This window comes from Marivita cryptomonadis (genome assembly GCF_002115725.1).
GTDB classification, from domain to species: domain Bacteria; phylum Pseudomonadota; class Alphaproteobacteria; order Rhodobacterales; family Rhodobacteraceae; genus Marivita; species Marivita cryptomonadis.
In genome coordinates this window covers 55,775-168,991 of sequence record NZ_JFKD01000007.1, presented here as the reverse complement: position 1 = coordinate 168,991, position 113,217 = coordinate 55,775, and the positions used below count along the sequence as shown (strand labels likewise).

The following is a 113,217-nucleotide window of genomic DNA, read 5'->3' as shown; positions in this document are numbered from 1 at the left end:
GGGCTTGAGGTGGTCGAAGACAACGGGCTGCTGGCCGAGGTGGCTGGGCTTGTCGAATGGCCCGTGGTTCTGATGGGTGAGATCGGGGAGGATTTCCTTGGTCTGCCACCCGAGGTGCTTCAGACCTCGATGAAGGAGCATCAAAAGTTCTTCTCGGTTCGCAACCCAAAGACGGGCCGGATCGAACGGTTCATCACCGTGGCGAACCGCGAAACCGCCGATCATGGCGCCACGATCCTTGCTGGCAACCAGAAGGTGCTGTCGGCGCGGCTGTCAGATGCAAAATTCTTTTGGGAAAACGACCTGCGGGTGGCCAAAACGGATGGCCTAACCGCGTGGACGGACAGCCTGTCGAACGTGACCTTCCACAACAAGCTGGGATCGCAGAAGGCCCGGATCGAACGGATTGCTGCACTGGCGCGGGAATTGGCGCCGGTTGTTGGTGCAGATGCGGAACTGGCGGAACAGGCGGCGCGTGTGGCCAAGGCTGATCTGGCGTCGGAAATGGTCTATGAATTTCCGGAACTTCAGGGGCTTATGGGGCGCTATTACAGTGACGCCGCAGGATTGCCGCCCGAAGTCGGCGCGGCCTGTCAGGAGCATTATTCACCGCTGGGGCCGTCTGATGATGTGCCCTCTGCGCCGGTATCCGTGGCGGTGGCGCTGGCGGACAAGATCGACACGCTGACCGGGTTCTGGGCGATTGACGAGAAACCCACTGGGTCAAAGGACCCATTTGCGCTGCGCCGTGCCGCGTTAGGGGTTATTCGGTTGATGTTGGAGAATGAGCTTACGCTTGAACTGAATAAAACAATTATTAATGGAGCGGCTCGCAACCACTTCGACATGTACTATGGCTCCAAGGAAAAAGCTCTGGAAAAACTGGAGAGCTTAGGCGGTGCCGAAATCCACGAAAACATAATTGAAGATGCAGCAGACAGTTTTGCGAAGTCTGTTAGAGCATTCGATCCAGATGATCCCGAAGAATACGCGATCCATCAATTCCCTGAATTGTTTACAATAGTTGCCCCAAATCTCCTCTCCTTCTTTCACGACCGCCTCAAGGTCTACCTCCGCGATCAGGGCGTGCGGCATGACGTGATCGACGCCTGCATTGCGATGCCCGGCAATGATGATCTGGCTCTTTTGGTTACGCGGGCCAAGGCGTTGCAGGCAGTGCTTGAGACCGAGGATGGCGAGAACCTTGTTCAGGGGTTCAAGCGGGCCAACAACATCCTGACGCAGGCCGAAGAAAAAGACGGCGTCGAATACTCGTTCGGCGGTGACCCAAAGTTTGCCGAAGACGCAACCGAAACCGCGCTGTTCGAGGCACTGGCCACAGCCGAGGGCAAGATCACCCCGGCGATACAGGCGCAGGATTTCAGCACCGCGATGGCCGCGATGGCAGACCTTCGCGGTCCGGTCGATGCGTTCTTCGAAGCGGTGCAGGTCAATGCAGAGAACCCGGTTCTGCGGCGCAACCGCCTTAACCTTCTGAGCAGCATTCGCAGCACCTGTCTTCGGGTTGCCGATCTAACAAAGATCGAGGGATGACACCTGCGCTGTAAACGCCACTTGTCAGAGCGTCCACCGGACGTATGCTGCGTGCACATTCAAGAGGTGCTGCGGTGCAGAAACCAAGTCCTGACAACCCGGATGTGACGCTGATCACACCGACATCGCCCATGTCCACGCCGACCCACGGCGGACGGGCGAAGTGTTTGCAGCGCCTTGTGCGGCTTGACCTACCAGTGCCGCGCACGGTGGCGCTGTCTTTTACGTCGGTGCATCAGATCGCGTCAGGATATCGCCCGGATGTGACAGATATTCTTTCAGAATTCGACCCGAACGCCCTGCTCTGCGTGCGTCCGTCTTCTGAAGACCCCGATTGGGGCGGTCCAGGTGCGGTTCTGAATATCGGGATGAACGACGCACGCTATGTCGATCTGTGCGACCAGATCGGCACCCAAGCCGCGACCGAGATCTACCTGCGCTTTGTGATGAATTACGCGGTTGACGTGGCGCGTCTTGATGCCGAGGTGTTCGACGAAATTAACGGCGAAGGCCATGACGCGTTGACCGAGGCGTTGCAGCTTTACGAGGAGGAGGCGGAAGAGCCGTTTCCACAAGACCCGGCGGTGCAACTGGCCGAAATCCTGCGGTCGATGGCGCGCGCTTGGGAAGGCACGACCGCGCGACTCTTGCGTCAGGCTAAGGGCGCGCCAGTGGATGCGGGACTGGGCCTTGTGGTGCAGGAAATGGCGTTGGGTCTGGGCAGCGGAGAATGTGGATCTGGCGTGTTGCAGCTTGTGAATCCATTTACCGGGCTGCCTCAGGTCACGGGACGGTATCTGAGCCAAAGTCAGGGTCGCGAAGCACTGGATGGCGGGGCCGCGTCGATTTTCCTTGAGAAAGACCCGCGCGGTCCGTCGCTGGAAGAACTGGCGCCCGAGGCATTTGCCGCATTGAAGGAACATGCGGCGTTGATGCGTGCGCGATTGCGCGAAGAAATGCAGATCGAGTTCACCATCGAGAACGGCAATCTGCACATTCTGGACGGGGTGCGCGTGGAGCGCAGCGCACGGGCGGCGTTGCGGATCGTCGTGCGGCTGGCTGAGGACGAGATCATCACACGGCAAGAAGCGGTGATGCGGATCGAACCGCGCGCATTGTCGGAACTGTTGCACCGTCAGGTGGCGGCAACCGCAAAGCGCGACATTCTGGGGTCGGGCATTGCCGCCAGCCCGGGCGCTGCGACCGGAAGGATCGTGTTTTCTTCGGAAGCGGCCCAGGCCGGGGCCGCACGCGGCGAACCTTGCGTTCTGGTGCGCCGCGAAACCAGCCCCGAAGACATTCGCGGCATGCATGTGGCTTGCGCCGTGCTCACGGAACGCGGCGGCATGACCAGCCACGCGGCGGTGATTGGACGAGGCCTGGGCCTTCCTTGTGTCGTGGGGGCCGCCAGTCTGCGGTTCCACGTCAAGCGCAAGCAGTTGGTGGCGACCGATGGTCGGGTGCTTAAAGAAGGTGACGAGATCACGGTAGACGGCACCAATGGTCAGGTGCTGGCCGGCTCGGTCGAGATGATCGAAGCGACACTGGACGAGACCTTCCGCACCTTCATGAGCTGGGCCGATGCCGAACGCGATATCGGTGTGCGGGCCAATGCCGACACGCCAGCGGATGCCAAGACCGCGCTGCATTTCCGCGCGCAGGGGATCGGGCTGTGCCGGACCGAACATATGTTCTTCGAGGCCGAACGCCTGACACCGATGCGGGAAATGATCTTTGCGCAAAACCGGGAGGACCGGCAAGCGGCGCTGGAACTGGTGCTGCCAATGCAACGCGCGGACTTTCTGGAACTGTTCCGCATCATGCAGGGCCAGCCAGTGTGTATCCGACTGTTTGACCCGCCCCTACACGAATTCCTGCCCACAAGCCGCGCCGGACAACGCGAACTCGCCGAGGCGCTCGACATTCCGGTAAGCGACGTGACCCGGCGCATCGACAGCCTTTCGGAATATAACCCGATGTTGGGGATGCGAGGCGTGCGTCTGGGGATCACGGTGCCCGAGATTTACGACATGCAGGCCCGCGCGATCTTTGAAGCGACAGTTGAGGCAGCCAAGGAAGGCATCACCATTGTGCCCGAGATCATGGTGCCCCTCGTGTCGGCCAAGCGCGAGGTCGAACTTGTACGCGGCCGGGTCGAGGCGGTGGCGGCAGCGGTGCGCACCGAGAACAGCGCCGATTTCACCTACCGTCTGGGCGTCATGGTCGAGACCCCCCGCGCCTGTCTGCGGGCCGGTGACATCGCCGAGCACACGCATTTCCTGAGTTTCGGCACCAATGACCTCACACAGATGACCTACGGCCTGTCGCGCGACGATGCGGGGCGGTTCATGTCGGAATATGTGCGTCAGGGCGTGTTCAGCGAAGACCCGTTCCACATTCTTGATACCGAAGGTGTGGGCGAATTATTGCGGCTTGGCGTGGTGCGTGGCCGGGCTGCAAAACCCAACGTGGTGCTGTCGATTTGCGGCGAACACGCCGCGCATACCGAATCAATCGCCTTCTGTCGGGCGGCGGGATTCGACTATGTCAGCTGCTCTCCGTTCCGGGTTCCGGTGGCACGTCTTGCCGCAGCACAGCTTGCGTTGGCCGACAAGATCGGGTAGGATTAGGCAAGTTTCGGCCTAAATGTTGCCGACATCCCCGAATGGGCATCGGCCATGCACAAGGTGCATGGGCGTTAAACTTGTTAAAATCCCAATAATTCTATAACAGCCCGTCGAATGCGCGGCGCTGCTACATTTTTATGCAACGCGTCGCCACCCACAACGCCGCGAGATCAACACTCGGTATGACGAGATTGTTTGCTTTAATTATGGCCGCCATCATTGCGGCCACACCGACATTGGCAGAGCGTACCAAGGAAGCCGCACAAGAGCTTCTGAACCAAGAAAAATCCGTTTTGGCGTCCGCAGGGCAATCGCATCTGACATCGCTGGTGACACCTGTGTCCCGCAACGCCGCAATTTACAATGCTTCATGGCTGAACGCCCAAGACGCCGCTGCCGGTGGCGCGCAATGGGAATGTCTTGCCGAGGCGCTTTACTTCGAAGCGCGCGGCGAGACCATCAAGGGCCAGTTCGCTGTCGCCGAAGTGATCATGAACCGCGTCAAGAGCGGCCGCTTTCCCAACAGTGTCTGCGGTGTGATCAATCAGGGCACCGGCAAGAAATATCAGTGCCAGTTCACCTATACCTGCGACGGTATCCCTGAACGTATCCGTGAGCCCAAGGCATGGGACCGGGTCGGCAAAGTCGCCCGCGCCATTCTTGATGGCCGCGCCCCGATGAACCTGACCGACGGGGCCACCCACTACCACACCACCGCCGTGCGTCCGCGCTGGTCGCGCACTTACACCAAAACGGCCTCCATCGGTGTGCATGTGTTCTACCGCCACACGTGGCGCGTCAGCTCGAACAGCTGATCTACAGAGGGGCTTTTGCCTTTGGGATGTCGCGAGCGGTGGCTAAAATGCCCCTTCGTGGCATTTTCGTTGGCGCTGTCCTCTGGTAGCCCGGACAAGACCGACAGGAGGATGCGCCATGAGTTCTGAAATTCGACTTGCCTTTGCGCACCCGTCCGAACGGGCCATCGCCACAGCCGATGACGGCCCTGTGGATCGCATTTCACTGCGCGACCACATCGTCGAGGTCGAGATCGGGGCGTTTCAGGCCGAACGCGGCACGCGCCAGCGGATCTGCTTTAACGTCGTGGTCGAAGTGCAACCTATCGTCGGCCATATCGATGACGATGTAGACCGTATCCTGTCCTATGACCGCGTGACCGAAGCGATTGCGACCGAGCTGGGTGCAGAACGGTTGAACCTTCTCGAAACGCTGGCGGAACGGATCGCCGAACGCATCCTGCTGGAGCCTCAGGCGTTGAGGGCCTTCGTGCGGATCGAAAAGCTGGATCGCGGCCCCGGCGCATTGGGCGTTGAAATTGTGCGGTCGCGCAGTGATTTGGGAAGCGCAGCCCAAGATTCAAGTCAGGAACGTCCTCATCCGCGTGTGGTCTACCTGACCAATGCCGCACTGATGTCGGATCACCTGGGGGCATGGATTGACCAGCTTTCCGCCGAACGTGCGCCACTGATCTTGTGCGTGGGTCTGCCTGAAGGCCGCAGGGCCGAGGTGGGGCAACCGATGGCGCAGCGGCGGATCGACCTTTTGGCCATCGAACAGAATGGCTGGGTGCTTGCCGCCCGCGATGCGCGGTGCAAGGTGGTGGCCACACGCACCGAACTGGACTGGGCAATGAAGAACGGTCAGGTCTGCATCTGGGCCCCGTCGAAAATCATTCTGGACGCGGTCGAGGGACCAGACACGCCGACCACCGACGCGGTGGCATTGACCGGATGGTTTGCCAAGGAAATGGACGCAAGCGAGCTTTTGGTGATAGGAACCGATGCGCCACGTGTGGCGAATGTTTCAGTTCGCAACAGCCCTGTAGGCGAAAGCGTGCTTTAGACGCTTGTCAAACAGCGAATTGCGTTTCATTCACACGCCATGAAATCGTATTTTCGTCCCCTGCCCCAAGCATCGGCGCCGCGCCCGACCGACGCGGTCGACCTCGCGGGTGGCCCATTATGGTTCACGCATGCTGTCGCATTGCGGCGTGGCGGGGCACCGCAGATCGTTCCCGCAAAGGCAATCCCGGATGACGTTCTGACGCGATTGACCGTCCCACGTGCCCCGATTGCCGGAATGGATATGGGCGGGCTGTCCTTGATGGGGATTCTCAATGTCACGCCTGACAGCTTTTCAGATGGCGGACGCTACCTCGAGCCAGAGGCGGCAGTGGCACAGGCCCGGCGGATGGCTGAAGCGGGTGCAGGGATCATTGACGTAGGTGGGGAAAGCACCCGTCCGGGAGCCGAAACAGTGCCCGTGGACGAGGAAATCCGACGCGTGCGCGAGCCGATTGCGGCAATCTCGGCGGAACTGGACGTGCCGATCTCGATCGACACGCGAAAAGCGCTCGTGGCCGAAGCCGCATTGGCGGCAGGTGCCGCGCTGGTCAACGATGTGGCCGGGTTCACTCATGATGCGGATCTCGCTCCGTTGTGCGCCGCACGGCAGGTGCCGGTCTGCGTGATGCATGCGCAGGGTGATCCACAGACAATGCAGCAGGCACCCCGCTATGACGATGTGCGGCTGGATGTGTACGACTTCCTGTCCAAGCGGGTCGAGGCTTTGGTGGCGCAGGGCATCGCCCGCGATCAGATCATGGTCGATCCGGGCATCGGGTTCGGCAAGACGCTGGATCACAACCTAATCCTGCTGCGCGACATCGCGCTGTTTCACGGACTAGGCTGCCCGATCCTGCTGGGTGCATCGCGCAAAAAATTCATCGGGACGATTTCCGGGGCTGGCACAGCGGACACACGGGTGGCGGGATCGGTTTCGGTGGCCTTGCATGGTGCCAGCCAAGGTGTGCAAGTCATCCGGGTACATGATGTTGATGAAACACGTCAGGCGTTGGCGCTCTGGCGTGCAATCGAGTGGGGTTACAAGAATGGGGCGTAAGCTTTTTGGCACGGATGGCGTGCGCGGAACGGCCAACATCCATCCGATGACAGCCGATATGGCGTTGCGGATCGGTGCTGCGGTCGGCCGTCATTTCCGGCAAGACTCCAAAGGCGTGCACCGCGTTGTGATCGGCAAGGACACGCGCAAGTCCGGCTATATGTTCGAGAACGCGCTCACCGCCGGGCTGACCTCGACGGGCATGAACGTGTTGCTGCTTGGACCCGTGCCGACTCCGGCAGTCGGCCTCTTGACCCCGTCGATGCGGGCAGATTTGGGCATCATGATTTCGGCCAGTCACAATCCGGCGGCCGACAATGGGATCAAGTTCTTCGGCCCTGATGGATTCAAACTGTCGGATGCTGATGAGGCCGAAATCGAAGATCTGATCGAAACCGGCGTCGAGTCGGCACAGGCCGAGAACATTGGACACGCAAAGCGCATCGACGACGGGCGCTTTCGGTATCAGGAGAGGGTCAAATCGACCTTCCCGTCTGACTTGCGGCTGGACGGGCTCAAGGTGGTGATCGACTGCGCCAATGGCGCTGCCTACAAAGCTGCCCCTGAAGTACTGTGGGAATTGGGCGCAGAGGTAATCCCGCTGGGCGTGACACCGAACGGGACGAATATCAATGAAGGCTGCGGGTCGACGCATCCGCAACTGGCCACTGCCGCGGTTGTCGCACATGGCGCGGATGTGGGGATTTGTCTGGATGGCGATGCCGACCGGGTGATCCTGATCGACGAGACCGGACAAGTGGCAGATGGGGACCAGATCATGGCGCTCATGGCCGCGCGTTGGGCTGAAGAGCAGCGCCTGCGCGATGGCGTACTTGTTGCCACCGTCATGTCCAATCTCGGGCTGGAGCGTTTTCTGACCGGGCGCGGGCTGCGGCTGGAACGCACTGGCGTAGGCGACCGCTACGTGGTCGAAGCGATGCGGCGCGGCGGCTGGAACCTGGGCGGCGAACAGTCGGGCCATATCGTGATGACGGATTTCGCCACGACGGGCGACGGACTGATGGCGGGGTTGCAGTTTCTGGGCGAGATGTGCCGCACCGGCAAGCCGGCAAGCGCGCTTGCCCGCAGTTTCGATCCGGTTCCGCAACTGCTCAAGAACGTGCGCTATGACCCGTCGGTGGCTCCGCTTGAGGTGGCGTCAGTCAAGGCGGCCATCGCAGATGCCGAAGCGCGGCTGAATGGCAGCGGGCGGCTCTTGATCCGCAAGTCGGGAACTGAACCGCTGATCCGGGTGATGGCGGAATGCGAAGATGAGGCGTTGTTGCTCGAGGTAGTGGACGGCATCGTGGCCGAGGTCGCCGCATCGGTGTGAGGCTGGGACGGATGCGTCGACGCATCCGCATGTTTGCGTTGACGCAAACGGTGCCTCAGCCGGTCATGGCCGCCCCGAGAGGCGGCCTTTCATGTCAGCCGACCATCTTGCCGTAGATGGCAGCAACCTTGGCGATCGCCTGTTCCGGCGGCAGTTCCTCGCTCTCCCCGGAGCGGCGCGACGTGAGTTCGACCACGCCGTTCTTGAGCCCGCGCGGACCGACTGTGATGCGCCATGGCAAGCCGATGAGGTCCATCGTGGCGAATTTGCCACCTGCCCGTTCGTTGCGGTCGTCATACAGCGGCTCCAGACCGATTGCGGTCAGGCTCGCATAGAGCGCCTCGCAGGCGGCGTCAGCTTCGTCGTCGCCCTGCTTGAGGTTGACGATCCCGCAATGGAACGGCGTCACACCTTCAGGCCAGATGATGCCGTTTTCGTCATGGCTGGCCTCGATGATCGCGCCCAGAAGACGGCTGACGCCAATGCCGTGGGACCCCATGTGCACGGGAACGCGGTTGCCTTCGGCGTCGGCGACGGTGGCCCCCATCGCGTCGGAATACTTGGTGCCGAAGTAGAAAATCTGACCCACTTCGATGCCGCGCGCGGTGCGTTGGCGGTCGGCTGGCACTTTTGCGAACTCGGCCTCGTCATGCGTTTCATCTGTACGGGCATAGCGCGAAGTGAACTCTTCCAGAACCGCCTGACACTGGGCCACGTCATCATAGTCGATGGCGCGGTCGCCGAATTTCAGATCGGTGATCTGGGCATCATAGAACACTTCGGATTCGCCAGTTTCGGCCAGAACGAGGAATTCATGGGTGTCGTCGCCACCAATGGGGCCAGAATCGGCACGCATCGGGATCGCCTGAAGCCCCATGCGTTCGTAGGTACGCAGGTAGCTGACCAGATGACGGTTATAGGCGTGCAGCGCGTCTTCCTTGGTAAGGTCGAAATTGTAGCCGTCTTTCATCAGGAATTCGCGGCCCCGCATCACGCCAAAGCGCGGGCGGATCTCGTCACGGAATTTCCACTGGATGTGGTAGAGCGTCAGCGGAAGGTCTTTGTAGCTGCCCACATGGGAGCGAAAGATGTCAGTGATCATCTCTTCGTTGGTGGGACCATAGAGCATATCGCGGTCCTGCCGGTCGCGGATGCGCAGCATTTCGGGGCCGTAGGCATCGTAGCGGCCGGATTCTTTCCACAAGTCAGCGGATTGCAGCGTCGGCATCAGCATCGGGATATGGCCCGCGCGTACCTGTTCCTCGTGCACGATCTGTTCGATGTTGCGCAGTACCCTGTAGCCCAGCGGCAGCCACGAATAAATGCCGGCGCTGGCTTGCTTGATCATGCCGGCACGCAGCATCAGCCGGTGGCTGACGATCTGGGCCTCGGCAGGCGTTTCCTTGAGAACGGGCAGAAAATAGCGGGACAGGCGCATCTGGGACCTCGGATGGGTGGTTTGGCTCGTCCTAGCGGGTTGCAGCGGCACCGACAAGGGCCGGTGGCCTCCGACGCGCTTGGTATGGTCTTTGCATGCCCGGTCGGTTGGTGGCGGCGGCCTGAACGATCGGGATGTGAATGAACGAAAGCGTGACGATTGCTTTGCAGGCGCCGCAGCACATCATGCAGGCTGTCGGCGTTGTGGAAGGCATTGTTCTTGCCGCTATCATTCTGGTCACGTCGTGGTGGCACAAGCGTCGCACTCAGATCACGCCCCACATCTTCGCATCGTACCGGTTGGAACGGCGTTTCGCCCGTGCCGCTGCGCGTTTGTCAGAACCAGCGACGGCAAATGGGTCTATTCCCGAAACGCGGATCGACGCACTGCGGACTCTGGACGCAATTTCGCAGGACGCGATGCGCCTTGGCGCGTGGCAACTCCGTATCAAGGTAATGACGCGGTTGTGCGCCTATGTGCGGGATGCGGCCCCGTCGCGGGACGCAGTCGATTTTCCCCTGCCACCGTGGCAAAGCCTGCATGACGCCGCGACCCATACCGAGAAGATGGCACATCTGGCATGGCGCGAGGTTCGGTTTGCCAACCGTATCACCCCGAACGCCCGCGCTTGGGCAGCCTCTCTGCCCCGCCCCCCTGCCGATATCGCGCTGGCGCTTCGGATCATCGGGCGCGGCATGCCCAAAGACTGCGCGGCCGATTCCGGGACCCTCGACCTTCGGGGGAGTGTCACTCCTTGCCCGGCCCTGCCCGATCCCGGTGGCTCGGCCCCGTTGAGCGCGGAGGCGATCGAGCAGCACAAGACGGCGCTGCGCATATGGCGCGCGGCTCTTGCCACCCATGATGGCTACCGTCTGGATCTGAGGAACACCAACCTGCAAGCCGCCGATCTATCGGGTCTTGTGCTGAGTGGCTGCCATTTGGATGGCGCGCGGCTGGAAGGCGCAACGCTGAACGGAACACGGCTGGAAGGGGCGACCCTGAGGGATGCCCGGCTGGACGGGGCGGATCTTTGTGCGGCTCGATTGCAGGGGGCGGACCTGCGCCGGGCGCACCTTGAAGCGGCAGTTCTGCGCGGGGCGCATTTGCAGGGAGCAAACCTCAGAAGAACCCGAATGGAATGGGCGAACTGCAAAGACGCCCGGCTGGACGGCGCAGAGCTGCACGAGGCGCAGCTCGAAATTGTATCCTTCTACAAGGCGTCGATGACGGGTGCGGTGTTTTACAAGGCAAGAATGGATGGCGCGGTTCTCAGGCAGGCGCGGCTCGAGGGGGCCGATTTCACACGCGCCCGGATGCCTTGGGCGAACTTGCGTGAGGCCCGACTGGAACATGCAAGTCTTGGCTGGGCACAGTTGGAGGACGCTGATCTTGCCGAGGCGGTGTTGACGGGTGCGGACCTGTTCAAGGCACGGCTTGAAAGGGTCGACCTCAGGCGGGCGCACATAATAGGGGTCAGCTTTTCAAAGGTTGGCGTTTCTGGACCTATGTCGGTGACCGGCGCGATGTTCCAGCAAACTGTTTTGGATGATCTAAACCTTACGGACCTCGACATCACCCAAACGCAGATCGACCAATGCCACGGAAATGCCAGTGTTCTGTTGCCCCACGGGATCACCGCCCCGGCTCATTGGCCAGTTCAGTCTGCCCAAGCAGCGCCCGCGGACGTGTCACGGGATAAGTGCGTGCAATGGCGTGATGTTCCGGAAAGACGCAGAGCGCCCGCCAAACCTGCCTGAGCACCCAACGCATTGCCACACCGGACCGGGCTGGCCATATGCTGCCTGCGCGTCACCTCACGGCACCGCGTCCTGACATGTGGACTCTGCCCGAAAAATCGACCAGCTTGGTTGCGGTAACAGTCGCAGAGAACGGGTTGAGAATGACGGGTGACATGCTTGTTTACGAGGAAACCAACCCTCTGACAGAAATTCTGGCCCTCGGGTTTGAGGCGGTGCCTTTTGCGACGTTGTTCTATCTGCCAGACGACAACCTGACGCTCTTGTGGCGCAATTCGGCACATGCGGTGATGTCGGCCTCGGTTGGTGCCGATGTCAGTGGCATGGGCATGTTCGAAGCCTTTCCGCCCAGCGCGGATGCTGCCGGATCGGATGCGGTGAATTTTATCCGCAACGCCACCGACGAAATCATGCGCACAGGCAAACCACAAGAGGTCGGCCCCGCCCGGTTTGATCTGTTGAGCGACGAGGGCCACTATGTCGAACACCATTGGCAGATGCATTTCGCGCCGATCCGAAAAGACGGCAAGATCATCGCTATCCTGCAAACCGCGCGCGACGTGACCGAGGCGACTCTGACCGCCCGGCTGGCCCAAAGCCACCGGCGGGCTGCCACCTCGACCGCGTCGGTCGCCTATTTCAGCTATGACCCGGAAACAGATCTGTTTCTGCGTCACGACGCCATCGACACGATGTTCGGCTTTGCACCCGACGAGGCCGGACCATATGCGGCGCCGTTCTTTGAACGGGTGCACAAGGACGACATCGCGGCAGTGCATGAAGAAGTGGTCCGGGTGCTGGCGGCTCCGCATGGCGAGATCGCATCCTTCGACTACAGGGTGCCGCTGCCTTCGGGTGAGGAACGCTTTGTCCGTATCCGCGGCGAAATCGCGACCGACCCGGTTGACCGCCGCCCCAAGCTGGTGGGCACCTTTGTCGACCTGACCGATATCGAAACCGCCCGACGCGACCTTCAACAGGCGGTTCATGTCCGCGAAGCGCTGGTGATCGAGGCCAACCACCGGATCAAGAACAGCTTGCAGATCGCACTGTCGCTGCTGCGCCTGCAATCCAGCAAACTGATGATGGCGGGCGGTCCCGCCGCCGACCGGGCGCGCGAAGCCTTGCGCGCGGTTGAATCGCGTGTCCGCGCGGTGGCGGATGTTCATGCGGCAATCCAGATAGACGATGATGTTGCCCAGATCGACCTTGTCACACTGTTCAACCGATTGGTTCTCTCGACCCGCAAAAGCGCGGAACTGCCCGAAGGCGCGATGATCTTCACCTACCCGACCGAAGTGATCCGACTTAAAAGCGATACGGCTATCGCGTTAAGCCTGATGTTGAACGAATTGCTGACAAACGCGATCAAATACGGTGCGCCACGCGAACGCGCCCCGGTCACGCTCGATCTGGTCATAGACGACGGCCGGGAATTGCAGATCACCGTGTCGAACGCAGATTTGAATGCCGGCGCATCGCAGCTTGATATCGACTCCACAGGGACCGGCGAACGTCTTGTCCAGCAATTCGCAACCCAGATCGGCGCGGAAATCGACCGGACGAAAGATGGCAAACGGGTGGTTGCGAAAATTACCATGCCGCTGGAACCATCGCCCATCGCTTTGGATCCGGCACAATGAGTGGCGCACCCAAATCGGCCATGCTTCTGGGGGCGCTTGTGGCGGATGCAGCAAGCCTCGGGCTGCACTGGCTTTACGACCCGGACCGCATCGCCAGCATCGCGGCACAGCGAGGCGCCGCCACCTTTGCCCCGGTAGATGCAGCGTTTTTCGATGGCGTACCCGGCTATTTTGCACATGCCGACCGGCATGCCGGAATGCTGACGCAATATGGCGAAGCCCTATGTGTCGCGATGCGCTGCATGATTGCCAGTGACAGAGCCTTCAACGACAGCGCCCAACGTGCTGCCTTTGCGGCATATTTCGGACCGGGCGGGGCCTACACGGGCTATATCGACCGCCCGACCCGGGGTGCGCTGGACAAAATCGCCTTGGATCAGGTGCCGTCCGGGATCGACGATGACCAGAACCCCGCTCTCACCCGGTTGCCCGCCATCGTGGCGGTGTATCATGACGCGCCCGATCTGACCGCGCAGGCGGAGGCGGCGATGCAGATCACAAATGTGAACGCGGTTGCGGCGGCCTATAACGCGGTTTTTGCGGATCTGCTGTGCCGCGTTCTGAACGGCGCACCTATTGCCGAAGCGCTGGTCGCCGCAGCAGACGGAGCAACGGGCGACGTTCAGGCCGCGTTGCGGGATGCGCTGACCACACCAGAGACAGACTCGACGGCCTATGCAGGACGTGTCGGGCGCGCCTGCCACCTGCCCACTGCCGGGCCTGTGATGTTCCATGTGCTGCGCCACAGCACCAGCTATGCCGACGCGGTGGAGCGCAACATTTTGGCGGGCGGCGACAGCGCCGGTCGGTCGCTGATGATCGGTGCAGCGATGGCGGCGGCGCGGGGGATTGCGACGCCCGGTGGGATACCTTTGGACTGGGTCCTTGCCCTGAGCGACGGGGCAGCCATATGGGACGCGTGCCGGGCTTTGGGGCGGGATTGATCCGACAAGGTTGGACTGGCCAACGCGCAGTCTTTGGGTCAGGATCAACCAAAAGATGTACCCAGAGCGCGTATGAGTGAAGAATCTTCCAAACCAACCAACCGCAGCCTTTTTGACTGGCTGGGCTTTCGTAGAGACATGGATTGGAATGTTGCCAAGCCGTTGGGTCGAGCCTTTGGCAGTATTCTTGCGATTGCGATCCCCCTTTTGTTCTTCGGCTCAATTATTGCGGCGGCGTTTGTGTTGTGGGGCACGATCCGCGATATTGGCAGCGGGGCAAGTTCTGGTCCCAACCTCGGCGCGGGCGCGATGATCGCAGCACTGTTGGGCGCGCCTTTCATCATATGGGGCACCTATCTGCGCCAGCGAGCTGTGGAGTTCCAGAAAGAAGGTCTATTGACCGACCGTATCAACAAAGCGGTTGAAATGTTAGGCGCGGACAAAACGTGGCTTCAATACACCATGGACGAAGCTGGCAACCCAGTCCAAGTAGAACGCACTGTTCCCAATATCGAAGTCCGCATCGGCGGGCTATTGTCCCTGGAGCGGATCGCGCAGGATTCGGTGCGCTATGACGAAGGGCGCGATCATGTGCGGGTGATGGAAATCCTCTGCGCCTATGTGCGGGAGAACGCACCTGCGTCCGAAGCGCGCAATTTTCCACTTATAGATTGGGAACCACTGTCAGACGACGCGACGCAAGAACAAAGAGATAGTCAAGAAAAGTGGCGTTTAGTTCGCTTTGGTCGTCCTTATGAATGCAACGCAGAGCAGTGGGCTTTAAGCCTACCCAAACCCAGACAAGATATCTCCATTGCCCTAAGGGTTATTGGCCGGCGCAATAATGGTCAAAAAATTACTGAAACACAATGGACCGAAGCTATAATTCTTGATGAAGAGAACTATAAAACAAAACCCTTCGAAAGGCCGAAAAAAATCAACAAGAGGATCACATCAAGAACAGAGATTATTGAACTTCAAAGTAAAATATCTCAATGGAAAAAATCGAAAATCACAAGTTTTATATTCAAAATTGATTTGCGAAACACGAATCTTCAAGGCGCCGACCTATCGGAGTTAGACTTTGAAAGTGCTATTTTTCTTATGTCGCGACTCGAGGGAGCAAACCTTATTGGCACCAACTTGAAATACTGCATGTTGAATTTTACACACTTAGATGGAGCTCGCCTACAAAAAGCAGATCTTCAAGGCGCAGATCTTTTTGGGGCGAGACTAGAGGCAGCTCGGATGGAAGAAGCTAATTTGCAGTGCTCCAACTTGAACAATGCTTACATTGATGGCGCTGATTTGAGGTCAACGGATCTCACAGGTGCTGATTTAGCAGGTGCAAGTCTAGAATGGAGCTTGATAAGCAAATCTAAACTGCAAGGTGCAAACTTTCGAAATGCGAGAATGGAGGGTGCTACTCTGTACGATTCAGTTCTAGACTTTTCAAACCTAGAGGAAACGCGACTGCGACGATCTTCGCTTTTCAAAGCGAGCATGAAGCATTGCTACCTCCACAATACAAGAATTGAATATTCTGATATGAAACTCACCGATACAGAAGGGTTAAGCTTCAAAGGTCTAGACTTGAGAGAAGTCAATATTTCTCAACAGCAATTAGTACAGTGCTTTGGAGACATAAGCGTGCTGCTGCCAGCACATCTGAAAAGGCCAAAGTATTGGCCAGGATGGAATTTGCCGCCTTTTGTTGATGACGGCTTCAAGTACCAATGGCAGATGTGGCGCACAGACCCCGCAAATTACACCCCGCCACCCAAACCCGACAACAACCCAGAGACGTGACGCGCCATCCTGCGATGATCCCCTCCCACCTCTTGAAACCCTTCACCGGACAGGCGATGTAGGAACAGGATCACAGGGGCAGATCGCATGGCACTTCCCGCGCAGGACCAGCTGAAGTATTGGGGCATGGCCGCCATCGTTTTCGCGGTGGTGTTGTGGTTCCTTGGCGACGTGCTGCTGCCCTTCGTGCTGGGTGGGGCGATCGCCTATTTCCTTGATCCGGTGGCTGACCGTCTGGAACGCATGGGCTTTAGCCGCGTCATGGCCACTGCTATCATCACAGTGGTCGGGCTTTTGGCCTTTGTTCTGCTGTTGCTGTGGGTGATCCCGTCGCTGGTCAATCAGGCGCTCGACCTCTTTGATGTGGCACCCACATTGTTTGCTAACCTGCGCGATTTCCTGATCGAGCGTTTCCCGGACATCATGGACACCGAAAGCCCGCTGCGGCAATCGCTGGTCTCGATCGGCGAAACCATCAAGGCACGTGGTGGCGAATTGCTGAACACAGTGCTGAGTTCGGCGGCGGGGATCATCAATATCGTGATGCTCTTCGTGATCGTCCCGGTGGTTGCGGTCTATCTGCTGCTGGACTGGGACAACATGGTTGCCCGCATCGACCAATTGCTGCCCCGAGATCACGCGCCGACCATTCGCAAACTGGCTAAGGATATCGACGGCACGCTGGCCAGCTTTATCCGCGGCATGGGCACGGTTTGCATCATTCTTGGCACCTATTACGCAGTGGCGCTGATGCTCATCGGGCTGCAATTCGGACTGGTGGTGGGGTTTGTCGCAGGGCTGGTGACCTTCATCCCATATCTTGGCGCGCTGATCGGCGGGGCTCTGGCGATTGGCCTCGCGCTGTTCCAGTTCTGGGGCGATTGGCTGTCCATCGGGCTTGTTGCGGGCGTGTTCGTGCTGGGACAGGTGATCGAAGGCAACGTCCTGACGCCCAAGCTGGTTGGCTCCTCTGTTGGGCTGCACCCGGTCTGGCTGATCCTTGCACTGTCGATCTTCGGCACGCTGTTCGGCTTTGTCGGCATGCTGGTCGCAGTGCCGGTCGCCGCCTCTATCGGTGTCATCACGCGCTTTGCCGCGAACCAATATCTCCAAAGCCGGCTGTATCGCGGGTTGAGTGATCAGGACCGGGAATAAATGGCCCTTCAGATGAAATTCGACATTCCAGCGCGCCCTGCGCTGGGGCGCGGCGACTTTTATGTCACCCACAGCAACGCGGTGGCGTTGGGGCTGGTGGACACGTGGCCAAACTGGCCCAACGGCAAGCTGGTGCTGGTCGGACCTTCTGGTTCAGGCAAGACCCATCTGGCCCATGTCTGGTGCGCCGAAAGCGGTGGTCGTATGATTGCTGCACAGGATATCCGCACCGACGACGTCCCGAACCTTGCCGATGGACCGATCTGTGTCGAAGATGTTGAGGATATCGCAGGAAATACTGACGCCGAAGAAGCGCTCTTCCACCTGCACAATCTGGTTCTGGCCAATTGCCATTCCATGCTGTTGACCGCTACGCGGGCCCCGTCGGCATGGCCGATCCAGTTGCCCGATCTGGCCAGTCGCATGTCCGGCACCACTGTGGCCAAGCTGGCAACTCCGGACGATATTCTGCTCTCTGCTGTTCTGGCCAAGCTTTTTGCCGACCGTCAGATCGTACCGATGGCGGATGTGATCCCCTATCTGGTGCGCTGGATGCCCCGATCGTTCGAAGCCGCGGGGCAGGTTGTCGCACATCTGGACACCGAAGCCTTAGGCACCCCCAAGGGCGTGACCCGCAGCTTGGCGCGAACCGCGCTGGCCGAGCTTGAATTCCGCGAAGAAACAGCGTCAGACTAGGCGCTTAGGGTGATGTCCTCAGGCTCGGCGTCACCGAACTGTCACGCGCCACCGCTAAAGGACCGTCATGAACAGCGCAGACTTCCTGAACGCCCCCGCCCCCAATCCCGCCGAATTGCCGGATCTCGACCTGACCGGTCCCGGTCGGTTCTTCAATCGCGAGATGTCGTGGCTGGGCTTCAACTGGCGTGTTCTTGAAGAAGCCGAAAACCCGCGTGTGCCCCTGCTGGAACGGCTACGCTTTCTGTCGATCTCGGCCACCAACCTTGACGAATTCTATACCGTGCGCGTGGCCGGTCTGCGCGAACTGGCACAGGCAGGCAACGTGACCCCTGCCGCCGACGGCCTGACCCCGGCGGAACAATTGGTGCTGATCAACGAAGACGCCCGCAAACTGATGGCGTCGCAGCAGCGCGTCCTTGCTGATCTGCGACAGCAGATGGAGGCCGAGGGCATTTCGATCCTGGCGCGCGACGATCTGGACGACGCCGATCTGATCCATCTTGAAGACGTGTTCCTGAATCAGGTGTTTCCGGTGCTGTCGCCGCTGGCCATCGACCCGGCGCACCCTTTTCCATTCATCGCCAACAACGGATATTGTCTTGCGTTGCAACTGGAACGCCGCAAGGACAAGACCGGACTTCAGGCGCTCTTGCCGATACCGGCGCAGATCGCGCGCTTTGTTTCCCTGCCGCCGCGCGATGGATCGGACCGGTTCATTTTCCTCGAAGACCTTCTGCTGCTGCATTTCGACCGGCTCTTTCCCGGCTACAAACTGCGCGACCATTTCGGGTTTCGGGTGCTGCGCGATAGCGATATCGAAGTTGAGGACGAGGCCGAAGACCTCGTGCGCGAATTCGAGGTCGCGCTGAAACGGCGGCGACGTGGCGAAGTGGTGCGTCTGACGGTCACCACGGGCGCCCCGAAAACCCTGCGCGAAACGGTGATGCGCGAGTTGCGCGTGCGCGACGACGACGTGATTGAACTGACCGGCATGATCGGGGCTGCGGACCTCAAAGAGCTGGTTCTGGACAGTCGCCCTGACCTGTTGTGGCCTGTCTTTACACCGCGCGTGCCTGAACGGGTGCAGGATTTTGACGGTGACATGTTTGCCGCGATCAAGCAGAAGGACATGCTGCTGCACCACCCATACGAGACCTTCGACATGGTGGTGCGGTTTCTGGCGCAAGCCGCACGCGATCCCGATGTGGTGGCGATCAAACAGACGCTCTACCGAACATCCCGCCAATCCCCCATTGTCGCCGCCCTGTGCGAAGCCGCTGAGGACGGAAAATCCGTCACCGCCCTTGTCGAGTTGAAGGCCCGCTTTGACGAGGCCGCCAATATCCGGCAGTCCCGCAGGTTGGAACGGTCCGGCGCGCATGTGGTTTACGGCTTTCTCGACTGGAAGACCCACGCCAAGATCTCGATCGTGGTGCGCCGCGAAGGCGACCGTCTGGTCACTTACACCCATTATGGCACCGGAAATTATCATCCGATCACCGCGACAATCTACACCGATCTGAGCTTTTTCACCTGCGACGCGTCATTGGGGCGCGATGCCACCAAGGTGTTCAACTACCTGTCGGGCTATGCCCTGCCCGACGGTCTGGAAAACCTGAGCATCTCGCCGCATTCGCTCAAGCCCAAGATGCTGGAGCTGATCGCCGCCGAAGCCGATCATGCCCGCGCAGGCAAGCCTGCCCAGATTTGGCTCAAGATGAATTCGTTGATCGAACCCGACATGATCGACGCGCTCTATGCCGCCAGTCAGGCTGGGGTGAAAATCGACTGCGTGATCCGTGGCATCTGCGGCCTGCGCCCGGGTGTCAAAGGGCTCAGTGAGAACATCCGTGTCAAATCCATTGTCGGGCGGTTTCTTGAACACTCGCGGATCATCTGTTTCGGCAATGGCTACGGTCTGCCACACAAGAAAGCCCGCGTGTTCATGTCCTCTGCCGATTGGATGGGCCGAAACCTGACCCGCCGGGTGGAAACACTGGTCGAGATCGAAAACGTGACCGTCAAGGCGCAGATCGTCAGTCAGATCATGGCGGCGAACCTCGCGGATGTGGCGCAAAGCTGGATCATGCAGCCGGATGGTGCGTTTGTCCGCACAACATGGGACGAAGGTGCGTTTGCCTTCAACTGCCACCGGTTCTTCATGGAGAACCCGTCGTTGTCAGGCCGTGGATCAGCGGGCGCATCCGACGTGCCCAAACTGACCCACACCGAGGAATAGGACGCAGGAAGACCTTTCGAAAGGTCTTGCCCGCTTTTCGAAAAGCGGGATCAGCGCCCATGTTTATGGGGCAAGAGGATCGCATAAAGCGCGGCGTTGACAGATGCGTCGATCCCGGCTTTCGCCGCAAGGCGCGTGGCGGCCCCGGACACCCACTCGATTTCAAGCGGTCGACCATGTTCAAGGTCAATGGCCGTCGACGCCCGCCCCTGCGCCGGAAACGCCATCAAGGTCTCCCAGATCTGCGCTTCCAGATCGGTATCCAGTGCGACACCCAAGGCACGACCGACCTTCGCGGTTTCCGACATGGCCCGTTTGAACAAAGCTTCAAGCTCTGGAGTGGTGCGCACATCGCCAATGGTACAGCGCCCCGCCGCCGTGACCCCGGACAGCGCTGAGAACAGGACAAACTTGGACCAAAGCTCCTTGTCGATGTCGTCAGTCTCGGGCGCAGCTGATCCGGCTGCGTTGATCGCAGCACGCAGGGCGTCGATGCGGGCGGACGGGCGACTGTCGCGCTCTGCAAAGATGAAGGAGTGGAATGCGCCGGTCTGGGTGATGACCCCAGGTGCGGAAATGGTGGTCGACACCCGTGCAACGCCATTGCCAACATTGCGTTCCGGCAAAATCGCCGACAGCCTGTCCGACGCTTCGACCCCGTTCAGAAATGGCACCACCACTGTTTCGGGGCCGATCATCGGCAGACAGGCTCGAGCCGCGTCGTCAAGCGCGTCGCCCTTCACGCCAAAGATGATGGCGTCGACGACACCCACCTCGTCTGGTCGATCAGTCGCGATCTCGGGACGTGCAATCTCGGTCCCCGATGCGCTGTCCAATTGCAACCCGTTGGCCCGGATCGCGTCCAGATGCGCCCCTCGGGCAATGGTCGCAACGCTGTGCCCGGCATTGGCCAGTTTGACCGCCAGAAATCCACCAATTCCGCCTGTGGCCATGGTTGCAATCCGCATGATAGCCGCTCCTATGTGCTGCCTGTGATGCGGGTCAGAGTGACCGATTTCCCACCCATCGAAAAGGCGATACCGGACCGTACGTCACACAAAACCGCAGCCATGTTTTCTTGACCTTCGCGTTGCGCTTTGACACGGTGCGCGCGACCTGACCGGGAGGCCATATGGACGGAACCAGCGACGCCGAACACGATCCGATGGGCCTGTTCGGCCGCCCCCTGTTCAACGACCCCAAGGCCCGCGCGCTCAGCCGCGTGGGTGTTGTCGATATCGGCTCGAACTCGGTCCGCCTCGTCGTGTTCGACGGGGCAGCGCGATCCCCCGCGTATTTTTACAACGAAAAGCTCATGTGCGCCTTGGGTGCGGGCATGTCCGATACCGGGCGTCTGAATCCCGAAGGCCGCGCGCGGGCACTGCAAGCCCTGAAACGGTTTCAGGCGCTGGCCGAGGGCATGAACCTTCCGCCGCTGACCGTGGTGGCCACCGCTGCCGTGCGCGAGGCCGAGGACGGCCCCGATTTCCGCGATGACGTGCTGCGCGAGACCGGTTTGCGCATCTGGGTGATCGGCGGCGAGGAAGAGGCTCGGCTGTCTGCTCAGGGCGTTCTCTTGGGGTGGCCCGGCAGCTATGGACTGGTCTGCGACATCGGTGGGTCGTCCATGGAGCTGGCCGAGATTTCCGATGGTCTTGTCGGGCGCCGCATCAGTTCCAATCTCGGACCCCTGAAACTGCGCGATCTCAAGGGCGGTCAGAAAGGTCGGGACGACCACATCAAGGCTGTGATGGCCAAGCTGGCCGATCACATGGGGCCGCAGCGGGACCGCCTGTTCCTTGTCGGCGGTTCATGGCGCGCCATTGCGCGGATCGACATGTATCGACGCGGCTATCCGCTGCACGTCTTGCATGAATACCGGATGGACAAGAAAGCGGTGAACCAGACCGTGAAGTTCATCAAGTCAAGCGACATCGAAGAGCTGCGGCAAGCCTGCGGCGTCTCCTCGGCGCGGATGGATCTGGTGCCCTACGCCGTCGATGTTCTCAAACGGTTGGTGCAGACGTTCAAACCCAAGGATATCGCGATTTCCAGCTATGGCATCCGCGAAGGCCTGCTCTACGAACAGATGCCACAGGAGTTGCGCGACCGCGACCCGCTGATCGAAGCCTGCCGCTTTGCCGAGGCCAAGGACGCGCGTCTGCCGGGATTTGGCAAAAAACTGTTCCGCTTTGTCACGCCACTGTTTTCAAATGCCGACGCTGCGCGGATGCGGCTGATCAAGGCCGCCTGCCTCTTGCACGACGTAAGCTGGCGCGCGCATCCAGATTACCGCGCCGAGACCTGTTTCGACAACGCCACGAGGGCCAACCTTGGTGGCTTGAAACACTCAGAACGCGTGTTCCTGGGGCTGGCACTGTTGCACCGCTACAAGAACAAGCGCGAAGGCACGCGTTTTGAAGAGCTCGAAGGCCTGTTGTCCGAAAAAGCAACGCTGGAAGCCGAAGTACTAGGCAAGGCGCTGCGCTTTGGCTCGATGCTGTGGATGTCCGATGCCAGTGCGGATGGTACCGCGCTAGAGTGGCGGCCGCGCAAAAAGCTGTTGCGCCTCAAACTGACACCGGATTCCGTGCCGCTCTATGGCGAGGTGGCCGAGGCGCGGTTCCTGTCGCTTGCGGCGTCGCTTGGGGCTGAGACCGAAGTGGTGGTGCAACGCTAGAGGCCGCGACGACGCGTCCGGCATGTACGTCGACGGACACGTGCATCCACCTTTCGCCAATTGCTAAAATTCAGAGCTCGGGACCACCCTGCTCTACCACCCGACGAATGCGGCGGATCGCGAACCACACCAGCAGCACCACCGGAATGGTCGCTGCCGCCGTCACGGCCCCCTTGGAGATCCCCAACATGTCCGCAACCGGGTAGAGCAGATAGCCCGCCAAAGAGACCGCGTAATAGCTGATCGCCACCACCGACAGCCCTTCGACGGTCTTTTGCAACCGCAACTGCATATCGGCGCGCTGGTTCATGCTTTCGAGCAATTGCTGGTTCTGCGCCGACCGCGCCACTTCGACCCGTGTGCGCAGCAGATCCCCCGCCCGGACCGCCCGCGCGGCCATGGCTGACAGGCGGGTTTCGGCAGATTTGACCGTCCGCATTGCCGGATCGTAGCGGCGGGTCATGAATTCAGCAAAGGTCTGGCGGCCCTGAAACCGCTCTTCCCGCAGGACCGACACCCGTTGTTCAACAATCGCCTCATAGGCCCCGGTTGCACCGAACCGAAAAGAGGTTTGCGCCGAGAGGCTTTCCAGTTCTGCAGAAACCGCCAGAAGCGATTTCAAACGATCTTCCTCTTGTCCATCGCCGTGGGTCATCGCAGCCATCAAGCGGTTCAATTCGTTGTCGATCTCGCCCATGCGGGGGCCCATTTCACGGACACGGGTGAAGCCGAGCATGGACATTGTTTTATAGGTTTCGATCTCACACAGGCGCTGCACAATCCGGCCCACACGACGGCGGCCAATGCCGTTGCGCACGAAGCAGCCAAACCGTAAATGCCCCGCCGGGTCGATGCGGAAATCCCCAGCAACGATCGCGTCGTCATCCAGAACGCGGCTCACGGCAAGGCTTTCAGGCACAAACCAGTCCGAGAGATTCTGCGAGACCTTGGCTTCATCGGGGCGGTCTTCCACCCGGATCAACGCAGAGGTGATCCGCACGCCGGGGGCCGAAGCAAGCCAGCTGTCAGGAAAGACGTCCATATCCGCCGGATCGAACGCCCGGTCGGTCAAACCGTTTAAAAACACCGTGTAGGTCACAAATTCCGTGTGCTGTTCCCACTTCAGCGTGTGCTGCCCGATTTGGCCCGAGAAATGCGTGGCGCCCGGTTGCGGATGTGTCGTGCCGTAGCGATCCAGCAGCGCCTTGAGATGATCAAGGTCCAGCGTCTTGTCCCGCGCAGCCGCCGCCTTGGGCTTTTTCAGCGCGAGGTAGACAGCGCGACAGGGCGCTTCGAGTGACGGGAACGGCCGCGCGTGCAGTTCGTTCGATAGGGCGTAGCGCAGCGGGTGATCTTCGATAGGGGCCATGGGTCGGTCTTTCAGATTTGGCCAAGACTTAGGCTCGCCATTTTCCCAAGTAAAGGAAATTTCCAGACATTTCAGTATTTTACCAGTATTCAACTGTATGCACTGCACGCTTCGAAGCAGCCTTGCGCAAGACGCCCAAGGAAAAGGCAGGCGCAAAATGGCCGACAGTTCAATGATCTCAAACGGTTTTTGCGGCAGGTCAACGCGCACAAACCACCGTTGCGTTAGGCCTGACGTTGTCCGGCAGGGTCGGCCTGCTGTGACACTTCGGCAGCAAGGGGTGTCTTATGAAACTGTTCATTGGCTACGCAAGCACGGAAGGGCAGACGCAAAAGATCGCCCGTCACATTATGGACCGGCTGGTCGATCAGGGCCACAGCGTCGAGCTGTCCGCTCTTGATCAGGCCGGTCCCGTCGATCTCGCGCGGTTCGACGCAGCGATTCTTGGCGCGTCGGTGCATGTCGGGCAGTACCAGTCGGTTCTGTCGGATTTTGCCGAAACCCGCGCGGATGCCCTAAACTCAATGCCCACGCTTCTGCTGTCGGTGTCTCTTGCCGCGGCAGGGCACGACGCCGAAGACTGGCGCGGACTTGACACCATCCTGACGGACTTGTCTGAGGCCACGGGCTGGGTACCCGGTCAGGTGATGCAGGTCGCAGGCGCATATGAGCCGTCGAAATACGATGTGTTCCGCCGCTTCGTCATGCGCCGGATCATCGCTGCCAAGGACCCAGACGCAGATCTGGACTGGGACAAGGAATACACCGATTGGGATGATCTGAACGCGCGGGTGGACAGCTGGATCGCTGACGGCGCGACATGAAAAAACCCCGCATCTTGCGATACGGGGTTTTCTTTTCTGCTTGCTGATCCGGATCAGGAGATTTTGGTCAGCAGCGTGTCGAGGCTGGCTTTCGCGTCGCCATAGAACATCCGCGTATTGTCCTTGAAGAACAGCGGGTTCTCGATGCCCGAATAGCCGGTGCCCTGTCCGCGCTTGGACACGAAGACCTGCTTGGCCTTCCAGCATTCCAGAACCGGCATACCGGCGATAGGGCTGTTGGGGTCGTCCTGTGCGGCCGGATTCACGATATCGTTCGAGCCGATGACGATGGCAACGTCCGTATCCGGGAAGTCGTCGTTGATCTCGTCCATTTCCAGAACGATATCGTACGGAACCTTGGCTTCGGCCAGAAGCACGTTCATGTGGCCAGGCAGACGGCCCGCGACCGGATGGATCGCAAAGCGCACGGTCTTGCCCTTGGCGCGCAGACGACGGGTAAGCTCCGCCACGTTCTGCTGTGCCTGTGCCACCGCCATACCGTAGCCTGGAATGATGATGACGCTGTCGGCCTCGTCCAGCGCGTTGGCCACGCCGTCTGCGTCGATGGCGATCTGTTCACCTTCAACGGCCATCTGTTCACCCGCCGGGCCACCAAAGCCGCCCAAAATCACGCTGATGAACGACCGGTTCATCGCCTTACACATGATGTAAGACAGGATGGCACCCGAAGAGCCCACAAGCGCACCCACAACGATCAGCAGGTCGTTGCCGAGGCTGAAACCAATCGCGGCAGCCGCCCAACCCGAATAGCTGTTGAGCATGGAGACCACGACCGGCATGTCGGCGCCGCCGATGCCCATGATCAGGTGGTAGCCGATGAAGAGCGCCAGAAGCGTCAGAAGAACAAGCGTCCAGCTTCCCGAACCGCCCAGATACATGATCGCCAAAAGCAGCGAGAGGCCCGCAGCAGCGGCATTCAGCAGGTGACCACCCGGCAGCTTTTTCGCGCCGCTGTCCACTTTGCCCGCCAGTTTGCCATAGGCGATGACGGATCCTGTGAACGTCACGGCACCGATCCAGATGCCCAGGACCAATTCGACCTTGAGGATGTTGATTTCAACGTTGGTCTTTTTGGCAATTAGTTTGCCAAAGGACGACAGACCGTCATAGACCTCTTTCGGCAGGCCGATGGCGGTATACCCGTCATCCGACACGGCGCCCATGACAAGGCCGTTTGCGTCGTAAAGATCACCGATGTTGTTGATCATGATGTCAGCGTTGAAGCCCACGAACACCGCTGCCAGACCGACAAGGCTGTGCATGATGGCGACAAGCTCGGGCATCTGGGTCATCTGAACGCGAGTGGCAAGCTGATAGCCGACACCCGCGCCCAGTGCGATCAGGACGATAGAGGCGACAAACAGCCCCTGCCCCGGCCCGATGAGCGTGGCAAGAATCGCAATGGCCATGCCAACAATGCCGTACCAAACGGCGCGCTTAGCGCTTTCCTGACCGCTCAGACCGCCGAGAGACAGGATGAAGAGAACCGCTGCGACCGCATAGGCCGCGATGGTGAATCCGAATTCCATGGTGCCTGCCCCCTTAGGATTTCTGGAACATGGCGAGCATGCGCCGTGTCACGAGGAAGCCGCCGAAAATGTTGATCGAGGCCATGAAGATACCCAGCGCCGCCAGAAGCGTGATGAGAAGCGAACTGGACCCGATCTGGATCAGTGCACCAAGGATCACGATGGACGAGATTGCGTTGGTGACGGCCATCAGCGGTGTGTGCAGCGAATGCGCCACGTTCCAGATCACCTGGAAGCCGATGAAGACCGACAGCACGAACACGATGAAGTGCTGCATGAAGCTGGCTGGTGCGACCAGACCAACGCCCAGAACCAAAGCGGCACCGATGGCCAGCAGGGTGACCTGCTGCTTGGTTTGCGCCTTGAACGCCGCCACTTCGTTGGCGCGCTTTTCTTCGGGCGTGAGTTCCTTGGCCTTTTCCTTGGGTTTGGCGGCAATCGCCTGAACCTTGGGAGGCGGCGGCGGGAAGGTCACTGCCTTCTCATGTGCGATGGTCGCGCCACGGATCACGTCATCTTCCATGTTGTGCACGACCTGCCCGTCTTTTTCCGGGGTGAGGTCTGTCATCATGTGACGGATGTTGGTGGCGTAAAGATTGGACGACTGCGTGGCCATGCGCGACGGGAAGTCGGTATAGCCGATGATCGTGACACCGTTATCGGTGACGATCTTTTCGTCCATCACGGTCATCTTGCAGTTGCCGCCCTTTTCAGCGGCAAGGTCCACGATGACGGAACCGGGCTTCATCGCCGCAACCATGTCGGCGGTCCACAATTCGGGCGCTTCGCGGTTGGGGATCAGCGCGGTGGTGATCACGATGTCGATGTCGGGCGCCAGCTCACGGAACTTGGCAAGCTGTGCTGCGGCAAATTCCGGCGAGGAAACAGAGGCATAGCCGCCAGTGGCGGCCCCATCCTGCTGTTCTTCCTCGAAATCGAGGAAGACGAATTCCGCGCCCATCGATTCAACCTGCTCGGCCACTTCGGGGCGCACGTCGAACGCGTAGGTGATCGCCCCAAGAGAGGTCGATGTGCCAATGGCGGCAAGACCGGCCACACCGGCACCGACCACCAGAACCTTGGCCGGGGGCACCTTGCCCGCAGCAGTGATCTGACCGGTAAAGAAGCGGCCAAAGTTGTTGCCGGCTTCGATCACGGCACGGTAGCCCGCGATATTTGCCATGGAGGACAACGCGTCCATCTTCTGCGCGCGGGAAATGCGCGGCACCATGTCCATCGCGATGACAGAGGTGCCCTGATTGGCCGCCTGCTGCATCAGCTTTTCGTTCTGAGCCGGATAGAAGAATGAGATCAGAAGCTGGCCTTCGCGCGACTTCTTCAGTTCGGCGTCGGTCGGCGGACGCACCTTGGCGACCACATCGGCCTCTTTCCAAAGCGCTGCGGCGGTTTTGACAACCTCGACGCCAGCTTCTTTGTACGTGTCGTCATTGTAGCCCGCTGCGTCGCCTGCACCGCTTTCGATGATGCACTCATATCCCAGCTTTTGCAGCTGGCGGGCGGAATCCGGGGTCATGGCAACGCGTGCCTCACCCTTCATCACTTCCTTTGGCGTCCCGATTTTCACCTGAGCCGTCCCCCTTATGGTTCGTTGCGAAGTGCCGTAGCGGCATGTTTTCCGGCGATGGGTCTACATTGCTGACCTAAAGCGCACAATGCTGCCCAACCGCGAAACGCTCATCTAGAACAGATGTGCCCGGTCGGCTAGAGCCAACGTCGCGTTTGTTTCTCGTATCGTGCAAAATTCGCACGAAAATTTCGCCGCAGCCGCTTTTCTTCCGCGAGAATGAAGTGTTTCTCGATCCACCAGACAAAGACCGGGATCAATGGGAGCGATAACACCGCGTCCCAATAGAGGATCATTCCGGTAAGGATCAGCGAATCAGCAAGATAGATGGGATTGCGCGAGCGCTTGAAGATGCCGCTGGTGACCAGCGCATCAGGGTCTCTGTGCGGGATGATCGTCGTACGATGGCGGCGCATTTCATAGGCGGCCAGCGCGATCAGAACGAATCCGCCGCCGACCAGAAGCCCGCCCAGCAAATCAGCCCAGACCGGGCCGAAACTCAGCCCGTAGTCGAAATGGGTCTTTTGGTTCCAAACCACGACAAGCGCCGCAGCAAGCCAGACCGGGGGAAGATCGACGTATTTCATCATGCACCGGACATAGCAAAGCCCGGAACAATGCGCGAGATGGATCAGATGGACAAAAGGCCGCCCGGTCAGGGCGACCTGTCGGTCACATCTTCACACAGCCCAAAATCTCGTTCTTGGGAATCCGCGCGACCATCACGCCACCATCGACGCGCTTGACGTGGAAGCCATAGCCACGCATGCGGAATTTCCATTCGGCATCCGACAGCGTTTTCTGACGTTCCGCCACAAGGAAGTGGCGCAGTTCGCCCAGATCAGGGCTAGAGAAGGTTTCAGCAAACATTTGGGTTGTTCCTCGTACATTACCTGACCCTTTTGTCGCCCTCGATTGTGTCCAATTTTGGAACCAAACCCGGTTTTTTGCGGAATTCGAAACAATAGGGTGCAACCGGCTCTACAAGATTGACGCAGACACCCCTTAAGTCACCTTAACCCTTTGTTTCATTGACCAAAGGCGTACGATGCGACTTGCGCAGCACGGCTTCACGCCATGTGATGAAGATCACCGATGCCATGATTATGCCACCTCCAAGGATCACCCACGGATCGGCCGGTTCACCGAAAAACAGCGCCCCCAGAAGCACAGACCACACCAGTTGCAGAAAGGTGACGGGCTGCGTGACGGTGACCGGGGCCGCGGCAAAAGCCAGCGTCATGGTATAGTGCCCCGCTGTAGCAAAACAGGCGATGGCCGCCAGCACTCCGAGATCGGCAAGGCTGGGCGTGACCCAGACCGCGATGGCGAAGGGGGCAAGCCCGATCGTCACGGTGATCGACAAAAGCGCCACCACCAGACTTGCGGGCAATTCGCCAGATACGATCTTGGCGATCAGGTAGCTGCCCGCAAAGAGCAGCGCCGTCCCAAGCATGGCGATATGGCCGGGGTCGAGTTCGCGAAATCCAGGGCGCAGGATGATCAGTGACCCGATCAGCGCCGCGATCACCGCAAGCACCCGGCGCAAGGCCATTCGTTCGCCCAGAAGAAACACCGCGAGGATCGAGACATAGACCGGGTTGAGGTAATTCATCGCCGTGACCTCGGCGATGGGAATGCGCGTCATGGCATAGAACCACAGGATCACCCCGAGGGTGTGGACAATGCCCCGTATCCCAAAAAGCTTTTTCTGCCGCGGCGTCAGCCGAATTGCCATCAATTCGCGCCAGACCGGGATCAGGAAAACCAACCCGATCACGTAGCGCAAGAAAGCCGACTCGGCTGCTGGGATGCGCCCACCCAGCGTTTTGACCAGTGCCGTCACGGCAACAAAGCAGATGCCCGTCATGACCATCCAAAAGATGCCTTTGACTGGATTGCCACTGCTGTTGGATGCTGGGGAGGTCGTCATATCCGCAATGGACCGGAAGCCGGGGAGATGTGCAAGAGGGCTTTGGCGAACTCGAGCGGCATCCTCGCGTGTGATCCGACGATCCTGCGGACACCGGGCCACGCGGACCAACCCGAGAAAGACACCGTAAGCCGCTACATCAACAGCAGCTTCACCGCGATTGCCCACATGACAATGCCGATGACCACATCCAGCACCTGCCACGCCCGTGGTTTGGCGAAAAGCGGGGCCAGAAGCCGCGCACCATAGCCCAACGCGAAGAAAAACACGAAACTGGCGGTCATCGCGCCCAGCGCGAAGTTCAACCTGTCCTCATACTGCGCCGCGACCGCGCCCAGCAAAACCACCGTGTCGAGATAGACATGCGGGTTCAGCCATGTCAGCGCGAGGCACGTCAGCAGGGCTTTGCGCAGCGATCCAGCCGCTTCGCCTGCCTGCATCGCTTGCCCGCCACGCCACGCGCTTTGGAACGTGCGCGCACCATACCAGATCAGAAACGCTGCCCCGAACAGCCGCATCGCCAGTTCAAGCCCGGGGACCGCTTGCGTCAACGCTCCAAACCCGGCCACCCCGGCAGCGATCAAAATCGCATCCGACAGGGCGCAAGTCAGACACACCGCAAACACATGGGATTTGAGCAACCCTTGCCGCAGAACAAACGCGTTCTGCGCTCCGATGGCTAGGATCAGCGAAAAGCCAAGGGCAAACCCGGCCAGTGTCGTTGTCATTTAAAGCGCCCGCCAGCCGATATCGCGGCGGCAGAACCCTTCGGGCCAGTTGACCTGATCCACCATCGCGTAAGCCCGGTCGCGGGCCTCTTGCAGGGTCGCACCCCGTGCGGTGGCGTTCAGCACGCGGCCTCCGGTTGCAGTGATCCTGCCGTCGGTCTCGGAGGTGCCTGCGTGGAACATCATCTGAAAGCTGTCTTCGGGAAGGCCGTCCAGACCACCGATCACGCTGCCTTTTTCGTAGCTGCCCGGATAGCCATTGGCCGCCAACACGACGGTCATCGCGTGGTCATCCGCCCAGTTCACCTGCGCCTCGGCCAGACGGCCTTCGGCACAGGCATGCATGAGGTCCATCGCCTGCGCACCAAGACGCATCATCAGAACCTGACATTCAGGGTCACCGAAACGAACATTGTATTCCACCAGCCGTGGCTGGCCATCTTCGATCATCAGGCCAGCATACAAGATGCCCTGATACGGCGCGCCCCGTTTGGCCATCTCGGCCATTGTCGGTTTTATGATCTCGTCCAGCGCCTTTTGCGCGATGGCGTCGGTCAGCACGGGTGCCGGCGAATAAGCCCCCATACCGCCGGTGTTGGGGCCGCTGTCGCCCTCGCCCACGCGCTTGTGGTCTTGCGCGGTGCCCATGGGCAGCACATCGGTGCCATCACACAGGACAAAGAAAGACGCCTCTTCGCCCTGCATGAATTCCTCGATCACCACTTCGGCCCCGGCGCCACCAAACGCACCGCCGAACATGTCGTCGATGGCAGCTTCGGCCTCGGCCACGGTCTCGGCAATGATCACGCCCTTGCCCGCCGCCAGACCGTCGGCTTTGACCACGATGGGTGCGCCTTGGGCGCGTACGTAAGCCTTGGCGGCTTCGGCGTCGGTGAAATGGCCGTAGGCCGCGGTCGGTGCGTTGGCCGCATCGCAGATTTCCTTGGTGAAGCTTTTGGAGGCTTCCAGCCGCGCCGCCTCGGCCGATGGGCCAAAAACCAACAAACCTGCATCGCGCAAGCGATCCGCCACACCCGCCGCCAAGGGCGCTTCAGGGCCGACAATCACAAAATCGATGCTGTTTTCTTCGGCAAAGGTGACGACCGACCCACCGTCTTCGATATCAAGCGCCGCGCAATCCGCGATCATCGCGATGCCGGCATTGCCGGGTGCCACGATCAGCTTGTCGCATTTGGGGTTCTGCATCACGGCCCAAGCCAGCGCATGTTCGCGCCCGCCACTTCCAAGGATGAGAATGTTCATGGCGCACGCTCCGTCTTCACCTTCGGTTGCGCGCGTTCTAGGGTCAGGCCGAGATAAGCGCAAGCGAGGCCACATGTCCGATCTGATCGACGATCCGCGTCCGGGGCAGAACATGCCCGAATACACCGTGTCCGAAGTGTCTGGCGCGGTGAAGAAGACGCTGGAAGACCAGTTCGGCCGCATCCGCGTGCGTGGCGAGGTGGGGCGCGTCTTCACCGCACGCTCAGGGCATTTGTATTACGACGTCAAGGACGACCGCTCGGTTCTGGCTTGCACCACGTGGAAAGGGCAGGTTTCGCAGCTCTCGGTGGTGCCGGAAGAAGGGCTGGAGGTGATCGTCACCGGACGCATGACGGCGTTTGGGGGGCAATCAAAGTACAACCTCAATGTCGATGAAGTGACCGTCGCGGGCGAAGGCGCGCTGATGGCGATGCTGGAAAAGCGCAAAAAGGCACTGGCGGCGGAAGGCTTGTTCGATCCGGCCCGCAAGAAGGAACTGCCCTACCTGCCCGATATCATCGGCGTCATCACCTCGCCCTCGGGCGCGGTGATCCGGGACATTCTGCACCGCCTACGCGACCGCTTTCCGCGAAAGGTGCTGGTGTGGCCGGTGGCGGTTCAAGGTGCCGCCTGTGCGCCCGAGGTGGCCCACGCCATCGCAGGCTTTAACGCATTGTCGCCGGGCGGTGCCCTGCCCCGTCCTGACCTGCTGATCGTCGCACGCGGCGGCGGCAGTATCGAAGACCTTTGGGGCTTCAACGAAGAGATCGTCGCGCGGGCAGCGGCAGCCTCGGACATTCCTTTGATTTCAGCGGTAGGACACGAGACCGACACGACGCTGATCGACTACGTGTCCGACCAGCGGGCACCGACCCCTACTGCAGCCGCGGAAATCGCCGTGCCGGTGCGACTCGAACTTCTGGGCTGGGTGGGCGACAGCCAAGCCCGCATGACCCGCGCGGTTTCGCAGCGGATGCAGACCCGCGACCAGCGCCTGCGCGATCTGGCCCGCGCTTTGCCCCGACCCGAAAACCTGTTGTCGGGCCCAACCCAGCGGCTGGACCTGATGTCCGACCGTTTGCCAAGGGCGCTGACGCGGTCCGTGGATCTGCGGCGCGGGCGGCTGATCGAATCGGCAGCCTCTTTGCGCCCGTCGCTTTTGTCGCGCGCCTTGGCCGAACAGCGCCGCAGGTTCGACCAAAGCGCAACCCGGCTCGCGCCGGGTCTGTCCCGCGTGGTCGAGACCAAGCGCGAGTCATTGGCGCGCCGCGCCGACCGGCTGACGCTGAAACCGATCGAACGCGATCTGGCGGTCAAGCAGGACCAGCTGGAAGCGCTGACCCGGCGGCTGTCGAACGCAGGTCAGGCGCAGGTGAAGGATTGGCGATCACGCCTGACGGCTTTGGACCGGCTGCGCGAAACCTTGGGGTATAAGGAAACGCTCAAGCGCGGCTATGCAGTGGTGCGCGGTGACGGCGCAGTGGTGACGACACAGAAAGCCGCACAAGCGGCAACCGCGCTTGAGATCGAATTTGCCGATGGTCGCATGACAGTTGGTGCGGCAGGCGCAAAACCCGTGACCAAATCCAAACCAAAGCCACCCGAACAAGGCTCACTCTTCTGAACGACGCGGCAAAGCGATTACGAAATCGCTTGAAAGTCCATTCGAATGGGCCTTTTTCAAAGCGTTTCGAAACGCTTTGACATGCACATCCGGTTTGCCTCTTTGCTTTCCAGCATCGTCGCTCTAATCCTCTGGGCATGAGAACACTCTTTCTTGGCGATATCATGGGCCGTGCGGGCCGCACCGCAATCACCGAGCGGCTGCCCGCCCTGCGCGACCGTCTCAAAGTCGATTTTTGCGTTGTGAACGGCGAAAACGCATCCAGTGGCGTTGGCCTGTCCGGCCCTCATGCCGAGGCTTTGCTGAAATCCGGGGTCGATTGTCTCACGTTGGGCGATCACGCGTTCGACCAGAAGGACATGCTCTCTTATATCGAAAACGAACCGCGTATTCTCCGTCCGTTGAACTTTGCAAAGGTTGCCCCCGGTCGCGGCCACCGACTGTTCACCGATGCCCGTGGGCGAAAGATCCTCGTCCTGCAAGTGCTGGGTCAGGTGTTCATGAAACGCGCCTTCGATGATCCCTTCTCGGCGGTCGATGCGATACTGCGTGCGCATCCTTTGGGAGGACAGGCGCAAATGATCCTCGTGGATGTGCATTGCGAAGCGACATCCGAAAAGATGGGCATGGGCCACTTTTGCGATGGCCGCGCAAGCCTTGTCGTCGGCACTCACACCCATGTGCCCACCGGGGATGCACAGGTTCTGCCGGGCGGAACCGGCTACCTGACCGATGCCGGCATGTGCGGCGACTACAATTCGGTGATTGGCATGGAAAAAGCCGAGCCGATGCGCCGCTTCGTGACCGGCATGAGCAAGGGCCGCTTCCAGCCCGCCTTGGGCGAAGCCACACTGTCTGGCGTGTTGGTCGAAACCGACGACCGTACAGGAAAAGCCACCGCGATCCACATGATCCGCGACGGCGGACGGCTTCAGGCCAGCGCACCGTGAGACCCAAATCGTGACACGCGCCCTGCCGCTGATCGTCTTGATTATTGCAGGTGCTGCCTGGGGGGCGACGCAGCCGCTGGCCAAGACCGCCGTCAGCGAAGGCTACCGCCATTTCGGCATCTTGTTCTGGCAAATGGGGATCGGCGCGGTTGTGCTTGGCCTGATCTGCATCCTGCGCGGCACAGGCATGCGGTTCACGCGACGTGATATGACGCTGTATCTGGTGCTGGCTCTGATCGGGTCCGTATTGCCCGGCATTGCCTCGTATTCGGCGGCGATTCATTTGCCCTCTGGCGTGCTGTCGATCCTTCTGAGCTCCATCCCGATGATCGCCTTTCCCATCGCATTGCTGTTCGGGCTGGAGCGGTTCCGCTGGCGCAGACTGGCTGGGCTGAGTCTCGGCTTCACGGGCATCTGCCTGCTGATCCTGCCCGAAGCCAGCCTACCTGCCTCGGTTCCGGTGATCTGGGTCTTCATCGCGCTGATCTCGTCGTTCTTTTATGCGATGGAAAGCAGCGTGGTGGCACGCTGGGGGTTGGGCGGGCTGGACCCTGTGCAAACGCTCTGTGGGGCCTCGCTGGTCGGCACGTTGATCACCCTGCCGCTGGCGCTTGCAACCGGGCAGTTCATTGACCCGCGCGGACCGTGGGGCGCGCCAGATGCCGCCATCGTCGGCTCGTCCTTGCTGCACGCGGGGGCCTATGTCGCCTATGTCTGGCTGGTCGGACGTGCAGGCCCGGTTTTCACAGTGCAGATCAGCTATTTCGTGACCCTCTTTGGGGTGACTTGGGCGATGATCTTCCTCAACGAAAGCTACTCGCCCTATTTCTGGGCGGCGCTTGCTGTGATGCTGGCCGGTCTGGCGCTGGTACAACCCCGACCGAAAGCGGTGCTTGTTCCCGCGGCCCAGCCCGGTCACACTGAACCCTCCTGACACTTCGCAATGAAGGACGCACCGACGTGCTCACCGCGCTGATCGATCTGGACCAGACCACACAGGCCATGCTTGCCCTTGGCACCGTCGTGGTCATGTTCGCGCTTTTCGTCCGCGAAACCTATCCGACCGAAGTGGTCGCCATCGGCGGTGTGGCATTCCTCTTGGCCACGGGCGTGCTGCCCTACAACGACGCGCTTGCAGTGTTGTCAAACCCCGCACCTTGGACCATTGCAGCAATGTTTCTGGTGATGGGGGCCTTGGTGCGCACCGGAGCACTGGCTGCCTTCACAACTGCGGCGCAATCGGCGGTTCAGAAAAGTCCGAAACGCGCTATGGCGGGGATCATCGGCGTTGTCATCGTGGCTTCGGCTTTTATGAACAACACCCCCGTTGTGGTGGTCATGCTGCCGCTCTTTGTGCAACTGGCGAAAACGCTGGGCGTTGCGCCGTCGAAACTGCTGATCCCACTCAGTTACGCCGCCATCCTCGGCGGCACGCTGACGCTGATCGGCACCTCCACAAACCTGCTGGTGGATGGCGTCGCCCGCGCGCAAGGGCTTGAGCCGTTTTCCATCTTCGAAGTCACGCCTCTTGCCGTGGTGCTGATCGCGTGGGGCATGTTCTATCTCTGGGTCTTCGGGAGGTTCCTGCTGCCAGAACGCACCAGCATGGCGGCGATGCTGTCGGATCGGTCAAAGATGAAGTTCTTCACCGAGGCCGTCATCCCCCCCGACAGCAACCTGATCGGACGCGAAGTGCAGGGCGTGCAGCTTTTCAAACGCGACGGGGTGCGCCTGATCGACGTGATCCGGGGCGACGCCTCGCTCCGGCGCAATCTGGATGACGTGACGCTTCAGGTCGGTGACCGTGTGGTGCTGCGCACCCAGATGACCGAACTGCTGAGCCTGCAACGCAACAAAGAACTGCGCCGGGTGGATCAGGTCTCGGCGGTGGAGACCACCACGGTCGAAGTGTTGATCACCCCGGTTTGCAAGATGGTCGGACGCCGTCTGGGCGCGATGCGTCTGCGGCGGCGCTACGGCGTTTACCCGATGGCGGTGCACCGGCGGAACCAGAATATCGGGCGGCAACTGGATGATCTGGTGGTGCGCGTTGGCGACACGCTGCTGCTCGAAGGTGCGCCCGAGGATATCCAGCGGATGGCGGAGGAACTCAACCTCGTGGACGTGGCCAAACCTTCGGCCCGCGCCTATCGGCGCAGCCACGCCCCCATCGCCATCGCGGCACTGGCGGGGCTGGTCCTGCTGGCGGCGTTTGGCGTGGCGCCGATCCTTGCACTGGCGATCATTGCGGTCGCGGTGGTGCTTTTGACGAAATGTGTGGATTCGGACGAGGCTTTTTCCTTTGTCGAAGGCCAACTGCTCGCGTTGATCTTCGCCATGCTGGCCATCGGTGCCGCCCTAGAAGCCTCGGGCGCGGTCACGCTGATCGTCGAGGGCCTCGCGCCTTACATGATGAACCTGCCACCCTGGGCCATCGTCTGGGCGATCTACCTGCTCACCAGCCTGCTCACGGAATTGATCAGCAACAACGCGGTGGCCGTGGTCGTGACACCCATCGCCATCGGGCTGGCGCAGGCGTTGGGGATCGACCCCCGCCCGCTGGTGGTGGCGGTCATGGTGGCAGCCTCCTGCGCCTTTGCCACACCCATCGGCTACCAGACCAACACGCTGGTCTACGGCCCGGGGGGCTATTCCTTTGCGGATTTCCTGAAAGTCGGCGTGCCGCTGAACCTGACCGTCGGGATGCTGGCTTCGGCACTGATCCCGCTGATCTGGCCGCTCTAGGGCGTCCGATGCGTCGACGCATCGGGCGTTTCCGTCAACGGAAACGTCACCCGCCGTAGCGCGCCACGAAGCGACGCAGGATTTCGACCGGCACCGTCACGTCGCTCGCGTGGCACATGGCGATCAGATCATCGGCAGTTTCGGGTGGGAAATACCCCTTGTGGCTGTAAATACGGATGCGCTCTTCGAACACGCCCGCATCCGCCTCAGGGTGGAACTGGGTGGCGTAGACGTTTTGCCCGTAGCGGATCATCTGGTAGGGGCACGGGTCCGACGCCAGAAGATGGACACACCCCTCGGGCAGGTCCTGCACTGCTTCCTTGTGACCCACAAAGGCATCAAACGCCCCCGGCAACCCGGCCACCAGCGGATCCACCGCGCCCTCAACCGTCACCCGGCAGGTCACCGGCCCGACCGGTTCGCCATAACGACGTTTGGACACTTCGCTGCCCAGATGATGGCCCAGAATACCGATGCCGTAACAGCAGCCCATGAAGGGCACATCCCGCGCCGTGATCTCGGGCATGAGGGACAGGATCTCGGCCTCGATCCGCGCCTCGACCGGGTCCTTGGTGGCGGGATCGTCGGACACGCAGCCCGGCCCGCCCCCGACAATCACGCCGGCATAATCAGCCAGCTGCAGCCCCTCCGGCAGCGGCTCGCGGTCCAGACAAACGCGATGCACCTGCACCTCGGTCAAGCCACCTTTTTCAAGAAAGGCGGCGTATTCGCCATCGCTGGCCTCGGCCTCGGGGCGCAATTGCAGAATGAGAAACGGTTTCATACCATCCTCATACCCAACCCGACCCAGAGCGCAAATCCCGAAAACGCAACTTGTTCCCGCCCCGTCTTCTGCGCTAAAGACGCGCAAACCCCTCGACATTCGACAATCAAGGACACAGACATCATGGCCGGCCATTCCAAATGGGCAAACATCCAGCACCGCAAGGGCCGTCAGGACAAGATGCGCGCCAAGCTGTTTTCAAAGTTCTCCAAGGAAATCACCGTCGCCGCCAAAATGGGCGATCCCGATCCTGACAAGAACCCGCGCCTGCGCCTGGCGATCAAGGAAGCCAAGTCCAACTCCATGCCTAAGGACAACATCGAACGCGCCATCAAAAAGGCCTCCGGTGGCGAGGGCGAGGATTACGAAGAAATCCGGTATGAGGGTTACGGTCCGAACGGGGTGGCCGTCATCGTCGAGGCGATGACCGACAACCGCAACCGCACCGCGTCGAATGTCCGCTCCACCTTCACCAAGAACGGCGGCAATCTTGGCGAAACCGGCTCCGTGGGCTTTATGTTCGACCGCAAGGGTGAAATCACGTACGCCGCCAGCGTGGGCGACGCGGATACGGTGATGATGGCCGCGATCGAAGCAGGGGCCGAGGACGTCGAAAGCACCGAAGACGGCCATTTGATCTGGTGCGCCGACACCGATCTGAACGAGGTTGCCACAGCGCTTGAGGCCGAATTGGGTGAATCCGACTCGACCAAGCTGGTGTGGAAACCGACCACCACCACCGAGCTGGATCTCGACGCCATGCAATCGCTGATGAAGCTGGTGGATGCGCTGGAAGACGATGATGACGTGCAGCGCGTCACGACCAATTTTGAAGCTTCTGACGAGGTCATGGCCCAGCTGGAAGAGGCCTGAGCGCCAAGGGCGTTCGAACGCCCTTGGCTGCATTTCCGAAAATGCAGGAAAGCGCCTTCGAAGGCGCTTTTTTCGTCAGCAGCCCAGAGCTCTTTCCAAAGCGTCGGCGGTGTAATCGCCAAGCTGACGACGGCTCAGGGATGTCCCATCGAAAGTGACTGTCACGATCGACGACCAGCCCGCGTCTGCAAGCACCATCTCGGGCCCCTGCCCACAATCTCGTAAACCGCCCGCGATATAATCCCAGCCGATCCGGTGGTTGGAGACCCCCTCCAGCGTCGCCACTTCGGTCAATGCGACATGCCCGGCACGCAGCGGCTCGTAGCGCCAAACTCGCAGCACCTTGGCCAGATGCGGGCGGTCGACATAGGCCAGTTCGACCAGACCATCCCCGTCAAGATCAGCAACAGCCACAGGTGCCAACCAGCGAAACCGGGTGCCGATAAAGGGTGTCGCAGCCTTGGTGGCCAAATTGCCCCCGTCAGTCAGCCCCCAGATCGCAAGCCGTGCGCCTTGGCTCTCGTGGCTTTCGACCACGACCACTTCGGGTGCACCGTCGCCATCCACATCCACGACGCGAGGGGCCAGATCTTCGAACACAATGTCCCGCGCCCAGCGCGCGGATATCTCGCGCCCGTCACTCAGTCGGACAAGCAGGGTGTCATATTCGATGTCATCACCCAACACGCCATGGGGATAGCGTGTGGTCGGCCCGTCATACCGCGCCGACACGATCTCTTGCGCCGCGGCCTGCGACGTTGTCACAAGCGCCAACGCCAAACCCGCGCCAAGGGCGGTCCTGCCCCACACGCGCATCCGGTGACGCGGCGTTCGCATCGGCTCAGATCTGCTTTTCGGGCATCTGTACGACAAGGCCGTCCAGCGCATCGGTCACCTTGAGCTGGCAAGTCAGGCGCGACCGCTCGGGATTTGGCTCATAGGCGAAATCGAGCATGTCTTCTTCCATGTCTTCCTTCGGCGGCAATTTGCCCACCCAGTCGGGATGCACATAGACGTGACAGGTCGAGCAGGCGCACGCGCCGCCACAATCCGCCTCGATGCCCGGAATGCCGTTGTCGCGTGCACCTTCCATCACGGTCAAACCGTTGGCCACGTCCACGACATGCTCTGTGCCGCCATGCTCAATATAGGTGATTTTTGCCATTACAGCGCTCTCCGTCTCAGAAATCGTGTCATACCTAGTCTGGCTGGATCGAACCCGCCAGCCCCTTTCGACCTCAAATCACCGTGCGGACTTTACCCGCGTCGCATCTCGTGCGTTCATGGCGCTTCGGGATGGTTCTTTGCGCGCAGGATGGGCACAGCATGTATGGGGCAGGACAGTTGATATGCCGGGCCGTGATCTGTGTGGCGCTGGCTGGACCCGCCCATGCGTCGGACAGCCCAAGCGTCCGCTACCTTGACGGACCGGAAGGTATAAATGTCACGGCCGCGGCCGCCACAGCCGATGCGTCCTTTGCCATCGCCTCGGTTGGAAAAACCATGACATCCGTGGCCGTATTGCGACAGCTCGCCCACGGCGATCTGCAACTCGACGATCCTGCGGTCGACTGGTTTGCGCCCGACATCGTGGACGGATTCCAAGGGCTCGAGGGCGTTACCCTGCGCCACCTTCTGACCATGACCTCGGGCCTGCCGGACTATTACACCGATGCATATATGGAGGACGTGCTGGACGACTCCGACCTGCAAACCCCGACAACTGCGCTCAGCTACGCCTTTGACGACGAGCCACTCTTCGCGCCCGGCAGAGGGTTCGATTATTCCAACACCAATTACGTGCTGCTTGGCCTCATTCTGGAACAGGTCACCGGCCTGACCTATGCCCAAGCCCTGCAACGCGAGGTGTTCAACCCCGCAGGTATGACGGACAGCTATGTTTTCGGCAGTCGCCCCCTACCCAACAGCTTTGTGGACACACCCCATGACGTGCGCGCCTATTACAATGGCGCGGGCTTTGGCGATGGCGGCGTGATCGCAACGGCACAGGACGTGGCACGCTTTTATCAAGCGTTGTTTATCCAACAGACCCTCTTGTCCCCTGACTTACTCTCCATCATGACCCAAGACCCGATGAACGAAGGTTACGGCATGGGGATCGAAATCGATGGCCCCATCGTCGGGCATTCGGGCGGCGATCTGGGCTTTTCCTCGGACGTGCGCCTCCACCGTGCTTCGGGCACAATCGCGGTCATGGTGATTGCCGAGGAAGACGCCGACACAAGTTGGACCGACGATCAGATGCCGGACTGACCCGCCTTGGATGCATCGCGATAGGCGGCAGGGGTCATACCGAAACGACGCTGGAATTCGCGATAGAAATTCGACCGGGTCAGGAAACCAGATTGGTCCAACACCTCGGCCACGCTGCCATCCCCTTCGGCCAGCAGGGCGGCAGCATGATCAAGCCGGAAATCATTGACGTATTGCGACACGTTCATACCCCTGGTCTGATTGATCGCCAGCGACAGCGCACGGGACGGAACGGTCAGACGCTTGGCCAACCGATCCACCGTCAATTCGGTATCGAGATATAGCTTGCTCTCAAGCAAGACCTGCCGGGCGCGTGCCTCCAAGGCGGCCCCGTCCCCATCCGGGGATGTTTTGACAACCGTGACCTGCGAAGTCATCCGCCCACCGCCCTTGGACACCGCGACAATCACAGCGATCAGCCCAAGCGCCATGACCACGGCCCCAGCCGAGATCACCGCCATCGCGTCCCGGCTGCGTTGCGCCGCAAAGCTGAGCGCGATCACCGTGTCCGCCAGTGCAAAGATCACCAACAGCCCTGCCCCCGCCAGCATCCACCGCCGCAGAACAACGGCGTTTTCAATGCGCGCATGGGACAAATGGTTCACCCCGCGCGACCACATCCAAAGCAACCCGCCAGCATAGACCACGTAGCTGACCCCAACGATCAAATCGAGGTCCAGAAGATCGGCAAACACCCATGGGGCCACTGCCAGCAGCGCCACCGCAGTCCCCAAATGCCACAGCGCCAAACCAGCGATGCTGTCACGTGTGACACTTGCAAAACCCAACCACAAAAGCGGACCCGCAAAAAGCGGCAACGCCCGCTGCACCGGAACCAACCGGTCCACCCCATAGCCAAAGCGCAAGCCCACCATGAATGACCCAAGCGCCAGCACCAGAAAGAACGCCGCAAAGAATCGCGTAGCCGCCACACGGCCCAGATCAGCCCGCAGAACCAGCCCTGCCGCCACCGCCGACAACAGGAATGTGAGCATAGGCACCGGGAAAACCGCCAGATCGGGCTGCATATCCTGTCCTCTTTTGTGTGTCCCCTGTCCTCTAACATGATCAAGGACAGCCGGAAGGGGGGCAAGCCATTGTTTTGCAACGGTCCCACGGTGATGTCTGCCCCATCACACACCCCCATGATGGAGACCGACATGACCTTGAAACCCACCCTCACCGCACTGCTGTTCAGCGCCAGCGCGCTTGCCGCACAGGACAGCGCGACCGGGATGCAACAGTTGATGATCCTCGACACCCAAGACACGCGCCATCTCGAAGGGTTCCTGTGGTATCCCGCGCAGGCCAACACCACGGTGCAGGCTCATGGCAATGCCGTGTGGGAACCGATCAACGTGGCCCCTGATGCGCCAGCGCTTTCGGGTCAGTTCCCACTTGTGGTGTTATCTCACGGCATGTTCGGCAATGCCCGCAATCAGGCATGGCTCGCGGAACGGCTGGTGGCCCAAGGCTATGCGGTGGCGGCCATCGACCATCCCGGCACCTCGACCTTTCAGCGTGACTTGGATCACCAGCGCGAACTTTGGAACCGGCCAAAAGACATCTCGCGGCTGATCGACCACCTGTCTGCCGATCCGCGTATCGACGCAGGGCATATTTATATGGCCGGTCATTCACTGGGCGGGTTCACTGCAGTTGCATTGGCAGGTGGACGCTACGACCCGGACGGGTTTGACGCGTTCTGCGCCGCCATGCCTGACGATCTGGTTTGTGGTATCTTCGACCGCTGGAACGTCGCCAAATCGCCAGACGACCGGATCGCTATGGCCCAAGACCTGTCTGATGACCGCATCCGCGCATTCGCGGTGTTCGATCTGGGCGGCACGCAGACCTTTGCGGCAAAAAGCCTTGGGGCCATCGACAGCCCGGTGCTGGTCTATGGTGCGCCAGTTGATCTTGAGGGGCTGAACCTCGACATCGAAAGCCGCGCCTTGGTTGCCGCTCTGCCTTCGGCGCTGACCACCTATTACGAACCTGACAGCCTCGCGCATTTCGACTTCTTAGGCGTCTGCACCGAGAACGGACTGGTCATCCTGAAGGACGAAGAACCCGACGATGCCTTCGTCTGCGCCGAGGGCCGCGAGGCCCGGCGGGCCGAGCACGCCCAGATCGCGAGCGACGTGTCGGCGTTCTTTGCGCAGCACTAAGACATCGCGCCAACGGAAAAGTGCAAACCCGTTGGCGCGACCTTTAATCTGCCGCTAGGGTTTGCCAAACAGCATCGGACCCGCAGATGACCGCTTTGCAGATCAACGACACCAGCCGCAGCGTGACGCTTGACGGCCAACCTGTGACGCTCGGTGCGCGGGCGTTCGATGTGTTGACCTATCTGGCAAACCACCCCGACCGCGTCATCACCAAGGAAGAGTTGCTTGATCATGTCTGGGCTGGCGTGCTGGTCGAAGAAAGCAACCTGACCGTCCAGATCGCGGGCCTGCGCAAGGCACTCGGCAAGGACGCGATCAAGACGGTGCCGGGCGTGGGGTACAAGTTCACACTGGGAAGCGTCACGCCACAAAGCCCGGCCGTGAAAGACGCGCCGCCGGTTCCAACCATCCCTTCTTTGGCCGTGCTGCCCTTTGCAAACCTGACCGGGTCTGACACCAACGCCTACATGGTGGACGGGATCGTGAACGAGATCACCAGCGCTCTTGCGCGCGTGTCTTCGTTCTTTGTGATCTCCAACACCTCGACCTTTACCTATCGCGGTAAGGCGGTGGACTTGGCCGAAGTCGGGCGCGACTTGGGGGTGCGGTACATCCTCGAAGGCAGCATCCAGAAAGCAGGCGACCGGCTACGCATCTTCACCCAGCTGGTCGAGGCCAAGACCGCCCGCATGATCTGGCACGACCGGTTCGACGGCTCGACCGAAGACATCTTTGATCTGCAGGATACGGTGGCCGCCTGTGTCGCCGGAGCGCTTGAGCCGAAACTCATCTGGGCCGAGGCTGCCCGCTTGCACTCAAAACCCACCGACAACCTGCAAGCCTACGATCTGTGCATGAAGGCCGCCCCGCTGGTGATGCGGCAGAACACTTTATCCAGTCTGGAAGAGGGTCTTGAGCTTCTCAATCGGTCCCTTGCGCTTGATCCGGACTATGTCCGCGCCAAAGGCCTCTATTGCTACGCCCATACAGGATCTTTTGCTGCACGGTGGTGGACGTTCGAGCAAGCGCAGGCCGGATTGCCAATGGCGCGGGAGGTTCTGGATAGCGGCACCGATGATCCTTTTGCGCTTGCGGCAGCAGGTCACCACATCGCCTATATTGGCCAAGAACCCGAGACCGGTCTAATCTCTGTCACGAGAGCCAACGCACTGAATCCGAATTCAGCGACTATCGCGTTGTTTCTGGGGTGGGTGCACAATTACTTGAGCAACGATGACCAAGCGATTGAACATCTCGAGCGCGCCATCCGGATCAGCCCGTTGCATCCCAATATCGGGGTCACGACATGTGGCATTGCCAACGCCTATTTTCAGAAGCAGGACCTCGAAACCGCTATTCGTTACTACGAAGAAGCACTTACGCAATATCCCGAATTTGCGAGCACCCAACTGGGCCTCATGGGCTGCTACCTGAAAGCGGGAAAGCTCGAAAAATCCGCCCAAATGGCCACATGGTTTCGCAACAAAGTGCCGGATATGACGGTTGCGACGTTTGTCCGAACGCGTCCTCACCATAATGCGTACTATCGCGATGCGGTGATCGAAGCCCTACGCGCCAACGGCTTTCCCGAGGATTAACGCATCAGCTTGTCGACGGCGCGCCGGTGCGCTTCGGCGCGGTGCTGGGCGGCGACGATCTGTTCGGGGGATGTGCCGGGGCGTGTGGTGATGGCCGTCACGCGGGCCGCGATGAATTTTACCAAGCGGTCAAAAATGCTTTTAGCATCGAATGCGGTGTTTGTGCCTGCGGTCTTGCGTGTGTCGAAGTAAGCCATGATGCCCTCATTGGAATGTGTTGCTGTCTGTCCTGACACTCCCACACGGATGTGCGTTCCGTCCTTAAGGCCGGATTAAGCGTTCCAAAGCGATCCGAAATCTGCGGAAACTGCGGGCTTGCACGCTTTGGCAAATGTTCTATTTTTGTTCTTATGCGTGTTGTCACCCCCCGCCCCGCCCAAACCGACTGGCCGCGTCCACCGTCCTGCCTTAGGGCCGACCAGTTGCGCCTGCCGCCCGATGGTGCGCGGATCACCGTGGCCGGGCTGGTGATCCTGCGGCAGCGGCCGGGCACCGCCAAAGGGGTGATCTTCCTCACGCTTGAGGATGAAACCGGCACGGTGAACATCATCGTCTGGCGCAAGCTTTACGAACGCTACCGCCGTGCGGTGATTGCGGGACGAATGCTGCGCGTCACCGGGCGACTGCAAAGCGAAGGTGACGTGATCCATGTGATCGCCGAGGTGATCGAGGACATCTCTCCTCTGCTGGATCAGCTTCTGGCCCCCGCGCCAGAGCCCGCGCCAAAGCATGCGCCAGAGGCGCTTTCGCCAGACACCCAAACAGGCTAGACTGCGGCAAAGCAGAAACAGGCAAACAGGCGCACATCCACCGTGACCCCCCTCCCGCCAGCGATCCGGGCTCTGTGGGCCGTGGCCTTGGCCGCCCTTTCGGGATGTACGGGCGCTGGAGAATACAGGGAAGACGCTGTGAATGTGCCGGTGCCCGATTTCGCCTCGGCCCAGATCGACCCACCGCCGGGCGTTAACCCGGATGGGTGCTGGGTACGCGACGTGGCTCCCGCCGAACTGGAAACCGTCACCCGGCAGGTCGAAGTGGCTCCGACCCGGTTTCGCACGGAAACGGTGCAGGTGATCAAACGGGAACGACAAGAGCTGATCTTTGAGACCCCCTGCCCCGACAGGCTGACGCCCGAGCTGATCTCGACGCTGCAACGCGCGCTTGAAGCCCGTGGACTTTATCGCGGAGCGATCACTGGTGTGATGGACGTGTCCACCCGGTTGGCCGTGCGCCGCTACCAAAACGCCAATGGCCTGCCCAGCGGTCTGCTGTCGATCCAATCGGCCCGGGGCCTTGGCCTTCTGGCGACACCGCGCGACCAGTTGTGAGGTCCGCGACTCAGGTCACGCAAGTTTGCACACACAACTTTGCAACTTTGCAAAATCATAGATCGCGAACATGATCTCTGCATAATAGCGGTATGTTTGCAAAAGTTTGCAATTTGATAGCGCCGAAACTGCAAAGTTTTTGCGGCCTTCTGCCGCGCGGAGGATCGCGAGACTTGCCGCAACGTCCCGCGCGCCGTACCCAAATGCCAACACGTCACAGGAGGAGATCGGCATGGGCTACCAAGAGGTGTATAAGGGCTGGCAATCCGACCCGGAAGGGTTCTGGATGCAAGCCGCCGAAGCGATTGACTGGGACCAGAAACCCAGCAAGGCGCTTTTCGACAAGGGCAACGACCTCTATGAATGGTTCGCCGACGGCCTGACCAACACCTGCTGGAACGCCGTTGACCGCCATGTCGAAGCCGGGCGCGGCGGACAGGTTGCCATCATTCATGACAGCCCGATCACCGGGACCCTGCACAAGATCACCTATTCCGAGCTGCGCAATCGCGTCGCCCGTCTGGCCGGAGCGCTGCGTGCCAAGGGCATCGAAAAGGGCGACCGCGTCATCATTTACATGCCGATGGTCCCCGAAGCACTTGAGGCGATGCTGGCCTGTTCCCGACTGGGCGCGATCCACTCGGTGGTGTTCGGCGGGTTTGCTGCCAACGAACTGGCCGTCCGCATCGACGACGCCACACCCAAGGCGATCATCGCTGCATCTTGCGGACTCGAGCCGGGGCGCGTGGTGCATTACAAACCGCTGCTGGACGGGGCCATCGAATTGGCCAAACACAAGCCCGATTTCACCGTCATCTTCCAGCGCGAGCAGGAAGTTGCCAAGCTGAACGACGGGTATGATTTCGATTGGCACGGTTTCCAATACGGTGTCGATCCCGCCGACTGCGTGCCGGTCGAAGGCAATCACCCCGCCTACATCCTCTACACCTCTGGCACCACCGGCGCACCCAAGGGTGTGATCCGTCATACAGGCGGCCATCTGGTGGCGCTAAACTGGTCGATGAAGAACATCTACAATGTCGATCCCGGCGACACATTCTGGGCCGCGTCCGACGTGGGCTGGGTCGTCGGCCACAGCTATATCTGTTATGCGCCACTGATCCACGGCAACACCACCATCGTGTTCGAAGGCAAGCCCGTGGGCACCCCCGATGCAGGTACATTCTGGCGGGTGATTTCCGATCACAATGTGCGCAGCTTCTTCACCGCCCCCACCGCGTTCCGCGCCGTCAAACGCGATGATCCGAAGGGCGAATTCGTGGGCAAGTACGACATCTCTTGCCTGCGCGCGATCTACCTCGCAGGTGAACGGGCCGATCCCGACACAATCGAATGGGCGCAGAAGGTCACTGGCAAGCCGATCTATGACCACTGGTGGCAGACGGAAACCGGCTGGACCATCGCGGGCATGCCTGCAGGGATTGAAGCACTGCCGGTCAAGATCGGCTCCCCGTCGGTGCCAATGCCGGGCTATGACGTGCAGATCCTTGACGAAGCGGGCCATGCGATGAAGCCCGGCGAACTGGGCGCGATTGCGGTCAAGCTTCCCCTGCCCCCTGGCACGCTGCCGACGCTGTGGAACGCCGAGGACCGGTTCCGCAAATCCTACCTGTCGCACTTCCCCGGCTATTACGAGACCGGCGATGCAGGTATGATCGATGAGGATGGATACCTTTACATCATGGCGCGCACGGATGACGTGATCAACGTCGCAGGTCACCGCCTGTCCACCGGCGGTATGGAAGAGGTACTGGCGGCACACCCGGACGTAGCCGAATGCGCTGTGATCGGTGTGACGGATCAGCTCAAGGGTCAGTTGCCGATGGGGTTTGTCTGCCTGACCACAGGTGTGAACCGGCCACATGACGAGATCGTCAAGGAATGCGTCAAGCTGGTGCGCGATAAGATCGGCCCAGTGGCGGCGTTCAAGCTGTGCGCCGTGGTCGACCGCTTGCCCAAGACCCGGTCGGGTAAAATCCTGCGGGCGACGATGGTCAAGATCGCGGATAGCGAAGAGTTCAAGCTGCCCGCAACGATCGACGATCCAGCAATCCTCGACGAGATCAAGGTCGCGCTGCAGGGCATGGGCTACGCCAAGGGGTAAGTGCAGTGGATGCGTTGTGGCGCATCCGTTGACGGAAAAACCCTACTACAAAAGCAAAAGGGCGCCGACATCATCGGCGCCCTTTCGCATTTCCCGGTGGTGACCTTATTGGTCTTCCGCAATCGTCAGAGCCACAAAACGCGGGTCCCCGGCGCGGCGCACCAAAAGCAGGATCGACTTGCGGCCTGCCTCTTGTGCCTCGGCAATCCGCTCTTCCAGATCGGTAAGCGCCACCACCTGAGCCTGACCGGCTTCGGTGATCACGTCACCCGCGCGCAGGCCTTTCTCGAAGGCTTCGGATGTTTCATCGACATCCATCACGGCAAGACCCTTGGCGGTTTCGGGCAGTTCAAGCTGCTCGCGGATTTCGGCGGTCAACGGGCTGAGGGTCAGACCCATCAGGTCCATCGACATCGGCGCCTCTTCCTCTTCTGGTCCAGGCTGTGATGCGGGTACGGCGCTTTCGGCTTCTTCACGGCGCCCCAAGGTCACCAGAAGCGTTTGAGTGGCACCATCGCGGTTGACGACGACGCGCACAGCTTTGCCGACCTCAGTGTTGCCCACCTGACGCACCAGACCGCGTGTGTCTTCGACCTCGCGGCCATCAAAGCTGACAATCACGTCGCCTGCCTGCATGCCCGCTTCCATCGCCGGACCTTCTGGCACATCAGAGACCAGAGCGCCCTTGGCAGATGCCAGACCCAGCGCTTCCGCCACATCATCGGTCACATCCTGAATGCGCACGCCCAACCATCCGCGGCGGGTTTCGCCGAATTCCTTGAGCTGGTCGACCACGCGGGTCACCACGTTGGAGGCCATCGAGAAACCGATCCCGATGGAACCGCCATTGGGCGACAGGATTGCGGTGTTCACGCCGATCACATCGCCATTCATATTGAAGAGCGGGCCACCGGAGTTGCCGCGGTTGATGGCGGCGTCGGTCTGAATGTAGTCGTCATAGGTGCCGCTTAGCGCGCGGTTGCGGGCGGATACGATGCCGGCAGAAACCGAAAAGCCCTGTCCCAGCGGGTTGCCCATGGCCATCACCCAGTCACCGACACGGGCGGTGTCGCTGTCGCCAAAGTTTACGAACTTCAGCGGCGTTTCGCTTTCGACCTTGAGCAGCGCGATATCGGTGTTCGGATCAGTACCGATGATGGTCGCTGGCAGCTCGAACCGTTCAAAGAATTCGATCAGCACCTCATCGGCGCCCTCGATCACGTGGTTGTTGGTGACGATGAACCCGTCTTCCGAGATCACGAACCCCGACCCCAGTGCAGAGGATCGGCGCGGGCGATCGCCCTGACCGTTGCGGTCCTGAAACTCACGAAAGAAATCTTCGAACGGGGATCCCTCGGGCACGATGCCTTGGGGGCCAGTGCGCCCGGCGACCGTGGTCGAGGTTGTGATGTTCACAACCGAAGGGCTGATCTTTTCAGCAAGGTTCGCAAAACTTTCCTGAGCGTGACCCATCAGCGACTGCGCGACGATGAGGATCATGGACAACGAGGTCAGCCAGAACATGCGCAGTGGCGTGCTCTGATCCCGTTGGATGGTTTTTGCCTGTGAGGTCAAGGGAAACTCCTTCGTCTTTGGTGCGGTGCGGCGCCCGCCTCCAGCCTGTTATGCTTTTAATGTAGGTGCGCGGACGCAACACGCAAACAGGAAAGCGATGGTTCAAGCTTATGTGACTTGATCGTGACGGAGCCAGAAAGCGCAGGGCGGTTCAAAACGCCTGCAATATCCACAACATGGTGATGCCTGCGGCGATTGCGGACACGCCGATCAGGCGGCGCATATCAAGCGGCATGTCGCGCATCGCCTCGAGCATGCGTTCGATAAGCGAAGGGGCCAGCGCATAGGCCAGCCCCTCGATGATCAGCACAAGTGCAATCCCTTGGATTACAGTCTCGATCAATTGGTCGCATCCTCGAGGGGTGCAGCCTGTTCTTCCAACTGCTGTTCAAGCCGCTCACGTTCAGCTTCGGGCAGGTTGGGCGAAATCGTCGCCTCAGGGGCCATTTCGCGCAGGCTTTCGATGTCGAACTCCTGTACGGCGATCTGTCCCAGACCGTCGGCACGGATCGCACCGAACATCTGGCCGAGGAATTGGCTGTCCGGTGAAAACACGAGGGTCGACGTATCTTTGTTCAGCGACTGCTCCATTGCGGCCAGTGACCGGTAAAACGCAAAGAAATCCGGGTTGCTGCCATAGGCTTCGGCATAAATCCGGTTCCGTTCGGCGTCGGCCTCACCCTGTGTGATGCTTGCCTCCCGCTCGGCGTTCGACACCGTCTCTACCACCGTACGGTCAGCAGCAGCACGCACACGCTGCGCGGCTTCGTTACCGCGGGCGATTTCGTCGGCAGCCTCGCGTTCACGTTCGGCGCGCATCCGAGCAAATGTTGCGGACAAGTTCTGTTCCGGCAAGTTGGTCTGCTTGAGACGCACGTCCACGATCTCGAGCCCGAGGCCCGCCGCGCTGGTGCGCGCCTGATCTCGAATACGCAACGCCAGATCGCGTCGTGCCGGGGACAGGATGGTGTCAGACGTCACCTGATCCGCACCCAGAACTTCTCGGATTTGAGCGTTCAGAACCGAGGACAGGCGGTCTTCGGCAACACGTGTGCCACCAATACCGACGGCCTGACGGAACTGGACCACATCCGCAATCCGGTAGCGGGTGAAGGCGTCGACGACCAAACGACGGTCGTCCGACGGGGTGACTTCGATCGTGTCCGTGTCGAGCGACAGAATCCGGCCGTCATAGCGCACGACCTCTTGGATGATCGGAAGCTTGAAGTTGAGACCCGGCTCTTCGACGACCTTTTTGATCTGGCCGAATTGCAGGACCAGCGCTTTTTCGCGTTCATCGACGATAAAAAGCGACGACAGAACACCGACGAGCGCAAGAACGCCAATCGGCAGGAGGAAAGCAGATTTACGCATCAGTTCGACCCTCCAGTGGTGGATTGCCCGGAACGGCGCAATTCATTGATCGGCAGATATGGCAAGACGCCCTGTCCGCCTGAGCTCCCGGCTTCGTCGAGCAGAATTTTGTCCATATCCCCTAAGGTCCGTTCGATTGTCTCAAGATAGAGGCGACGCTGCGTGACTTCGGGCGCTTGATTGAATTCTTGCGCCACGGCGATAAAGCGGCTTGCCTCACCGATGGCTTCGTTCACAACACGTGCCCGGTAGCCTTCGGCCTCTTCGAGAATCTGGGCGGCCGAGCCACGCGCTTCGGCGAGAACGCGGTTGGCGTAGGCGTCGGCCTGACGCTGCAAGCGGTCGCGTTCCTGTTCTGCGGCCTGAACTTCGCGGAAGGCGTCGATCACTTCGCTGGGCGGGTCGGCGGTATCAAGGTTCACACGTACGATGGTGATCCCGCTTTCGTATTCATCCAGCGTCGCCTGAATGTTCTCGCGGGCGGTGTCTGCGATCAGACCACGATCCCGGTTCAAGATCGGCGCAAGGTTCGTGGCGGCGATAATTTCGCGCATCACCGCTTCGGACACCGCCTGTACCGTCACCTGCGGGTCGCGCAGGTTGAACAGAAGCTTGGCCGGATCATTGATGTTCCAAACGACCTGGAAGTCGATATCCACGATATTTGCGTCCGTGGTCAGCATGAGGCCATCACCCCCGGCACCGCGACCGCCACCGATATTCTCGGTACGTTCAGACGTCACATTGACGACTTCTGCGGTCACAAGGGGCCACGGCGCAAAGTTCAGACCGGGGTTCCCGGTCGAGTAATACTCACCAAGGAACAGCTCGACTGACTGTTCTTCCGGGCGCACGGTGTAAAAGCTGCTGAACGCCCAAAGCGCAATCGCGCCCAGCGCGGCAAGCCCAACGGTTCCACGCGTCAGCTTGAAGCCGTCGCCTCCGTCACCGCCGCCAGAGCCGTTTGTGCCACCATTGCCGCCGCGACCGCCCATAAGGACGCGCAGCCGTTCCTGGCCCTTTTTCATCAATTCGTCGATCTCGGGTATCTGTGGTTGGTTGCCATCGCCCGGACGACGCCCACCCCCATTGTTGCCACCGCGCGGGCGATCGTCGCCACGGTCTCCACCGTTGTTACCGCCGCCACCCCACGGGCCGCCACTGTTACCTGCCATCTGGTCTTTTCCCCTCTCGGAACATTCGGTCTTTCATGTCACGTTCTTACCTGTGGGCAAAGCTTGGAAATTCAAGCCGTGCGCATCGGTTTGCGCATTGTGACGATCTCTTCGGACATGGTCGGGTGGACTGCGACCGTGCGGTCGAAATCCTCTTTTGTAGCGCCCATCTTCACCGCAATGCCCGCCAACTGGATCATTTCGCCCGCGCCAGGCGCGACGATGTGACAGCCCAGAACCTTGCGGGTTTCCTGACTGACGATCAGCTTCATCAACACCCGGCCGGGTTTGTCGGCAAAGGCTGACTGCATCGGTCGGAACGACGCGCAATACACCTCGATCGGTTCTTGGTCGCGGGCCTGTTCTTCGGTCAGACCAACTGTGCCAAGCTCTGGCTGGGTGAAGACCGCAGACGGGATCAGGTCGTGATCCACCTTGGTCGGGTTGCCGTTGAACACGGTTTCGACAAAGGCCATGCCTTCGCGGATCGCCACAGGCGTCAGGTTCACGCGGTCGGTCACATCGCCGATGGCGTAGACCGAAGGCACCTTGGTCTGGCTGTACTCATCCACCTCAATGGCACCGCCACGGCCCAGCGTCACACCGATCTCTTCAAGACCCATATCGTCGCTGTTGGGGCGACGCCCGGTTGCGAAAAGCACCTGATCGAACACCTTGATATGGCCGTTGGTGGATTTCACCTTGAGCGGCCCCTCTTGCGGCGCATCCTTGACGGGCATGGCGTATTGTGTCGCCTCGACAGGCGCATCCATGCCGTCGTCATCCCCTTCGCGATAACAGTCCATTTCGACGATGTTGGTGCCGGTGTGCAGATCAACGCCCAGTTCGCGCATTGATTCCGCAATCAGGCCGCGCGCCTCGTCGTCAAAGCCGCGCAGGATTTGCGCACCACGGTAATATTGCGTCACGTCCACGCCCAATCCGGCAAGGATGCAGGCGAATTCGCAAGCGATGTAGCCGCCGCCGATGATAAGAATGGATTTCGGCAAGTTTTCGAGGTGGAAAATGTCGTCCGACACGATCCCCAGATGCGCGTTCGGCATGTCCGGGCGGACCGGACGCCCACCTGTCGCGACGAGAATATGTTTGGCGGTAAAGGTTTCGCCCGTCGACAGTTCGACGGTGTGCGGGTCTTTCAGGCGCGCGCGGGCATCATAGGTGGTTACACCAGACCCAGCGAGGAGTTTGCGATATACCCCTTCCAGCCGATCCAGCTCATTGTTGAGATGGCCAGAGAAGGTCTGCCAGTCAAAGCCCCGGTTGAGCATATCCCAACCGTAATGCGTGGCCTCTTCCACCATGCCGCCGTAACCGCTGGCGAACACCATCAGCTTCTTGGGCACACACCCCCTGATCACGCAGGTGCCGCCATAGCGGTCTTCTTCGGCCAGTGCGACCTTGGCCCCCGCCTCGCCCGCCGCGACACGTGCCGCACGCACACCGCCGGAACCGCCACCAATCACAAAAAGATCGTAGTCGAATGTGCTCATGGTCGGCTCCTTCTGATTGCGCGCAAAGATATTTCACATGGCGACGGGGAAGGCCAGAGAGGGATGCTCACACATCGTCACGCCTACGTTGCCGGATTCGGGTTTTCCGCCTAAGCTGCCTTGGAACTGGGGGTTGGCGATGAAACAGGACAGGTATGGCAACACGATCTCGACAGGGTCGGACGCCGCCCGCGATCACTACATAGCCGCGACCGACCTGCTTTTGGCGGGGCAGCCAGGCATTTCGGACGCATTCCAGAATGCCATCAACCATGATCCAGACTTTGCGCTGGCCCATGTCGGTCTGGCCCGCGGTCTGCAATATGAAAACAGACTGCCAGAGGCCAAGGTGGCGATGGCTGCTGCACGGGACGCGAAAGGTCCGCGCTCTGAGCGCGAGGCCAGCCATATCGCGGCGTTTGACCTGCTGCTGTCAGGCAAGACCGCACAGGCTTACCCAGCCATCCGCGCTCACGTGGACAATCATCCGCGTGATGCGCTGCTGGCGCAGACCTGTTCTTCGGTGTTCGGGCTGATCGGTTTTTCCGGCAAGCCGGGGCGCGAGGCGGAAACGCTGGCTTACATGGCCAAGCTGCTGCCGCATTACGGCGAGGATTGGTGGTGCCTAAGCCAGTATGCGTTTGCGCTCTGCGAAACCGGCAATCTTGACGCGGCGGATCATTACATCGAACGGTCACTTGCGCTGAACCCACGCAACGCGAATGGTGCGCATGTGCGCAGCCACATTTACTATGAAACCGGCGATATCGACCTTGGGGTGTCGTACCTCACTGAATGGCTCGAACCCTATGACCGGGCGGGATATCTGCATGGTCACCTGTCGTGGCACGCCGCCCTTTGGGCACTGGAACAGGGCGACACGCAAACGATGTGGCACCGGCTTGAGACCGACATTCGGCCAGATGTGTCGCAGAGCATGCCGATCAATGTGCTGACCGATGCGGCGTCCTTGCTGTTTCGTGCGGAGCTTGCCGGGGTTGAGGTGCCACAGGACCGTTGGCATGAAATCAGCGTCTACGCGCAGCGCTTTTTCCCAAAGACCGGGATCGGATTTATCGACATCCATGCCGCGCTCGCGCATGCCATGGCCGGGGATGGGGACGCGCTGATGCAGATCATCGCTGCGCCCAACCCAAGCACGGGCGATGTGGTGACACCTTTGGCAGAAGCGTTTCGCGCGCTGGCACAGCAGAACTGGGCCGAAGCGACGTCGTTGTTGATTGGCGCGATGGGCGATCATGCGCGCCTTGGTGGTAGTCGCGCCCAGCGCGATCTACTGGAATTCGCCCTGCTGGCCGCGTTGCTGAAACAGGGCAAGGACGGGGAAGCCAAGCACCTGCTTGCCCTGCGTCGGCCTGCATTGGTTGGCACACAATCTGTGCATGGGTTGTCTGTTCACTGACGCTTAGGCAACCGCGATCAGATGTCGGAAAAGAGGTTGTCGTTCTCCACGAGGTCGATGCGATCTTCGCTGACCGTGCCCTCATTGATATCACGGGTTTCGACACGGCCATCGCTGTAACCGATGATGACCTTGTCGCAGAGATCGACAAACAGTCCGTTCTCGACAACGCCAGGCATCTGGTTCAGCGCCATCGCCAGTTGTCGCGCATTGCCGATCCGGCTGAGGTGCAGATCGAGGATGTGGTTGCCCTCATCCGTGAGAAAGGGCTTGCCCGCGTTCATGCGTAGGGTGATCCGGCGACCCATCACATCAGCCGCGACCAGCAGTTCTTCCACCAGCATCTGGGTTGTGGTCCAGCCAAACGGGATCACCTCAATCGGCAATGGGAACGCACCAAGCGTGCCCACTTCCTTGGCGGCATCGGCAATGACAACGACTTCTTCGCTGGCTGCCGCCACGATCTTTTCATGCAGCAGCGCACCGCCGCCGCCCTTGATCAGGTTAAGATCGCGGTCGAATTCGTCTGCGCCGTCGATGGTGATGTTGAGCGTGCCCGCCTCGTCCAGCGTGATCACTTCAATCCCGACTTGACGTGCCAGCTGTGCAGTGCGGGCCGAGGTCGGCACGCCCTTGATCCGCAGACCTTCGTCGCGGACCCGGTCACCCAGATGACGAACAAGCCAAGCCGCTGTCGAACCGGTGCCCAGACCGACGCGCATACCGTCCTCGACCATGTCCGCCGCGCGTTTTGCAGCGACGAATTTGGCCTTGTCGATGGGCGACAACTCTCCGGGCATGGGCGGCTCCTTGGGCAGGTTTGTGCACCTTACAGGTTTGTCCACCTTATAGGACGTCACATCGCGCGGGGCGAGACCGAATTCTTCGAATCCGTCGCGTGACATTGTCCTGTGCCCGTGTCTTGCGATCCACAAGACCTGTGCAGCCTACCCCTCGCGGTCGGGGGTATTGGTCGACGGAACCGGCGGTAAGGGCAGTGTGTCCACGGCAGGCACCGATGGAAACATCACCGGATAGGCCATCGCCGCGCGCGGCACAAAGGCCCAAGCGATGATGGTAAGCAAAGCGGCAAACCACGCAAGTCGGTTCAGATAGGTTGTCATCAGCATCCCTTTCGCATCATGTCTGCCGATCCCTTGCAGCATATGTGCCAACACTCTGGCCAACATCGGTAAAGACAGGGTTAAGCACATCGCTTTTTCGCTGCCACGCGCCGCTTTCGCATCCTCGACGCGACACGCTTCGCGCTACACCCGCGACATGAGCTACGTGTTGCACTACGCCCCTGACAACGCCTCGCTGGTCGTGCGACTGGTGCTGGAAGAAATGCGCCTGCCTTACCGCACGGCGCTGGTGGATCGCAGCCGATCGGCACAGCACGGGGCCACGTACAAACGCATGAACCCGGTGGGCCGTATCCCCGCTTTGGAAACGCCCCATGGTCCGGTTTTTGAAACAGCTGCGATCTGCCTTTGGCTGGCCGATCGTCACCGGGAAGTCGTTACCCTGTCGCCTGATCTGTCCGATCCAGCGCGCGGACCGTTTCTCAGCTGGGTGTTCTACCTGTCAAACACCGTGCATGCCGAGATGCGCACATTGTTCTACCCGGCGCTGATCGCTGGACCCGACCCAAGGCAACAGGCCGTGGCACGCCAGCAGGTGCAGACGTCGCTGGCCACGCATTTCGACCTGTTGAACAGTCAATACGCCCCGGCGAACAAAGCGCTGACCATCTGCGACCTTTACCTTGCGGTCTTGCTGCGTTGGCCTGCGCTTTATCCGGTCGACGCGGATCGAAGCTGGTTCGACGTGTCACTCTGGCCCAACTTGCATGCCCTTGCTCAACGGATCGAGGCGCGCGACAGTGTGCGGGCTGCGGCCACGGCCGAAGGGTTGGGGCCATCCCCTTTTTCCAATCCGCAACCAGCAACGCCACCTGAAGGGAGCGCGCTTTAACCATGTTTCTGTCTGTCTTCGACATGTTCAAGGTCGGGATCGGCCCGTCCTCGTCCCACACGATGGGTCCGATGGTCGCCGCTGCGCGGTTTCTTGACCGGTTGCGCAAAGCACCGTTTTCCGTGGCGGGCGTCAAAGCGTCCCTGCATGGCTCGCTGGCCTTTACCGGGGTCGGACATGCAACCGACCGCGCCACCATTCTTGGCCTCGCCGGGTTTGTTCCCGAAAGCTACGACCGTGACAAGGCGGATGCTACACTGGCCCAAATCAAGGAAACCAAGACCGTCACACCGGACGGGTTGCCCGCACTGCGGTTCGACCCCGAAACCGATCTGAATTTCGATTTTGGCCCCAATCTGCCCGGCCACGCCAATGGCATGATCCTGAGCGCGACTGACCCGCAAGGTGACGTGATCCTGCAAGAGACCTACTATTCCATCGGCGGCGGGTTCGTGATGACCCAGGCTGAACTGGACGCAGGCAAAGATACGGACGACGGAACGCCTGTGTCCTACCCGTTCAAATCCGCAGCCGAGATGCTGGAGATGGCCGCCATCTCTGGTCTTAGCATCGCAGAGATGAAACGCGCCAATGAACTGGCCCGCAGGTCCGTCACCGATCTTGATGCTGGCATGCGCCGACTTTGGCAGGTGATGAACGATTGCATCGACCGCGGTCTTGAGAATGACGGCATCCTGCCCGGCGGGCTGAACGTCAAACGCCGCGCCAAGGGCATCCACGAGAAACTGCTTGCCGAACGCGGCATGAACCTGACGGCGCCGCACACGATCAACGACTGGATGAGCGTCTACGCCATGGCGGTGAACGAGGAAAACGCAGCCGGGGGTCAGGTTGTGACCGCACCGACCAATGGGGCCGCCGGGGTGGTGCCCGCCACGATCCGCTACTACCTCGACCATGTGCCGGGCGCGACATCCAGCCGTGTGCCCGAGTTTCTGCTGACCGCCGCCGCTATTGGGGGACTGGTCAAATTCAATGCGTCGATCAGCGGTGCCGAAGCCGGGTGTCAGGCCGAAGTGGGCAGCGCCAGCGCAATGGCCGCCGCAGGGCTCTGCGCTGTGCTGGGCGGCACGCCCATGCAGATCGAAAACGCCGCCGAGATTGCGCTGGAACATCACCTCGGGATGACCTGCGATCCGGTCAAGGGGCTGGTGCAGGTGCCCTGCATCGAACGCAACGGGTTGGGGGCGATCAAGGCGGTCAGCGCGGCCAGCCTCGCCTTGCGTGGCGACGGCACCCATTTCGTCCCGCTTGATTCGGCGATTGAGACCATGCGCCAGACCGGTGCGGACATGCATGAGAAGTACAAGGAAACCTCGTTGGGTGGGTTGGCGGTCAACATTCCAAACTGCTAAACCATGCAGAATTCCCTGAAAACGGGCGCGTTCCAGCTGTGATTTACCCAGTCAAAGGAGAGCGTTGACAGGTCAACTCAACCAAGGGTAGCGTTCGGCATGACACAAGACCGCCCCACCCTTGGAATCGCGCTCATGCTGGGTTTCTGCGTTGTCGCCCCGATGGGGGACGCGATAGCAAAGATCCTGTCGAACAAAGTGGCGCTTGGACAGTTGCTTCTCGTCCGCTTCGGCGTTCAGGCTGTGGTGCTTATCCCGATCATTGCCGTGACGGGCCGCGTCTGGCGGATGTCGCAGCGGGTGCTTGTCCTGACCGTTCTGCGTACACTGATGCATATCGTTGGGATCGGCATGATGGTGTCTGCGCTCTATTACCTGCCGCTGGCCGATGCCATCGCCATCGCCTTCGTGATGCCGTTCATGATGCTTCTGCTGGGGCACTATGTTCTGGGAGAAGAGGTCGGGATGCGCCGCATGATTGCCTGTGCGGTCGGATTTCTGGGCACCCTTCTGGTCATTCAGCCCTCGTTCCAAGAGGTGGGTTGGCCCGCGCTGTTGCCGATGGGGGTTGCGGTCAACTTTGCCCTGTTCATGCTGGTCACTCGCAAGATCGCCAAGGAGACCGATCCCATCGGTCTGCAGGCCGTGTCCGGTGTGATCGCACTTGCTCTGATGGCGCCGATCCTGTTTCTGGTTCCCGACACGGTCGCACCGATCCTTGCATGGGACAGTCTTTTGCCCTCCAGCACATGGACGCTTCTGGTGGCCATTGGTCTATCCGGCACGCTTGCGCATCTGCTCATGACATGGTCGCTGCGCTATGCACCGTCCACCACCTTGGCGCCGATGCAGTATCTTGAGATCCCCATCGCAACCATCATCGGCTTTGCGGTGTTCGGCGATTTGCCCAACACGATGGCATCGGTGGGCATTCTGATCGTGATGGCCTCGGGACTGTATATCGTGTTCAGAGAGCAGGCCATGAGCCGCCAGCCTGAACCAGTGCCTGTTGCAGAACGGACCGTTCAGACACCGGCAGAATGATCAGCAATCCCGGCGACTGCACGGTCAGTGTGACATGGCCATCTGCCCGGTTCGATGTCCCGACGCGCCCACCCGGTGACAGCTCTAACCCGTCAATCGGCCACTTCAGGCCAGTGGAGGCACCCATCACGGGTCGCATAGGATAAAGCGACACACGGGTGCCTGCAGGCAGCGGCAGGTCAATGCGGGCGGGCAGATGCGCCACCACATCCTGTTCGCCGATCAGGACAATCGCCCGGTCCGGATAGCGCGCCATGACCGTCATGGCGGCCAGCAGGTGATCGACCTGCCCCCCAAGGAACCCGATGCCCAGCACAAGAGGCGCTGCGATGAACCGGATCGCCTTGTCGAAATCTGTGCTGTCCTGCTCTGTGATAAGATGTACCGCCTCTGGCGGGATCGCGGCACGCGTGGCGGCAGACACCGAATCAAGGTCCCCGATCAACGCATCCGGAAGCCGCCCGACTTTGCGCAGCCAGTCTGCCCCGCTGTCGGCAGCGACCACCGTCTTCACCTCGTCCAATACAGACATAAGCTGCGCATTGTCGCCATGCGCGCCACCGACAAGCAGGACTGGTTCCTGCGAGAAAACAATTGGATCGTTCATGGCTGATTAATGACGAAAGGCGAAACAGATCACAATCAGGACATGAAATGATACCGTAACGGGCACAGATTCGATGCGCTTTAGTCTTGGTAAACATGTTAGCAAGACCATCGCAGAAGTTTGGAAAGCGGGTGATATTATGGTGAGTTCAAACAAGATACTCACGGTATCCTACGGGACTTTTTCATGTACGCTCGAAGGATTCGACAACTCCTTCGACACGATGAAGGCGATTGCGGAGTATTTCCGCGATCTTGCCCAGAATGACCGATATTTTGGTGCCGAACCACCAACACCGGATGCAGAAATGCTGGCCCGGATCGCAGAGCGTGAGATCGCGCGCCGTGTCGAAGCCCGCTTTGAGAAAGGTAATCTGGTTCTGCGTGCCTCTGAAGACGCCGAGACGCCGCATGGGGATGTCGCGCCGGAACAATCGAGGGACGCAGCCAAAGAGGACGCGACAGCTGGAGTGGCTGCCACTGCACTGGCTGTCGCGGCCCAATCGGCAGAAGCCGACGCCGCGATTGCAGACCCGTATGAGGTTTCAGAGATCGCGCCCACTGATGTTGACCTGTCCGACATCGATCTGTCCGATCTTGACCTGTCCGACACGGCAGAGGGTCAGCCCGACACGTCAGAGGATGTCGCCGAAGACGCGCTTGAGGACGTGTCAGAGGATGTGGTCACCGATTTCACGGACCTGTCGATCGAAATCGAGGAAGACGACGCATTCAGCGCCGATGACATCCTTGATGCCGACGAAACCACGGGTGCAGAGACAAGCATCGAAGACCTGATCGCCGAACAAGGCGAAAAGGCCGAGCGTCGCGCCGAAGCCGACGCGTACGCAGCGCAAGAGGCCACAGAGACGCCGGTCGTAACCGACAGCGTGGCCGAAAAGCTGCAACGCATCCGCGCCGTCGTTGCCTCAAAGGCGCAAGCGACCCCGGAATACATTGAAGACGAACACGCCATGTCCGGGCCGGATGGCGACGGCATCGAAGAAAACGATGCTATCGACCCCACCGAGGTCTCGGCACTGGACGACAACCTCTTCACCGACACCATTGCGGCGGTTGTCTCTGACCAGCTCGACATGGAGGCGGAAGACGAAGAAGATGGCCTTCTGCCCGAGATGTCGGATGACGACGAAAATGATTTCGAGGACGTGATCGCCCCGGTCGCCCATGACACGCCAAGCGAACTCGAGATCCTTCGCGCCAAGATCGCGGCACTTGAAGCCGCAGCCGCAGCGCAGTCAGAGGCCCCCACGGAACACAAACCCGTCGAAACCGCAGACGACCTCGATCCGGTGATGAGCCTCGAGGATGAAGACGGTCTTGGCGACGACGAAGACGACGCCCTTTTCCGCACCGAGGAAGACGAGAACGACACGCTCACCTTCGACGACGAAGATGAGGACGACGATGATGACAACGCTCCGCTGGTGCTTGAAGACGCCGTGGCCGCTGTTGACGATACCGACGACCAAGACGACGCACCCAAGCCGTTCGTTGCGCATGTCGCCAAGGCCAAGCGGGCCGATGTCGAAGCCGCGCTTGCTGCGGGCCGTCTGGAAGAATACGACGACGAAGACGAAGACGAGGATGACGACGCCCCGATCGCGGCGGTCCGGCCCATCCCCGGCCTCGAAGACAGTTCTCTGACCCCCGAGCAAGAGGCAGAGCTGGCCCGTGAGCTGGCCGACCTGCATGCCGAAATCGACGAAGACGAAGATTGGGATTTCGACGATGATGACGACGACGATGACACCCAGTTCCTGACGGAAGCCGAGGAAGAATCCGCAAGCGCCAATATCCGCAAGGCCGTCAAGCTGACCAGCCCGGCGCGCGCGATGCTGACAGACACCTCGATCGAGGAAGACGCCGGATCTGTCGAACGCTTGGTCGACAAGACCGACACCGAGATGGAAGAGCCCGAAGGCAACCGCCGCCGCAGTGCGATTGCGCATTTGCGCGCCGCCGTCGTCGCGACAAAGGCAGACCGCATTCTGGGCTTTGGCAAAAAGACCGTCGACGAAGAAGAACCCTATCGCGAAGACTTGGCCGATGCGGTGCGTCCGCGCCGTCCCAAGGTCACCGAAACGCGCTCTGCCCGCCCGGCACCTGTGCGCCCTGCGCCGCTCAAACTGGTTGCGGAACAGCGGATCGACGTCGAGGCCGAAACAGACGCAGCCCCCATCCGCCCCCGCCGCGTGATGCGCAATGTCGAACCGGTCGAGGCTGCGGACATGGGGGCAGGTACTGACGAGGGATTTGCCGAATTCGCCGAAAATCAAGGCGCGCACACACTGCCCGAACTGCTCGAAGCGGCAGCTGCGTATATGTCCTTTGTCGAAGGCCGCGACCAGTTCTCGCGTCCGCAACTGATGACCAAACTGCTTCAGGCAGAAGGCGAAGCCAGCTCGCGCGAAGAACGTCTGCGCAGCTTTGGTCAGCTTCTACGTGACGGCAAGATCGAGAAAAAAGGCGGGGGCCGGTTTGCCGCCTCCGACAGCATCGGCTTCAAGCCCGATGCGCGTGCCGCCGGCTGATCCAGATCACACCACAGATGAAAAAGGTCGGACAGTCACGTCCGGCCTTTTTTCATTGCGGCACCTAAAATACCTAGTCCTTGGCGTCGGGATCAGGCTGGCCAATCCCTTTGAACACGAACTTGAACGGCACCGCCCAGAGGATTCCCAGCACGACATAGACCAGAAGCTCCACAAGGAAGGACGGCCGTTCCAGCAAGTTGAGCACCGTCACACAGGCGATCACATAGGCGGGCATTCCTACCAGCAGGATCACCAGCGCCCACCGTTTCCGGGCCTTGTAGCTCAGCGCCATCCGCGCCTCCTTTCGATCAATCCGCGAACGGATCGGTCACGAGGATCGTGTCCTCCCGTTCGGGTGAGGTGGAAAGTAGGGCGACCGGGCACTCGATCAATTCCTCAATCCGGCGCACATACTTGATCGCCTCGGCGGGCAGATCGACCCAGGACCGGGCCCCTTCTGTTGAATCCGACCAACCGGGCATTTCTTCGTAGATCGGCGTACAACGCGCCTGCTCTTCCGCTGCCGTGGGAAGGTAGTCGTAACGCTGGCCGTCCAGTTCATAGCCGACGCAGATCTTCAGCGTTTCGAACCCGTCGAGCACGTCCAACTTGGTCAGGGAAATGCCGTTCACGCCACTGGTCGCACAGGTCTGGCGTACAAGGCAGGCATCAAACCAACCGCAACGCCGCTTGCGCCCAGTGGTGGTTCCGAACTCGTGCCCGCGTTCGCCAAGGCGCTGCCCGTCTTCATCTTCCAACTCGGTCGGGAACGGGCCCTCGCCCACGCGGGTCGTGTAAGCTTTGACGATGCCCAGCACGTAATCAATTGCGCCCGGGCCAAGGCCAACGCCCGTGGCCGCCTGTCCGGCGATGACGTTGGACGACGTCACAAACGGGTAGGTGCCGAAGTCGATGTCGAGAAGCGCACCCTGCGCGCCTTCGAACAATATCCGCTTGCCCGCCTTGCGCTTTTCGTTGAGCACCTTCCAAACGGGGGCGGCAAACGGCAGGATGTGATCCGCGATCTCGATCAGTTGCGCCAGCAGCGCATCGCGGTCCACCGGTTCGAATCCCAGACCCTTGCGCAACGGATCATGGTGCTGCAATGCCCGGTCCACCCGCGCCTCCAACGTCGCACGGTCGGCAAGATCAGCCACCCGCACAGAGCGACGGCCCACCTTGTCTTCATAGGCCGGGCCAATACCGCGCCCGGTGGTGCCGATCTTGGTGCCTTTGCTGGCGGCTTCTTCGCGCGCCCGGTCCAATTCGCCGTGAATTGGCAGGATCAGTGGCGTGTTTTCGGCAATCATCAGCGTCTCGGGCGTGATCTCCACCCCCTGAGCACGGATCGTCGCGATCTCTTTCATCAGGTGCCACGGGTCCAACACGACACCGTTGCCGATCACCGAAAGCTTGCCCCCGCGCACCACGCCTGACGGCAGCGCGTGCAGCTTGTAGACCTTCCCGTCGATCACCAGCGTGTGACCGGCATTGTGCCCCCCTTGGAAACGGCAGATCACATCCGCCCGCTCCGAGAGCCAATCCACGATCTTACCTTTGCCCTCGTCGCCCCACTGGGCACCCACGACCACCACATTCGCCATGTCTTTAGACCTTTGCTGGAATTCCATCCGTCAAACCCGCGCCCGTATAGTGCGCAATCTTGGCGGGGGGAACCGGTTTTCCGATCCGGTTGCGTGACTTTTCATCTTGCACCGGCGCAAGCCCCTCAATTCTGCCCGATTGACACAGGCACATCACCGTCTGACACAGCCCTCTGGACAGCCCGCACCGCTTCGGGCCATCAATCGTCACCGTGTTGACGAAAGGCTGAAGATGATGGGATTCCTGCTGCGCTGGCTCTTTGCCTTCGTCCTTGTCGCGGTCACCTACAATCCGACGGATTACAATTTCGTCAGATGGGCCGCGACCGAGGGGCAAAACCAGCTTTCGGTGACGGTACTGGCGGGGCTCGTGCTGTTGGTGGGATATATCATCTATCTTCGCGCCACACTTCGATCCATTGGGGCGTTTGGCATGCTGCTGATCCTCGCGCTTGTGGGGGCGCTCTTGTGGGTCGCCTATGATTTCGGCCTGCTCGACCTGCAAAACCGGGCGCTGACCATGTGGATCGGGATTTTCGCGCTGTCACTGGTTCTGGGCATCGGACTGAGTTGGTCCATCGTCCGCCGCAAATTGTCGGGACAGGCGGATGTGGACGACGTTGAGGAGTAATCCTGCGCCGTTCTTCTTGTCTTTCCGACTACGCTGAAACACCGCTGACCAAAGACACGCGATCCGATCAGTCATCACGGGTTGCACCATGCCGAACTTGGCCTTAGATACCCCCCATTCACGAAGAGATCCGGGACAGCCATGGAAAACGTCGTTCTCATCATCCACCTCCTTCTTGCGCTCGCGCTGATCGGCGTTGTGCTGCTGCAGCGCTCTGATGGCGGTGGGCTTGGCGCCATGGGCGGCGGTGGCGGTGGCGCGGTCAGCACGCGCAGCGCAGCCACGGGCCTTGGCAAACTGACATGGATCCTCGCTATCGCGTTTATCTGCACCTCGCTGACCCTGACCGTGATCGCGGCGCAGAATGCATCCGGCAGCTCTATCATGGATCGCCTGACCACAGGCGGCGACACGTCCGAGGAAACCACCACAGACGGTCTTGACGCGGATGGCCTTCTGCCGCCGCCGTCATCCATTGACCCGAACGCTCCGCTTCTGCCGCGCGCCGACTGATCCGGCACCGGCCCCGAACCAACGCGCGGCTCAAACCGGCCGCGCGTTTTTCTTTGCGCCACAGACCCACCATCCCTTGAGGCGCAGCAATCTGACGTAACATCATCTTGGGGTTCGGCCTTGCGTTTTGCCGCCGAATCCTCTACCGGTCAAATCCCGTGATGCTGTGCACCGAAGGCTGCGCAGATTGCATGATTTGCAGCTCTTCGCGGGAGGTTTCCACACATGGCACGCTTTATCTTCATCACCGGCGGCGTGGTGTCCTCCCTCGGCAAAGGCCTTGCCTCTGCCGCCCTAGGCGCGCTCCTGCAAGCGCGTGGCTTTTCGGTGCGCCTGCGCAAGCTTGACCCATACCTGAACGTCGATCCCGGCACGATGTCACCGTTTGAACATGGCGAGGTGTTCGTGACCGACGATGGCGCGGAAACCGACCTTGATCTGGGCCATTACGAACGCTTCACCGGGGTGCCCGCGCGCAAGACCGACTCCATCTCGTCGGGGCGCATCTACACCAACGTGCTCGAGAAGGAACGCCGCGGCGACTACCTTGGCAAAACGATTCAGGTGATCCCGCATGTCACCAATGAAATCAAAGACTTCATCTCGATTGGCGAGGATGAGGTGGATTTCATGCTCTGCGAGATCGGCGGAACGGTGGGCGATATCGAAGGCTTGCCGTTCTTTGAGGCGATCCGCCAGTTCAGCCAGGATAAACCGCGCGGCCAGTGTATCTTCATGCACCTCACACTGCTGCCCTACATCAAGGCGTCGGGCGAGCTGAAGACCAAGCCGACGCAGCACTCGGTCAAGGAACTTCGCTCTATCGGCCTGGCCCCCGACATCCTCGTCTGCCGCTCCGAAGGGCCGATCCCGGCCAAGGAACGCGAGAAGCTGGCACTGTTCTGCAACGTGCGCCCCGATAGCGTGATTGCGGCGCAAGACCTCAAGTCGATCTACGAGGCCCCCCTCGCCTATCACCGCGAAGGGCTGGATCAGGCGGTACTGGACGCGTTCCAGATCACGCCTGCCCCCAAGCCCAACCTTGAAAAATGGGAAGACGTCGCCGACCGGATCTACAACCCAGAGGGCGAAGTGAAGGTCGCCATCGTGGGCAAGTACATCCAGCTTGAAGATGCCTACAAATCCATTGCCGAGGCGCTCACCCACGGCGGCATGGCCAACCGGGTCAAGGTCAACGTCGAATGGGTCGATGCCGAGATCTTCGAGCGCGAAGACCCCGCGCCGCATCTTGAAGGCTTCCACGCGATCCTCGTGCCCGGCGGCTTTGGCGAACGCGGCACCGAAGGCAAGATCAAGGCGGCGCAGTTCGCCCGCGAACACAAGGTCCCCTATCTGGGCATCTGCCTTGGCATGCAGATGGCGGTGATCGAAGCCGCCCGCAATGTCGCCAAGCTGCCTGATGCCGGGTCCGAGGAGTTTGACCACGAGGCCGGGAAAAAGCGTTTCACGCCCGTGGTGTACCACCTCAAGGAATGGGTGCAGGGCAACCAGACCGTCAACCGCAGCGTGGCCGACGACAAGGGCGGCACCATGCGCCTTGGCGCCTATGACGCGGTGCTGACCGAAGGGTCCAAGGTGGCCGAGGTTTACAGCTCCACCACCATCACCGAACGCCACCGCCACCGTTACGAGGTCGACATCAAGTACCGTGAGGCCTTGGAAAAGGGCGGGCTGTGCTTTTCCGGCATGAGCCCCGACGGCCGCCTGCCCGAGATCGTCGAATGGCCCGACCACCCGTGGTTCATCGGCGTCCAGTTCCACCCGGAATTGAAGTCAAAACCGTTTGACCCGCATCCGCTGTTCAAGGATTTTGTCCGGGCGGCGAAGGATGTGTCGCGGTTGGTTTGAAATCATTGGTTGCACACACCACCCTGGGATGTAGAGTTTCCGCTGACAAAACCTAGGAGAGAAAGCAGCATGGAAGACTCCACCGCGCGGCTGATCGCAGAAGCCAAAGCTGACAAAGCGCAAGCAGAATTGCTTAAAGAAAGCTTTAAAGAAAGCACCGGTCTTACCTGGCTTTGGTCTTTATTGTTCGGACCAATTTACTTTTGGGTTCATGGCTTCATTGCATTGGGCTTCGTTCAATTAATTGTTTCGATAGTGACGTACTGAGTTGGAATTCTCGCTGCACCATTTCTTGCCTACTATGCTTGGAACGCTCGGGCAAAGAAGAAAGCTGAGAACGCGATCGCTGTCAGCAAGTTGCGTAATTAGCGATCCATTGGGAAGCGTAGAAAGCGTGCTCGCACGCATCATCCGAAACACAACGCACGCACGCCAGACCGCGGGATGGCTCTCCTCCTGTCGAACGAAGGCGCTTTATCCCGGCCAAATCCGCGCGCAGAGTGAACGCAGCTCCCAGCCCTGCCAAATCACCAGCCCGGGGGGCGGGTCGTGCCGGAGGCACGCCTCTGGCGTGACCGATGGCGCGGCACCTGCGGTGCTATTCGCGCTAAGCGCATAGCTCAACGGTCTGTAGGGTGCGTGCTCGCACGCACCGCCAAACCGTCGAATACGCCCGCGCTCAAAAACCTGATCCTGCGCGATCATCCCTATGACGAACCCGCACTTTGGGCGGTCGAGATGACGGATGGCGCAGAGAGTTTCCTGAACTGGATTGACACCACCGCCACCGGCTGACCATCGTCAGGCCAGCATCTCGCGCGCGGCGTCAGTGATCTGCAATACATCCTGCGCAATCAGCCGCTCCACCGTGGGACCCTGCGCATCGCAATAGTCCGCGAGGTTCAGATCGCCCTCCTGCGCAAGGCGCGACACCCGAAGACGTGTCTCGTCATGCGCCACGCGGTTTTCGGACAGCAGCTTTTGTTCGCGCGCCACTACACCGCCCGCCAGTTTGTAATGCCGCAAGACGGCGGAAAAATCGGTACAGACAACGCCGGTCGTCACATGCGGATGCGGCTGCGGCACCACCCCATCCCCCATGCGGAAAAGCGCGTGTTTGGTCAGACAGCACGGCTCGCCAAAAGCTGCGCGGCGCAACCCGCCATAGAGCACGGGGATGTTTGGATTGGTGACGCGGTTCTGGTCCAGAAACCACGCCCAGCCGAGATCCGAGCCGTGATAGGAAAACCGCTCCAGATCCGCTGTGTTGTATCGGTCAAAGCTGTGCGCCGCCTCGGCATAGGGCATCGCCCCGGCCACCGAGATCGGGCCATCGAACGCCATGTCGAGCATCTGCGCCACCAGCGCGGTATGCCCCCGCGCGGCCATGCGCCGTGCAAGCTCGGGCAAGGGAACGCGGTCGGCATTCGGATAGTCGAGCAATTCGTCCGGGTCGATGGCAAGACGCCACCCGCCTTCAAGGACCATGGTGTTCGCCTGAAACCGGATTTCGCGCTCGTGCTCGCGGAAATCCGCATCACAGGTCACGATGGTGATGTCCGGCCAACGCCGCGCAATGTCGATGGATCCGTCGGTCGATCCATTGTCGACATAGACGATATGCGACACCCCCAGCTTGCGGTGATGGGCAATGTGATGGTCAAGGAAATAGGCAACATCGCGGCCCACAAGAACCAGCGCCACTTCGTGCTCTGCGAGCTTGGTCAGGTGCGGGCCATGCACGACCTGCATCCCCGTGCGCACCCGCTGTGCTGCGCGGCGCATGTAAAGGCGACCTCTCAGGTTTTGCCACGCGCGCTGTGCGGGGCCCAAAATGCCCATGTCCCGGTCTCCCTGTGGCCCCTATGCCGGCCCACTCTGCGCGATGGCGTCACGGGATCAAGTCCAAACATGCCCATCGCGACCACTATCGCAGCACCGCGAACTGGCCTATCACGGCGTCATGCTGTCCTATCAACATCTCTATCACGCAGGCAATGCGGCCGATGTCCACAAACACGCAGCCCTTGCGCTGGCGCTGGACCACATGGTGCAAAAGCCCAAACCGCTCAGCTATATCGAAACCCATGCCGGGCGCGGGCGCTATGATCTGAGCGCGCCCGAAGCGGTCAAAACCGGCGAGGCGGCGCAAGGCATCGCGCGGCTGCGCGACGGGTTTGCCAAAGATCATCCCTATCTCAAAGCTCTTAAGGCCCAACCAGACGGCCTTTACCCAGGGTCGCCCGCCATCGCGCAGGCCCTGCTGCGCCCCGAGGACAGTCTGCATCTGGCGGAACTGCACCCGCAGGAACACGCAGCGCTGCGCGAGGCCTTGCGCGCGCCCAACACGCATATCTACCAGCAAGACGGTCTGGCACTGGCGCAAAGCCTCTGCCCGCCCACGCCGCGCCGGGGGCTGATGCTGGTGGACCCCAGTTACGAGATCAAAGCAGATTACGCCCAGATCCCGAAATGGCTGGCGGCACTGATCCGCAAATGGAATGTCGGCGTGGTGATGATCTGGTACCCAATCCTGACCTCCGGTGCCCACCGCCCCATGTTGCGCGCCCTGCAAGCCGACCACCCCGAGGCGCTGACGCATGAGGTTCGCTTCCCTCCGGCCCGCGACGGACATCGCATGGTCGGTTCTGGCCTTTTCGTGGTGAACCCGCCCTTTGGGCTGGAGGCCGGACTGAAACCGCTTGCCGCCGCGTTCCGCCGTCTGACATGATCCGGCTTTGCGCAGCCCTTCTCTGTCTGCCCGGACTTGCATTTGCAGACGGGCTGTGGCCCGTGCCCTATGACGATCTCCTGCGCCAGCCGCACCGGACTGAACGGTTCGACGCGTTGCCCAGCGCGGCTGAGCCCGGCCACCGCATCGACCAGCACTGGCGCGCGCCGGGGCTGACCATCGGTGAACGGCTTGCAGGTCAAACCGCCCATGATACCGCCGGCTTCGATGTTCTGACAGGTGTCCCCGCGCAGCCGCTCCGCGCGATCCCCGGCACGCAGGGCCAGACCTTTGCCATCGCGCATCACATGGGCTTTGGATCAAACGCGCTGTTTCCCGTTGGCCCGAAAGGCGCAGACCTGCCCGAAGGCCGGGGTGAAGGCAGCGCAGCCCTTGTCTTCGACACACCGCAAACCGCCATCGGTCTGCGTCTGCACGCCGAATACCCTGACCCCCTTGGACAGCGCCCCGCACCCGGAACCGCTGTGCTGACCTTTCACGACGCGTCCGGCCAGATCACCCAGCTCACCCTCCCGCTGTCGCATGGCGTCCTGTCTTTCGGCTGGCGCAGCGACTTGGGGATCACCGGCCTGACCATCCAAAACAGCGATCCGGGCGGCATCGCAATCGACGATATCCTCTACGATGTGACGGCGCTGGCCGGATAACCACTGGATACCCCATTGGCGAAGCGCGCAGCGCGGCATATATCCTCGATATGTTTGCTGATTTCCTCAAGCGCCTCACTGCGCCCGACCCCGCCCCGCTGCCCGATGCCGATGCGCGTCTGGCCCTGACCGCCTTGCTTGTCCGCGTTGCCCGTACCGATGGCGATTACGACGAGAGCGAGAAAGCCCGCATCGACCGGATCGCTGGCTCGCGCTATGGCCTGTCCCCGTTCGAGGCGACCAAACTGCGCAGCGACGCCGAAGGACTTGAGGCTGAAGCCCCCGACACGGTGCGGTTCACCTCGGCGATCAAGGCGGCTGTGCCCTATGAAGACCGCATCGCTGTGATTGAAGCATTGTGGCAAGTGGTGCTGGCAGATGGCATCCGCGAGGCCGAGGAAGACGCGCTGCTGCGTCTTGTGGCCAAGCTACTGGGCGTCAATGATCGCGACAGCGCATTGGCCCGGCAACGCGTCGACACAGCATGACGATCGCCAGCCTGCCAATGTACTGGCGGGCCGAGAACGCGGACCTTTGGCGCGCCTTTTGGTCGGTGTTGCAGGATTGTGCGCAGGCCGAAGGGATCAAGCTGCCTGATCTCACACCGCCCGAAGACCTGCCCACCGACTGGTACACACATTGGCTGTCCCCCGATCTTGCGCTGTCGATGACCTGCGGCTTGCCGTTTCGCACCGCACTTGCGGGCAAGGTGCAGTATATCGGCACTCTGGATTTCGGCCTCGGAGGCCCGCCCGGTCATTATCATTCCCAGATCCTCACCCGCGCCGATCTGTCCAGCCCTCCGCAAAAGCTCGCCTTCAACAGCGCCGACAGCCAGTCAGGCTGGGCTGCGACCCAAGACATACCGAACCGTGCAGCCCTCACTTCGTATGTGGCAACCGGAGGTCATTCCGCCTCGCTTGCCGCCGTGGCAGAGGCGCGCGCTGATATCGCCTGCCTTGACGCGGTCACATGGCGCATCCTGCAAGAGGTCGATCCCAACGCGGTCAAGGTTTTGCCAGCAGGCACCACCCGGCCAACCCCCGGCCTGCCCTTGATCACGGCAAACGGCACCGACCCCACAGCCCTGCGTCGTGCACTGACCAGGGCAGTCGCCGCATACTCGCCCTCAGATCCCAACCGCATGGGCGGGCCCATGACTTTCTGCGTCCTGGACGTCCAAAACTACCTGAAACAGCCCATTCCTGCGCCACCCCCTGCCTGACGCAGGGTTATCGTGCAGGTTCCAACCGGTTCCGTCGCTTTCCGCATTGCATCGCGCCCAGTTTTGCAGTCATCCTGCGCTCCATCTTTGACCCAACCTGCCAGAGCGCTTTGTGACAGACACCCCAGTCCTGGAAATACGCAACCTGCACAAGCAGTATGGCAGCCTTGAAGTCATCAAGGGCGTCGACATCACTGCGCGTCGCGGCGACGTTGTCTCATTGATCGGATCATCGGGTTCAGGGAAATCCACCATCCTGCGCTGTGCCAACCTGCTTGAGGACAGCCAGCAGGGTGACATCCTGTTCAAGGGTGAAGGTGTCCATTGGAAAGGCACAGGTCTTGGTCGGCACCCTGCTGACGCAAAACAAGTACTGCGCATCCGCACGAATCTCAGCATGGTGTTCCAGCAGTTCAATCTCTGGTCCCACATGACGATCCTGCAAAACGTGATGGAAGCCCCCGTAACTGTGCTGGGCCGCGACAAGGCCGAAGCCGAAGACGCGGCACGCGGCTATCTCGACAAAGTGGGCATCGGCGACAAATGCGACGCCTACCCCGCGATGCTGTCGGGCGGCCAGCAACAACGCGCTGCCATAGCCCGCGCGCTCTGCATGGAGCCTGAGGCGCTTTTGTTCGATGAACCGACCTCGGCACTGGACCCGGAACTGGAACAGGAAGTCGTCAAAGTCATCAGGGATCTCGCCTCAGAAGGCCGAACGATGCTGATTGTCACCCATGACATGAAAATGGCCCGCGACGTGAGCAACCACGTCGTGTTCCTGCATCAAGGCCTGATCGAGGAAGAAGGTGCACCGGACAGCCTGTTCGGCGCACCGAAATCGGAACGGTTGCGGGGCTTCTTGTCCTCGACAATGGCCGATTAACAACAATAAGAACGGGAGAAATAGACATGAAATCCATCCTTCTCGGCACAGCCGCACTGGCCATCACGGCCTCTGTTGCGTTCGCCGGCAGCCACTCCGTTGTCCGCATGGGCACCGAAGGCGCCTACCCTCCGTACAACTTCATCAACGATGCCGGCGAAGTCGACGGGTTCGAGCGTGAACTCGGCGACGAGCTTTGCACCCGCGCTGAACTGACCTGTGAATGGGTTACCAACGAATGGGACAGCATCATTCCGAACCTTGTGTCGGGCAACTACGACGTGATCATCGCGGGCATGTCGATCACCGACGAACGCGACGAAGTGATCGACTTTACCCAGAACTACACCCAGCCTGATCCCTCCTCCTACCTCGCTCTTGACGGCGCGGACGTGGATTTTGACGGCGGCGTGATTGCGGCACAGGCCAACACCATTCAGGCGGCCTTCATTGCCTCCAGCGGTGCGACCCTTGTGGAATTCGCCACTCCGGACGAAACAGTCGCCGCCGTACGCAATGGCGAAGCCGATGCAGTTCTGGCGGACGACGCTTATCTGCGCCCCATCGCAGAAGAAAACGCCGACCTCGTTCTGCTCGAGCGGCAGGAACTCATCGGCGGCGGCGTGGGCATGGGCATCCGCGAATCCGATTCCGAGTTGAAAGACAAGTTCAACGCGGCCATCACTTCCATGAAGGACGATGGCACACTGAACGCGCTTCTCGCAAAGTGGGAAATCGGACCGGGCTTCTGATCCGACTGCGCGTGAAAAACCAAAAGGGGTCGCTGGTGCGGCCCCTTCTTGTTTCTGCCCAAGACTGATGCGTCACGACGGTTTTCCTGAAATCGCTCAAGACGTTACACCACACAGGAATTGTCAAGCACAGCAGGGACGTGCAAGACTGCTCCAACCCAAAGCCGATCAGGGGAACAGATGTTCAGTTTTTGTGTCGATCCCGCGTCGCTTGGCGACTTCGCATGGATGGCCTGCTACCTGACCACCGGGAAACACATGGCGATCTACACGTCGGTGTTCACCGTGCTGTTGCTTCTGGCGATCACCGCCCCAACAGCCTTGGCCTTTGGCTTTCTCGGAGCGTCCAGCGCCCGCTCGCATTTTGCACCGCTCAGCTGGTTCGGCAAAGCCTATATCGCGATCGTGCGCGGCGTACCGGACATCGCGTTCTTTCTGTTCTTCGTGATCGCTCTCGACCAGTTGTTCGAATGGATACGCCACGAAATCAAATGCCCCGATTGGGAAGCCGACATCTGGCAGGGCAACGACTTTGTCGTCTGTGACATCGCCAAGCTCCCTTTGGGCAACTCCCCGCAATGGGTGCACGAAACCTATGGGTTCCTGCTGGCCGTCCTGACATTTGCCATCGTGTTCGGTGCGTTTGCCGCCAACGTGCTGTACGGCGCGATGCGGGCCGTGCCGCACAACCAGCTTGAAACAGCCGAGTCCTATGGCATGACGCGCCGTCAGGTGTTCTGGCGCATCCTCGTGCCGCAAATGTGGGTGTTTGCCCTGCCCGGCCTGTCCAACCTCTGGATGGTTCTGATCAAGGCGACACCGCTCCTGTTCCTGCTGGGCGTCGAAGACATCGTCTACTGGGCGCGCGAATTGGGCGGCGCCAAGACCGCGCGGTTTACCGACTATCCGCACGGGGATTGGCGCATGTGGTACTTCTTTGGATTGCTGGTGTTTTACCTGCTGTTCACCCGTGTCTCGGAAATCGTACTCGACAAGGTCATGCAAAAGTTGACGCACGGCCAAGCCACCTTGGGCGGCGAAGCGCAGAGGAAAGCGGCATGAGTTGCTGGGAAACCATCGCCGATTACGGCCTGCGCTCCATCGGGATTGGCGAACGCGTGCTGCCCCGCGAAGGCTACACCCTATGTCAGCAATTCACCCTGATCGGCTCGGGGATGATCTGGAACATCTATTTCGGCGTGCTGGCGCTGTGTTCAGGCTTCTTTCTTGCCACCGCCGTGGCCTTGGGCAAGGCGTCAAAGAACCCGGTCCTGCAAAAGGCCAGCACGTGGTTTATCTTTCTCTTCCGGGGATCACCGCTCTTTATCCAGTTCTTCTTTGCCTATTTCCTGTTCCTGTCTCTCAAGCCGCTCTCACCGATCTTCGATCCGTTCACCTCGGCTTGGCTGGGGGCATTGATCGTGCTGTTCCTGAACACCGCCGCCTATTCCGGCGAGATTTTCTACGGCGCGCTGCAATCGGTCCCGCGCGGCGACATGGAGGCCGCCGATGCCTATGGCATGTCAGGATGGTCGCGCTTCAAACGGGTGACATGGCCTACCATGCTGCGTCTTGCATGGCCTGCCTACACAAACGAGGCGATCTTTCTCTTCCACGCCACCACACTGGTTTACTTCTCAGGGTTCCCGGCATGGCAGCAACGCGGCGACGCGCTCTACTACGCCAGTTTCTTTGCCGACAAGACCTTTAACCCGTTCATTCCTTACCCGATCCTTGCCTTCTATTTCATCCTCCTGACCCTGTGCATCATCAGCCTGTTCGGTTTGATCAATCGCCGCCTCAACCGGCATCTGCCGCAAGAGTCCCGCGCCAAGATGAAGCTTAAACTCAACATCATTCGCTGAATTTCGCTTGCTAAGTCGGGGTCACACCGCCTATTTCTAAATTTGATCAAATTATTGAAAACGGCACTTAAATGGACTCCCATATTCGAAACTGGCTCCGCAAGAACCCGCAGGTCCGCACGATCCGGGTTGCGGCATCGGACCTCAACGGTCAGGCCCGCGGCAAACGTGTGCCGGCGCGCTTTGCCGATAAGGTGCTTGATGGCGGCACGCGGTTTCCGCTCTCGGTTCTGAACCTCGACATCTGGGGCGAAGACATCGACGACAGCCCGCTGGTGTTCGAAGCGGGCGATGCCGACGGGCTGCTCTGGCCCACCGATCGTGGCTTTGTCCCGATGCCGTGGCTCGAAGCCCCCAGCGCCCTGCTGCCGCTTTGGATGTTCCGCGAAACAGGCGAGCCCTACGAAGGCGATCCGCGCCACGCGCTCAACACAGTGGTGAAGCGCTACAAGGCACGCGGCCTGACGCCTGTGGTGGCAATGGAGCTCGAGTTTTTCCTGATCGACGACAGCACCCGCAACCTGCAAGTGCCCGCCTCGCCCCGCTCCGGCAAGCGCCGTAAGGCAGGCGAGATCTTGTCGATCCGCCTCATCGACCAGTTCGACCGCTTCTTCACCGATCTCTACGACGCCTGCGAAGCGATGGACATTCCCGCCGACACAGTGATTTCCGAGGCGGGTCTGGGTCAGTTCGAAATGAACCTGATGCATTGCGACGATGCCCTGCGCGCCGCCGACGATGCGTGGCTCTTCAAGATGCTGGTCAAAGGTCTGGCTCGCCGCCACGGCTTTGCAGCATCTTTCATGGCAAAACCCTATCCCGACTACGCCGGATCGGGGATGCACACGCATTTCTCGGTGCTGGACGAACAAGGGCGCAATGTCTTCGACAATGGCGGCCCCGAAGGCACGCCGATGCTGCACAATGCCATTGCCGGATGCCTGAACGGCATGAATGACAGCACCCTGCTCTTTGCCCCACACATGAACAGCTATGACCGTTTGGTCCCTGACGCACACGCCCCGACAGGCATCGCTTGGGCCTATGAAAACCGCACCGTGGCGATCCGCGTGCCCTCCGGCAGCCCCGCAGCGCGACGCGTTGAACACCGTGTGGCGGGTGGCGATGTAAACCCCTACCTGACGTTGGCCGCCATCCTTGGCGCAGCACTGGTCGGAATCGAAGACGGCGCAACACCGCCCGCCCCGGTCAAAGGCAACGCCTACGCGCTTGATCTGCCACAGGTGCCAGCCGACTGGCCCACCGCAGTGGCCGCCTTTGAGAACAGCACGGTCATGCCGCGCATCTTCCATGACGAGTTGATCCGCAACCTTGTGCAGACCAAGAAACAGGAAATCCACTACATGGACGAATTGACGCCTAACGAACGGGTCGAAATATACCTCGACACGGTCTAGGCGCGTCCCTTGCTGTGCGCCCACAGAACGCATAGCTTGATCCCACAAACACCTTGGTGCTTCATGAAAATCGGAATCTTGCAGACGGGTCTTGCACCGGACGAACTCAAAGGGTCGTTCGGCGAGTATCCCGGTTTCTTTGAGCGTATGCTCGCGGGCAAAGGCTTCACATTCCAAACCTGGTCGGTTGTCGAGAACGTGTTTCCCGACGGGCCAAAGGATGCCGATGGCTGGCTCATCACCGGATCCAAGCACGGTGCTTACGAAGATCACCCGTGGATCCCGCCGCTGGAGCAGCTCATCCGCGACATTGTTGCAGCAGGCCGCCCCCTGATCGGCGTGTGCTTCGGCCACCAGATCATCGCGCAGGCACTGGGCGGAACGGTGGAAAAGTTCAAAGGCGGCTGGGCTGTGGGGCAGCAGGAATATGATTTCGGCGGCGACACAATGACCGTCAACGCGTGGCATCAGGATCAGGTCGTCAAAGCCCCAGAGGGCGCACAGGTTGTTGCCTCGAACGCCCACTGCGCCCATGCGGCGCTGCTCTATCCGGGCAAGGCCTACACCGTGCAACCACACCCGGAATACGGGGATGATTTCATCACGGGCCTGATCGAGACGCGCGGCAAAGGCGTGGTCCCTGACGACCTGATGCAGGACGCCCGCAGCCGCATGGGCCGACCGCTCGACAATGGGCGCATGGCCGACCAATTCGCCAAATTCTTCCGCGAAGGAACCATCGCATGACCGACTGGACAGACAGTCTCCCCGACTCCGCCCGCGCGTTTCTGGAAAACCGCAGGCTTGACGAGGTCGAATGTATCATCGCCGACCTGCCCGGCATCGCACGCGGCAAGGCTGTGCCCGCGTCGAAATTCGCACGGCAGGAATATTTCCACCTGCCGGATTCGATCTTTTTCCAGACCATCACCGGCGATTGGGGCGAAGCGGCCGACGAAGACGATGGCGGTTTCATCGAACGGGACATGATCCTGCGCCCCGACATGAGCACGGCAACCGCAGCACCCTGGACAGGTGACTGGACGCTTCAGGTGATCCACGACGCTTATGACCGCAAAGGCAAGCCGGTGCCTTATGCCCCGCGCAACGTGCTCAAACGCGTGGTCGATCTGTATCGTCAGCAAGGCTGGGAACCGGTGGTCGCACCCGAGATGGAATTCTTCCTTACCGCGCGCAACCTTGATCCCGCGAAACCGATCGAGCCGATGATGGGCCGCTCGGGACGCCCGGCGGCCGCGCGTCAGGCCTACAGCATGACCGCCGTCGATGAATTCGGTCCCGTCATCGACGACATCTACGACTTTGCCGAAGCCCAAGGCTTCGAGATCGACGGCATCACGCAGGAAGGCGGCGCAGGCCAGCTTGAAATAAACCTGCGCCACGGCGATCCGGTCAAGCTGGCGGATGAGGTGTTCTACTTCAAACGCCTGATCCGTGAAGCCGCCCTGCGCCACGACTGCTTTGCCACCTTCATGGCGAAACCGATTGAGAACGAACCGGGCAGCGCCATGCATATCCACCATTCGATCATGGATATCGAAACCGGGCGAAACATCTTTTCTGGTCCTCAGGGCGGCGAAACCGACGCGTTTTTCCACTTCATCGGTGGCCTTCAGACCTATACGCCAGCCGCTATCGCTGTGCTCGCGCCTTACGTGAACAGCTACCGCCGCTACGTGAAAGAACACGCCGCCCCCATCAACCTTGCCTGGGGCCGCGACAACCGCACCACGGGCATCCGCATCCCCCTGTCGGGCCCAGCCAGCCGCCGGGTCGAAAACCGGCTCGCCGGGATGGACTGCAACCCCTATCTCGGGATCGCCGCGTCTCTGGCCTGTGGGTATCTTGGCCTGATGAACGAAAAGTGGCCGTCCAAGCCGCTTAAGAAAGACGCCTATGAGGGCGAAGCGGACATTCCGCAGGTTCTTGGACAGGCGCTTCAGGTGTTCGAAGAAGCGACGGAATTGCACGAGATCCTCGGCGAGGAATTCTGCCGCGTTTATTCGATCGTCAAACGTACCGAGTACGAGGAATTCCTGCAGGTGATCAGCCCGTGGGAGCGCGAGCACCTGCTGCTCAACGTCTGACCCAAAGGGTTCGGACCGGCGCATCCGGTCCGACCAATGCGAGGGGCTCTGCCCCTCGCGCTCCCCGGCATATTTGGAAAAAGAAGAAGATCAGGACCGCGTTTTGAACCTTTTGTTCAGCAATGACACCCGTGGGGCCTATCCCCAAAGCTGGTACGCCGCGACAACGACCCCGCTTGCGCCATTTGCCCCGTTGCAAGGCGAAACCCGCGCCGATGTCTGTGTCGTCGGCGGTGGGTATACCGGCCTGTCGGCGGCACTGCATCTGGCCGAGATGGGCATGGATGTGGTGCTGCTTGATGCACACCGCGTGGGCTTTGGGGCGTCTGGGCGCAATGGCGGACAATTGGGGTCGGGGCAGCGGCAGGACCAAGTCACGCTGGAAAAGATGGTTGGGTCGGACACCGCCCGCCTGCTGTGGGACTTGGGTGAGGACGCCAAAGCGCTGGTGCGCGGGTTGATCGCGAAACACGGCATCGACTGCTATCTCAAGGACGGCATCGCTTGGGCCGCGTCGCGCCCGGCGGATGTGACCGACCTGCACGACTATGCCGAACACCTGCAAAAGCGCTATGGCTACACGCAGATCAAATCGCTCGACCGTGATGCCTTCAACGCACTCTGCCCGTCGCCCGACTATATCGGCGGCACGCTTGATATGGGGGCGGCGCATCTGCACCCGCTGCGGCTGGCGCTGGGTCTGGCCGAGGCTGCCACAAAGGCTGGCGCGCGCATTCACGAGCGCAGCCATGTGCATGACATCCGGCCCGGGCCAAAGGTCACGGTGCGCACCGATGCGGGTCATGTGATCGCCGATCACGTTATCCTCGCCGGCAACGGGTATCTGGGCGGGCTTGATCGGCAGGTGACAGCACGGGTGATGCCAATCAACAACTATGTCGTGGCCACAGAACCCTTGGGCGACGACGCCGCAAAAGTGTTGACGCAGGATGTGGCCGTTGCGGATTCCCGCTTTGTCGTCAACTACTTCCGCCTGACCCACGACAACCGTCTGTTGTTCGGCGGCGGCGAAACCTATGGCTACCGCTTCCCGTCGGACATCCCCGCGCTTGTGCGCAAACCGATGTCGGTGATCTTTCCGCATCTGCGTGATGTGCCCATCGACTATGCCTGGGGCGGCACCTTGGCGATCACGATCAAGCGGATGCCCTACCTCGCTCGCGTGCGTCCCAACATCCTGTCGGCCTCGGGTTATTCCGGTCATGGCGTCGGCAACGCAATCCAAGCGGGCAAACTGCTGGCCGAGGCCACGCGTGGTCCGTCCGAAGGTTTTGCCGCGTTCAACACGGTGCCGCATACGCCTTTCCCCGGAGGTGGCATCATGCGCACCCCCATCCTGAAACTCGCCATGTCGTGGTACGCGATGCGCGACCGTCTTGGCGTCTGACCCTCGACACGCGCATAACCTGTCATACCTCTGTCATACTGACGTGACAGCGCGTATGCTGGATACAGAACAGATAAGAGGCGCAGCTATGGCAGATCTTCCGAACATGCATGACGCAGAACCCATCCCCGAAGCCGCCCGGCACGAGATCGACCGCCTGCTGCAATCGGGCGACCTGTTCCGCTACACCGCCGCTGAAGGCGCGCCCGTATCTGTGCTCGAGGAAGAATTCGCCGCGATGATGGGCGCAAAATATGCGCTGGCGGTCAGCAGCTGTTCCGCCGCGTTGTTCCTGTCGCTCAAGGCGCTTGGCCTGCCACGCGACGCGCGCGTCCTGATCCCGGCTTTCACCTTTGCCGCCGTGCCGTCCTCGATCGTACATGCCGATTGCGTGCCTGTGCTATGCGAAGTGGATGGCAGCTACCGCATCGACATGGCCGATTTCGAAGCCAAGATCGACGATGTCGAGGCCGTGATGATCAGCCACATGCGGGGACATACGTCAGATATGGACGCGATCCTGACTCTGGCCAACGACCGCGGCATTCCGGTGATCGAAGACGCAGCGCATTCGCTTGGCACCCGCTGGAACGGGCAACGGATCGGCACGCTGGGCCATGTCGGCTGTTTCAGCTTTCAAAGCTACAAGATGCTCAACGCAGGCGAAGGGGGTATCCTTCTGACAGACGATGCCGACCTGATCGCCCGCGCGGTGATCCTGTCGGGCGCGTACGAACACAACTGGAAGAAACACCCTGTCCTGCACGACGCCTTTGCCAAGTGGCAGAATAAGCTGCCGCTTTATAACCTGCGCCTGTCGAACCTCTCGGCCGCGGTGATCCGCCCGCAACTGGCAGAGCTGGACCGCCGCGTGCGCGATGGCCGCCGCAACCATGATCACGTGGCCGCCCGACTTGACCAGTCATCTTGGATCACCGTGCCGCCGTCACTTCCGCAGGAAGACCGCGCGCCGGATTCGCTCCAGTTCACCCTGTGTGACATGACAGACGCCGATGTGGATGCCTTTGTCGAGACCGCCAAGGCGATGGGTGTGGCGATTCAGGTCTTTGGGCGCAGCACCGACAATGCCCGCGCGTTCTGGAACTGGGAGTTCCTTGGACCCGCACCCGCCCTGCCCAAGACACGGATGATGCTGTCGCGCGCTTGCGATTGTCGCCTGCCAGCGCGGCTGACAGTGGCGGAATGTGATGCGGTGGCGGACGTCATATTGTCCGCCGTTGATCACGTCATGCGCCCACCCGTGCAGGCGACAGCCTGATCACTTGTCGAGCTTCGACAGCTTTTTCTGAAGCTCGGCCAACTGGGTTTTGATGGCGTCCAGATCATCGGTCCCCGATGAAGCCTCTGCCGCTTTGGAAGGCGGCTTAGCACCACCATCGTCTTGCGACGGGCCGGACCAATTGCCTGACATGCCGCCGGTCATTGCCTTGAGAAACGCCTCTTGCTGCGCCTGAATGGCCTCAAAGCCCGGCACACCCGACATCGGGTTGGCCTTGCCCATGTTCTCCATCCATTTCGACTGACTGTCGCGGAACATCTCGAAACTGGCGGCAAGGAATTGCGGAACAGCACTGGTGGCGGTGGTGGTATAGCTGCGCACCAGATCGTTGAGCACATTGGTCGGAAGCACACTTTCGCCCCGGCTTTCGTGTTCGGCGATGATCTGCAACAGGTACTGACGCGTCAGGTCATCCCCGGACTTGAGATCCACGATCTTGACCTCGCGCCCGCCTCGGATAAAGCCAGCGATGTCTTCCAAGGTCACGTAATCGGATGTTTCGGTATTGTAGAGACGTCGGCTCGCGTAGCGCTTAATCAAAAGCGGATTTTGGTCTTCGGCCAAGGTGTCCCCTCCCCCGTTATCTTCGCTGCATTGCAGCCTAAGCATATGCAGCACAAAAAGAAAGCGCTGGTGACAGGGCGTGGACACAAAAAAAGGCCGGATCCGCGAGGGACCCGGCCAGAATATAGCGTTCCAATTTGGGAGGAGAGAACGCTAATTCGGGAACAGCTTACTTTGCAGCAGCAGTTGCCTTCTTGGCAGCTGTTGTCACGTCAGCCGTTGCTTTCTTGACTGCGGCAGTTGCGTCCTCGGAGAGGTCCTTGCCTGCGGCCATCATCAGCTCAACTGTGTCCATCTGGACTTTCTTCGCGATCTCGGCGAATGCGGCCATGTTTTCGGCAGCAACTTCAGCCTGAGCGGAAGCGAAATCGGTCATCGCCTTGGCATAGTCTGCCGGCTCTGTTTTCGCCTTGGACATTTCGCCCATCTTGGCGAGGGTGTCTTTGGTCCACTTTGCAGAAATCTCAGCCGACTTGTCAGCCGCTTCGATTGCAACGTGGGACAGCTTCTCGTTCAGAGTTGCTGTTGTTTTGAAAGCGTCTTCCATTGCTTTCGTGTCAACCGGGAACGCGCCCATCATTTCTTTCATGGTCGCTGTCATGTCGGGTGTCTTAGCCATTGTCTTAAATCCTTTCCTGCTCGGCGGGCCCACCCCGCTGTCTTGTGCAGATGACGAATATATACATGCTGCACTGCAGCATTTCAAGTCTTTTTCTGCACTGCAGCAAATTTCTTTGACCAGGCGTCAGCCACAGGTCAGGCGCGCGCCTTGGTCAATACATAAGTGCCGGGTGCGGGTGCCAAAGGTGGATGGGATTTATCCCCTACTTCCCGTGCCTTGACCCATTTTCCCGCCCGTTTCGCCATCCACTTTTCCCAAACCGGCCACCATGATCCCTCGGTGTAATTCGCTGACGATTTCCAATCCTCCGACGGCAAGGACAGGTCATCATTCGTGTAATGGCCGTACTTGTTTTTGGTCGGTGGGTTCACGATTCCCGCAATGTGGCCCGACTCGGACAGGATGAAATGCTTGGATTTCGACCCCATCGCCTGAACGCCGCGATAGCAGTCCTTCCACGCCGCGATGTGATCGGTCTCGCAGGCGATCGAACACAGCGGCACGTCCACATCGCGCAGCGACAATGTATGCCCCATCAACTCGAAATCGCCTTCGGCAAACTTGTTGGACTGGCACAGCCCGCGCAGATACTGAATCGCCATCCGTCCCGGCAGGTTCGCCCCGTCGCCATTCCAGTAAAGCAAATCAAACGCTGGCGGTGTCTCTCCCATCATGTAGCTCTTGATGGCAGGACCGTAGATCAGGTCGTTCGACCGCAGAAAGCTGAACGTCCGCGCCATGATAAATGACTTGAGCATCCCGGTATCGCCGATCTCGGATTCGATCCCGTCGATAAAATCGTTCTGCAGAAACGGTGTGAACTCTCCCTGATCCCCGAAATCGGTCAGGGTGGTAAAGAACGTGGCGGACTTGATCGAATTGTCGCCCCGCTGCTTGAGCAAAGAAAGCGTCAGGCTCAGCGTGGTGCCTGCGATGCAATAGCCGATGGTATTGACCTTATCGACTTCGCAGATGGATTTGACCTCTTCGATCACCCGCAGATACCCATCTTCGATATACGTATCGAGACCGACATCCTTGTAGGACTCGTCCGGGTTGATCCAGCTGACAACGAACAGTGTGTATCCCTGATCGACCACCCAACGGATGAACGAATTTTCTGGCTTCAGGTCCAGAATATAGAACTTGTTGATCCAGGGCGGGAACAGGATGATCGGCGTCTCACGCACCTTTTCAGTGGTCGGTTTGTATTGGATCACTTCCATCATATGGTTGCGATAGATCACCTCGCCCTCGGCAGTGGCGATGTTGGTGCCGATCTCGAATGCGCCCTCATCGGCAAGACGCACGACCAGTTCGCCATTGTTCGCTTCCAGATCCGCGACAAGGTTCTCAAGCCCTTTGACAAGGCTCTCGCCCTCGGTCTCAAGCGCTTTCTGCAAAGCATCGGGATTGGTGGCAAAGAAGTTGGTGGGCGCGAACATGTCCACGATCTGATGCGCGAAAAACCGCAAGCGCTTCTTCTCGGTGCTGTCCATGTCCTCGATATCTTCTACCGCGTTGTGGATCGCTTCGGAGTTGATGAGGTATTGCTGCTTGATGAAGTTGAAATACGGATGTTCGTCCCAAAGCGGGTTCTTGAACCGGCGATCCTTGGGGCCGGGATCTTCGGGCGGCTGCAGCTTGCCCTTGGCCAGCGCCTGCTGCGCCTCGACATAATGGGTGACCGACTTGCCCCAATACTCGATCTGATGTTCGAGGATCTTGGCAGGGTTGTGCATCCACTCCTGCCAGTAGCCCTGCAACGCCTTCCCGTACAACATGGCATCCGGCCCGTGCAGCGCCGGGTTGATCTGCTTTTTATGCGACAGGGCCGAAACGAGACGCTGTGACAGCGTTTCGATCTTTTGCAAATTGGCCTCAAGTTCCGCGCTCATTTCCGGTGCGGCAACGTCGTTAGTTGTCATGGCCAACTTTCCCCCCTATTCATGCTGCCATGCAGAATACAGTCGCCTGCGGTGGGAGGCAAAGCGACGAATTGGCCCGGTTGCCGGGTTAAGCTTAAGGAGACGCCTCTATGCGCTACATGATGACCTACGATCTCATGGAAACGTTTCGCAATACAAATCAATGGCTTGGCGCGACAGCGCGCACTATGGCGTCTTATCCCGCCTGGGCAATGCTTCCAAACCCCGGCATGCAATGGATGGCCGCTTGGGGTGAAGTGACCGAACGCACGTTCGAACGGATGGTCGCCAAACCTGACTGGGGGATTCGGACGTTCACCCACGAAGACGGCAAGGATCACCTTGTCGACGTTAAGACTATAGTCGAACGTCCCTTCGGTGACCTGATCCATTTCGACGTTGTCGGCCGCGAGGAACAGCCTCGCAAAATCCTGCTGGTGGCGCCGATGTCCGGTCACTATGCAACGCTCCTCCGTTCGACGGTCAAATCCCTAATCGTGAACTGCGAAGTTTACGTGACAGATTGGCACAACGCCCGCGACATTCCCGTCAGCGCCGGCAAGTTCGACGTCGAGGATTACACCCTCTACCTGATGGAGTTCATGCGCGAGCTGGGCCCCGACACAAACGTCGTCGCCGTGTGCCAGCCGGTTCCGCTGACCCTTGCTGCCACGGCCTATCTGGCCGAACTGGACCCGGACGCACAACCGCGTACGCTGACCCTGATCGGCGGCCCCGTCGACCCCGATGCAACCCCGACAGACGTGACCGATTTCGGTGCACGGGTGACCATGGGCCAGCTCGAGGAAACGATGATCCAGCGTGTTGGCTTCAAATACAAAGGCGTCGGCCGCATGGTCTATCCGGGCCTCTTGCAGTTGGCTTCGTTCATTTCGATGAACGGCGAACGTCATGCCAGCGCGTTTTCAGAGCAAATCCAGAATGTGATGCGCGGCGATGCGTCGGACCACGATCCGCACAACCGCTTTTACGACGAATATCTGGCCGTCATGGACATGCCCGCCGAATTCTACCTCTCCACCGTCGACCGCATCTTCAAGAAGCGCGAGATTGCGAAGAACGAATTTGTCGTTGCAGGCCACAAGGTCAATTTCGGCGCGATCACCAAGGTCGCCGTCAAAACAGTCGAGGGCGAGAAAGACGACATCTCCGCGCCCGGCCAATGCCTTGCGGCCCTGAACCTCTGCACCGGCCTGCCCGATGACATGAAGGCAAGCCATGTCGAACCCGGTGCCGGTCACTACGGCATCTTCGCTGGCAAAAGCTGGCGAAACAATATCCGGCCCCTCGTGCTCGATTTCATCGACAGCAATGCGGGCGACCGCAACAAGGGCAAGAAATCCAAACCGGCGAACACCAACGCCGCGTAAAGCAAAAGGGCTGATCTTCGGATCAGCCCTTTTTCGTTCCACCCAAGAAAACCCGCCCGGTCAGCGCTCCGCCGCCCAGATCATGTCGATCAAAGCTTGCGTGCCTTGGCTGAACTCCAGCGGACAGGGATACTCTGCCTCTCCACGTACCGCAGCGCCAAAGGCCTCGACCTGCCGCACATACTGGTTCACCCCAGGATAGCGGCACACCTCGACCGGCCCAGATTTCCGCATCAGCCGAACCTCGGCATCACCATAGCCCAGCGGATTGAACGGCACCGGCACTTCGACCACCCCGTCCGTCCCCTGAAACGTCACCGACTGGTAGCGCAGCATCCGCATCGAGGTAAGCGAAGTCAGCGTAAACCCGTCGAACTGAATCATCGCCTCGGCCCGAACCTCGACACCGCTCTCGCGCCGAATGTCGGCAAACAGCACCGCCTCAGGCTCTTGCCCGGTTACATACCGCGTGCAGCCCAGCGTATAGACCCCGATATCAGGCAAACTGCCACCACCGGTTTCAACCGCGTTGCGAATGTTCCCCGGATCACTGGAATTGTCATAGGTGAATGTCGCATTGACCCGCCGCAATTCGCCAATAGCCCCGCCCTTGATCCAGTCACGCACCTGTTGCCATTGCGGGTGATGCACAATCATATAGGCCTCTGCCGCCACCAACCCGGTCTGGTCCCGCAAGGCGATCAACCCGTCAATCTCATTCGCGCGCATCGCAATCGGCTTTTCGCACAACACATGCTTGCCCGCCTCAAGCGCCCGTCGCGTCCACTCCACATGCAGCGAATTGGGCAGCGGGATATAAACCGCATCGACATTTGGATCGGCCAGCACCGCCTCATAGCTGTCCACCACGCGCAAAGCGCCATCCATCGCCTGAAACGGCGCGGCCTTCGCAGGGTCAGATGTTGCCAGCACTGCCAAACGCGACCGCCGCGCAGCATGTATCGCCGGGGCCATCTGCTCGCGGGCGAACTTCGCCGCCCCAAGAATACCCCATCGCACCTCTGTCATGCCAAAGCCCTCCTGTCTGTTTGCTTCGGCCTAACACGAAAAAACGCCGGGCACAGGCCCGGCGTTTCCAATCTTAAGTCGCGTGGATCGCTTAGATCGCAGCCAACAAACCTTGTTCCTTGGCCAGATCACGCATCCGCTTCTGCAATTTCTCGAACGCCCGGACTTCGATCTGACGAATCCGCTCGCGGCTCACGTCATACTGGCCCGACAGATCTTCCAGAGTGACCGGCTTCTCCGCCAGACGCCGTTGTGTCAGAATGTCCTTCTCGCGATCATTCAACACATCCATCGCCTGCACCAGCATCGCCCGGCGCGCCTCAAGCTCGTCGCGCTCTTCATAGTCACCAGCCTGATCTGCGCTCTCATCCTCAAGCCAATCCTGCCACTGCATCGTGCCTTCGCCTTCGGACCCGACCGTCGCATTCAACGACGCATCACCGCCCGACAGACGCCGGTTCATCGAAATGACCTCGTCTTCGTTCACACCCAGATCGTGCGCGATCTTGGCCACGTGTTCGGGACGCAGATCACCATCTTCCAGCGCACCAATGCGCGACTTCGCCTTGCGCAGGTTAAAGAACAGCTTTTTCTGCGCGCTTGTCGTGCCCAGCTTCACCAGCGACCACGACCGCAGGATATATTCCTGAATCGAGGCGCGAATCCACCACATCGCATAGGTTGCCAGACGGAAACCCTTTTCAGGATCGAACCGTTTGACCGCCTGCATCAGGCCGACATTGGCTTCGGAAATCACTTCGGCCTGAGGCAACCCGTAACCGCGATAGCCCATCGCAATCTTCGCCGCGAGGCGCAGGTGGCTTGTGACCATCCGGTGCGCCGCTTGCGTGTCCTCCTGCTCAACCCAACGCTTGGCGAGCATGTACTCTTCTTCCGGTTCCAGAAGCGGAAACTTCCGGATTTCCTGAAGATAGCGGCTCAGTCCGGCTTCCGGTGACGGGGCCGGGAGATTCGCATAATTGGCCATACCCTTGTCCCTCCAATGTTTACGGGCTTAACATCCAATTTGGGAAGCCGCCCGAAAATTTCAAGTATCTGCGTTTCGTTAAATCTAATTTAACGCACACAGACGCAGTTGTAAGCGCCATGTCAGTGCGCTCACGCACATGGGACGATTGTTTCAGCCACGCAAACTTGTGATCAGATCATCCATGTCCGTGGGTAACGCGGCCTCAAAGCGGATGGTTTCACCGCTCACCGGGTGGTCAAACCCAAGAACAGCCGCATGCAGCGCCTGACGATCGAACCCCGCCAACAACGCCATCGCCGCATCCGGCAACGCCCCCTTGGCCACCTTGCGCCGCCCGCCATAGACCGGGTCGCCAATCAGCCCATGCCCCGCATGCGCCATATGCACCCTGATCTGATGGGTGCGCCCGGTTTCAAGCCGACACTCCACCAAAGACACCTGCGCCGGAACTCCATAGACCTCCAGCACCCGCGCCCGCGTGATTGCGTGCTTGCCATGCCCAAAGAACACCGCCTGTTTTTGCCGGTCGGTCTTGTGCCGCGCCAGATCACTGGTGATCTTGATCACCGCCCCCGGTTCGATCGACACGCCGCGCACGCCGCGCAATCTCGGATCACCCGGATCGGGATGCCCATGCACCAGCGCCTGATACAGCCGTTCGACACTATGCGCGGCAAACTGGTCCGCCAGCCCGTGATGCGCCCGGTCCGACTTAGCAATCACCAACAGACCGCTGGTATCCTTGTCGATCCGGTGCACAATCCCCGGTCGCCCAACCCCGCCCACCCCGGACAGCTTGCCGCCGAAATGGTGCAGCAGCGCATTGACCAGCGTGCCCGACGGCGTGCCAGGTGCGGGATGGACCACCATGCCCGCAGGTTTCATGACCACGATCAGATCGTCGTCCTCGTACCGCACGTCCAAAGGCAAATCTTCCGCCTCGATATGGCTTTCAGCCACTTCGGGTACCGCGATCTCGATCACGTCCCCCTCGGCCACACTGGCTTTGGGGTTGTTGACCACCTCACCCGAACGACGCACCGCGCCCTCGTCGATCAGCTTGGAAAGCCGCGTGCGCGACAGCGCCGCCTCCTCTGGCACGTCACGCGCCAAGGCCTTATCAAGGCGTGGCGGCGGCTCGGCCCCGATGGTCACACGCAAAATGGAGTCAGACATGGACAACGCCCCTCAAGATCAGGTCCCCGAACCGGCCAACCTGCGATTCCTGCGGCGGCTGGTGACGGTCCTGACCGCAACTATGATCGGGGGGGTCATACTCATCGTGGCGCTGATTGTCATCCGCTACAATCAAAGTGCCACACCCCTGCCCGATTTGATCACCCTGCCGGATGGCACGACCGCCACCGCGTTCACTCAAGCGCGCAACTGGTACGCCGTGGTGACCGAAGAAGACCAAATCCTGATCTTCGCCCGCGACACAGGCCGCCTGCTGCAGACCATCAAGATCGAAACAGACTAAGACGCTTCCGGCACTGCAGCCATTTTTTGACGGACACCGACCCGCAGCATGTAAGAAAACTTGATCGCGTGGCAAAACGCCGACACACTTCTACTGCGCGCCATCAAGGTTTTCTGGTTCCATGCTGTAACGACATTTCGCGCCTCCTGATCGAACCAACTTCAAATTAGAGGTAAAAATGTTGAAAAAAATATTGCTCGCAGCAGTTGTGGCCATCAGCTTCTCCAAGTCGTCGCAAGCCGAGCCCGACGAAAACATTATTCAACTGATGAATGATGCTCCGACCATGTTGGATTTCGGTATTTTTAGGCTGGAACGATTTCTGAACAGCGCTGGAGAGACCAGCTATTCGAGGGTTACGTATAGCTGGGACAACAATCGCATCATCGTGAGTAATCGGTTTTTCGATGGCCACACCATCAAAGAGGCTGAGGCGATGCAAAAATGCAAACTCTGGATCAACGCGATGCGCGAATTGGCCGGTATCAATCTGGACACGGGTCAACTTCAGTCATGGAAGACTTCGAGCGAGTTCACCAGATTTTTTCAGCACATTGGAAATGTCGAAAGAGAACACGCGGATCATGACGCAGATGAACAGGAGCTCGATCGAAGGTTTCACTTGACCTATGTCGTGGCAGATGTCGTCAACGCCGCGGAAGAAAACTACAGTTTAAACTGCGAAACACCTTTGTTTGGGACAGATTTCGCAGTCTCGTATTAGCGACATCGAAACAGAGTGAGGATGGTACCGACACCCCGGCTCGAACGGGGGACCTCTTGATCCACAATCAAGCGCTCTAACCTACTGAGCTATGTCGGCACTGAGGGGCGAAATAACGGCACGCTCCGGCCTTTGCAAGACCCATCTGCGGCTACAAGGTGACTTCCCACGCCTGTTCCACCAGATCGACGCCAAAGCTGTGCACCGGCTTGGATGATGTGCAGTGCCAGCCGTTCGCGCGGTACAGGGCACAGGCCGCTTTGTGGCTTTCATGCGTCCAAAGTTGCATGCTGTCGTACCTGCACGCGCGCGCGAATCCCGTGCAGGTCTCCAGCATCCGCTTGCCCAAACCGATCCCCCGCGCCTCGGGGGCCAGAATGAACAGCCGCAGCTTGGCTGTCCGGTGATCCAGCTTTACGCAAAAGATGCTGCCCAACCGCGCCCCGTTTCGTTCTGCAACCCAGCCGCGCTCATAGGCTGGATCGTGCTGCGCTTCGAAATCCCGCAGAATCGAGGCGACAAGCGGCGCGAACGTGGCGTCAAATCCCTCTGCCTCGGCATAATGGCGGCCATGCAGATCGACCAGCCAGTCGAAATCGCCGGAACCATAGCCGCGCAGGATCACCTCGTCAGACATGGCTGCACTCTGCATCGGCACCACCTTGCAAAACAAGCCCCCCGGCGCTATGGCCCGTGTCCTGACCAGCAACCCGCCGGAGACCTGTCATGGGCATCAATACCGAACGCGACATCGAAGCCAACTTGCAAATCGGACCAACCGATCTGGGCATGGTGCGCCTGTTCATTCTGGCTGATGGGATTGAGATCCCGATGGATTTCTCGCCCGAAGAGGCCGACGAGATTGCCGAGGAAATCAAACTTGCCGCCACCGCAGCTCGCAAGGTCAAGCCGGGCCGCAAGTAACCCACTCAAACGCTCCTAAGCCCAGGCGCTCAGTTGCGCCTCTGGATCGCGCAGCGCATGCAGCCGTCGCGCCGCATGGGTCGCGAATTTGCGGATCAGCGCGTTCCGTCTCGCACCGGCCAGTTTGTCCTCTGGCGCCATCCGCACGATTTCCGCATCATAGCCATCCGCGATGATCAACCCGCTTTCCGCCGGCAAAAGCTCTGACGGGAAGTCCAGATCGACCGCCCAGAAATACCTGTCACACCAGTCCAGATAGCCCTCCCATTTCTGATCCGACTGAAAATCCGCTCGCGAGGATTTGCATTCGACGACCCAAATCTCGCCTTTCGGCCCCAACGCCATCACATCGACCCGCAGGCCGCGCTCCGGCACGAATTCCTCGATCACCGAAAAGCCATGGCTGGCAAGGTGGCGGCACACCCCGCGCGCCAGAACTTGTCCGGGCTGCAAATCGGCACCTGTGCCGATACGCTGATCAGGTAAGAAGGTCATACCCAACACACATGAACAAAGTGTGAACAAAAATCAAGAGATCTGCGCGCCTGACCCGAAATACCCCTTGCCAGAACCCTGTATCGCGCCTACCTGACTCACAGGCGGGTTTCTACGCTTCTCGTGACAGGTTGCATTCCGGTGGCCTTAAGCAATTCCGAGGGAGTTGGCTCTGTCCGGGCCCTGGTCCGGTTACCTGACGCCCACCTGTACATACAGGTCCTCGGGAATGAGAGAACCGCACGGTTGCCGTGGTTCCCGCCGCTTATTTTCTTTGGAAATTCCGAACATTGCCGCGCGAAGCCGTCGCTTCGACGCGGATCGGGGTCAGCCCGATCGGCATGCCGCGGTGATCGTCGTCATCGTCATCTTCGTCGTCATATTTCATCAGCATGATGCTGATGCCGAATTGCACACCGGCAAACACGATCCCGTTGAACAGCCACAGCAGAAAAACCGCCAAAAACCCGACATCGGTATGTGTCACCAAATGCCAAAGGTTGACCACGTTGAAATATAGCAAAAGCGTAACAAACACGGCGGACAGGACAAACCCAACGGCCGTTTGGCGGATATACATCTTAATCAGGTCAGGCATAGTCCACCTCGCGCTTCTCATAGTAAGGTAGGCCGCTTGGCAGACAGATCAAAGCGCTCAATCCGCGCACCCTCAGATCAGAACGCCTCTGGTCGAGCCTCGCGCGCCATGTGGTCCAGAACCGCGTTCACGAATTGCGCTTCCTTGCCTTCGGGGAAAAACGCCCGCGCCACGTCCACATATTCGTTGATGATCACTTTGGGCGGCGTTTCCGTCGCAACAAGCTCGGCCCCTGCCGCGCGGAACAGTGCGCGCAACGTCGGATCGATCCGCGCGATGGGCCATTTCGCCACCAGCCCCCTGTCGGTCATCTGGTCGATCTTGGCCTGCCAGTTCACCGCCTCGTCGGTGATCCGACGGAACAGATCCACATCCCCCTCGACCAGTTCTTCGCCGTCTTCCTGCGCCAAACCGAACCGATGGTCGAGGAACTCCACCGCGACCTTGTCCACTGACTGACCGGACTGCTCCATCTGGAACAGCGCTTGCACGGCATAAAGCCGTGATGCAGATCGTTTCCGGCGTTTCTCATCCACCTTTTTAGGCGGCTTGGAAGCTTGGCTCATGCGATGTTCGGGTCCTTGGTGTCACCAGCAATCTGGTACTCGTCTTTTGCAGGAACAAATCCCACACCCTTACGGGCAGAGCCCCATTTACGGCTGAGAGCGATCAGGTGCAAGGCGGCAGCCGCAGCACCGCCGCCTTTGTTTTGCCCATCCGCCTGCGCCCGCACTTCGGCCTGTGCCATGTTCTCGACCGTCAGGATGCCATTGCCGATGCACAGCCCCTGAAGCCCAAGCAGGGTCACCCCCCGCGAGCTGTCATTACACACCGTATCGTAATGCGTGGTCTCACCACGAACAATACAGCCCAACGCGACATAGCCATCGAAATTCGACATGCGTTCTGCAATGCCGATCGCCGTCGGAACCTCCAGCGCGCCGGGAACCTCGACCAGTTCATGTGTGCCGCCACATGCCTCAATCTCGGCCCGCGCCCCAGCGATCAACTGATCCGCGATATCTTTGTAATAGGGTGCAACCACTATCAAAAGCTTAACAGGCTTGTCGAATGTCGGTCGCGCCAGTGTGTAATGCTCAACAGATGCCGCCATCAACCCAACTCCGAAATTTTTCGTGTTCCAACGATTTCAAGGCCATAGGCGTCCAGACCGACCACTTTAGGTGTCGGTGAATTCGTCAGCAGCGTCAGTTTCGACAACCCAAGCGATGACAATATCTGTGCCCCCAGCCCGTATTGGCGTAGCGTCTTGGGCGACACCTCGTCCCCGACATCCAGCTTCATGGATGTGTCGCGCAGCAGCACGACAACGCCCCTGCCCTCAGCCGCAACCGCCTGCATGGCGTCTTGGAACTCGTCAGCACGCCCCTTGGGACCGGTGCCAACAACGTCCAACATCGGGTCCAGCGCGTGCATCCGCACCAGCACCGGATCATCGCCCGACAGATCGCCCTTGGTCAGCACGATATGCTCATCTCCATGGGTCTCGTCGGTGTAAATCCGCATCTGCCAGTCACCGCCGAATTCCGAGGTGATGGTCTCCTCTTTGCGCACCCGCACGAGATTATCGTTGCGGCGACGATAGGCGATCAGATCGCTGATTGTCCCGATCTTGAGGTTGTGCCGCTGCGCAAAAGCGACGAGTTCGGGCAAACGGGACATCGACCCGTCTTCGTTCATGATCTCGCAGATCACACCCGCCGCGTTCAGTCCCGCCAGACGCGACACATCCACCGCCGCCTCGGTATGGCCCGCACGTACCAGAACGCCGCCGTCTTTTGCCCGCAACGGGAACACATGCCCCGGCGTGGCGATGTCCTGCGCGCTCTTGGTGCCGTCGATGGCCACGGACACGGTCCGCGCCCGGTCAGCCGCCGAAATGCCCGTCGTCACCCCTTCACGCGCTTCGATGGACACGGTGAACGCCGTCTCGTGCCGCGACGAATTGTTGGTCGACATGAGCTGAAGCCCCAGCTCTTCGATCCGCTTCGAGGTCATCGCAAGACAGATCAACCCGCGCCCGTGGGTCGCCATGAAGTTGATCACGTCCGGGGTCGCCCATTGCGCGGGAATCACCAGATCGCCTTCGTTCTCGCGATCTTCGTGATCGACAAGAATGAACATCTTACCGTTGCGCGCATCTTCGATGATCTCTTCAACCGAAGAAATGGCGTCTTTCCAGTTTTCCTCAACCGGACCCGGGGTTTCAAATGTCGTCACGCGGACCTCCGTCATTGCCCTTGGGCACTTAAAACACAGCGTCGGAATTGACCAGTGCAACGTCCCGTACGGATGAACCGTACGATGCGTCAGTGCTACCTGTACGGTTCACATCGTACTCCACTCAAATCGACGAAAAACCTTCGAAAACCGGATTCAAACGTCATGAACCGTACAGATCCGACTGTCCAAACGTACGGATCAGTCGAAAATGTCTTCGATCACGTCAAACGCTTCTTCAAAAAACCGCCGCGCCAGAGTCTTACGCTTTTTCAGTTTTTTCTTCTTCGATCCTTTTGCATCGCGATCCCACGCGGGAAACGGGGCCGGAGCGGTCTTCGGGCGGCTGGCGTGCCGATGCTGCCTTGCATCAGGCCTGTCCGATGCTTCGACGCGCAGCATCTTCATCTCATGCAACGGCGCACCGCAGGCCGAACAACTTAGCTCATGCCGAGATTCCCCTTTTAGAACAAGGGCTGCGCGGGTTCCACAATAGCAGCAGGTCGCGATTTTCGTTCCATGGGGCATGGCGTCTCCTTCGTCAGGGATATTGGTACGCAACCCCCTGACCGCAAGTTCACGCCCGTGCGGCGTAAAGTGCCACAGCAGCCGCATTCGACACATTCAGGGATCCGAACCCCTGCGCAAACGGGATTTTCACAAGTGCGTCGCAGGTCTCTTTTGTCTTTGGCCGCAACCCCGGCCCTTCAGCCCCAAGCACCAACGCAATCGGTCTGTCACGGACCGGCGCGATGGCGTCATCAATTGACTGTTCGGCCTCACCATCCAGCCCAAAAATCACATAACCCATTGATCTCAAGCGCTCCATCGCATCCGCGAGGTTGCGTTCCCGCAGATAGGGCTGACGCTCCAACGCGCCGGATGCGGTTTTGGCCAAAGCGCCGGTTTCCGGTGCCGAGTGGTGTAAGGTTCCAACCACAGCCGATGCGCCAAACACTTCGGCCGACCGTAGAATCGCCCCCACATTGTGCGGATCAGTCACTCGGTCGAGCATAACAACACGCGGAGGGCCATCAGGCCCACCAAGCGCCACATCTTCCAACCGCCCCCAGTTCAGCGGCTTGACCTCAAGCGCGGCGCCCTGATGCACCGATTGCGGATCAATGGGCGCATCGAACCTGCGCGGATCGCTCATTTCTGGTTCGATTCCAGCGGCTTCGATGGCATCGGCCAACTTGTCCATCGCATTGCGCGTCACCACCAGCCGCAATCTGTCACGGTTTGGATTGACCAACGCGTCGCGCACGGCATGCAAGCCGAACAGCCACACGGTTTCGGCCGCAGACGCCTTTTTGGACTGTTCCTTGGCCACCACCCATTTCGGTTTTTTGACCATGACAGCCCCCTTCTTCATCGCCGATTTTGCACCTGACGCTTGATGGGATTTTCCTGTTGACGCCGCAAGGGGGCAATTGTAATCACCCGCTCACGCCAAGGACAGGGTCTTTGGTTAAGTGGGCGACAGGCCGCAAGGTGTGGCAGGGGACTGTAACTCCCTCGCGGAGACGCACGCCTGGTTCGATTCCAGGGTCGCCCACCACTTATCCACAAAAGTTAATCTGAAAGTGATGCTTGAGCACATCAACGCAAGCATTTGACTTTCATGGCATTTGCGGCCCTAATCTTGATATGATTGAGATCGACACGCTCCGCACCAAGGCCCGGCTCTTGTTCGATGCCGCCGTGACAGCCGCAGACCCAGCGCACGCTGTCAGGCGCGGATTGAGCCAATCTCCCCTGCCTTCTCAAGATCCCGACGGCAGGACATTTCTGATCGCCATCGGCAAAGCTGCGCCCGCGATGTTGCGCGAAGCGTTGGTGGCGATGCCCAACCCCTACGCCGCCCTTGCGGTCACACATCACGAAAACGACGCCACCCTGCAAGGTGCGGAACTCCTGCGCGCAGGGCACCCTGTCCCGGACGAGGCTGGGGCACGTGCTGCGCAACGTGTGATGGACCTCTTGTCCGAGGCGACCGAGAAAGACCGGGTTGTCGCGCTGATCTCTGGCGGCGGCTCTGCGCTCTTGCCAGCCCCGCCGCCGGGAGTCAGCCTGACCGACAAGGCACGTCTGAACGATTTGTTGCTCTCGGCAGGGCTCGACATCGTGAAAATGAACCTTGTTCGTCAACAGGTTAGCTTGCTCAAAGGAGGCGGCTTCGTGCAACAGGCCGCGCCAGCCCCGGTCTATGCGTACCTGCTATCCGACGTGATCGGCGATGACCTCCGCGCGATTGCCTCAGGTCCCACGGTCAGCCCGATCGGAACTGCCAAAGACGCAATAGAAACACTCAAAGCCGCCGGGATATGGGACGCGACACCAGTATCGATTCGCAACCATCTCAGCGAGGCGCAGGATAAGGCGTCAGCCCCCTTGCCCAAGGTCACCAACACGCTTGTCGGATCAAACCGATTGTCGCTCGAAGCCATGCTGGACGAAGCGCAGACCATCGGCCTCAATGCCCGGATCGTCAGCGATGCATTGGTCGGGGACGTCGGCGGTGCCGCGCACAAGGTGCTGACCGAATTGATCGCGCGCCCAGAGCCCACGGCGCTGCTCTTTGGTGGCGAAACGACGGTCAAACTCAGTGGCACAGGGCGCGGCGGACGCAATCAGGAACTTGCCCTGCGCGTCGCAGCCCAAGCCCCTGACATTACAGCCAAATGGGTGTTCCTGTCGGGCGGCACCGATGGCCGCGATGGCCCAACCGACGCTGCAGGTGGCGTCGTCGACGCAGGCACTTTGCCCCGGATCAACGCCGCAGGTCAGGACGTGACCTCACTTTTGGCCAACAATGACAGCTATGCAGCGCTTGCCGCAGCAGGCGATTTGCTGATGACCCGCGCCACCGGCACGAATGTGGCCGATGTTCAGGTCTTGCTGATCGCGCCCTGACGCCCCTCAAACCGTTGCAAGGTCACGCCCGCATCGGCCAAGGCGCCGCGCACAGTGCGGGCGATCTGCACCGCCGTCGCGCCATCGCCATGCAGGCAAATCGTGTCCACCGCCGCCGGTATGTGCTTGCCACTTTCGGTGATGATCGCTCCGGCTTTCACCATGTCGACCATGCGCTGCCCGGCCACATCAGCGTCATGGATTACGGCCCCCGGCAGGCTTCGATCCACCAAGGTCGCATCGTCATTATAGGCCCGATCCGCGAAAATCTCGCCCGCCCAGCGACATCCCAGCGCTTCGACTGCATCCTGTTGCTGAGTCGCCGCCAGCACCATGATGATGATCTCCGGGTCGACCGACAGCGCCCCTTCGTAACACGCCGTCGCCATCGCCACATCCTCGGATGCCATGTTGGCCAGTGCTCCGTGTAGTTTCAGGTGCCGCACCTCGCCACCGACCGAACGCGCCATCGCCTGCGCCGCACCTAATTGATATCGCACGAGATTTCGCAGGTTGTCATGGCTCAGATGCATTCGACGCCGCCCAAAGCCCTGTAAGTCGGGAAAGCCGGGATGTGCGCCGATGCCAACGTCATTCGCCACGGCCAAACCCATCGTCTTCGACATCACGTCGGGGTCACCCGCATGAAAGCCACACGCGACATTGGCCGAGGTGATCACCTCGAGCAGCGCCGCATCCGACCCCATCGGCCACGGCCCAAAGCTTTCGCCCATATCCGCGTTCAGATCGACATGCATGGCTCACTCCTCTTCGTCTTGGGAATCACCCGCCGTGACCCCACTGATCAATTGATATCTCAGCAGATCGCGGATCTGCGACGGGTCGCGCACCAATGGCGTGCGCAGTTTTGGCAAAGCGCGCAGATGGTCGCGCCGCTTCCGCTCCGCCTCCAACGCCTCGTCGCGGGTCACAAAGCGAAACCGCAGCACGCCGCCTGCAGGGGTCTGCACCGCACGCGGCAGATCGGCGGGAATCACCGTCGCGATTCTAGGATAACCGCCGGTTGTCTGGCTTTCCCACAGTAAAAGATAAGGCGTGCCGTCCCCGGTGATTTGAATATCGCCGGGCAGGATCGATTCCGACAGAATGTTCAGCCCCACACTGGTGGCAAAGCCCTCGCCTTCGGAATCAAGCCGCATGCCCATGCGGTTGGCGCGCGCATCGCGGCTGAATGGGGTGTCGGTAAACCGTTCGCGCGTTGCGGCTTCAAACAAATCCGTCTGGAAACTCTGAATCAACCGCAGAATGCCACCGTCGAACCGATTGTCCAACGGCAAGCAAAACCCAACCGCCTGGCCCCGGTCTTCGGCAATCGGCAAGGTATCTCCTGCCTGCACCACCGCACCGATCCCCGCCGCCAAATGCGCAGACCGCGATCCAAGTTGCTGCGGCAGGTCAAACCCGCCCCCCACATGTAGATAGCCGTAGCTGCCTGACGTGGCGCCACCGATCTCAAGTCGCGCCCCGGCGGGCATCGCATGCGACGCGTTCCAAACCAATGGCACACCGTCCAGCGCTACCCGCATCGGAGCCCCCGTCAGCGCAATGCGCAAAGCGGCGGTCGCTTCGAACACGCCTCCCGATCCCGGCAGCTCCAAGGCGGCACAGTCGGTCGATTGCGCCAATAACGCCGCCCCTTCAGCCAGCGCCAATGGATCCGCCGCGCCACCGGTCGATACACCAAACGCGCGATATCCAACGCGCCCCCTGTCCTGCACACTGGCCCCCGGCGCAATGCGATGCAGCTTGAGCGCGCGGATCATCGGATCGCCTCGATCACGGCACCGCCATCAGGATCGTTGGCATGTCGCGCCAGCTCGTCCGGCGTGACGTGCACGAATTGCACCTCATCGCCCGGGCGCAGGAAGAATGGAGCATCGCTGGCGGGTCGAAACAGCTTCAGATGAGTCTGGCCGATATGCCGCCATCCCGTTGGGCTCGACCCCGAAAATAGCACGAACTGCCGGATCGCCACCACCAACGCCCCCCCGGGCACTGCCTTGGTCAACGCCGTCTGACGCGGGATGTCCCATGCGTCTGGCAACAATCCCAGATAGGGCTGACCGGGGGCGAACCCGATGGTCTGCACCCGCACCCGCGCGTCAGACAGTTGGGAAATGGCGTCCGAAACCGAAAGTCCAGCCGCCTGTGCTGCCTCTTCCAGTTGCGGCGCAAGATCAGTGCCATAGACCGTCGGCACACGGATGAACCGCCGCCCGTCGGGCATCGGGGCTGCGTACCAATCCCGCTCGGCCAACAAATCGGTCAATCTGGCGGTCAACGCGTCCAATCCCAAATGTAATGGGTCGAACTGCACGAAGACGGACACCAAAGACGGTGCACAATCCTCGACCCCGTCGATCCCGTCCCGTGCCACCGCCTCAGCAAAAGCCAAGGCCGCGCGATTGCCCGGCTCGGACAAGGCATCGCCGAAACTCACCAGCACGCCATTCAGGCCCGCCGGGCGGATCACAGGTTCAAAAAGTGAGGTCGTGTCGGCCGTCATGACCAAGCCGTATCACGACGACCGGTCGAGACAAGACGCTAGTGCAGCTTATCGGACGCCGCCGCCGCCTGTTCAGCCGCCTCAATTGCCGCTTCGATGTCTTCGGGGTCGTCTGACGGCACAGCGTAATTGCCGTTCAACCACCGCGCCAAATCCAGATCGGCACACCGCTTGGAACAGAATGGACGGGCTTTGGCATCTGTTTCCTTGCCGCAGATGGGACAGCTCATATCAGCACCTCGCTGAGGGACAGTCGGTCACGTTTGCGTTGTAACTCGATATGCCCCAGCGGAGTCCACCCCACGAAGACGGTTTCCACGCTGTCCCGCTTGAGTGCTGCGCGCAGGGCGCTTTCGATCTGACGGCGGTCTTTCTTGGCCGTAGGGGCCGGGTCAATCACGATCTGTCCACCAAGCCCGCGCAGCCGCAACTGGCGTGGAAGGTCCTTGACCGCAGCGAGGTTCGCCTTGAGCCCCGCTGCAGGACTGGTGTCCCCGCCAGTGTTCACATCCACTGCCACCAAGGCGCGCGTGGGCTCGATCGCCATTGACGCAGGACCGCCCAACGGCACATCGCGGGCTTTCAACCCGTCAAGCACATCAAGAATGCCGTGCCTGTCGAAACTGCCATCGGTGCTGTCGATCTCGGCTTTATCTGTCCATTCGCGCCATGCCAGCAGATGCGGACCGTCACCAAGGGTCAGAGTTTCCGCGTCGCCGGTGGCGTCTGCCATCACCTTGGCAGCCAGATCGGCCATCGCCGCGATATCGTCAGAAATCTCGCCCGCGTCGGCCCCTTCGCACGAAGACCGCAGGATCAGACCAAAATCGCCCTCATCCATGATGTCATGCGCGACCGCCAACAGCTCTTCGCGCGCATCTTCATCCTTGATCCGGCGCGACACATTGATCCCCGGCGCATCGGGCGTGACGATGGCATAACGGCTCTTGAACAGCACCTTATGTGTGACCGGGATAGCCTTGCCCGGCTCAGCATAGCCGGTGACCTGCACCAAGAGCGTTTGCCCGGGGGACAGACCCTTGACCTGCCGCACAAACGCCGACCCGTCGGGCGTGCGCAGGAACATCCCGCCCTGTCCCTTCATCGGACGTTCGACAATGGCGCGATAAATCGTTCCCGGCGCAGGCTGGTCTGTGTCAAAGAACAGGTCTTCGACCACTCCATCCACCATCAGCGCCGCTGCTTCACGATCGCCAATGTGATCAAGCGCAATCAGACGACCCTTCATGCTGCACCCCCGTAAAGCGGATAGCCCGCTGCAACGAGCAGGTTCGCGGTCTCGGCCAATGGCAGACCCACAACCGCGCTGAAACTGCCGTTGATCCACGGCACAAACGCGCCTGCCGGGCCTTGGATGGCATAGCCGCCCGCTTTGCCGCGCCAGTCATCGCTGGCCAGATAGGCGTTCACCTCGGCATCGCTGAGTGACTTCATCTTCACCTGTGTGACCACGTCACGTTCCCACAACTTGTCGCCTCGGCGCACAGCCACCGCCGTTACAACGCGGTGGCGGCGTCCGGACAACGCATAAAGGAACTGCGCCGCTTCGGCAGCATTTTCGGGTTTACCCAGAATACGGCGACCCAGGGCAACAGTGGTGTCGGCAGACAGGACAATCTCATCGTCACTGGCAGGAATCGCCAACGCCTTTTCGCGCGCAAGACGCACGCAATACGGACGCGGCAATTCATCGGGACGAGGATCTTCGTTGATATCGGGCGGGCGGATGTCATCCGCCTCCACCCCGATCTGAGCCAAAAGCTCCCGCCGCCGGGGGCTGCCGGAGCCAAGGATCAGCTTCATGGATCGCTTACTTGAAGCGGTAGTTGATCCGACCCTTGGTCAGATCGTAGGGCGTCATTTCGACTTGCACCTTGTCGCCTGCAAGAACCCGAATCCGGTTCTTACGCATCTTGCCTGCCGTATGCGCGATAATCTCATGGCCGTTTTCAAGCTCGACCCGAAATGTCGCGTTAGGCAGGAGTTCCTTGACGACACCGGGAAATTCGAGCGTGTCTTCCTTGGCCATGGTTTCTCCTAAGTTGATCGCCTCCTGAGTCTGAGGCGCGCTTCTAAATGGGGCCAATCGCCCAATTTATCAAGGCCTATTCAACCCAGTTTCCGCGTTGCGGCAATCACGTCACGTCCCATCTGATCGTCCCAATGCCGCCGGTTGAGGACAACGCCGTCCGCACGCACATGGGCGATCTGCTTCAGATCGATATCGGCATAGGTCCAGCCGGGCTGGTTCAACACGCCTTCCGCAATCACGCCGGTGGGCGGAAACCCGGTGTCGGGCGGTCCGAAAATGCCGCCCATACCCGTGTTTTCATCCACCGCCTCGGACCAATCACATGGCCCGACAGTTGAAGACATGACCGTAACGCACTGATTTTCCAAAGCACGTGCCATCGATCCAATCCGCACACGCGAATAACCAGTCAGTGCTTCGGTGCAGGATGGCACAAGGATCAAATCGGCCTCTGCCATCGCCCGACCAAGCAGTGGAAACTCGCTGTCATAACAGATCAGGATGCCGATCTTGCCCAGCGCCGTGTCGAAGATCTGCAACGGCCCACCCGCCACGACGCCCCATTCTTCACGCTCGAATCGGGTCATGATCTGCTTGTCCTGATGGCCCATACTGCCATCAGGCGCAAAGAATCGCGCTCGGTTCACCGGACGATCGCCCAAAGCTGGATCGAACACAGGGGCCGAGGCCGCCAGTATGTGCACGCCAAACTTCTGCGCCACCGTTGCGTGCAGTGCATCCGCCTCTGGGATCCGGTCAGACACCGCCCTGAGCGACGCCTCAAGGTCCAGCGCCACATCGCGCCCTGCAAGCGTGGCCAATTCCATCGCGCCGTATTCCGGGAACACCAAGAGATCCGCATCAGCGCCGACCGCCTCGCTCACCCAACGAGTCAACTTTTCCTCGTAAGCCTCAAAACTATCGAGAAAATCCATCGCGTATGCGGCTGCGGCAACTTTCATTCTTCATCCTTCCTCAAGGACCGCGTCCAAACCTGCAAAGGCTTCCGTGTCGCGTCTGTCTGGTCGATATCTTTCCACGAAAACCACGCCAAAGCACCGTCCAACGGCGCATAGCCCCGCTTGTGCCAGAACGCATCCAAAGGCCGATAACCGTCTGGCCTCAACGGATGGTCCACAGGCCGAACCACCCCGCAAAACGCCGACACGGTTGCCCCCAATGCCCGTCCATGTGCCTCGCGCAGATCGAAAAACCGATGCCCAACACCGCGTCCGCGATAGTCCGGCAACAACACCGACTCGGCACAGTAGAAGATGTCACCCAGCGCCAGTCCGGTCCCCTCGAAGGCTGCCGCGAAATCATCCGCGTGATCCGCCATCGGCGTGCCGGTGGCTGCTCCGACCAGCTGCGCCCCGTCAAACGCACCCACAAGGATCGCCGCATCCGAGGCTCGATAGGTCTCCAGATACCGCCGCTCGTACTCCAGATCGCCGTCATAGAGATACGGCCAGTCCCGGAACACCCGAATGCGCAGCCCCGCCACATCATCCAGAGCCGCGTCCAGCGCCTCTCCGGTCAGCGCTTCGATCCGCATCACGAAACCTGTTGGGTCCAGTCGCTCAGATTGTAATAGGTCACCACCCGACTGATCTTGCCATCCTGCAACGAAAAGAACGACCCCGCAGGCAGGCGATAGCCCTGCCCCTTGGCTTCGGGAAGCCCGGCATCGGTCGCCAGATAGGTGCCGTTCACCATGTATTCCGCAGCGCCGCGTGCGCCGTCCTCGGCCACAAACACCACCAGTTCGGTCAATGTCTCGTCATAGCACCGCGCCATATGCCCACAGAATTCCTCGAACGCCGCGCGCCCGATCCGCACATTGCCCTCATTCACATGATGCGCCACGTCCTCGGTCAGACAGTCGAGCATCCCTGCAATGTCCTTGCGATTAAACGCATCGAAATACCGCTCAAGTGTCGCCCGGCTCATAGCTGCCCTCCCCATTTTCGTTTCAAATGATCCACCAACTGGTCGCGCGTCTGCCGATAGGCGTTCAGCTTTTGCTCACGCGTTTCGCCAAGACCCGTCGGGTCCATGATCGGCCAGTATTCCACCGTCAGATGATAAAACCGCGTCAGGTCCAGCGCCCGCCGCTGCGACGCAGGAGATAACGCCACGACAAGATCGAACCCCGACAAGGCTTCACCATTCTCTTCCAACTCATCGAAAGACCGCGACCGATGGCGGCTCATTTCGACACCGATCTCATTGCAGACCGAGATGGCGAACCCATCGATCTCAAGGTCATTCACAACGCCGACCGATTGCACATAGGTCTCAAAGCCATAAAGCTTCTTCATGATCCCCTCGGCCATTGGGGACCGCACAGCATTATGATCGCAGCAAAACAGAATCGACTGCGGCAGCGCTTTCAAACCTCAGCCCCCGAAATGCAGGACGCAGACCAAGGTGAACAGGCGCCGTGCGGTGTCGTCATCCACCGTCACCTTACCGTCAAGACGCTCCTGCAGGATGCGGGCGCCTTCGTTGTGAATACCGCGCCGCGCCATGTCGATGGTCTCGATCTGGCTGGGTGGCAGCGTCTTCACCGCATCGAAATAGGATTTGCAGATCTGGAAATAATCCTTCACCACCTGCCGGAACGGCGACAACGAAAGATGAAATTCCGCAGCCTTTTCATGGCTTTCTGTGGTCACATCGAAGACCAGCCGCTTATCGCGGATCGACAGACCCACGTTATACGGCCCCTGTGGTACAGGTCGCCCGTCACGGTCAGGCAGCTCGAACGTGTTGTGTTCCATCAGGTCGAACATCGCCACACGGCGTTCCTGTTCGATCTCGGGTGTGGGCGGGGGCAGATTGCCGTCGTCCAGTTCGATATGGGCAATGCGTGTCATGGGCCGTCTTCCTTGATCTGCACCCCTCCCTAGCGCGCGTTGATATCTCGTGCAATCTGACCTTTGGCCTAACCGCGCGTCTCGTCTTTGTCCGGCAACAGACCATAGCGGGCCGCAACACGCCAGACATGCGGCGGCACCATGTTCTTGATCCGCGCAGGATGTGCGCGCCGCAGGTGCAAAATCGTCTCGATCGCTTTCATTTCCACCCGCGCACGGGCGAACTCCAACCCCCGAGGCCCCGTGCGCGGTTGCAACCACGCCACAATGGGCCGCACCCAGTCAGGCATCCGCCGCAGCGGAAGCCCGCCAGCAGCCCGTTCAGTGTTGGCCATGAACCCTTTAACCGCCGCCTCGCGCTTGCCCTTGTCGGTCAGAGCGCGTCGCACCACCTTGTCGCCCAACCGGTCCAGCACTGCCGTTCCGCGGGCGTTGCGCACGATCAGCCACTGGTCGCCATCGCCGCCCATATAACCCACGGTGATATCCGCCAGCCGGTTGGTATAGTCGACGCAGGTCTTGCAGGTCATCGGAAAGAAATCCGCCGGCAAGTCCGACAGCGGCAGCTTCAGAAACGGCACAAAGCGCGGCTTGCGTCCGTCATCAAACCGCAATTCCACCCGGTAATCCGCGCGGAACTCAAGGTAAGAGACGGTCTCCGGCTTATCATCGAGCCGCGCCAGAAACGCGTGGAAATTCTCGGTTGTGGTGTTGTCGGAACAAGGCGTGCCGATCACCGTGATCTCATCGAACCCAAGCTCAGCCTCCAGCGCCCGCAGCGCATAAATCTGACACGGCACGCCAACCACTGCGATCCGCCGATGCCCAGCCGCCCGTGCAGGCTCAAGCAGCGCCAGAAGCGGCCCGTAGCCCATGCGCATGCCCCGGCACTGGGCCATATCCTCGGCTTCGGTCACGATCACCGGCAGCGGCTTCCAACGGTCCAGCGGATCAGGCGCTGTCGCCAGTACCGCATCCACCGCCCCCGCCCGCAAAAGCTCTGCCGCAAGCCCGGTGGTCAGCCCAGTCCACTGCGCCCCCTCGGCCGCAGGCTCCAGCCGCGCGCGGTACATGGCTTGCGACACGCCAAAAAACGCCTCATCCCCGGCACCGGCGACGCGCCCATGCACAGCCTCCTCAAGGCTCTCGTAATCCGGCTGGATGAACTGGCAGGCTTTCCCGCACGCACGGCCATCGCCCATGCGTGACACGCCGCAATCGGTACAGAGTCCAGCCCGTGGAGCGCCACCTATCTCGGGCACCGTCAGGCCAACACGACCACCATCCATGCAGACTCTCCTCAACGCGACATGTCAACTTTAGTTGACACCCGCATGAAAAGCGAGTCCACGCTTCTTCTTTTTCCAAATATGCAAACACGCCGCACACACAGGCGCACCGCAAGGCAGAAGCGTCACATGCTCACGCGCCCGAGGACGTCGCCAAAGGCGTAAGGACGAGAAAACCAGCGCGCAATTCTATTGCGCTCAATTATCTCGAAAACCGGCTTCCACTTTTCGGATTGAGCGCCTAGCGCACCTTCAGCGTCGCCAACCCGATCAGCGCCAGAATAAGCGAGATGATCCAGAACCGGATCACGATCTGCGGCTCCGCCCAGCCCTTTTTCTCGTAATGGTGATGGATCGGCGCCATCAGGAACACGCGCTTGCCCGTCCGCTTGAAGTACAGCACCTGGATAATCACAGACAGCGCCTCGACCACGAACAAACCGCCGACAATTGCCAGCACGATCTCGTGCTTGGTGGCGACCGCGATGGCCCCCAAGGCACCGCCAAGCGCCAGAGACCCGGTATCGCCCATGAACACAGCTGCAGGCGGCGCATTGTACCACAGGAACCCCAAACCACCGCCGAACAGACCCGCTGTAAAGATAAGGATCTCGCCGGTGCCCGGCACGTAATGCACGTCCAGATATTCGGTAAAATCGACCCGCCCCACCGCATAGGCGATCACCCCCAACGTACCGGCTGCGATCATCACTGGCATGATGGCCAGCCCGTCCAACCCGTCCGTCAGGTTCACCGCATTTGCCGCGCCGACAATGACGATCACCGCAAACGGCACAAACAGATAGCCAAGGTTCAAAAGCGTGTCCTTGAACACCGGGAAGGCCAACTGGTTCGTCAGCTCTTCGGGATGGTATTGCGCGGCCCAGTAGCCCGCGATGGCTGCGATCAGAAAGCCCAGCAAAAGTCGCACCTTACCGGAAACACCTGCAGTGTTCTGCTTCTTTACCTTGGCATAATCATCGGCAAAGCCGATCAGCGCGAAACTCATGGTGACAAACAACACCATCCACACAAACGGGTTGTCCAGCCGCGCCCAAAGCAGCGTCGACGTCAGCAACGCGCCGACGATCAACAAACCACCCATGGTCGGTGTGCCAGCCTTGGAAAAATGCCCTTCAGGCCCGTCCGTGCGGATCGGCTGGCCCTTGCCCTGCCGCTTGCGCAGCACGTTGATCAGCGGCTTGCCGAACAAAAAGCCAAAGATCAGCGCGGTCAGAAACGCGCCCCCGGCGCGGAACGTGATATAGCGAAAGAGGTTGAAGAAGTCCCCCCCGTCCGACAGTGCGGTCAACCAAAACAACATGAACTCTTATCCCTCCGCGTCGTCGCGCGCGTTGCCTTGGCTCATATTGCGGATGGCGTCAACCACGCGGGCCAGCCGCATCGACAGCGATCCCTTGACCATCACCACGTCGCCTGCATCCAACTGGCGCGGCAACCGCGCGGCCATATCGTCCGATGTCTCGAACCACAATCCCCGCCGTTCATCGGGTAGCGCATCGTAGAGGTTCCGCATCAACGGCCCGACGCAATGCACCTTGTCCAACGCTTTGGTCGCGTCCAGATCGGCCAACGCCGCGTGCAAATCCGGCCCGGTCGGCCCCAATTCCTTCATATCGCCCAGCACGGCGATCCGTCGCCCCTTGCTGACCCGGCCCACGTCATGCTGCACAGGGGCTGCGGCAAGAACCGCAAGCGACGCCGCAACCGAGGCCGGATTGGCATTATACGCGTCATCGAACAACGCCAGCGTCGCATTCGGGTCCGCCTCATCCAATTGGATTGTCACATGCGCCCCGCGCCCCGCCCCCGGATGCCAGCGTCCCATCGCCGCCAACGAAAGCGCCCGGTCCAGTTCCAGCACTTCGCAGACCGCCAGAACCGCCGCCCCGTTGATGGCGAAATGCCGCCCCGGCGCGTCGATCTTGTAAAGAAGCTCACCTCCGTCCAACACCGCCTGCGCCACGCTATGCCCGTCGCTTTCCCGGACCGAGGCCACGCGCATGTCGCAGCCTTCGCTTTCGCCGAACGAAACGCTCAGCTGCGCCGTCTCAGCCGCCCGCGCCTGCAAGATCCTGCTGGTCGGCAGATCCCCGTTCCAGATCGCCACGCCGCCGGGCTCCAACCCATCAAAGATCGACGCCTTTTCATGCGCGATCCCGTCAATACTTTCGAACGCCTCAAGGTGCGCTGGCGCAACGATGGTCACCATGGCCACATGCGGGCGTGCGATCCGGCTCAGCGGCGCGATCTCACCGGGGTGGTTCATCCCAATCTCGATCACCGCGAATTCTGCATCACGCGGCATCCGCGCCAGTGTGAGCGGCACACCCCAATGGTTGTTATAGCTGGCCTCTGCCGCGTGTACGGTGCCATGGGCGCTTAGAACCGTGCGCAACATTTCCTTGGTCGAGGTTTTGCCGACCGATCCTGTTACTCCAACCACCTTGGCCTGTGTCCGCGCCCGCGACGCACGCCCCAAAGCCTCAAGCCCAGCCTGAACGTCGTCCACGATCACCAGCGGCGCATCTTCGGCCACACCTTCAGGCACACGGGCCACCAAGGCCGCCGCAGCCCCCTTTTCCAACGCCTGTGCGACAAAGTCATGCCCATCACGTGCCGCCGTCAAGGCGACGAACAAATCCCCCGGCTGGATCGTCCGCGTGTCGATCGACACACCCCTCGCTGTCCAATCACCGGTGACGCGACCACCCGTCGCCGCTGCCGCCTCTGCGCTTGTCCAAAGGGTCATGCCAGTTTCCCGTCCAAAGCTGCCACGGCCACGCTGGCCTGTTCCACATCGTCAAACGGATAAACCGTGTCGCCCACGATCTGCCCTGTCTCGTGCCCCTTGCCGCAGATGAGCAGAGCATCGCCCGGACCCACCGCATCGACACCGCGCAGGATCGCCTCGGCTCGATCACCTACCTCTGTTGCCTCGGGCGCGCCTTCCAGCACAGCCGCCCGGATCAAGGCCGGGTCTTCGCTGCGCGGGTTGTCATCGGTCACGATCACCTGATCAGCAAATTCCGCAGCCGCCGCCCCCATCAGGGGCCGCTTGCCGGGGTCACGGTCGCCCCCAGCACCGATGATCGCCACCAAACGGCCCATGACATGCGGCCGGATCGCCTGACAGGCGGTCGCCACCGCATCGGGCGTGTGCGCATAATCCACGTAAACCGCAGCGCCAGTGTCGCGCGTCGCCGCCAGTTGCATCCGGCCACGTACGGTTTCCAATTCAGGCAAGACCGCAAACACCCGGTCCGGAGTCACGCCGCTCGCGATCACCAAACCCACGGCGACCATAACGTTTTCCGCCTGAAATCCGCCGACAAGGTTCAGTCGGGACTGAAAGGTCTCTCCCCCGAACTTGATCCGCACGTCCTGCCCGGTGGCGTCAAAGCGCTGTCCCAGCAGCACCATGTCCGCGCCGGTGTCACGGCCCACTGTCATGGTTTCTTGGCCCCGCGCCCGCGCGATGGCAAGCATGTCCACACCGCGTGCATCGTCGATATTGATCACGGCGATCCCGTCTTCGGGCAGGACACGGGCAAACAGCCCCGCCTTCGCGTCGAAATACGCCTCAAAGCTGTCGTGGTAATCCAGATGGTCTTGCGTGAAATTCGTGAACCCAGCCGCGCGCAGGTTCACCCCGTCCAAACGCCTCTGCGCCAACCCATGCGAGGACGCCTCCATTGCGGCATGGTCGATCCCGGCCTCCGCCGCACCCGCCAAGGCACGGTGCAGCGTGATCGGTTCAGGCGTGGTATGCATGAGGGGCGCCTGCCAGTCGCCCTCAACACCCGTGGTGCCAAGATTGACCGCAGGTATTCCCAGCAATTGCCAGATCCGCCGCACGAAACTGGCCACGCTCGTCTTGCCATTGGTCCCGGTGACCGCAACCATCGTGTCGGGCTGCTGTTCAAACCAAAGCGCCGCACAAAACGCCAAGGTTTGGCGCGGATCGGCAGCGATCACCACTGCTGCGGTCGATCCCGCAAGCTCGTCCTTGGCGATCTCGGCGCCTTCGACATCGGTCAGGATGGCCGCAGCCCCCATACGCAGTGCGTATTGGATAAACTCGCCACCATGCATCTTTGTGCCCGGCAGCGCCGCAAACAGGTATCCCTCTTTGACATCCCGGCTGTCCACCGCAAGCCCGGTGACAATCGCATCCGCGCCGCCGCGCGCCGTCAGCCCCAGCGCGCTCAGGCTTTTGCCCTTTGCTGCCATGACGACCCCCTCGTGTTCTTGATCCCGATCAGGGGCGGATGCCCTCAGTTCGAGGTGTTGATGATGCCCGTCAATTGCCGCGTTTCGACCTCCGGACGCAAGCCCAGAAGCGGCGCAACGCGGCGGATCATTTCAGCGGCGACAGGAACAGCCGTCCAGCCTGCGGTGCGTCGTGGCTTCGTGCCGCTGGTCTCGACCGGTTCATCCAGTGTCACGATCAACACGTATTTCGGATCGTTGGTCGGGAACACCGACGCGAAGGTATTGATCACCTTGTCGTCGTAATACCCGCCACCGCGCGCCTTGGGTTTGTCAGCCGTTCCGGTTTTCCCACCAACGAAATACCCCGGCACCTCGCCAAAACTGGCGGTGCCCTCGGTCACAACTTTCCGAAGCATATCAACAGATTGCCGTGCGGTGCGTTCCGACATCAAGCGCGGACCCAGCTTGGCCCCGCTCTGCTTGAGAAGCGTCGGCTCGACCTTGTACCCGCCATTTGCGATCGCGGCATAGCCAGCAGCCAGATGCAGCGGGCTCGACGACAGGCCGTGACCGTAAGAGATTGTCACGCTCGACAGGTCGGTCCAACGCTGCGGCAGCAACGGCTTGCCCCCTGCCGCTTCGACAATCTCCAAGGGCGTCGGCTCGAAGAACCCCAACCCTTTCAGAAACTCCTGCTGACGCTGCGCGCCGATCGCCAAGGCCAGACGCCCGGTGCCCCGGTTCGAGCTTTTGACGATGATGTCCGAGACCGACAAAGGTCCGTAATTCTTGTTGTTGAATTCACCGATCTTGAACCCCCCAACCTTCATCGGGCCGGACGTATCGATCACGGTTTCCGGGTTCACCAACCCCAAATCAAGCGCCTGCGCAGACGCGAAAACCTTGAAGGTCGATCCCAGCTCGTACACGCCCTGCACGGCACGGTTGAACAGCGGGCTGTCCGCAGCCTCGCCTTGGGTCAGCGGGCGCGGGCGATCATTCGGATCGAAATCCGGCAGGGACGCAATGGCGATCACCTCACCTGTGTAGATATCCATCAACACGCTGGCAGCACCCTTGGCATTCATCAGGTTCATGCCGCCCTGAAGCACACGTTCGGTCGCGGCCTGAATCGTCAGGTCCAGAGACAGCTCAAGTGGCGCACCCTCACGCGCCGGGTCACGCAGTTCATCATCAAAGAATTTCTCGATACCTGCAGTGCCGATTACTTCAGCAGAATGAACCCCTTCCCGGCCAAAGCTCGCTCCGCCAAGGATGTGTGATGCCAGCGCTCCATTGGGATAAAGCCGCATCTCACGTGGCCCGAACAACAACCCTGGCTCACCGATATCGTGCACCTTTTGCTTTTGCTCGGGGCTCAGTTTTCGACGCACCCACATGAACTTACGGTTGCCAGTGAAGTCTTTGCGCAAACGTTCTTCATTAAGCTCAGGAAAAATCTTGACCAATTCCGATGCTGTACGGACTGGATCAACCATCTGCTGCGGATGTGCATACAGCGAGAAGGTCTCCATGTTGGTCGCCAGAATACGGCCCTGACGGTCGACAATATCCGCCCGACTGGCGATGATCGACGCACCCGTGGCCTGCGCGCGTGGCTCTTCCGGCTCGGATGCCGCCAGCGTGCCCATCCGCGCCCCAACCACTCCAAAGGCACAAAAGAACATCACCGCCATAACCAACAACCGTCCCTCGGCCCGCGACCGCGCCTTATCGCGCATCTGTTCGTGGCGAATCCTCAGGTTCTCACGCTCGATGGCGTCGGGGTTTTCGCCCTTGCGGCGGGCATCCAGAATGCGCGCCAAAGGCCGAAGCGGCGTGCGGATCATGGTTCTTGCTCCTGTGCGCCTGCGCTTGAGATTTCGACCGGGTCGGTGATCGGCAGCTCGGGTGGTTGCGGATAGGCGATCTGATCCACGCGCCCGAACTGATCCGGCTCAAGCGGCATCAGCCCCAGACGCTCAAAGTTCACCTCTGCCAGATCCCGCAGCCGGTCCGGGCGGTTCAGATAGGCCCATTCCGCCCGCAACACCGCCAAGCGCGCCCGCGCTTCGGCAATTTCACCGCGCACCGCTTGCGCGTCACCCAACGCAGCCTGCGTCTTGTAATTCTCGTGATACGCCCAGAACGCCGCCCCGATGACAGTCAGAAACGTCAGGACATACAACAGGGAACGCATCAGCGGTCCTCC

At 60.4% G+C, this 113,217-nt stretch carries 113 protein-coding genes, 2 tRNA genes and 1 other RNA gene (2 of these 116 only partly in view); 56 read left to right on the top strand and 60 right to left on the bottom strand.

Going from position 1 to position 113,217, the window contains the following annotated elements; translation table 11 throughout:
- The 6 genes from glyS to glmM form a co-directional block, all read left to right on the top strand.
- Positions 1–1,554, top strand: the 3' portion of a protein-coding gene (gene glyS, locus MCRY_RS09955) for a glycine--tRNA ligase subunit beta (protein ID WP_085629342.1). 693 nt of this gene lie to the left of the window's left edge; only the last 1,554 of its 2,247 coding nucleotides appear in the window; its start codon lies beyond the left edge, outside the window; it ends in the stop codon at positions 1,552–1,554.
- Between the two features lie 44 nt (positions 1,555–1,598).
- On the top strand, positions 1,599–4,178 hold the full coding sequence (locus tag MCRY_RS09950) for a putative PEP-binding protein (RefSeq protein ID WP_085629341.1): 2,580 nt from the start codon (positions 1,599–1,601) through the stop codon (positions 4,176–4,178).
- Between the two features lie 209 nt (positions 4,179–4,387).
- Complete coding sequence (locus tag MCRY_RS09945; RefSeq protein WP_139834094.1) at positions 4,388–4,996, top strand: cell wall hydrolase; 609 nt, start codon at positions 4,388–4,390, stop codon at positions 4,994–4,996.
- A 118-nt stretch (positions 4,997–5,114) separates the two neighbouring features.
- Positions 5,115–6,041, top strand: a complete 927-nt coding sequence (locus MCRY_RS09940; RefSeq protein ID WP_085629339.1) for a dihydroneopterin aldolase — start codon at positions 5,115–5,117, stop codon at positions 6,039–6,041.
- Positions 6,042–6,080: 39 nt separating this feature from the next.
- Complete coding sequence (folP, locus tag MCRY_RS09935; protein ID WP_085629338.1) at positions 6,081–7,100, top strand: dihydropteroate synthase; 1,020 nt, start codon at positions 6,081–6,083, stop codon at positions 7,098–7,100.
- Entirely contained in the window at positions 7,090–8,433 is a 1,344-nt protein-coding gene (glmM, locus tag MCRY_RS09930) for a phosphoglucosamine mutase (RefSeq protein WP_085629337.1), read from the top strand. Before folP ends, glmM begins: the two co-directional genes overlap by 11 nt.
- A gap of 94 nt (positions 8,434–8,527) precedes the next feature.
- Here glmM and proS read toward each other — a convergent pair whose 3' ends face one another.
- Positions 8,528–9,871: a proline--tRNA ligase gene (gene proS / locus MCRY_RS09925; protein WP_085629336.1), complete on the bottom strand. Its 1,344-nt coding sequence runs from the start codon at positions 9,869–9,871 to the stop codon at positions 8,528–8,530.
- Between the two features lie 140 nt (positions 9,872–10,011).
- Between proS and MCRY_RS09920 the strand changes: the two genes are divergently transcribed.
- The 7 genes from MCRY_RS09920 to MCRY_RS09890 all read left to right on the top strand — a co-directional run bounded on the left by MCRY_RS09920 (position 10,012) and on the right by MCRY_RS09890 (position 20,117).
- Positions 10,012–11,628 carry a pentapeptide repeat-containing protein gene (locus MCRY_RS09920; protein WP_085629335.1) on the top strand — a complete coding sequence of 539 codons (1,617 nt, stop codon included), beginning with the start codon at positions 10,012–10,014 and terminating at the stop codon, positions 11,626–11,628.
- A 143-nt stretch (positions 11,629–11,771) separates the two neighbouring features.
- Positions 11,772–13,271 (top strand): sensor histidine kinase, encoded by a 1,500-nt coding sequence (locus MCRY_RS09915; RefSeq protein WP_176234499.1) that lies wholly within the window; start codon positions 11,772–11,774, stop codon positions 13,269–13,271.
- Complete coding sequence (locus MCRY_RS09910; protein WP_085629333.1) at positions 13,268–14,215, top strand: ADP-ribosylglycohydrolase family protein; 948 nt, start codon at positions 13,268–13,270, stop codon at positions 14,213–14,215. Before MCRY_RS09915 ends, MCRY_RS09910 begins: the two co-directional genes overlap by 4 nt.
- Positions 14,216–14,287: 72 nt before the next feature.
- Positions 14,288–16,024, top strand: coding sequence for a pentapeptide repeat-containing protein (locus MCRY_RS09905; RefSeq protein ID WP_085629332.1), 1,737 nt, complete (start codon positions 14,288–14,290; stop codon positions 16,022–16,024).
- A gap of 87 nt (positions 16,025–16,111) precedes the next feature.
- Positions 16,112–17,179: an AI-2E family transporter gene (locus MCRY_RS09900; RefSeq protein WP_085629331.1), complete on the top strand. Its 1,068-nt coding sequence runs from the start codon at positions 16,112–16,114 to the stop codon at positions 17,177–17,179.
- Positions 17,180–17,875 (top strand): P-loop NTPase family protein, encoded by a 696-nt coding sequence (locus MCRY_RS09895; RefSeq protein WP_085629330.1) that lies wholly within the window; start codon positions 17,180–17,182, stop codon positions 17,873–17,875.
- Between the two features lie 67 nt (positions 17,876–17,942).
- The gene (locus MCRY_RS09890; RefSeq protein ID WP_085629329.1) at positions 17,943–20,117 is read left to right on the top strand and encodes an RNA degradosome polyphosphate kinase; all 2,175 of its coding nucleotides are present in this window, start codon (positions 17,943–17,945) and stop codon (positions 20,115–20,117) included.
- Positions 20,118–20,167: 50 nt separating this feature from the next.
- On the opposite strand, the gene MCRY_RS09885 is transcribed toward MCRY_RS09890, so the two are convergent.
- On the bottom strand, positions 20,168–21,085 hold the full coding sequence (locus MCRY_RS09885; protein ID WP_085629328.1) for a ketopantoate reductase family protein: 918 nt from the start codon (positions 21,083–21,085) through the stop codon (positions 20,168–20,170).
- A 164-nt stretch (positions 21,086–21,249) separates the two neighbouring features.
- Between MCRY_RS09885 and MCRY_RS09880 the strand changes: the two genes are divergently transcribed.
- Positions 21,250–22,797 carry a Ppx/GppA family phosphatase gene (locus MCRY_RS09880; protein WP_085629327.1) on the top strand — a complete coding sequence of 516 codons (1,548 nt, stop codon included), beginning with the start codon at positions 21,250–21,252 and terminating at the stop codon, positions 22,795–22,797.
- Positions 22,798–22,867: 70 nt separating this feature from the next.
- Here the strand turns inward: MCRY_RS09880 and MCRY_RS09875 are convergent, their stop codons facing one another.
- Positions 22,868–24,166 carry a DUF3422 family protein gene (locus MCRY_RS09875; protein ID WP_085629326.1) on the bottom strand — a complete coding sequence of 433 codons (1,299 nt, stop codon included), beginning with the start codon at positions 24,164–24,166 and terminating at the stop codon, positions 22,868–22,870.
- A 287-nt stretch (positions 24,167–24,453) separates the two neighbouring features.
- On the opposite strand from MCRY_RS09875, the gene MCRY_RS09870 reads away from it, so the two are divergent.
- A complete protein-coding gene (locus tag MCRY_RS09870) occupies positions 24,454–24,990 on the top strand; it encodes a flavodoxin domain-containing protein (RefSeq protein ID WP_085629325.1) in 537 nt (178 codons plus the stop codon).
- Between the two features lie 53 nt (positions 24,991–25,043).
- On the opposite strand, the gene MCRY_RS09865 is transcribed toward MCRY_RS09870, so the two are convergent.
- From MCRY_RS09865 to purD, 7 genes are all read right to left on the bottom strand, one after another.
- Positions 25,044–26,540 carry an NAD(P)(+) transhydrogenase (Re/Si-specific) subunit beta gene (locus MCRY_RS09865; protein WP_085629324.1) on the bottom strand — a complete coding sequence of 499 codons (1,497 nt, stop codon included), beginning with the start codon at positions 26,538–26,540 and terminating at the stop codon, positions 25,044–25,046.
- A gap of 13 nt (positions 26,541–26,553) precedes the next feature.
- Positions 26,554–28,125 (bottom strand): Re/Si-specific NAD(P)(+) transhydrogenase subunit alpha, encoded by a 1,572-nt coding sequence (locus tag MCRY_RS09860; protein ID WP_085629323.1) that lies wholly within the window; start codon positions 28,123–28,125, stop codon positions 26,554–26,556.
- Positions 28,126–28,262: 137 nt separating this feature from the next.
- Positions 28,263–28,712, bottom strand: coding sequence for a methyltransferase family protein (locus MCRY_RS09855; protein ID WP_085629459.1), 450 nt, complete (start codon positions 28,710–28,712; stop codon positions 28,263–28,265).
- 85 nt (positions 28,713–28,797) lie between these two features.
- Positions 28,798–28,995 carry a hypothetical protein gene (locus MCRY_RS09850; RefSeq protein WP_085629322.1) on the bottom strand — a complete coding sequence of 66 codons (198 nt, stop codon included), beginning with the start codon at positions 28,993–28,995 and terminating at the stop codon, positions 28,798–28,800.
- A 145-nt stretch (positions 28,996–29,140) separates the two neighbouring features.
- Entirely contained in the window at positions 29,141–30,058 is a 918-nt protein-coding gene (locus MCRY_RS09845; RefSeq protein ID WP_085629321.1) for a DMT family transporter, read from the bottom strand.
- 134 nt (positions 30,059–30,192) lie between these two features.
- On the bottom strand, positions 30,193–30,786 hold the full coding sequence (locus tag MCRY_RS09840; protein WP_085629320.1) for a LysE/ArgO family amino acid transporter: 594 nt from the start codon (positions 30,784–30,786) through the stop codon (positions 30,193–30,195).
- Positions 30,787–32,049 (bottom strand): phosphoribosylamine--glycine ligase, encoded by a 1,263-nt coding sequence (purD, locus tag MCRY_RS09835; RefSeq protein WP_085629319.1) that lies wholly within the window; start codon positions 32,047–32,049, stop codon positions 30,787–30,789.
- A gap of 73 nt (positions 32,050–32,122) precedes the next feature.
- On the opposite strand from purD, the gene xseA reads away from it, so the two are divergent.
- From xseA to MCRY_RS09815, 4 genes are all read left to right on the top strand, one after another.
- Positions 32,123–33,673: an exodeoxyribonuclease VII large subunit gene (xseA, locus tag MCRY_RS09830; RefSeq protein ID WP_085629318.1), complete on the top strand. Its 1,551-nt coding sequence runs from the start codon at positions 32,123–32,125 to the stop codon at positions 33,671–33,673.
- A 137-nt stretch (positions 33,674–33,810) separates the two neighbouring features.
- Positions 33,811–34,623, top strand: coding sequence for a TIGR00282 family metallophosphoesterase (locus MCRY_RS09825; protein ID WP_085629317.1), 813 nt, complete (start codon positions 33,811–33,813; stop codon positions 34,621–34,623).
- Positions 34,624–34,633: 10 nt separating this feature from the next.
- The gene (locus tag MCRY_RS09820) at positions 34,634–35,557 is read left to right on the top strand and encodes a DMT family transporter (RefSeq protein WP_085629316.1); all 924 of its coding nucleotides are present in this window, start codon (positions 34,634–34,636) and stop codon (positions 35,555–35,557) included.
- Between the two features lie 68 nt (positions 35,558–35,625).
- Positions 35,626–37,368: an SLC13 family permease gene (locus MCRY_RS09815; protein ID WP_085629457.1), complete on the top strand. Its 1,743-nt coding sequence runs from the start codon at positions 35,626–35,628 to the stop codon at positions 37,366–37,368.
- Positions 37,369–37,414: 46 nt separating this feature from the next.
- On the opposite strand, the gene MCRY_RS09810 is transcribed toward MCRY_RS09815, so the two are convergent.
- Positions 37,415–38,152 carry a glutamine amidotransferase gene (locus MCRY_RS09810; RefSeq protein ID WP_085629315.1) on the bottom strand — a complete coding sequence of 246 codons (738 nt, stop codon included), beginning with the start codon at positions 38,150–38,152 and terminating at the stop codon, positions 37,415–37,417.
- 123 nt (positions 38,153–38,275) lie between these two features.
- Between MCRY_RS09810 and MCRY_RS09805 the strand changes: the two genes are divergently transcribed.
- Complete coding sequence (locus tag MCRY_RS09805; RefSeq protein WP_085629314.1) at positions 38,276–39,025, top strand: YebC/PmpR family DNA-binding transcriptional regulator; 750 nt, start codon at positions 38,276–38,278, stop codon at positions 39,023–39,025.
- 75 nt (positions 39,026–39,100) lie between these two features.
- Here MCRY_RS09805 and MCRY_RS09800 read toward each other — a convergent pair whose 3' ends face one another.
- Both MCRY_RS09800 and MCRY_RS09795 read right to left on the bottom strand, forming a co-directional pair.
- Positions 39,101–39,862: an FG-GAP repeat domain-containing protein gene (locus MCRY_RS09800; protein WP_238939447.1), complete on the bottom strand. Its 762-nt coding sequence runs from the start codon at positions 39,860–39,862 to the stop codon at positions 39,101–39,103.
- Between the two features lie 4 nt (positions 39,863–39,866).
- Complete coding sequence (locus MCRY_RS09795) at positions 39,867–40,190, bottom strand: 2Fe-2S iron-sulfur cluster-binding protein (protein ID WP_085629312.1); 324 nt, start codon at positions 40,188–40,190, stop codon at positions 39,867–39,869.
- Positions 40,191–40,351: 161 nt separating this feature from the next.
- Here MCRY_RS09795 and MCRY_RS09790 point away from each other — a divergent pair, with 161 nt between their 5' ends.
- Positions 40,352–41,299, top strand: a complete 948-nt coding sequence (locus MCRY_RS09790; protein ID WP_171046151.1) for a serine hydrolase domain-containing protein — start codon at positions 40,352–40,354, stop codon at positions 41,297–41,299.
- Here the strand turns inward: MCRY_RS09790 and MCRY_RS09785 are convergent.
- Entirely contained in the window at positions 41,284–42,327 is a 1,044-nt protein-coding gene (locus MCRY_RS09785; protein WP_085629310.1) for a helix-turn-helix transcriptional regulator, read from the bottom strand. The two genes, MCRY_RS09790 and MCRY_RS09785, sit on opposite strands and share 16 nt — an antisense overlap.
- A gap of 132 nt (positions 42,328–42,459) precedes the next feature.
- Between MCRY_RS09785 and MCRY_RS09780 the strand changes: the two genes are divergently transcribed.
- Positions 42,460–43,470 carry an alpha/beta hydrolase family protein gene (locus MCRY_RS09780; protein WP_138488097.1) on the top strand — a complete coding sequence of 337 codons (1,011 nt, stop codon included), beginning with the start codon at positions 42,460–42,462 and terminating at the stop codon, positions 43,468–43,470.
- Positions 43,471–43,556: 86 nt separating this feature from the next.
- On the top strand, positions 43,557–45,068 hold the full coding sequence (locus MCRY_RS09775) for a winged helix-turn-helix domain-containing protein (protein ID WP_085629309.1): 1,512 nt from the start codon (positions 43,557–43,559) through the stop codon (positions 45,066–45,068).
- Here the strand turns inward: MCRY_RS09775 and MCRY_RS09770 are convergent.
- The gene (locus tag MCRY_RS09770) at positions 45,065–45,265 is read right to left on the bottom strand and encodes a hypothetical protein (protein ID WP_085629308.1); all 201 of its coding nucleotides are present in this window, start codon (positions 45,263–45,265) and stop codon (positions 45,065–45,067) included. The genes MCRY_RS09775 and MCRY_RS09770 overlap by 4 nt on opposite strands.
- Before the next feature lie 153 nt (positions 45,266–45,418).
- Here MCRY_RS09770 and MCRY_RS09765 point away from each other — a divergent pair, with 153 nt between their 5' ends.
- From MCRY_RS09765 to prpE, 3 genes are all read left to right on the top strand, one after another.
- Positions 45,419–45,838: an OB-fold nucleic acid binding domain-containing protein gene (locus MCRY_RS09765; protein ID WP_085629307.1), complete on the top strand. Its 420-nt coding sequence runs from the start codon at positions 45,419–45,421 to the stop codon at positions 45,836–45,838.
- A 42-nt stretch (positions 45,839–45,880) separates the two neighbouring features.
- Positions 45,881–46,396, top strand: coding sequence for a peptidoglycan-binding domain-containing protein (locus tag MCRY_RS09760; RefSeq protein WP_138488096.1), 516 nt, complete (start codon positions 45,881–45,883; stop codon positions 46,394–46,396).
- A 232-nt stretch (positions 46,397–46,628) separates the two neighbouring features.
- Entirely contained in the window at positions 46,629–48,521 is a 1,893-nt protein-coding gene (gene prpE / locus MCRY_RS09750; protein WP_085629305.1) for a propionate-CoA ligase PrpE, read from the top strand.
- 105 nt (positions 48,522–48,626) lie between these two features.
- Here prpE and MCRY_RS09745 read toward each other — a convergent pair whose 3' ends face one another.
- The 5 genes from MCRY_RS09745 to gorA form a co-directional block, all read right to left on the bottom strand.
- A complete protein-coding gene (locus tag MCRY_RS09745; RefSeq protein WP_425320136.1) occupies positions 48,627–50,021 on the bottom strand; it encodes a Do family serine endopeptidase in 1,395 nt (464 codons plus the stop codon).
- Positions 50,022–50,247: 226 nt separating this feature from the next.
- Complete coding sequence (locus MCRY_RS09740) at positions 50,248–50,439, bottom strand: DUF2065 domain-containing protein (RefSeq protein ID WP_085629304.1); 192 nt, start codon at positions 50,437–50,439, stop codon at positions 50,248–50,250.
- A complete protein-coding gene (gene hflC, locus MCRY_RS09735) occupies positions 50,436–51,470 on the bottom strand; it encodes a protease modulator HflC (RefSeq protein WP_085629303.1) in 1,035 nt (344 codons plus the stop codon). The genes MCRY_RS09740 and hflC overlap by 4 nt, the downstream gene beginning before the upstream one ends.
- Entirely contained in the window at positions 51,470–52,645 is a 1,176-nt protein-coding gene (gene hflK, locus MCRY_RS09730) for an FtsH protease activity modulator HflK (protein WP_085629302.1), read from the bottom strand. Before hflK ends, hflC begins: the two co-directional genes overlap by 1 nt.
- 71 nt (positions 52,646–52,716) lie before the next feature.
- Positions 52,717–54,156: a glutathione-disulfide reductase gene (gene gorA / locus MCRY_RS09725; RefSeq protein ID WP_085629301.1), complete on the bottom strand. Its 1,440-nt coding sequence runs from the start codon at positions 54,154–54,156 to the stop codon at positions 52,717–52,719.
- A gap of 139 nt (positions 54,157–54,295) precedes the next feature.
- Here gorA and MCRY_RS09720 point away from each other — a divergent pair, with 139 nt between their 5' ends.
- Positions 54,296–55,579: a tetratricopeptide repeat protein gene (locus tag MCRY_RS09720; RefSeq protein WP_085629300.1), complete on the top strand. Its 1,284-nt coding sequence runs from the start codon at positions 54,296–54,298 to the stop codon at positions 55,577–55,579.
- Between the two features lie 17 nt (positions 55,580–55,596).
- Here the strand turns inward: MCRY_RS09720 and rpiA are convergent, their stop codons facing one another.
- The gene (rpiA, locus tag MCRY_RS09715) at positions 55,597–56,379 is read right to left on the bottom strand and encodes a ribose-5-phosphate isomerase RpiA (protein WP_085629448.1); all 783 of its coding nucleotides are present in this window, start codon (positions 56,377–56,379) and stop codon (positions 55,597–55,599) included.
- A gap of 147 nt (positions 56,380–56,526) precedes the next feature.
- The gene (locus tag MCRY_RS22855) at positions 56,527–56,703 is read right to left on the bottom strand and encodes a hypothetical protein (protein WP_171046150.1); all 177 of its coding nucleotides are present in this window, start codon (positions 56,701–56,703) and stop codon (positions 56,527–56,529) included.
- Between the two features lie 157 nt (positions 56,704–56,860).
- Between MCRY_RS22855 and MCRY_RS09705 the strand changes: the two genes are divergently transcribed.
- The 3 genes from MCRY_RS09705 (at position 56,861) to MCRY_RS09695 (ending at position 59,976) form a co-directional block, all read left to right on the top strand.
- Positions 56,861–57,556 carry a glutathione S-transferase family protein gene (locus MCRY_RS09705; RefSeq protein WP_085629298.1) on the top strand — a complete coding sequence of 232 codons (696 nt, stop codon included), beginning with the start codon at positions 56,861–56,863 and terminating at the stop codon, positions 57,554–57,556.
- 2 nt (positions 57,557–57,558) lie between these two features.
- Complete coding sequence (locus tag MCRY_RS09700; protein WP_085629297.1) at positions 57,559–58,932, top strand: L-serine ammonia-lyase; 1,374 nt, start codon at positions 57,559–57,561, stop codon at positions 58,930–58,932.
- Positions 58,933–59,031: 99 nt separating this feature from the next.
- Entirely contained in the window at positions 59,032–59,976 is a 945-nt protein-coding gene (locus MCRY_RS09695) for a DMT family transporter (RefSeq protein ID WP_085629296.1), read from the top strand.
- Here MCRY_RS09695 and MCRY_RS09690 read toward each other — a convergent pair.
- Positions 59,900–60,583: a thiamine diphosphokinase gene (locus tag MCRY_RS09690; RefSeq protein WP_085629295.1), complete on the bottom strand. Its 684-nt coding sequence runs from the start codon at positions 60,581–60,583 to the stop codon at positions 59,900–59,902. The genes MCRY_RS09695 and MCRY_RS09690 overlap by 77 nt on opposite strands.
- 139 nt (positions 60,584–60,722) lie before the next feature.
- Between MCRY_RS09690 and MCRY_RS09685 the strand changes: the two genes are divergently transcribed.
- Positions 60,723–63,137, top strand: a complete 2,415-nt coding sequence (locus MCRY_RS09685) for a prolipoprotein diacylglyceryl transferase (RefSeq protein ID WP_138488095.1) — start codon at positions 60,723–60,725, stop codon at positions 63,135–63,137.
- A gap of 73 nt (positions 63,138–63,210) precedes the next feature.
- Here the strand turns inward: MCRY_RS09685 and MCRY_RS09680 are convergent, their stop codons facing one another.
- Both MCRY_RS09680 and MCRY_RS09675 read right to left on the bottom strand, forming a co-directional pair.
- A complete protein-coding gene (locus MCRY_RS09680; protein ID WP_085629293.1) occupies positions 63,211–63,432 on the bottom strand; it encodes a DUF2842 domain-containing protein in 222 nt (73 codons plus the stop codon).
- A gap of 16 nt (positions 63,433–63,448) precedes the next feature.
- Entirely contained in the window at positions 63,449–64,744 is a 1,296-nt protein-coding gene (locus tag MCRY_RS09675; RefSeq protein ID WP_085629292.1) for an adenylosuccinate synthase, read from the bottom strand.
- A gap of 235 nt (positions 64,745–64,979) precedes the next feature.
- Here MCRY_RS09675 and MCRY_RS09670 point away from each other — a divergent pair, with 235 nt between their 5' ends.
- From MCRY_RS09670 to cutA, 5 genes are all read left to right on the top strand, one after another.
- The gene (locus MCRY_RS09670) at positions 64,980–65,375 is read left to right on the top strand and encodes a DUF6524 family protein (RefSeq protein ID WP_085629446.1); all 396 of its coding nucleotides are present in this window, start codon (positions 64,980–64,982) and stop codon (positions 65,373–65,375) included.
- 141 nt (positions 65,376–65,516) lie between these two features.
- Positions 65,517–65,888: a preprotein translocase subunit SecG gene (gene secG / locus MCRY_RS09665; RefSeq protein WP_085629291.1), complete on the top strand. Its 372-nt coding sequence runs from the start codon at positions 65,517–65,519 to the stop codon at positions 65,886–65,888.
- 225 nt (positions 65,889–66,113) lie between these two features.
- Positions 66,114–67,757: a CTP synthase gene (locus MCRY_RS09660; RefSeq protein ID WP_085629290.1), complete on the top strand. Its 1,644-nt coding sequence runs from the start codon at positions 66,114–66,116 to the stop codon at positions 67,755–67,757.
- Between the two features lie 69 nt (positions 67,758–67,826).
- Positions 67,827–68,024 (top strand): hypothetical protein, encoded by a 198-nt coding sequence (locus MCRY_RS09655; RefSeq protein ID WP_085629289.1) that lies wholly within the window; start codon positions 67,827–67,829, stop codon positions 68,022–68,024.
- 372 nt (positions 68,025–68,396) lie between these two features.
- A complete protein-coding gene (gene cutA / locus MCRY_RS23365) occupies positions 68,397–68,552 on the top strand; it encodes a divalent cation tolerance protein CutA (RefSeq protein ID WP_244897901.1) in 156 nt (51 codons plus the stop codon).
- Positions 68,553–68,558: 6 nt separating this feature from the next.
- Here cutA and MCRY_RS09645 read toward each other — a convergent pair whose 3' ends face one another.
- A complete protein-coding gene (locus tag MCRY_RS09645) occupies positions 68,559–69,599 on the bottom strand; it encodes a glycosyltransferase family 2 protein (RefSeq protein ID WP_085629287.1) in 1,041 nt (346 codons plus the stop codon).
- Positions 69,600–69,720: 121 nt separating this feature from the next.
- Here MCRY_RS09645 and MCRY_RS09640 point away from each other — a divergent pair, with 121 nt between their 5' ends.
- The 13 genes from MCRY_RS09640 to MCRY_RS09580 all read left to right on the top strand — a co-directional run bounded on the left by MCRY_RS09640 (position 69,721) and on the right by MCRY_RS09580 (position 82,097).
- Positions 69,721–70,488, top strand: coding sequence for a 23S rRNA (adenine(2030)-N(6))-methyltransferase RlmJ (locus MCRY_RS09640; protein ID WP_085629286.1), 768 nt, complete (start codon positions 69,721–69,723; stop codon positions 70,486–70,488).
- The gene (locus MCRY_RS09635) at positions 70,485–71,156 is read left to right on the top strand and encodes a hypothetical protein (RefSeq protein ID WP_085629285.1); all 672 of its coding nucleotides are present in this window, start codon (positions 70,485–70,487) and stop codon (positions 71,154–71,156) included. The genes MCRY_RS09640 and MCRY_RS09635 overlap by 4 nt, the downstream gene beginning before the upstream one ends.
- A gap of 50 nt (positions 71,157–71,206) precedes the next feature.
- Complete coding sequence (locus tag MCRY_RS09630; RefSeq protein WP_085629284.1) at positions 71,207–71,644, top strand: tellurite resistance TerB family protein; 438 nt, start codon at positions 71,207–71,209, stop codon at positions 71,642–71,644.
- Positions 71,641–72,381, top strand: a complete 741-nt coding sequence (locus MCRY_RS09625) for a phosphate/phosphite/phosphonate ABC transporter substrate-binding protein (protein WP_085629283.1) — start codon at positions 71,641–71,643, stop codon at positions 72,379–72,381. Before MCRY_RS09630 ends, MCRY_RS09625 begins: the two co-directional genes overlap by 4 nt.
- A gap of 112 nt (positions 72,382–72,493) precedes the next feature.
- Positions 72,494–73,267: an ABC transporter ATP-binding protein gene (locus MCRY_RS09620; RefSeq protein WP_085629282.1), complete on the top strand. Its 774-nt coding sequence runs from the start codon at positions 72,494–72,496 to the stop codon at positions 73,265–73,267.
- A gap of 26 nt (positions 73,268–73,293) precedes the next feature.
- Complete coding sequence (locus MCRY_RS09615; RefSeq protein ID WP_085629281.1) at positions 73,294–74,019, top strand: transporter substrate-binding domain-containing protein; 726 nt, start codon at positions 73,294–73,296, stop codon at positions 74,017–74,019.
- Between the two features lie 180 nt (positions 74,020–74,199).
- Positions 74,200–75,081, top strand: a complete 882-nt coding sequence (locus MCRY_RS09610) for an ABC transporter permease (protein WP_085629280.1) — start codon at positions 74,200–74,202, stop codon at positions 75,079–75,081.
- A complete protein-coding gene (locus MCRY_RS09605; RefSeq protein WP_085629279.1) occupies positions 75,078–75,884 on the top strand; it encodes an ABC transporter permease in 807 nt (268 codons plus the stop codon). The genes MCRY_RS09610 and MCRY_RS09605 overlap by 4 nt, the downstream gene beginning before the upstream one ends.
- An 83-nt stretch (positions 75,885–75,967) precedes the next feature.
- Entirely contained in the window at positions 75,968–77,302 is a 1,335-nt protein-coding gene (locus tag MCRY_RS09600; protein WP_085629444.1) for a glutamine synthetase family protein, read from the top strand.
- A 63-nt stretch (positions 77,303–77,365) separates the two neighbouring features.
- Positions 77,366–78,049 carry a type 1 glutamine amidotransferase gene (locus MCRY_RS09595; protein WP_085629278.1) on the top strand — a complete coding sequence of 228 codons (684 nt, stop codon included), beginning with the start codon at positions 77,366–77,368 and terminating at the stop codon, positions 78,047–78,049.
- A complete protein-coding gene (locus tag MCRY_RS09590; protein WP_085629277.1) occupies positions 78,046–79,410 on the top strand; it encodes a glutamine synthetase family protein in 1,365 nt (454 codons plus the stop codon). Before MCRY_RS09595 ends, MCRY_RS09590 begins: the two co-directional genes overlap by 4 nt.
- Positions 79,411–79,513: 103 nt before the next feature.
- Entirely contained in the window at positions 79,514–80,818 is a 1,305-nt protein-coding gene (locus MCRY_RS09585; protein WP_085629442.1) for an NAD(P)/FAD-dependent oxidoreductase, read from the top strand.
- Between the two features lie 88 nt (positions 80,819–80,906).
- Positions 80,907–82,097: a DegT/DnrJ/EryC1/StrS family aminotransferase gene (locus MCRY_RS09580; protein ID WP_085629276.1), complete on the top strand. Its 1,191-nt coding sequence runs from the start codon at positions 80,907–80,909 to the stop codon at positions 82,095–82,097.
- Here MCRY_RS09580 and phaR read toward each other — a convergent pair whose 3' ends face one another.
- From phaR to MCRY_RS09565, 3 genes are all read right to left on the bottom strand, one after another.
- Positions 82,098–82,682 (bottom strand): polyhydroxyalkanoate synthesis repressor PhaR, encoded by a 585-nt coding sequence (gene phaR / locus MCRY_RS09575; RefSeq protein WP_085629275.1) that lies wholly within the window; start codon positions 82,680–82,682, stop codon positions 82,098–82,100.
- A gap of 169 nt (positions 82,683–82,851) precedes the next feature.
- Entirely contained in the window at positions 82,852–83,301 is a 450-nt protein-coding gene (locus MCRY_RS09570) for a phasin family protein (RefSeq protein ID WP_085629274.1), read from the bottom strand.
- 137 nt (positions 83,302–83,438) lie between these two features.
- Positions 83,439–85,232 carry a PHA/PHB synthase family protein gene (locus tag MCRY_RS09565; RefSeq protein ID WP_085629273.1) on the bottom strand — a complete coding sequence of 598 codons (1,794 nt, stop codon included), beginning with the start codon at positions 85,230–85,232 and terminating at the stop codon, positions 83,439–83,441.
- 110 nt (positions 85,233–85,342) lie between these two features.
- On the opposite strand from MCRY_RS09565, the gene phaZ reads away from it, so the two are divergent.
- On the top strand, positions 85,343–86,623 hold the full coding sequence (gene phaZ, locus MCRY_RS09560; RefSeq protein WP_085629272.1) for a polyhydroxyalkanoate depolymerase: 1,281 nt from the start codon (positions 85,343–85,345) through the stop codon (positions 86,621–86,623).
- Between the two features lie 60 nt (positions 86,624–86,683).
- Here phaZ and MCRY_RS09555 read toward each other — a convergent pair whose 3' ends face one another.
- The 3 genes from MCRY_RS09555 to MCRY_RS09545 all read right to left on the bottom strand — a co-directional run bounded on the left by MCRY_RS09555 (position 86,684) and on the right by MCRY_RS09545 (position 89,819).
- The gene (locus MCRY_RS09555; protein WP_085629271.1) at positions 86,684–87,652 is read right to left on the bottom strand and encodes a Gfo/Idh/MocA family protein; all 969 of its coding nucleotides are present in this window, start codon (positions 87,650–87,652) and stop codon (positions 86,684–86,686) included.
- A gap of 91 nt (positions 87,653–87,743) precedes the next feature.
- A complete protein-coding gene (gene rpoH, locus MCRY_RS09550; RefSeq protein ID WP_085629270.1) occupies positions 87,744–88,640 on the bottom strand; it encodes an RNA polymerase sigma factor RpoH in 897 nt (298 codons plus the stop codon).
- Positions 88,641–88,793: 153 nt separating this feature from the next.
- Positions 88,794–89,819 (bottom strand): RluA family pseudouridine synthase, encoded by a 1,026-nt coding sequence (locus MCRY_RS09545; protein WP_085629269.1) that lies wholly within the window; start codon positions 89,817–89,819, stop codon positions 88,794–88,796.
- Between MCRY_RS09545 and MCRY_RS09540 the strand changes: the two genes are divergently transcribed.
- Both MCRY_RS09540 and MCRY_RS09535 read left to right on the top strand, forming a co-directional pair.
- Positions 89,818–90,123: a DUF6476 family protein gene (locus tag MCRY_RS09540; protein WP_085629268.1), complete on the top strand. Its 306-nt coding sequence runs from the start codon at positions 89,818–89,820 to the stop codon at positions 90,121–90,123. The genes MCRY_RS09545 and MCRY_RS09540 overlap by 2 nt on opposite strands.
- Positions 90,124–90,301: 178 nt before the next feature.
- Entirely contained in the window at positions 90,302–90,847 is a 546-nt protein-coding gene (locus MCRY_RS09535) for a hypothetical protein (protein WP_085629267.1), read from the top strand.
- A gap of 22 nt (positions 90,848–90,869) precedes the next feature.
- Here MCRY_RS09535 and MCRY_RS09530 read toward each other — a convergent pair.
- Positions 90,870–90,946: transfer RNA gene (locus MCRY_RS09530), tRNA-His, on the bottom strand.
- A 52-nt stretch (positions 90,947–90,998) separates the two neighbouring features.
- Positions 90,999–91,499, bottom strand: a complete 501-nt coding sequence (locus tag MCRY_RS09525; RefSeq protein ID WP_238939449.1) for a GNAT family N-acetyltransferase — start codon at positions 91,497–91,499, stop codon at positions 90,999–91,001.
- Between the two features lie 74 nt (positions 91,500–91,573).
- Between MCRY_RS09525 and MCRY_RS09520 the strand changes: the two genes are divergently transcribed.
- Entirely contained in the window at positions 91,574–91,771 is a 198-nt protein-coding gene (locus tag MCRY_RS09520; RefSeq protein ID WP_085629266.1) for a DUF6324 family protein, read from the top strand.
- Between the two features lie 15 nt (positions 91,772–91,786).
- Here the strand turns inward: MCRY_RS09520 and MCRY_RS09515 are convergent, their stop codons facing one another.
- Positions 91,787–92,266, bottom strand: a complete 480-nt coding sequence (locus tag MCRY_RS09515) for an MmcB family DNA repair protein (protein WP_085629265.1) — start codon at positions 92,264–92,266, stop codon at positions 91,787–91,789.
- Positions 92,267–92,372: 106 nt separating this feature from the next.
- On the opposite strand from MCRY_RS09515, the gene ssrS reads away from it, so the two are divergent.
- Positions 92,373–92,528, top strand: a non-coding RNA gene (gene ssrS / locus MCRY_RS23600) — 6S RNA.
- A 3-nt stretch (positions 92,529–92,531) separates the two neighbouring features.
- On the opposite strand, the gene MCRY_RS09510 is transcribed toward ssrS, so the two are convergent.
- From MCRY_RS09510 to rlmB, 6 genes are all read right to left on the bottom strand, one after another.
- A complete protein-coding gene (locus MCRY_RS09510) occupies positions 92,532–92,864 on the bottom strand; it encodes a hypothetical protein (protein WP_085629264.1) in 333 nt (110 codons plus the stop codon).
- 77 nt (positions 92,865–92,941) lie between these two features.
- Complete coding sequence (nusB, locus tag MCRY_RS09505; RefSeq protein WP_085629263.1) at positions 92,942–93,430, bottom strand: transcription antitermination factor NusB; 489 nt, start codon at positions 93,428–93,430, stop codon at positions 92,942–92,944.
- The gene (locus MCRY_RS09500) at positions 93,427–93,978 is read right to left on the bottom strand and encodes a 6,7-dimethyl-8-ribityllumazine synthase (RefSeq protein WP_085629262.1); all 552 of its coding nucleotides are present in this window, start codon (positions 93,976–93,978) and stop codon (positions 93,427–93,429) included. The genes nusB and MCRY_RS09500 overlap by 4 nt, the downstream gene beginning before the upstream one ends.
- Positions 93,978–95,120 carry a 3,4-dihydroxy-2-butanone-4-phosphate synthase gene (gene ribB, locus MCRY_RS09495; RefSeq protein ID WP_085629261.1) on the bottom strand — a complete coding sequence of 381 codons (1,143 nt, stop codon included), beginning with the start codon at positions 95,118–95,120 and terminating at the stop codon, positions 93,978–93,980. Before ribB ends, MCRY_RS09500 begins: the two co-directional genes overlap by 1 nt.
- Positions 95,121–95,306: 186 nt before the next feature.
- Positions 95,307–95,720 carry a hypothetical protein gene (locus MCRY_RS09490; protein ID WP_338087021.1) on the bottom strand — a complete coding sequence of 138 codons (414 nt, stop codon included), beginning with the start codon at positions 95,718–95,720 and terminating at the stop codon, positions 95,307–95,309.
- Positions 95,683–96,462 carry a 23S rRNA (guanosine(2251)-2'-O)-methyltransferase RlmB gene (gene rlmB, locus MCRY_RS09485; protein WP_085629438.1) on the bottom strand — a complete coding sequence of 260 codons (780 nt, stop codon included), beginning with the start codon at positions 96,460–96,462 and terminating at the stop codon, positions 95,683–95,685. Before rlmB ends, MCRY_RS09490 begins: the two co-directional genes overlap by 38 nt.
- Positions 96,463–96,582: 120 nt before the next feature.
- Here rlmB and MCRY_RS22850 point away from each other — a divergent pair.
- Together MCRY_RS22850 and MCRY_RS09480 are read left to right on the top strand one after the other, a co-directional pair.
- A tRNA-Tyr gene (locus tag MCRY_RS22850) sits at positions 96,583–96,666 on the top strand.
- A gap of 89 nt (positions 96,667–96,755) precedes the next feature.
- On the top strand, positions 96,756–98,021 hold the full coding sequence (locus MCRY_RS09480) for a glycerate kinase type-2 family protein (protein WP_085629259.1): 1,266 nt from the start codon (positions 96,756–96,758) through the stop codon (positions 98,019–98,021).
- Here MCRY_RS09480 and MCRY_RS09475 read toward each other — a convergent pair.
- The 19 genes from MCRY_RS09475 to rsmH all read right to left on the bottom strand — a co-directional run.
- The gene (locus MCRY_RS09475) at positions 97,997–98,779 is read right to left on the bottom strand and encodes a LamB/YcsF family protein (protein ID WP_085629258.1); all 783 of its coding nucleotides are present in this window, start codon (positions 98,777–98,779) and stop codon (positions 97,997–97,999) included. The genes MCRY_RS09480 and MCRY_RS09475 overlap by 25 nt on opposite strands.
- 3 nt (positions 98,780–98,782) lie before the next feature.
- On the bottom strand, positions 98,783–99,805 hold the full coding sequence (locus tag MCRY_RS09470; RefSeq protein WP_085629257.1) for a 5-oxoprolinase subunit C family protein: 1,023 nt from the start codon (positions 99,803–99,805) through the stop codon (positions 98,783–98,785).
- Positions 99,802–100,548: a 5-oxoprolinase subunit B family protein gene (locus MCRY_RS09465; RefSeq protein ID WP_085629256.1), complete on the bottom strand. Its 747-nt coding sequence runs from the start codon at positions 100,546–100,548 to the stop codon at positions 99,802–99,804. The genes MCRY_RS09470 and MCRY_RS09465 overlap by 4 nt, the downstream gene beginning before the upstream one ends.
- Positions 100,549–100,586: 38 nt before the next feature.
- A complete protein-coding gene (locus MCRY_RS09460; protein WP_085629255.1) occupies positions 100,587–100,778 on the bottom strand; it encodes a DNA gyrase inhibitor YacG in 192 nt (63 codons plus the stop codon).
- Entirely contained in the window at positions 100,775–101,797 is a 1,023-nt protein-coding gene (locus MCRY_RS09455) for a ribonuclease E/G (RefSeq protein WP_085629254.1), read from the bottom strand. Before MCRY_RS09455 ends, MCRY_RS09460 begins: the two co-directional genes overlap by 4 nt.
- Positions 101,794–102,372: a Maf family protein gene (locus tag MCRY_RS09450; RefSeq protein ID WP_085629253.1), complete on the bottom strand. Its 579-nt coding sequence runs from the start codon at positions 102,370–102,372 to the stop codon at positions 101,794–101,796. Before MCRY_RS09450 ends, MCRY_RS09455 begins: the two co-directional genes overlap by 4 nt.
- A gap of 7 nt (positions 102,373–102,379) precedes the next feature.
- Positions 102,380–102,598 (bottom strand): translation initiation factor IF-1, encoded by a 219-nt coding sequence (infA, locus tag MCRY_RS09445; protein WP_005978431.1) that lies wholly within the window; start codon positions 102,596–102,598, stop codon positions 102,380–102,382.
- Positions 102,599–102,678: 80 nt separating this feature from the next.
- Entirely contained in the window at positions 102,679–103,563 is an 885-nt protein-coding gene (locus MCRY_RS09440) for a carbon-nitrogen hydrolase family protein (RefSeq protein ID WP_085629252.1), read from the bottom strand.
- On the bottom strand, positions 103,560–104,156 hold the full coding sequence (locus MCRY_RS09435; protein WP_085629251.1) for a GNAT family N-acetyltransferase: 597 nt from the start codon (positions 104,154–104,156) through the stop codon (positions 103,560–103,562). Before MCRY_RS09435 ends, MCRY_RS09440 begins: the two co-directional genes overlap by 4 nt.
- Complete coding sequence (locus MCRY_RS09430) at positions 104,156–104,551, bottom strand: nuclear transport factor 2 family protein (protein ID WP_085629250.1); 396 nt, start codon at positions 104,549–104,551, stop codon at positions 104,156–104,158. The genes MCRY_RS09435 and MCRY_RS09430 overlap by 1 nt, the downstream gene beginning before the upstream one ends.
- Complete coding sequence (locus MCRY_RS09425; RefSeq protein WP_085629249.1) at positions 104,548–104,997, bottom strand: arsenate-mycothiol transferase ArsC; 450 nt, start codon at positions 104,995–104,997, stop codon at positions 104,548–104,550. The genes MCRY_RS09430 and MCRY_RS09425 overlap by 4 nt, the downstream gene beginning before the upstream one ends.
- A gap of 3 nt (positions 104,998–105,000) precedes the next feature.
- Positions 105,001–105,480, bottom strand: a complete 480-nt coding sequence (locus MCRY_RS09420; protein WP_085629248.1) for a UPF0262 family protein — start codon at positions 105,478–105,480, stop codon at positions 105,001–105,003.
- A gap of 68 nt (positions 105,481–105,548) precedes the next feature.
- A complete protein-coding gene (locus MCRY_RS09415; RefSeq protein WP_085629247.1) occupies positions 105,549–106,769 on the bottom strand; it encodes a Coenzyme F420 hydrogenase/dehydrogenase, beta subunit C-terminal domain in 1,221 nt (406 codons plus the stop codon).
- A gap of 241 nt (positions 106,770–107,010) precedes the next feature.
- Positions 107,011–108,093 carry a phospho-N-acetylmuramoyl-pentapeptide-transferase gene (mraY, locus tag MCRY_RS09410; RefSeq protein ID WP_085629246.1) on the bottom strand — a complete coding sequence of 361 codons (1,083 nt, stop codon included), beginning with the start codon at positions 108,091–108,093 and terminating at the stop codon, positions 107,011–107,013.
- 6 nt (positions 108,094–108,099) lie between these two features.
- A complete protein-coding gene (locus MCRY_RS09405) occupies positions 108,100–109,542 on the bottom strand; it encodes a UDP-N-acetylmuramoyl-tripeptide--D-alanyl-D-alanine ligase (protein ID WP_085629245.1) in 1,443 nt (480 codons plus the stop codon).
- The gene (locus MCRY_RS09400; protein WP_085629244.1) at positions 109,539–111,023 is read right to left on the bottom strand and encodes a UDP-N-acetylmuramoyl-L-alanyl-D-glutamate--2,6-diaminopimelate ligase; all 1,485 of its coding nucleotides are present in this window, start codon (positions 111,021–111,023) and stop codon (positions 109,539–109,541) included. The genes MCRY_RS09405 and MCRY_RS09400 overlap by 4 nt, the downstream gene beginning before the upstream one ends.
- 44 nt (positions 111,024–111,067) lie before the next feature.
- Positions 111,068–112,855 carry a peptidoglycan D,D-transpeptidase FtsI family protein gene (locus tag MCRY_RS09395; RefSeq protein WP_085629243.1) on the bottom strand — a complete coding sequence of 596 codons (1,788 nt, stop codon included), beginning with the start codon at positions 112,853–112,855 and terminating at the stop codon, positions 111,068–111,070.
- Positions 112,852–113,205 carry a cell division protein FtsL gene (gene ftsL, locus MCRY_RS09390; protein WP_085629242.1) on the bottom strand — a complete coding sequence of 118 codons (354 nt, stop codon included), beginning with the start codon at positions 113,203–113,205 and terminating at the stop codon, positions 112,852–112,854. The genes MCRY_RS09395 and ftsL overlap by 4 nt, the downstream gene beginning before the upstream one ends.
- Positions 113,205–113,217, bottom strand: partial view of a 16S rRNA (cytosine(1402)-N(4))-methyltransferase RsmH gene (rsmH, locus tag MCRY_RS09385; RefSeq protein ID WP_085629241.1) — the 3' portion only. 980 nt of this gene lie beyond the right edge of the window; 13 of the gene's 993 nt are visible here — the last part of the coding sequence; the start codon falls outside the window, past its right edge — the gene reads right to left on this strand; the stop codon is at positions 113,205–113,207. Before rsmH ends, ftsL begins: the two co-directional genes overlap by 1 nt.

Excerpts from the sequence above, each read along its gene's own strand:
- MCRY_RS09950 (WP_085629341.1), top strand. The coding sequence starts at position 1,599 with ATGCTGCGTGCACATTCAAGAGGTGCTGCGGTGCAGAAACCAAGTCCT.
- MCRY_RS09945 (WP_139834094.1), top strand. The coding sequence starts at position 4,388 with ATGGCCGCCATCATTGCGGCCACACCGACATTGGCAGAGCGTACCAAG.
- MCRY_RS09940 (WP_085629339.1), top strand. The coding sequence starts at position 5,115 with ATGAGTTCTGAAATTCGACTTGCCTTTGCGCACCCGTCCGAACGGGCC.
- folP (WP_085629338.1), top strand. The coding sequence starts at position 6,081 with ATGAAATCGTATTTTCGTCCCCTGCCCCAAGCATCGGCGCCGCGCCCG.
- glmM (WP_085629337.1), top strand. The coding sequence starts at position 7,090 with ATGGGGCGTAAGCTTTTTGGCACGGATGGCGTGCGCGGAACGGCCAAC.
- proS (WP_085629336.1), bottom strand. The coding sequence starts at position 9,871 with ATGCGCCTGTCCCGCTATTTTCTGCCCGTTCTCAAGGAAACGCCTGCC.
- MCRY_RS09920 (WP_085629335.1), top strand. The coding sequence starts at position 10,012 with ATGAACGAAAGCGTGACGATTGCTTTGCAGGCGCCGCAGCACATCATG.
- MCRY_RS09915 (WP_176234499.1), top strand. The coding sequence starts at position 11,772 with ATGACGGGTGACATGCTTGTTTACGAGGAAACCAACCCTCTGACAGAA.
- MCRY_RS09910 (WP_085629333.1), top strand. The coding sequence starts at position 13,268 with ATGAGTGGCGCACCCAAATCGGCCATGCTTCTGGGGGCGCTTGTGGCG.
- MCRY_RS09905 (WP_085629332.1), top strand. The coding sequence starts at position 14,288 with ATGAGTGAAGAATCTTCCAAACCAACCAACCGCAGCCTTTTTGACTGG.
- MCRY_RS09900 (WP_085629331.1), top strand. The coding sequence starts at position 16,112 with ATGGCACTTCCCGCGCAGGACCAGCTGAAGTATTGGGGCATGGCCGCC.
- MCRY_RS09895 (WP_085629330.1), top strand. The coding sequence starts at position 17,180 with ATGGCCCTTCAGATGAAATTCGACATTCCAGCGCGCCCTGCGCTGGGG.
- MCRY_RS09890 (WP_085629329.1), top strand. The coding sequence starts at position 17,943 with ATGAACAGCGCAGACTTCCTGAACGCCCCCGCCCCCAATCCCGCCGAA.
- MCRY_RS09885 (WP_085629328.1), bottom strand. The coding sequence starts at position 21,085 with ATGCGGATTGCAACCATGGCCACAGGCGGAATTGGTGGATTTCTGGCG.
- MCRY_RS09880 (WP_085629327.1), top strand. The coding sequence starts at position 21,250 with ATGGACGGAACCAGCGACGCCGAACACGATCCGATGGGCCTGTTCGGC.
- MCRY_RS09875 (WP_085629326.1), bottom strand. The coding sequence starts at position 24,166 with ATGGCCCCTATCGAAGATCACCCGCTGCGCTACGCCCTATCGAACGAA.
- MCRY_RS09870 (WP_085629325.1), top strand. The coding sequence starts at position 24,454 with ATGAAACTGTTCATTGGCTACGCAAGCACGGAAGGGCAGACGCAAAAG.
- MCRY_RS09865 (WP_085629324.1), bottom strand. The coding sequence starts at position 26,540 with ATGGAATTCGGATTCACCATCGCGGCCTATGCGGTCGCAGCGGTTCTC.
- MCRY_RS09855 (WP_085629459.1), bottom strand. The coding sequence starts at position 28,712 with ATGAAATACGTCGATCTTCCCCCGGTCTGGCTTGCTGCGGCGCTTGTC.
- MCRY_RS09850 (WP_085629322.1), bottom strand. The coding sequence starts at position 28,995 with ATGTTTGCTGAAACCTTCTCTAGCCCTGATCTGGGCGAACTGCGCCAC.
- MCRY_RS09845 (WP_085629321.1), bottom strand. The coding sequence starts at position 30,058 with ATGACGACCTCCCCAGCATCCAACAGCAGTGGCAATCCAGTCAAAGGC.
- MCRY_RS09840 (WP_085629320.1), bottom strand. The coding sequence starts at position 30,786 with ATGACAACGACACTGGCCGGGTTTGCCCTTGGCTTTTCGCTGATCCTA.
- purD (WP_085629319.1), bottom strand. The coding sequence starts at position 32,049 with ATGAACATTCTCATCCTTGGAAGTGGCGGGCGCGAACATGCGCTGGCT.
- xseA (WP_085629318.1), top strand. The coding sequence starts at position 32,123 with ATGTCCGATCTGATCGACGATCCGCGTCCGGGGCAGAACATGCCCGAA.
- MCRY_RS09825 (WP_085629317.1), top strand. The coding sequence starts at position 33,811 with ATGAGAACACTCTTTCTTGGCGATATCATGGGCCGTGCGGGCCGCACC.
- MCRY_RS09815 (WP_085629457.1), top strand. The coding sequence starts at position 35,626 with ATGCTTGCCCTTGGCACCGTCGTGGTCATGTTCGCGCTTTTCGTCCGC.
- MCRY_RS09810 (WP_085629315.1), bottom strand. The coding sequence starts at position 38,152 with ATGAAACCGTTTCTCATTCTGCAATTGCGCCCCGAGGCCGAGGCCAGC.
- MCRY_RS09805 (WP_085629314.1), top strand. The coding sequence starts at position 38,276 with ATGGCCGGCCATTCCAAATGGGCAAACATCCAGCACCGCAAGGGCCGT.
- MCRY_RS09800 (WP_238939447.1), bottom strand. The coding sequence starts at position 39,862 with ATGCGAACGCCGCGTCACCGGATGCGCGTGTGGGGCAGGACCGCCCTT.
- MCRY_RS09795 (WP_085629312.1), bottom strand. The coding sequence starts at position 40,190 with ATGGCAAAAATCACCTATATTGAGCATGGCGGCACAGAGCATGTCGTG.
- MCRY_RS09790 (WP_171046151.1), top strand. The coding sequence starts at position 40,352 with ATGTATGGGGCAGGACAGTTGATATGCCGGGCCGTGATCTGTGTGGCG.
- MCRY_RS09785 (WP_085629310.1), bottom strand. The coding sequence starts at position 42,327 with ATGCAGCCCGATCTGGCGGTTTTCCCGGTGCCTATGCTCACATTCCTG.
- MCRY_RS09780 (WP_138488097.1), top strand. The coding sequence starts at position 42,460 with ATGACCTTGAAACCCACCCTCACCGCACTGCTGTTCAGCGCCAGCGCG.
- MCRY_RS09775 (WP_085629309.1), top strand. The coding sequence starts at position 43,557 with ATGACCGCTTTGCAGATCAACGACACCAGCCGCAGCGTGACGCTTGAC.
- MCRY_RS09770 (WP_085629308.1), bottom strand. The coding sequence starts at position 45,265 with ATGGCTTACTTCGACACACGCAAGACCGCAGGCACAAACACCGCATTC.
- MCRY_RS09765 (WP_085629307.1), top strand. The coding sequence starts at position 45,419 with ATGCGTGTTGTCACCCCCCGCCCCGCCCAAACCGACTGGCCGCGTCCA.
- prpE (WP_085629305.1), top strand. The coding sequence starts at position 46,629 with ATGGGCTACCAAGAGGTGTATAAGGGCTGGCAATCCGACCCGGAAGGG.
- MCRY_RS09745 (WP_425320136.1), bottom strand. The coding sequence starts at position 50,021 with ATGATCCTCATCGTCGCGCAGTCGCTGATGGGTCACGCTCAGGAAAGT.
- hflC (WP_085629303.1), bottom strand. The coding sequence starts at position 51,470 with ATGCGTAAATCTGCTTTCCTCCTGCCGATTGGCGTTCTTGCGCTCGTC.
- hflK (WP_085629302.1), bottom strand. The coding sequence starts at position 52,645 with ATGGCAGGTAACAGTGGCGGCCCGTGGGGTGGCGGCGGTAACAACGGT.
- gorA (WP_085629301.1), bottom strand. The coding sequence starts at position 54,156 with ATGAGCACATTCGACTACGATCTTTTTGTGATTGGTGGCGGTTCCGGC.
- MCRY_RS09720 (WP_085629300.1), top strand. The coding sequence starts at position 54,296 with ATGAAACAGGACAGGTATGGCAACACGATCTCGACAGGGTCGGACGCC.
- rpiA (WP_085629448.1), bottom strand. The coding sequence starts at position 56,379 with ATGCCCGGAGAGTTGTCGCCCATCGACAAGGCCAAATTCGTCGCTGCA.
- MCRY_RS22855 (WP_171046150.1), bottom strand. The coding sequence starts at position 56,703 with ATGACAACCTATCTGAACCGACTTGCGTGGTTTGCCGCTTTGCTTACC.
- MCRY_RS09705 (WP_085629298.1), top strand. The coding sequence starts at position 56,861 with ATGAGCTACGTGTTGCACTACGCCCCTGACAACGCCTCGCTGGTCGTG.
- MCRY_RS09700 (WP_085629297.1), top strand. The coding sequence starts at position 57,559 with ATGTTTCTGTCTGTCTTCGACATGTTCAAGGTCGGGATCGGCCCGTCC.
- MCRY_RS09695 (WP_085629296.1), top strand. The coding sequence starts at position 59,032 with ATGACACAAGACCGCCCCACCCTTGGAATCGCGCTCATGCTGGGTTTC.
- MCRY_RS09690 (WP_085629295.1), bottom strand. The coding sequence starts at position 60,583 with ATGAACGATCCAATTGTTTTCTCGCAGGAACCAGTCCTGCTTGTCGGT.
- MCRY_RS09685 (WP_138488095.1), top strand. The coding sequence starts at position 60,723 with ATGGTGAGTTCAAACAAGATACTCACGGTATCCTACGGGACTTTTTCA.
- MCRY_RS09680 (WP_085629293.1), bottom strand. The coding sequence starts at position 63,432 with ATGGCGCTGAGCTACAAGGCCCGGAAACGGTGGGCGCTGGTGATCCTG.
- MCRY_RS09675 (WP_085629292.1), bottom strand. The coding sequence starts at position 64,744 with ATGGCGAATGTGGTGGTCGTGGGTGCCCAGTGGGGCGACGAGGGCAAA.
- MCRY_RS09670 (WP_085629446.1), top strand. The coding sequence starts at position 64,980 with ATGGGATTCCTGCTGCGCTGGCTCTTTGCCTTCGTCCTTGTCGCGGTC.
- secG (WP_085629291.1), top strand. The coding sequence starts at position 65,517 with ATGGAAAACGTCGTTCTCATCATCCACCTCCTTCTTGCGCTCGCGCTG.
- MCRY_RS09660 (WP_085629290.1), top strand. The coding sequence starts at position 66,114 with ATGGCACGCTTTATCTTCATCACCGGCGGCGTGGTGTCCTCCCTCGGC.
- MCRY_RS09655 (WP_085629289.1), top strand. The coding sequence starts at position 67,827 with ATGGAAGACTCCACCGCGCGGCTGATCGCAGAAGCCAAAGCTGACAAA.
- MCRY_RS09645 (WP_085629287.1), bottom strand. The coding sequence starts at position 69,599 with ATGGGCATTTTGGGCCCCGCACAGCGCGCGTGGCAAAACCTGAGAGGT.
- MCRY_RS09640 (WP_085629286.1), top strand. The coding sequence starts at position 69,721 with ATGCTGTCCTATCAACATCTCTATCACGCAGGCAATGCGGCCGATGTC.
- MCRY_RS09635 (WP_085629285.1), top strand. The coding sequence starts at position 70,485 with ATGATCCGGCTTTGCGCAGCCCTTCTCTGTCTGCCCGGACTTGCATTT.
- MCRY_RS09630 (WP_085629284.1), top strand. The coding sequence starts at position 71,207 with ATGTTTGCTGATTTCCTCAAGCGCCTCACTGCGCCCGACCCCGCCCCG.
- MCRY_RS09625 (WP_085629283.1), top strand. The coding sequence starts at position 71,641 with ATGACGATCGCCAGCCTGCCAATGTACTGGCGGGCCGAGAACGCGGAC.
- MCRY_RS09615 (WP_085629281.1), top strand. The coding sequence starts at position 73,294 with ATGAAATCCATCCTTCTCGGCACAGCCGCACTGGCCATCACGGCCTCT.
- MCRY_RS09610 (WP_085629280.1), top strand. The coding sequence starts at position 74,200 with ATGTTCAGTTTTTGTGTCGATCCCGCGTCGCTTGGCGACTTCGCATGG.
- MCRY_RS09605 (WP_085629279.1), top strand. The coding sequence starts at position 75,078 with ATGAGTTGCTGGGAAACCATCGCCGATTACGGCCTGCGCTCCATCGGG.
- MCRY_RS09595 (WP_085629278.1), top strand. The coding sequence starts at position 77,366 with ATGAAAATCGGAATCTTGCAGACGGGTCTTGCACCGGACGAACTCAAA.
- MCRY_RS09590 (WP_085629277.1), top strand. The coding sequence starts at position 78,046 with ATGACCGACTGGACAGACAGTCTCCCCGACTCCGCCCGCGCGTTTCTG.
- MCRY_RS09580 (WP_085629276.1), top strand. The coding sequence starts at position 80,907 with ATGGCAGATCTTCCGAACATGCATGACGCAGAACCCATCCCCGAAGCC.
- MCRY_RS09570 (WP_085629274.1), bottom strand. The coding sequence starts at position 83,301 with ATGGCTAAGACACCCGACATGACAGCGACCATGAAAGAAATGATGGGC.
- MCRY_RS09565 (WP_085629273.1), bottom strand. The coding sequence starts at position 85,232 with ATGACAACTAACGACGTTGCCGCACCGGAAATGAGCGCGGAACTTGAG.
- phaZ (WP_085629272.1), top strand. The coding sequence starts at position 85,343 with ATGCGCTACATGATGACCTACGATCTCATGGAAACGTTTCGCAATACA.
- MCRY_RS09555 (WP_085629271.1), bottom strand. The coding sequence starts at position 87,652 with ATGACAGAGGTGCGATGGGGTATTCTTGGGGCGGCGAAGTTCGCCCGC.
- rpoH (WP_085629270.1), bottom strand. The coding sequence starts at position 88,640 with ATGGCCAATTATGCGAATCTCCCGGCCCCGTCACCGGAAGCCGGACTG.
- MCRY_RS09540 (WP_085629268.1), top strand. The coding sequence starts at position 89,818 with ATGGACAACGCCCCTCAAGATCAGGTCCCCGAACCGGCCAACCTGCGA.
- MCRY_RS09545 (WP_085629269.1), bottom strand. The coding sequence starts at position 89,819 with ATGTCTGACTCCATTTTGCGTGTGACCATCGGGGCCGAGCCGCCGCCA.
- MCRY_RS09535 (WP_085629267.1), top strand. The coding sequence starts at position 90,302 with ATGTTGAAAAAAATATTGCTCGCAGCAGTTGTGGCCATCAGCTTCTCC.
- MCRY_RS09525 (WP_238939449.1), bottom strand. The coding sequence starts at position 91,499 with ATGCAGAGTGCAGCCATGTCTGACGAGGTGATCCTGCGCGGCTATGGT.
- MCRY_RS09520 (WP_085629266.1), top strand. The coding sequence starts at position 91,574 with ATGGGCATCAATACCGAACGCGACATCGAAGCCAACTTGCAAATCGGA.
- MCRY_RS09515 (WP_085629265.1), bottom strand. The coding sequence starts at position 92,266 with ATGACCTTCTTACCTGATCAGCGTATCGGCACAGGTGCCGATTTGCAG.
- MCRY_RS09510 (WP_085629264.1), bottom strand. The coding sequence starts at position 92,864 with ATGCCTGACCTGATTAAGATGTATATCCGCCAAACGGCCGTTGGGTTT.
- nusB (WP_085629263.1), bottom strand. The coding sequence starts at position 93,430 with ATGAGCCAAGCTTCCAAGCCGCCTAAAAAGGTGGATGAGAAACGCCGG.
- MCRY_RS09500 (WP_085629262.1), bottom strand. The coding sequence starts at position 93,978 with ATGGCGGCATCTGTTGAGCATTACACACTGGCGCGACCGACATTCGAC.
- ribB (WP_085629261.1), bottom strand. The coding sequence starts at position 95,120 with ATGACGGAGGTCCGCGTGACGACATTTGAAACCCCGGGTCCGGTTGAG.
- MCRY_RS09490 (WP_338087021.1), bottom strand. The coding sequence starts at position 95,720 with ATGCGGCTGCTGTGGCACTTTACGCCGCACGGGCGTGAACTTGCGGTC.
- rlmB (WP_085629438.1), bottom strand. The coding sequence starts at position 96,462 with ATGGTCAAAAAACCGAAATGGGTGGTGGCCAAGGAACAGTCCAAAAAG.
- MCRY_RS09480 (WP_085629259.1), top strand. The coding sequence starts at position 96,756 with ATGATTGAGATCGACACGCTCCGCACCAAGGCCCGGCTCTTGTTCGAT.
- MCRY_RS09475 (WP_085629258.1), bottom strand. The coding sequence starts at position 98,779 with ATGCATGTCGATCTGAACGCGGATATGGGCGAAAGCTTTGGGCCGTGG.
- MCRY_RS09470 (WP_085629257.1), bottom strand. The coding sequence starts at position 99,805 with ATGATCCGCGCGCTCAAGCTGCATCGCATTGCGCCGGGGGCCAGTGTG.
- MCRY_RS09465 (WP_085629256.1), bottom strand. The coding sequence starts at position 100,548 with ATGACGGCCGACACGACCTCACTTTTTGAACCTGTGATCCGCCCGGCG.
- MCRY_RS09460 (WP_085629255.1), bottom strand. The coding sequence starts at position 100,778 with ATGAGCTGTCCCATCTGCGGCAAGGAAACAGATGCCAAAGCCCGTCCA.
- MCRY_RS09455 (WP_085629254.1), bottom strand. The coding sequence starts at position 101,797 with ATGAAGGGTCGTCTGATTGCGCTTGATCACATTGGCGATCGTGAAGCA.
- MCRY_RS09450 (WP_085629253.1), bottom strand. The coding sequence starts at position 102,372 with ATGAAGCTGATCCTTGGCTCCGGCAGCCCCCGGCGGCGGGAGCTTTTG.
- infA (WP_005978431.1), bottom strand. The coding sequence starts at position 102,598 with ATGGCCAAGGAAGACACGCTCGAATTTCCCGGTGTCGTCAAGGAACTC.
- MCRY_RS09440 (WP_085629252.1), bottom strand. The coding sequence starts at position 103,563 with ATGAAAGTTGCCGCAGCCGCATACGCGATGGATTTTCTCGATAGTTTT.
- MCRY_RS09435 (WP_085629251.1), bottom strand. The coding sequence starts at position 104,156 with ATGCGGATCGAAGCGCTGACCGGAGAGGCGCTGGACGCGGCTCTGGAT.
- MCRY_RS09430 (WP_085629250.1), bottom strand. The coding sequence starts at position 104,551 with ATGAGCCGGGCGACACTTGAGCGGTATTTCGATGCGTTTAATCGCAAG.
- MCRY_RS09420 (WP_085629248.1), bottom strand. The coding sequence starts at position 105,480 with ATGACACGCATTGCCCATATCGAACTGGACGACGGCAATCTGCCCCCG.
- MCRY_RS09415 (WP_085629247.1), bottom strand. The coding sequence starts at position 106,769 with ATGGATGGTGGTCGTGTTGGCCTGACGGTGCCCGAGATAGGTGGCGCT.
- mraY (WP_085629246.1), bottom strand. The coding sequence starts at position 108,093 with ATGTTGTTTTGGTTGACCGCACTGTCGGACGGGGGGGACTTCTTCAAC.
- MCRY_RS09405 (WP_085629245.1), bottom strand. The coding sequence starts at position 109,542 with ATGACCCTTTGGACAAGCGCAGAGGCGGCAGCGGCGACGGGTGGTCGC.
- MCRY_RS09400 (WP_085629244.1), bottom strand. The coding sequence starts at position 111,023 with ATGGCAGCAAAGGGCAAAAGCCTGAGCGCGCTGGGGCTGACGGCGCGC.
- MCRY_RS09395 (WP_085629243.1), bottom strand. The coding sequence starts at position 112,855 with ATGATCCGCACGCCGCTTCGGCCTTTGGCGCGCATTCTGGATGCCCGC.
- ftsL (WP_085629242.1), bottom strand. The coding sequence starts at position 113,205 with ATGCGTTCCCTGTTGTATGTCCTGACGTTTCTGACTGTCATCGGGGCG.